Genomic DNA, 86,077 nt, shown 5'->3' with positions numbered 1-86,077 from the left:
TCGTACTTCCATTTTACCAAAGAGCGGTTTCTTTTTGTTTGATGAAATGTAAGAGGGTGCCCCCTCAGTCATCTATGATGACTTTTGGGACACCCTCTTCTCTATTGCCAATAGCCGGAACCGCCTATTCTGTTCATTTTCTATGGGCGCTTGCACGTTCCTCTTCTGCCCTTCTGCTCCTCTTCTCATTCCAGCTTAAATCCACGCTGCTCCAAAAACTCCTTCATATGAAGACGCGATGGATTCGCCAGCTTCTCGGCCATCAGCCTGGACCACGATGTATCCTTGGCCCCACCCGTACGCTCGCGCAAATACTCGCTCATGATCTCATCATATATAGCAACCTGCTTCTCACTTTCAGCGCTGTCATATTCCTCCCAATGCAGAACTGCCGGCTGAGGCAGCCTCGGGCGCTGACCCGGGCCTTGATCCGGATAACCCAGACACATGCCGAAGATCGGAAAGGCCAGCTCTGGCAATTGGAGCAGTTCAGTCACTTGCTGAATCTGATTGCGGATTCCCCCGATGTAGACGATGCCAAGACCAAGCGACTCGGCAGCGATAGCTGCATTTTGCGCCGCCAGAGCAGCATCAACTGCAGCAACAATGAAATTCTCTGTCGCTGCTTCGTACGATTTTGAATCCGGCAAATGATGCCGGGCAGCATTCTTCAGGCGGGACAAATCCGCACACCATACCAGAAAGACAGGGCATTCCACAATGTAAGTCTGATTGCCGCTAAGCTGCGACAGCTTTTGTTTGCGCTCCGGCTCTGTGACAGCTACTACGCTGTAACCTTGTACATTGCTGGAGGTCGAAGCCATTTGCGCCGCACTAATGATTTGCTCGACGATCCCGCGGGACACCGGCTTGTCCGCATATTTGCGGATCGAGCGGTGCGCCATTAACAACTTGATGGTCTCATTCATGCTTTTGCCTCCCTTCATGCTGTTTATGGTTATAGCTAGCCTCATTCATAAAAGATAAGTCACTCTCCTATTATACAACTTAACTATTCCCAAATAAGAAAAACCAGTCCAACACGGAAGACCGTGCCGGACTGGTTGATGAATAGATAAATTTATTTATAGTATGAAGTTGTTAAAGGCACAAACATGGCCCCATTACTGAGTACATCAGCATAAATATACAACTCATTAACGCCTGCGATATCTACCTCAATCGTCTTAAGACCGTCGCCCACCGCCACTTTCTCGGTCGTCAGCTTCACATCCTTCTCACTGTCTTCGATGACAAAGTTATCGATATCTTCACCAACAGCCGCGACCTGCAGAACCAGCTTCTGATACTTTCCCTTCGGATATAGCATAAAGCTGCTGCTTCGATTCCCACTGGCATTATCGAAATAAGCTTCCTTATAATCCTTGCCCTGGTAAGTCGTCTCTTTCGGGTCCTTCGTATAATACATGTTATCGAAGCCTTTGGCGATCGCTACGCCTTCTGCCTTCTCACCCAATTCCACCGTATAGGTCTCCGGATTATAGGATACAGCGACTCCTACGATATCAGCGACTGCACGGACAGGCAGATATGTCGTTCCGTTATAGGTAAGCGGAAGAACCGCATTCCCTTTCTCATCCCTTGGCTGCACAGGCGTTCCATTGTATTTGAGTTGAATGCTGCTGTTTAGGTAAGCTTTTACCTCCTGCAGTTTTGCACCTGCATATACACCGGTTCCGGCTGTCAGCATCAACGCTGCCACCATGGTACTAATCATCCACTTCTTCTTCAACAGATCCTCTTCCCTTCTATAAAAATGGATTACTGCGCACTCCTATGAAGAATATAAAAATTTAATTTACTAAATTCAAGTTACTTATTAACTAAATAACGAAGAATCCACCCGACTTTAGTACTGTTTTCACATTATTAATTTACAATATATCCTAAAAGTGATATCATACAAATATCAAATTAATATTAAATAACTGTTGAGGAGTGCTTCACTATGCTGAAGGAAAAACAATTATCTTATTTGAACGGATTTGTTGCGCTGCTATTCTTCATTGCCTTTGCGGGCGCTGGAGTATATCTGTTTACCATTGCTACGCCTCTTCCCATCATCCTCGGCGCCATCTCTTGCGCAATCGCCTTTGTGATCCTCACCGGGCTTACGATTGTGCAGCCGAACCAGTCCGCTGTCGTGACCTTCTTCGGGCAATACCTTGGTGTAATCCGCAATAGCGGATTCTATATGGTAACCCCTTTTTCCAACCGGAAGAAAGTATCGCTGCGTGTACGTAACTTCAACAGCGCCAAGCTGAAGGTTAATGATGTTAACGGCAACCCGATTGAAATTGCTACCGTGGTTGTATTTTCGGTCATTGATTCCGCTAAAGCGCTCTTTGAAGTTGATGAATATGAAACCTTCGTAGAGATTCAGAGCGAGGCTGCCCTGCGTCATGTAGCCAGCAAATATCCTTATGACCAGTTGGACGGTGACGGTTTCTCCTTGCGTGGAAACACGGAAGAAATCGCTAAGGAACTGACCGAGGAGCTGCAAAACCGCTTGGCGATAGCCGGTGTCAAGGTGATCGAGTCCCGCTTGACACATTTGGCTTACTCCACAGAAATCGCCAGCGCCATGCTGCAGCGTCAGCAAGCCGAAGCCATCATCTCCGCTCGCGAGAAGATTGTTGACGGCGCCGTTACGATGGTTCAATTGGCGATTGAGCGCCTGCAGGCCGAGAGCGTCGTTGAATTGGACGATGAACGTAAAGCTGCTATGATCAATAACCTGCTTGTCGCGGTCGTATCGGACCGTTCCGCCCAACCTATCATTAATACAAGCAGTTTGTATTAAATGGAGCCCCATTCACGATGGCTAAGAAGAAGAGCTTCCCGCTGCGCCTGGACCCCGTCGTATATGAAGCTTTGGAACGCTGGGCGGCTGACGAATTCCGAAGCGTGAATGGTCATATTGAATATGTACTACGCGAGGCCCTACGGAAGGAAGGGCGCTTGCCCTCACCCCAAATGCGTGTCAAGGAGGCCTTGGAAAATGACGCGGACCAAGATTAAATCTGTTAAGCCTTGGTGGGAATCAAAGTCGAAGTTCCTGCTGCAGGAATATGCGAACCAATATGAAGCCACTTTTATAGAAGCATCTTTCAAGAATTGGAAATACACCGGACGGCATGTGCTGATTCAGCTGCCGCAGGGACGGGGCCAAATGTATCTCACAGTTACCGATTCCAACTCGAATAGTTCCAATACAAACAGCGGTCAAGTAGTCGGGATCAAGTATAAATACAAACCGAGAAGAAAGCTTGAATGCTTGCTGAGCTCGATCAAAAGCCCTCTACTTCTGATCCTGCACGGGAATTTACGACAAGTGACTTTGCCGAATCCCCTCAGCAAATCGTTCCATGCCGGAGCCTCTCACCCCAGTCTGTTAAGAGCTATTCTGAAGCATGAAGGTATAGCAGACCTGCTGGAGGATCATAAGGGCTTCCGTCTCAAGGCGCGTGTCAAAGAGCATGAAGCCCAGCTTACCTTCTCGGAGACGAATAAGAAAGCCGATATCGTGTTCCTCCGAGGATGTGTCCGGATCATGGAATCGTTTATCGAAGCTATGTATGAGCAAGGTATCGTCCACGTGGGGAAATAGAAGTCGAGCAAGCGGATGCTGTCCTGCCACTGCATCCGCTCCTCTATATAATGAAACCTTTGAACACCTGTACCGTAAGAATATGTTAAGACAGAATGACTGTTACACCTTTAGTGGAATTCTGGATACAATGACATGGGGAGGTAAAAATGAAGATGAGAATGAAGAAGCGCCTAGCGATTTTCGTGATGGCAGCCCTGTTGCTGACATTACTCGTGCCTGCCGGAGCTTTTGCCGCCGAGAACAGTCCTTCTTACGAGGCAACCAAGCAATTGGCAGCGCAGAAAGCCGATCTGCTGACGAAGAATTATGGTACTTACAGCTTGCAATACGCACTCATTGATCAAGGGAAGATTGTAGTATCCGGGCAATCCGGCATTAATCATGCGTCAGACAATACCCCATTAACAGCTGATTCGATGTACGGCATCGGCTCTACTAGCAAAATGTTCACAACCGTTGCGGTGATGAAGCTTGTTGATGAAGGAAAAATCGATTTGGATCAGCCTTTGACTGCCTATATTCCTGAGTTCAAAATGAAAGACGATCGATATAAAAAAATCACTCCGCGTATGCTGCTGAATCATTCCTCCGGCTTAAGTGGCTCAACACTCGTCAATGGCTTTTTATTCGATGATAATGATACATCCGGATATGACAATTTGCTGAAACGACTGGAGGTACAGCGGCTGAAGGCTGATCCGGGCGCATTCTCCGTTTATTGCAACGACGGCTTTACTCTAGCAGAAATATTAGTAGAGAGAGTTAGCGGCATGGACTTCACAGACTTCGTACATAAATATATTTCTGAGCCGCTTGGTATGAAAAATACAAAAACTCCGCAAGATGACGTGAATCATGCGCAGCTGGCTGGCGTCTTTTCTCCTAGCTATCAGGGAGAGCTTCCTGCGGATACGGTTAACTTTATCGGTACCGGTGGTATTTATTCCACAGCCGAAGATCTTGCCCGCTTCTCGCAAATCTTCACAGGGAATGCCGACGGACTTCTGACAGAGAAATCAGTGGCAGCCACGGCCAAAGCAGAATATAAGAACGGGTTGTGGCCGCAAGAGGCAGATAGCTCAATCGCCTATGGATTAGGCTGGGATAGCGTCAACCTGTTCCCGTTCAACGATTACGGCATTCAGGCTCTGACGAAGGGTGGGGACACCCTGTTGTCTCACGCTTCGCTGGTCGTATTGCCCGAGCACAAGCTGTCTGTAGCGATCCTCTCTTCCAGTGGTTCGAGTTCACTAAATCAGGTTATGGCCAGTGGGATTCTGTTAAGTGCTCTGCAGGAAAAAGGGATCATTAAAGAGTTGAAGCCTGCCAAGTCATTTGGCGTACCTGTAAAAGCCAATATGCCGGTGGAGGTATCGACAAATGCAGGGATCTACGGTACAGCAGGTCAGTTGATCAAGCTGGATATTAGCAAGGACGGCGAGTTGTCCTTAAGCTCGCTTGCAGTACCTGAAGCTCCGGTTCAGAAATTTACTTATACAGCAGATGGCTCATTCGTCAGTGAGGACGGCGGTACGAAGCTTAACTTAGTCACAGAAGACAACGGACGCACTTACTTATGGGTTAGATCTTATACAACCATTCCAGATCTTGGCCAAATAGCTATGTCCGACTATCAGGCGGAGAAGCTGGAACCAAATGAATTATCTCCTGAGATCGCTAAAGCATGGGAAGCGCGTGAGGGTAAAACCTATTTTCTCGTAAGTGAAAAATATACCTCTCAGGCCTACTTCATGCAGCCTCCTATCGCTTATATTGCAACACTTAAAGATATGCCAGGATACTTAATGGCCAATAAGATCACAGGTGCCAATGAAGCTCTGAATTTGTTGAACATCCCGACATTGATGGGCAGAGACGCAAGTGATCTCATCTTCTTCACAGAGGACGGTGTTGAGTACCTGGAGGCTGCCGGAAGCCGCTTTGTAAGTCAGGACAATGTCGTACCGCTCTATATCGGCAAGCAATCGAAGACGAAGATTCAAGAGAATGGTCAAACGAGATGGTACACCATTCCGGAAAAATCGGCAGGCAAGACACTGGCGGTTAACTTGCCGGAGGCAGGTTCCTTTGCAGTCTATGATGCCAGTGGAGCCTGCGTAAATTTCACTGTAGTCAGCGGCGTAAACGAAGTGGTACTGCCGGAAAATGGTTTCATCGCCTTTATTGGCGACCCAGGCTCACAGTTTGAAATTTCATTAAAATAAACATAAGCCCCACAAGTTATGAACTTGTGGGGCTTACTGTTTTGATATACTAGTACGGGGTATATTTCGCGCGGATTACTTCATCAATTTATTTACGGTGATCAGCAGTTCATCAACTACATCCATCTCACCAGCCTGAATCCGCTCAATCACGCAACTCTTCATATGACCCTCCAACAGCAGTTTGCCAACACTATTCAGTGCGGATTGAACCGCTGCGATCTGATTCAGAACATCATCACAATACGTATCCTTCTCGATCATGCCTTTAATGCCACGGATTTGACCTTCAATCCGGTTCAAACGGCTCGTCAAATTGCTCTTCACAGCTTCGGAATGATGGCTATGACGGACATGGCCCTCGCCCTCATCGCCGCAGCACTCCTCAGTCGCGCCATGCTTCTTGTCTACTTGTTCCGCCATGTTATCACCTCGCTATATTGGGACCTTTACATCATAATATCGCAATCCAGGCAACCTTTCAATCGGTTGCAGGCATTAGACAGCAATGCCCTGTCCCATCCGTCGATACAAAAAATCACCCTGCCCCTTCGAAACAAAAGGCGCAGGGTGATTCTTCTGACTAGATTAGGCTGAAGCCTCGTCTTGGCTTTATTGATATCCCCAGATCATGGTGAATAGCGTACCGAAGAGGGTTACAAGGCCAACGAACAGAGCATATGCAATGTTGGTATACAATGAGGTCTTGGACCCGGTCTCGCCGATATGCATGAACATGAACAATTGGACGCCCATCTGGATCGCCGCACAGACAAGCAGGATCGTCATACCGACAGCCAGTGGCATATCCCATAGAATGACGGACAGAGCGACGACCGAAAGGATCAGCGAGAACACATATCCCATGACATGGTGGACAGGGAATAATTTTTTCATGTCACATCATTCCTTTCAGATATACGAAGCTGAAGATAAAGATCCAGACAACGTCAAGGAAGTGCCAATAAAGCGAGAAAATAAATGATTTATTCGCTGTATCAAGCGTGAAGCCCTCGCGTTTGATCTGTATCATAATGCCTGCGCCCCACAGCAAGCCCAAGGTTACGTGGGCACCGTGCGTACCAAGCAGAACAAACAGACTGGACATGAAGGCGCTCGTGGAAATCGTTGCTCCTTCATTAACATAGGTCACGAACTCGGTAATTTCTACCCCTAGGAAGATCAGACCCAGCACCAAAGTGATGAAGAAAAAGACCATAGCTGCCTTTTGCATTCCGTGGCGCATGCTGTTGATCATCAGACCGATCGTGAAGCTGCTTGTGAGCAACACGAAGGTCTCGATCAGCACCGGACCGATCTCGAATATTTCTTTACCGCTCGGGCCGTTGCCGGTCCGATTCCAGAGTGTGAAATAGACGGCGAACAGCGTTGAGAACAACACGATTTCCGCGCCAAGGAACAGCCAAAAACCGAAAATCCGATTACTGTTCTCTTCTGAACGGTATTCCAAAGGCAAAGAGTTATCTAACTTCATGCCTGTTCACCCCGCAATCTAGCTTCCGTTTCTTCAATTTCACGAACCGGGATATGATGCCCGTGATCGCGTTCGAACGAACGAACTGCCAACATTACAATTACACCAAGCCCTCCGATAATCGCCGGAATCCACCAGCCGAATATCATAGCAAATCCAAAGAAGAAGAAGATCGCTCCGAGTATAACTGGCTGACCGCTGTTATTTGGCATATGAATCTCTTCATAATCGCCTTTATAGAGCTGATGTCCGCCCTTCTTATGCTCCCAGAACGGGTCAAGCCCTTGAACCGTAGGAGTGATGGCGAAGTTATAATCTGGAATCGGACTATGCGTACTCCATTCAAGCGTACGTGCGTTCCAAGGATCGCCCGTCGTCTCTCTAGGCGCATAGCGGAAGCTCCAGTAAATGTTATAGACCAGAATAATAAATCCAATTGCCAGGCCAAAGGCGCCGATCGTTGCGATCATGTTAAGCGGTCCGAAGCCTGTATCCGCCGAATAAGTGTACATCCGGCGCGTCATGCCCTTGAGTCCAAGGAAGAACAACGGCAAGAACGTTACGTTGAAGCTGATTGCAATGACCCAAAATGCCAGTTTGCCTTGACGCTCGTTCAAGCGGAATCCGAACAATTTCGGGAACCAGTAATAGAAACCGGCGATTACGGCAAATACTGTACCTGGAATCAACACATAGTGGAAGTGGGCAACCAGGAACATTGTATTATGGTACTGGTAGTCGGCACTCGCCATTGCGAGCATGACACCGGTAACCCCACCGATCGTAAAGATCGGGATGAACGCAAGCGAGTATAACATCGGCGTCGTAAACTCTATCTTCCCTTTATGGAGCGTAAGCAGCCAGTTGAATATTTTCACCCCGGTCGGAACCGCAATGAGCATCGTCGTTATGGAGAATACGCCATTGACCATGGCCCCATGACCCATCGTATAGAAGTGGTGAGCCCATACGAGGAAGGACAGCAACGAGATGATAACCATACTGCCTACCATCGATTTATATCCGTAAAGGTTCTTCCGCGAGAAGGTCGAGATTACTTCACTGTAAATCCCGAACGCCGGCAGAATAACGATGTATACTTCCGGATGCCCCCATACCCAGAACAGGTTGGCCCAGAGCATATCCATACCGCCGTTAGCCATCGTGAAGAATTGAGAGCCGAACATTCGGTCGAACATCATCAGCGCCAGCGCTATTGTAAGAACCGGGAACGCGAACAAAATAATAACGCAAGTGATCAAGACTGACCAGGTGAACATCGGCATCTTCATCAGCTTCATGCCAGGCGCACGCATCTTCAGGATGGTAGCGATAAAGTTAACGCCTGTCATCAGCGTACCGATACCGGCAATCTGAATCGCGATCGAGTAATAGTTCATGCCTACCGAAGGACTGAATTCATTGCTGGCCAGCGGGAAGTAAGCTGTCCATCCTGCATCCGGCGAGCCGCCGATGACGAAGGATAGGTTGAACAGCATGGCTCCGGCAAAAAATAGCCAGAAGCTGACCGCATTTAGTCTCGGAAATGCAACGTCGCGCGCGCCAATCTGCAGCGGCACAACTACGTTCATTAAACCAATAATGAACGGCATTGCCATGAACAGGATCATAATGACCCCGTGAGTCGTAAATATCTCATTATAGTGCTGCGCATCAAGAAGTCCGTTCTCTGGAACCGCAAGCTGCGACCGCATGAGCAGCGCGTCAACGCCGCCGCGGAACAGCATCAAGAGCGCACTGATAATATACATGATACCGATTCGCTTATGGTCAACCGTTGTCAGCCACTCGCGCCATAGGTAGCCCCATTTTTTAAAATAGGTCAAGCCGATGACAATAGCCAAGGATGCAACCACGATGCTGACCATCGCACCATAAATCATCGGTTCGCCAGTGACGAAAAATTCGTCCCATTTCATGTCAAGCTTACTCCCTTCTGTTCCCTAATTTCCGTGCGAGGCATGTTCAGCCCCGTTTTCATTCGTGTCGGAGTGGTCCATATTCATATCCATATCCATTTCGGAATGATCCATTTGTGTGTCGCCGGAGGAGTCTCCGCCATGATTATGACCTGCATGCTCACCCTCAGGCGCCGGACTGAATTCCAAATGTGTCGAAGAATAGGTCTGTCTGCCTACCTTCGCAGTATCCAGCAGGGAATTGAACTGCTCTTCAGTCAATGGAACGGCTGTATTCTTGACCTCATTCACCCACTCGCCATATTTCGCATTCGACATCGCCAGAACTTCAAATTCCATATCGGCAAACCCTTTACCGGAGAAGTTGGAGTTCTTACCCATAAATGAGCCTTCGTGCTCCGCAACGAGATTGAGCTTGGTGACCATATCGCTCATCGCGTATTTTTGTCCGCCTAATTGTGGAACCCAGAAGCTGGTGATCGGTCCGTAGGAGTAGAGTCTGAACTCAACCGGACGATTCGTCGGAATGTTCACATAGTTAACTGTCTCAATTCCTTCCTCCGGATAACTGAAATGCCACTTCCAGTTGGAGGATGATGCATAAATAACTAACGGTTTTTGATCTTCATAGCCCGCCGGTACCTTATCCAAGGCATTGGTAGTCCGAACTGTAACGACCGACAGGATCGTAACGATAATGATCGGAATAGCTATCCATGTGAATTCCAGCCATTTGCTGCCCTCTACATGCGGCGGTTCATAATCCGGAGCCGATTTGGAAGCACGGTACTTCGTAAGCATAAAGATGTACAAAACATACACAACCAGCAAGATTAGCGCCATGACCAGCATTGAGAAAATAATAACATTAGACTGCGTCTTCGCTACCGGCCCTTTCGGGTTCAATACGGCCAGCGAATTACAACCGGTCAAGAGGACAAGAAACGCTGAGAAAACGACCAGCAGCAATCCTTTCCTTTTCATAAAATTCCGTTACCCCTTTCCAGCAATATCACGCACCACCCACTCTTCCAGGGATGGTAGTATTAATTATCTAACACTATGTTAGGTAAGCTATTAAACAATAACAATTCATAGCTAATTACATTTATACTAAAAATTTACATTTATTTTTCGTTTTCTCTCTTTAGATTTAGAACAAAAGTTCAAATTCGTCCAAATTTGATCGTATTTTAGCAAATTCGTCGATTTTGATAATTGTTCACATTGCCCCTTCTTTAAGGTATTGTTCGATGAATTGTCATATTTATTTGAATAGTTCGTGATTATTATCACTTACCTTATTGATCTATAAGGTAAACTCTTGTTATGGAATTTTATTACTTTGATGCTTTTTTCTTATTTCCCATCTCATCCTTGTCCTGCTAGTGAATTAGGCGTAACATGCGCTTCTCCAGCGATATCAATCCGAAGATATTGCCGTATTTCGCAGCTATTATGTCATTGTTCACTCATATTTTTTGGCATTCAGCCTATATAAATATATACACAAAAAAGCGCAGGCCAGGGGACGAACTGCCCCGCAGCTTGCGCTTTGTATTTATGATCTGCCCGCTGAGAATTGCGGGACAGCTTCATTCTGTCATTATCATTGGCCTCAAGTTCATGCCTTTTATCAACTGTCCAAGTCCTTGAATAAAAATTAGGCACAATATCGATAAGCAGCCTGTCCCTATTGGGCCAAAGCTTTCATAATCGATTCAATACCGTCGATTTTGGCCAATGCCATAGGACCCGGAAGCGAGGGATCCTCCAAGAAGTACACCTGATCTTGCTTGACGGCATTCAGGCTGTTCCATACTCCATCGTCCTTCAAATCATTGCGGACACCGCCTTCAACAGGCGTCTGCCAATTGTTGATGAGAAATAAATGATCCGGGTTCAAGTCAGCCAATCCTTCCAGCGTCAGCTGCCCTATATTGGAGGTTAGGCCAGGCGGCGGTGTCAGCCCGAGGCCTTTATAAAACGGATCAAATCGGCCGTCGTTCCAGGTAACGAATTGCTTTTTACCCGAATACATCGCGAACATAACCGTTTCATTCTGGCGGAAAGCTAACTTTTCTTTGTACTCTGCAGACTTGCGATCAAACTCCGCCAGCACCTCATCCGCTTTCTGTTCCTTGCCTATAATTCGGGCGATTTCCTGCAGGGTTTCCCGCCAATCCCCCGCTTGCGGCAGCACAACCGTCGGTGCGATCTTGCTTAATTGTTCGTATTGATCCGCCATGTCGTCCGCTGCAAGAATAAGATCGGGACCGGAGGAGAGCAGTCTCTCCATATCCGCTTCCATGCCTAGATCAATAACCGTTTTCCCGGCCAGACGTTTACTCAAGCTTGGAAAATTGCTCATAATTGTCTCGACCCCTTGAGCCGAGATCGGATATTCATCCAGAACCGCCAAATAATCGACAAATGCGATGTATGGCGTTGCGATTTTTTTCGGCCTGGCTTCAAGAACGGTCGTACCGCTTAAATGCTTAATTGTCAGCGGATATTCCTCTTCGGAAGCCGCTGGCTTCGTTTGAACCGTTCGCTGATTCCCTCCGTTTGCTTTCGTTGCGTTTTCTCCCGTTCCTTCAGCATTTTGTACGCCGCAACCTGCCATTCCTATCGACGCAGCCAGCAATAACAGGACTGCCATGCTCTTTATTCCCTTCATCCGTTTGAACCCCTCCGTATCGCATGCTCTTCCAACAGCTTCCTTATAAGAGCATCCATTATAATGATAATGATTCTCATTATCTATGGAAGCATTTTAGCATGCTACCTCGGCTAGTCTCTACCACCAGGCGGAATATGTGCAGCGGTTAGCGGGATTTAGAGCGAGGATGGGTATCGGCCAGACTCTGTTTTGACCTCCTTCATAAACAAACCGGGATTAACTCCATATTTACTTCGGAAGGCTTCTGCGAAATAACTGGGGTTAAGATAGCCAACCGCGCAGGCTGCTTCACCAACATTGACCCGCCCCGTCTGCAACATGAGCATCGCTTGCCTTAATCGCTCGTCTTTCAAATATCCAAAAACGGTCGTACCATATAATTCCTTAAAACCGGCCTTCAGCTTAAAATCGTTAAGGCCAATCATTCGCGACAATTCCATCAGTGTTGGCGGATCGACTAACCGCTCCTTCATAATTTGCCGGGCCTCTCGCAGCTTATCCATCTCATCCCGCGACAATGACACCGCTCGGGAAGACTCCTCTTCCTCCTTCAAGAACAAGCGGCAAGCCAGCGTAAAGATCTCCAGCGCATGGCACTCCAGCTCCAGGTTGCTGACTCCAGGCTTGTCGACGGCAGACGCGAAGCGCTTCATCAGAAAGGAAACAGCAGGCCCAATCTTCTCTTGAAAAACCCGCAAGTGCCGATCGCCCATAATCCGCTCAAAATCAATCAATACGCCTGTATCCCATGCCTGTTCCATAAAGCCGTTGAACGTCTTGACGGGAATTCCGATCGATAGCATTCGGAAAGGCTCTCCTCCGGCAAACTCAAACCGGGCGGCGCCAGGCTTCCCGAACTGCAGCGCAAAACTCCCCGCCGTCGCTTGATGGCTGCTGCCCGACAAGTTAATCTCCCGCTTCCCCAGCAAGCAGCAGTTTACTTCCACCATCGCCGCACAGGGCTGAAGTGAAAAAGCGTAATCCTTATTCAAAGTGAACTCGGATACGACGATTTCCATATCACTCCTTTGCGACCAACGTCTTATCGATTTATGGCCAAGCTCCGGCTGCTCCGGCAATGGCTCGGCACAATCCTTCCGTGCTTCCGGCAGCCCTGCCCGAATGGAATCAAAGAATAAATCAAAGTTCTCGTGGAAATCAGACTTTTCCATGGTAACCTCATCACGCCTCCCCCTGACCTATTTCCCCTTCAACAAGCGCTTGAACGTTGAACTCCGACTGCTTTTTGTATAATTGATAATGATTATCATTTTCATTATGGATTATACGTGATAAATGCAACAGTTTCAATATTCAACACCTATTATAAAGACTGAGCCCCTGCCAAGCATCCCGTACAAAAAAAGCCTAAGGCCATCGGCCTTAGGCTTTTCTTATATGCTCTACAACGGTTTGTACCGCATCTATTACAGAATTTCCTTACGAAGCTGTTCTGGCGACTTCGGTGACATCAATCCAAATGGAATATCGAATACCGTTCTGGCTCCGGATTGTCCGGCTTGGGACAATCTGTATACCGCACGGGCATACGCTACCAGCACACTGGCTGTAAATTCCGGATTGCTGTCCAATTTAAGCGCAAATTCATAAATTTGCGTGCTGTTCTCCCCAGTCTTGCCGCTTCTGAGTACCATTCCACCATGAGGCATAGCTGAGTGATTCTTCTTCAGCTCTTCTTCACTAATAAAATGAACAACAGTATCATAATCCGCAAAGTAGTTCGGCATTTCCTTGATTTCGCTCTCAATCTTTGCCAAATCAGCGCCTTCTTCAGCAACGACAAAGCACTCACGCAAATGCTTCTCGCGCGTCGACAATTCCGGATTTTCGCCCTTACGTACACGTTCAACTGCGGCCTCTACAGGAATTGTGTATTGAACACCGTTCTTGACGCCGGCTACACGGCGGATCGCATCGGAGTGCCCTTGGCTAACCCCTTTGCCCCAGAACGTATATTCCTTGCCTTCCGGCAATACGGATTGTGCAAGCAGACGATTAAGAGAGAATAAGCCCGGATCCCAGCCTGTGGAGATCAAGCTAACATGACCGCCTTTGGTCGCCGCATCATTTACTTGTTCGAAATACTCCGGAATTTTCGCATGAGTATCGAAGCTGTCTACCGTATTAAACATAGCCGCAAATTCCGGTCCTTGCTGAGGAAGGTCGGTTGCAGATCCTCCACAAAGGATCAAGACGTCGATATCGCCCTTGTACTTCTCAATTTCAGAAATATGTACGACGCCATTTGCAGCCGCTACATCGTCTGGGTTTCTTCTTGAGAAAATGGCGCGCAATTCGATGTCAGGATTTTGTTGGATTGCTTTCTCTACACCGCGCCCTAAATTTCCGTATCCTACAATGCCTACTTTAATAGTCGATGTCACTAAACCTTCCTCCTTCATATAATAGCTCTTCAACTATTTTAGCTCACTCTTGTCCATTTTTAAATATTTAACATAAAAAGTAAGCGCTATTCCCTCCATTACAGCTCGGATTTATTGAAATTTTCATATTTTAGACATACTTAGTACGAGATTTGCAATTTGAATAGCCCATTATAGCCATACTCATTTTGAAAAATTAACTTTAAAATAGGAGTTAAATGTAACAAATATCATTGCATCTATAAATAAGGCGGTGTGCAACTGTGCAAATCTTCAAATCCATTTCCTCCCGCTGGATGCTTCCGCTGCTCTTGATCGGTATCTTCTCTGTGTTCTGCTATTCGGGTCTGGCATCCGCTCATGCGACCGTCACCTCTTCCTCCCCGGCGGCAAACGAGATTCTGGCCTCGCCCCCGGAGGAAGTCTCCATCACATTTAATGAATCGATTGAGCAGGCCTTCTACTCCATTATCATAACGGGACCAGATGGAAGACGCGCGGACCAGGGGGACGCCGCCATCGATTCAGAACATCCTAATCGTCTGGTCGCCAGCCTGAAGAATAACTTGCCAAACGGCATCTACAGTATGAAATGGAAGGCAGTATCCAGCGACGGACATGCCATTAGCGGAACGATTCCCTTTGGGATTGGTGCGGAAGGAAGCGGGTATGCCGTGCATACTCCCGCCGGGGATGACAACGTACTGCCCCGGGCAGGCTTATTAATCATCCGCTGGCTGTTCTACATCGGATTAAGCCTATGTATCGGCACCATCTTCTTCCGACTTCTGCTGCTCCCTGCCGGAGCCCGTACCCTTCGCGGCAGCTCTTCGCTTGAACAGCGCAGTCTACTGCTTCTCTACCTGGGGCTCGCCTGTACCGTAGTTGGGGTATTGTTCAGTCTTCCCCAGCAAACAGCCAGTGATGCAGGTGTCTCATGGCTTCAGGCCTGGGACCTCGATTTGCTGCAGGAGACTTTGCGCTTCACCAGCTTCGGACAAATCTGGACCTGGCAAGTCATCCAAGTCATGCTGCTCGCTGTATTCATCATGGGCCTATGCTACACAATTTCCGGCACCGAACAGGACGAACCGCATGATAACGTCATGAAGCTGATGGAAAAAGACCCTCCCAAGGCTTCAGACAGGGCTATTTCCAGATTTATCGGACAGGAGCATCTGTGGTCCTGGCTCGTGCTTATCGCTTGCATTGGGCTGATGGTCGCCAAGGCTTTTATCGGGCATGCAGCCACAACCAGCCATAAGCTCATGGCTATCAGCGCTGACTTTATACATCTGCTCACAGCCGCAATATGGCTTGGAGGTATTCTGGCGATTGCCTTCCTGCTTCCGGCGGTTCGTCGACATACCGAGCAGTCGGACAGTCTCAGACCGCTTTATTGGGGAACCATCCGGCGTTTTTCACTGCTGGCCTCGCTTTGTGTCTTGCTGTTGCTGCTCACCGGAGTCTATGGAAGCCTTCTGCATATCCCAACCTTGCATGCGCTCTGGAATACCCCATACGGGCTTGTTCTACTGGCTAAATTTGCGCTTATGCTCCTTATGCTGGCTTTTGCCTTATCGGCATTCCTGCGCGGGAGAAAGCGCTCCCGACCGCTCGGACGGGGCGTATGGTACGAATTCTGTCTCGGCGCGGTCGTACTCGTACTTGCTGCTGTTCTGGGAAATCTGCCTTCCGCCTCTTCGTCACCAGGTCCAGCAGTGCTTCAGACCACAACGGAGGATGGATACCGGATTACACTGAAGGTCAGTCCGAACCGGTTAGGCGAAAATCACTTCAGCCTCGAGGTTCAGGACGCAAGCGGAACCAAGCTTAATAATATTGAGCAGGCTACTCTCAGCCTGACCTCCAGAGAGATGGACATGGGCGTCATTCAGATCGAAATGCCGGGTTCCTCCCCACTGGAAGCAGATGAGATGATTACTATGGGTGGGGAATGGAATATACGCATTCATATTTTGTTGTCCACCCTCGATTCCATTGATCATGATTTTATTCTGCAGAGCGGAAATTAAAAAATAAGGAGCGTTATGTATGAACAAAAATTTCACTAGATTAACTACATTATTGTCAGCCGCCGTATTATTTTTTATTCTATTTGCAGACAACGCCAGCGCCCATGTTACCGTGTCGCCCAACAGTTCGGCGCCTGGCTCCTGGGAAACCTACAGCATCAAGATTCCATCGGAGAAAGACCTCCCCACAACCAAAGTGGCTTTGAAAGTCCCGGAAGGCTTTGACTTTAAGCAGTATCGGCCGGTACCGGACTGGAAGGTTGAGCTAACGAAGGACGAATCCGGTCAGATTACTACCGTAACCTGGTCTGCGGAGAAAGACGGAATTGGTCCGGGAGAATTCCAGCAATTTGAATTTGTTGGCAAAAACCCGGATAGTGAAGCGGATCTGGCCTGGGACGCTTTTCAATACTATAGCGATGGAAGCATCGTGGAATGGACCGGCGCGGAAGGCTCAGACAAGCCTCATTCGATGACCAAGATTACCAATGACCTGCAAGCAGGCGGCTCCTCATCTCAGGGAGATCACCATCATGATGCCTCCAGCGATTCTACTGCCCCATCAGATAACCATCAAGCCCAGGATACCAACAGCGCCAACAGCAGTCAGAGCAACGCACCACAGCAAACCGCCGAGTCTGCCCAAGGTCAAGGTTCAGCTTCATCCACCACTTCGATTATTTTGTCCACTGCGGCATTGATCGTCTCCATCCTCGCTCTGTTTCTCGCTCTGCGCAGAGCTAAACGTTATAACAGGTAAGGACATAAATAAAATGCACCAGCACGGGGAAGTCCTATTCCCTATGCAGGTGCATTTTCAGTTACGATCCCAAATTTATCTCTATTACCTGATTGGCAGCTGCGTACCGTCCTTCGGCTGCTGCCCGGAGGATTTCTTCTCGGATGCAGCTCCAAATAAGCAGGCGAGAGCGAGAAGCATACCAAGCGAAGCGCATACGAACAGCGCAGAGTAGCCAAATATATCAATTATCCAGCCCAGCAACGGTGGAGAAGATATGGCCGCCAGTGACGATACAAAATAATAGATCCCTGTTCGCGTGCCAATGCTCTCCTCCCGACCGGTCGAAATGACCCATGGATAAGAGTTGATGTTAATGCATGCCCAGAAAATGCCGCCAATGATCAGAAGTACTCGCAGCCATAATACGGAATCGACAAAGATCAATAAACCGAAAATGACAAACAGACCGCCTACCCCAATTGAAATGATTTTCTTCTTACCGAACCTGGCCCCAAGCCAGCCGCTCGGCAGGGCAAACACGAGAAAGGCAAGCGAGAAGAACGTCAGCGAGAAGGAAGCCTCACTGTCAGACATGCCGATATATTTGGTGCCATACAGGGTAAATAAAGCCTCAACCCCTTGATAGGCTACGAACCAGAAGAAGATCGCGCCCAATATGAACAGCGTCGTGCGGTTCAGCTCTTCTTTAATGGAGATTGGACGGATTGGCTTTGCCGCCGCCTCCTGGCTTAGCAGCGTAACCGGCTCGCGGATGACTGCTTTTAACACAACCAAGGAAGCTAACATGACAATTCCGGCAAACAGGAACGGCATATACGAACTGATTCCATACATCTTGGAACCAAGGGCAAAAGCCAGCACTGAGCCCACGCCGCCCATAAAATTAATAATTCCATTGGCCTTGGTTCGATTCTTCTCCTCTGTGATATCAGGCATCAATGCGACGGTCGGCGACCGAAACAAGCTCATCGACAAATTCATTAACACCATAAACAATACCAGGGTGAAGAAGCTTGTATGCCAAGGAATAAGCGCTGCGAATACCGCGCCAAGCGGCATCCCAATTAACAGATACGGCATTCTGCGTCCGTATCTCGTATTCGTTCTATCACTGCGGTGACCGACCCATGGCTGTAGAAACATCGCGAAATAATTATCAATCGTCATCATAAACCCTATCATCGCTGTGCTCTTCAAATAATTGTCCAAGAACAGCGGCACAAAGGCGTTGTAAAGCGCCCAGGTCAAACTGATGCTAAAAAAACCGAGTCCCAACAGCCAGGTTTTCTTCATTCAGCACGCTCCCTATTTAGAGGTTGTCTAAAAAGCCATCCTTAGCTCCATCTAACCCTCCCGGTACTGAAGATGCACTTTGCAAATACTAATTTGATAATAGCTGTGCCAGTCTATCCGGATAATCGGTAATAATCCCCGCTACCCCAGCCTGGATCAAAGCCTTCATCATGCTCTCTTCATTTACTGTAAACGGATGATAAGCAACCCCGTGCTTGGCCGCCTCGGCAACCAACTCCGGTGTTAATGCATACATGTATGCGTGCAGCGCGTCAGCGCCGATTCCCTTCGCATAGGCCCATGGCTCATACAACCCTTCGCCATACAGAATGCCGGTGCGAATATCCGGGGCGAGCTGATGGCATTCCCGCAAAGAATAATGATTAAAGCCGGAAATAATCGTTCGGTCCGCCATCCCATAGCGCTTAATCATCTCGATTACTTTTTTCTCTAATTCAGGATATTGAATGAAGCCATTCTTCAGTTCGATATTGACGATCGTCCCTTTATCACGGGTAAGCTCCAGCAATTGCTCCAGAGATGGCAGCCTCTCCCCTGCAAAATCGGCATGGAACCAGCTCCCTGCATCCAGCGTCTGAGTCTCCTCCCAGGTCAAGTCCTTCACCAACGCCTTCGTTCCCGTGGTCCGCTCCAGCGATTCATCATGAATTAGCACAAGACGGCCATCCTTCGTCATCTGCACATCGGTCTCAATCCCGCTGGCGCCAAGCTCCAAAGCGCGGACAAAAGAAGACATGGTATTCTCAGGACAATAAGCGGATGCCCCACGATGGGCAAAATTTATCAAGTTAGTCACGTTGTATCCTCCTTAGGCAAATCCCATTATTTATAAATAATATTATCCATAAGCCTAGTATACTCCTGCAATGTTAAGCCTGTATTACCTTTTTTGTATTTGCTCCCGGTCTTGTGGCGTGCTTCCCCGCCCGACTAAGGTCTAGTTCACAAACCATCTTAAGCCCGTTATGCCGGGAACCGAATCCATATACAATAAAAACATAAGAAAACGACGCACCAACCAAACAAACAACCAAGCAACCAAAGCCGGAATGTAAAGTAAACGTTCAAAAAGGTCGGTTTTCAGCACCGAGAAGATTGAATCAAGCTAGAGACTGAGGAGCAGAGCTACACGTTTCCGAAGGAAATGACTTCGATCGGTTTTCTTATCCAAAGCGGACTTTTTGAACTATCTCTATAAGAAAGTGAGTGTTGAAAAATGAAAAAATTGTATCGTTCTGCAACAGACAGACAGGTGAGTGGGCTTTGCGGAGGTATCGCAGCATGGCTTGGCGTAGACCCTACGGTCGTTCGACTCGTGGCTGTAGTAGCTGCTCTCTGCAGCTTTGGCACAGTGATCGCCCTCTATCTGATCGCTACACTGATCGTTCCAAAGGAACCGATCGGCGGCGCTGAGTACTTTGACCATTTCAGCAATTACTAATCACAAAATACGAATCCAAATTAAAAGGAGCAGATAACAATGAGTATATTTGATAGAATCTCCAACTTAACCAAAGCAACCGTCCATGAAGTATTGAACAAGCTGGAAGATCCGGTCCTTATGACCGGGCAGTATTTGCGCAATATGGAAGATGATATCCGCAGGGCCGAGGAAAATATCAAGGGACAGCAAAGAGCAGCTGGCGTAGCAGAGCGGAAATTAAATGAAGCCGTACAATCCGTTAAAGAATACGAGCTTCGCGCCCTCTCCGAGCTTCAGGCCGGCAATGAGGCCGCAGCCCGCGAAGCAGCTATGCTCAAGATTCAATTTGAAGATAAAGTGCAGCAGCACACCTTGGAAATGAACCAAGCGAAGGAACATGTTCTTGAACTGCAGCAGGGGTTAAGCCAAGCAGAGGAAGAATATGCCCGCCTTAAGGAAAAGCGCAATGAATTGGCAGCCAGAGCTCAAAAAGCCAAGGAACGGGCCGCAGTACAGCAGCCAAACTTCAGTCGTGGGATCGAGGGCGGCGATGCGGCACGGGGATTTGAACGAATGGAAGAGAAGATATTGGAGTGGGAGACGGACCTCGACCTTTCGCTGAATTCCCGAGGCATTCATAGCGAAGCCTCCAACGCAGCTGATTCTACAGCAGTCAATGAAGAATTGGATCGGCTGAAAGAACAGCTCGCCAAGCGCAATTCCTAAGCGGTTTATTATACAAAGGGCTGCTGGACAACGGAGATAAGGTTCGTTGGTCAGCAGCCCTGGCATTATACATAGATTGTCAGACAAGCGGGTTATCGCACCCATTTGGCAGCCTCTCTCCATACTCGCCATATACACATAACAGGATCAGGACTCCCCTCCTTCTCTTTATAACAATTTGTTCTGGCAGTCCGTTTTATAAGAGTCATTACATATTCGGGAATTAAATTATGGTAAATAAGAGGAATCGTTCGATGAAAAATATAGTCATGCTTGAATACAAAAGGCTTAATAAAAATTATGGATGGTTTATGATCGGAGCCGCCGTATTATTAGCTGCGTTTCTGAGCAATCCGATACTCCCCAGCTTCCTGGCCGAGGATCAGGCGGTTTCTTTATTCACCCATCATTTAAGAACCCTCGTTCTTTGTGCCATGCCGCTATCGATCGCCATGATCTTGAAAGAACACAAAGGCACTTTAACAAACCATATATTATTCTCGCAACCGATCCCGCTTTTTAGCATTGCATTGGGAAAATGGCTGACTATTCTGTCCGCCTATCTCTTCTGTTCCCTTGTCGGCTTAGCCCTGTATTCAGTGAGTCCATTGCTCCTTGGGCGATCCCCATACAATGCAATCAAGCTGTTGTCTGCGTTTGTCCGAGTGGATGTTCCTGTAGTGGTAATCGCTTCCCTATTTTGCAGCGTTTTATATATTTTGCTGCGCAGCAAGATTGTTTCTTATGTGGGAATGCTCTTAATCGCAAACTACGTTCCGGCTATCTTTGATTTCACTTTATTGGCTTTGCTCGTCTTCGTCATACTTATTACAACCTATATATGGCTGTACTGTGTCCAGTTGAACCAGGATAGCTCCAACATGGACCATTCAAGAAAATACAGACGAAAAGTCAGGAAAATATGCTCATCTTACAACCAAGCGATTTTGCTCAAGGGAGCTGCGCCCGTTATCACAGTTATGCTCCTCCTTTGCATGTATGCGTTTATTTCGAAAGACCACTCATTCTGGTCCATTTTTAAATACGTTATCGTGCTGCTACCTGGCTGCATACTGATTCCTATTCATTCGGAGATATATGGAAATAAGCGGGCCGGGTACATTTATACAAGCAATACGCCAGGATATAGAATCATGCTCGAACGCTTTATTTTTGGCGCGCTGGTCTCGGAATCATTGATTACCTTGATGTATATGGCAGCGCTTCTGTTCGGACTTGAGAACGGCATGGGCAGATTATTGATCCTGTACAGCTCCAGCCTGCTTCTGGCAGTAGTTGGACTGACGACAGCGAATATTACAAGAAATAGCATGGCCGGTTATATCGCTTCATTGCTGCTTTGGGGGGCGGCATTATGGGACGGTACAAACCTTGAGGGAGAGCTCTGGACGACTGTTTTGATCATCATCACAGCGTTGCTGTTAATTTTGAATGTATCGGCCATAAAGGGCAGAAAGTCATAGACTAGGCTAACCCGCCTAAGGAGGTAACAATGAACATGCTGGAAGTTGCGAACGTATATAAATCCTTCAGGAAAAATGAAGTGCTTAAGGACATTAATTTTAGAGCTGATACAGGCATATTGGGTATTTTGGGAAATCACGGGTCTGGCAAGACGGTATTGATGAATTTGATCTCCGGATTAACAAAACCGACGCAAGGCAAGGTTCTCATTCATGGGCTGGATACCCTGGACAATTCGATACAGGTCAAAGAACGGGTAGGCTATCTCCCTCAGGACTTCAGCCTGTATGATGAGCTCAATGCCTACGAAATGCTGGGTTATATCGCCAAGCTCAACAAGATGGGGACCCGGCAGCAAATCGATGATCGTATTGATGAAGTTCTGGAGTGGGTCAACCTTAAAGGTGCCGCCTATCGGAAGGTTGGTTCCTATTCCCCGGGAATGCGGAGGAGACTGGGAATCGCCCTCGTCTTGATTAAAGATCCGGACATTATTTTGGTTGATGAACCAACCACCGGACTTGATCCGCTGGAGAAAATTCGGTTTCGAGCCTTGCTGGGCTCACTGGGAGAGCGTAAGCTCATCCTGCTGTCGACCCATCAAGTGGATGATATTGCAGCAATTTGCGACCAGCTCCTCTTCCTTAAGAATAAAACCGTGGACTTCTACGGAACCCCAAATCAGTGGCTGGCCGGCATCCAAAGCCGGATTGCAGAAACGGTGGTAAGAGACCGCCATCAATTAAGCGCATTGGCCCGGGAATATAAAGTGATCTCGATGAAGCAGGTGGAGGGCGGAGTTCATGTCAGACTCGTCCTTAGATCTAATGAGCCCTACTTCCCCTACACATTAGTGAATACCGAGCTGGAGGACGCTTTGGTCTACTACTCCTAAGGTGATCCATGGACCATTGTATCTCTAACGAAACCACAAACCGTTATTTCAGCAACAATAACCTGAAAATAAATCTAACGAAACTATGGATCGTTATTCGCGCGATATGAAGCCCTGAAGCCCTTATTTCGCAAAAATAACGTTTACCTGTTTCGTTAGCATGCCGAGAAGCCTCCTTTAGCCAGAATAGCGATACTGGGTTTCGTTAGAAAAAAGAGCCATCCCTTGGCAGCATCATAGCTGCTGGGAATGACTCTTCATAAATCTTATGTCAGGAGGGCTTACTTGGCGCCCTTCCCTTCCTTGAACAACTCGCCGATCGCTCCAAGGCTTCCGAGCGTCTCAACTGCGTTAGATGGGATGAATACTTTATTCGCCGGTCCCTTAGCTACTTCCTTCAACGCTTCAAACGACTGATAAGCAAGAACCTGCTCGGTTAATGCAGCGTCGCGCAGCATTTGAATCCGCGCCTTCTCCGCCTCTGCAACCGCCTGGATCGCTTTGGCTTCCCCTTGTGCTTCCAGCTCCTGCGCCTGACGCAAACCTTCCGCCTCGCGAATACGCGCTTCCTTATCCCCTTCCGCCTTCAGGATTTTACTTTGCTTATCCCCTTCGGCACGCAGGATCATATCTTGCTTCGCGGCTTCCGCCTCAAGGACGATAGCCCGCTTGCTCCGTTCTGCCTTCATTTGTTTGTCCATCGCTTCTTGGATATCAAGCGGCGGCTTAATATCGATAACTTCAACCCGCTCGATACGCACGCCCCACTTCTCTGTAGCTTCATCCAAAGCAATACGAATTTCTGTGGAGATTTTCTCCCGTCCAGACAACGTCTCGTCCAGCTCCAGCTTACCGATAATTTGACGCATCGTCGCCGTAGAAATATTTCTTACCCCATATACATAATCTGAAATTCCGTAGGTAGCCTGTTCTGGCCCAACCACCTGATAGAAAATAATCGTGTCAATTTGCACCTGTACGTTATCTTTGGTAATAACCGTTTGCGGCGGCACATTCGCCTGTTGAATCCGCAAATCATGGAACACGCGAACCTGATCGATCACCGGAATCAAAATATTGAGCCCCGGCATTAACAGGCGATTGAACTTCCCTAGGCGTTCTACGACACCTACGCGTTGCTGTGGTACGATCTTAACGGTAAGTGAGATAAAGACTACAACAACTAGAATAATAACGAGTATAACTATCCATTCCCAGCTCATTAAGTGAAATCCTCCCATCTTTCTACTTCAATTATTGTACTGCTTCGCTTCAACACCCGAACCAGTTCGTCCTTCTTCAGAGAACGAGCTGATGTAGCACTCCAGGTGTCTCCGCCGATCTTCACAATTCCAAACTGTCCTTCATCAATAGGTTCAACAACAACTCCCTGTCTCCCTACCAGTTCTGTACCCGTATCCTCATACCCCTTGGATGAATGGCGAAATTTTCGCGATAATGGCTTAGTAAAGACCGTAAGCACAATAGCCACTACGCAGCCTGCCAAAACTTGCAGGATATAAGCATCTGGAGCTATCCAGGCGACAACCGCTGCGACTACTGCTCCAAGGCATAACCAAAGCAAGTAAAATGTCAGCGTCATCATTTCAAATACGAGTAGTACTCCTGCGGCAATTAGCCAAAGCACCCATGCATCCATTTTGCCAGATGCACCACCTTTCCGCGTATTAATACTAGTATATACGACAACAGCGGCAAAGCGTCTCAATAATTTGTAAAGATTACTGATAGTATACCTGGAAGATGTCAAATTTTCAGTATTAATGTTGGAAAATGCATCATTTTATCTAAAATAAACACCGTTCTTTCGGAGGACAGTAATGACTAGTATAAGCATACGTATCAGATCTAAGACATAGAACGTTAAATCGTCTCGCTTTTCACTCGAACCCAAAAAATGCCGATGGATCTCCCCTTAAGGAGGGAGTCTTATCGACTATGGATTATAGAAGCTCCGCAGCCGCAGGCTGGCTGTCCCGCTCCCCTCCCCACTGGCCGCTTTGAATTGTATGGCTTCAGCGATATACAGACGTTCCTTGGAATGGATAGCAGCCAGATAATGTTTAGTTGCTTCCAACGATCCTTCCAGGCGAAGCTCGATTTCAATTGACAAGAGCCCCGGGATTTGTTGATTAGCTCTCTCCAGCAAACCGCCAAATCCATCAGGGGCAGAGAGGTTCTCTCCCTCTGTAGAAACTGCAGTAGGCCGCTCCACGGTGACGGACTCCTCCAGAAGGAATGACGCGCCAAGCACCTTGACACCCGAGAGATCCTCCGCCGTCTCCAAGTCGCGCAGCATCCCTTCCTGATCCACCTTCTTCGGCAATTGCCTCTGGTCCAGACCCGCTTGCTCCACAGCGGCCTCCCTGGCCTGAGCACGCTTATCTTCAGCGATTTGCTCCGTCTTATGTAAGAACTGCACAGATTCCTGCTGTTTTGCTGACAAGCCATGTGATTCATTTAATACCGGTCGATACCATAAAAAATAAAACACACCGCAAAATACAAAAATAATGACGGCCAGAAATAATAGAAATCCATCTCTTCGCTCCATCTGTCCCGAGATCATCCGGCTTCACCTGCCTGCATTTGTCCAAGAATTGTCGGGATGTCCCTTCCTAATAAACGGAAGGTCCCGATATAGCGTCCATCCTGCTCATTTACGGAGGGAATAAATACTTTTCCCCCTGTAAATATCTGCTGGATGGAAGTCGAATACGCCCCAACTTCGTTCATATTGTAGAAAGAACAAGTCCACTCCACACTGCCAGCATCAAATTGCAAGCTTTCCATTTGCCCCCCTTCTGGGAGGGGAGCCTCCATCTCACGGATGACAAGCTCCAGATCCGGGCGAAGCTGACGCAGGCTCTTGAGCAGTTCCTTCGCTTCGCTCCCGACTCCGTGCATTTTGCTAAGCTGCTGTATTTCCAGCTGCAGTTCGGCCTGCCGCTGCTCTGTAGTTCGGATGCTTGTCCTCAAGGTGCCGACCGATTGACTGAGTTCTATGTATCCTACAACTAAATATGCAGCAAGCAACGTCCCGGCCAGCAAAAGAATGACCGGCAACAGAAGCGTGGACCATACCGGTCGTGGGCGCGGAGGGAGAAGGTTAATCTCAATCACGATGGCTTCGCCCCCTTTAGCGCCAACCCAAGGGCAATGGCATAGCTATCTTGGCAGTCCGAAGATACAGTTGTAAAATACCCCTGAACATCCAACTCCAAAACATTTACCTGACCAAAAGCTGTATTTAGCTGTTGTCTGATCATCCCCTTGTCGGAAGCAGATCCAGCCAGAATAATGGTGGAAATTCGCTCCTTGCCTTCATGCAAAGTATACTCGTAGAAATTAATAATTCGCGTAACCGATGAGACAATCTCGCTATACCGCCAGTTATTCAGACTATCCTCCGACACCTGTTCCAGAGAAAATGTACGGATGAAGTCAGGAATTCCCCGATTATATAAATACACCTCCGCTTCCTTTTCTTTAAAGAAAATCACCATTACACACTCCTGCTCCAATTGATTCTGGCGTTGTAATATCCGCGATAAAGCAATAGCACCGAGATCCACCGATTCTATGCGGAGGCCGGCCGTCTCAAGCAAATCTACCATCTTCACGATAAGCGGACGAGGAACAGCGGCGACGAACGTAGGCAGCATGCCTTGCTCCAGATCCCCAGGCCGTTCATCCATCCAATGATAATCTATAATCGGCTGCTCAAAAGGAAAGCGGAGGCTTCCCTCAATCTCAAGCGCCGTCACCTGCCTCTGCTGTCGCGGTTTTACCTTGGGAACACGCAGGATGCGAATAAAGGACTGTCCGGTTGGTGCGGCAAGATGCGCCTTGCTGCCGCTTAATCGATGACGCTCCAGCCAAGTCTGCAGTGTATGAAGATGAACGTTTAATTCAGGCCCGCCCTCCTCGTTGATCAACGAAGGAAGGGGCAGAAAATCGCAAGCCGTTGCGACCCCCAGCTTATGATCGATCTGAACGAAGCGGACCCCCTCCTCCTCCACTGTCACTCCGACCCCAGCCGGTCGTATCCAGCGATTAATTATAGATGAACTACGCTTGTCATATACCAATGGATGATCTCCTTTCCGTAGGCATGTACGATCAGGGCGGCCGCAGCCAGATACGGACCGAAGGCTATCGTACGATGCCCGCGGCCGCGCCGGATCATCTGCGCCAGACCGACGCTCATGCCAAGCAGGCTAGCCAAGAATAGCAGGATCAGAACGCCGGGAAATCCGACAACCGCGCCGAGGATACACAGCAGCTTGACGTCGCCCATCCCTACGCCGCGGCCGAAGGTTAGTGCAGACAGCAGCAGAAGCAGCACGCCGCCGCAGGCTAGACCGAGCAGGTGAACCCAGGGCGGTTCACCGCTTATGATCGGCGCAGCGATGAGCAAAGCGGCGCCAAAGAGCAACACGATCCCGTTCGGTATAATCCGCGCCGTGAGATCGGTGTAGGTCACCAATACGGACAGCGCGGACAGCAGCAGTCCGATCCCCCATGCGCCGGTGAAGCCGAAGCGCATGGCCATGAGGGCGAACAGCACCGCCGTGCCGAAGGCGGCGGCGCTGTTCGCCGCAAGGCGCCCCGGCCAGCGCAGCGCGTGGCCGGTGGCGCCTTGCTCCGCGGCGGCTTCGCCAGCCGCGGGAGGTGCGCCCGGCGGCGTAAGCCCGCGCCGGGCGAGCAGCCATCGGCCGGCCTCGCCAAGCGCCCAGCCGGCCCCCAATCCGATGATAAAGTTAACGGTTATCATAGTCGTAAGATTCATCGTCTTGTTTATTTTCGCCTTAAGGGGCTTTAGCGGTTGCGGTGCTCTTGGTTAATTCCTCCACGGTGTAGGTGAAGGTATCTCCATCAACAACCAGCGAAACAACCGGTTCAGTAGAGTTTATTTTATCTAAATTTACTGTGGTCCCGGCTCCAAAAGATTTTCCCGTCTTCGGATCTGTCAGTCCTGCCTGAATGTATTCATCTCCTATTAAATCAGCTAATGAATGGCTCTCCTTCAGCTCCCCGTTATTAATTGCAATCGACCGCAGCTTCGCCGCTTCAAACAGCTGGTTTGCCGTCGCCACGCGGGCATTATCCTTAGTTTTATCCAGCATTCCTGTAATCAGCGGTACGGCAATAGCCGCGATAATCCCGATAATCACGATAACAGCCAGCAATTCGATGAGGGTAAGCCCCTTCTCTTCTTTTCTCAAACGGTGGATGAGTGCAGTCATAATCGTTAACCTCCCAATTTTTTTTAGATGAGTGTTCAAAAGCCCGCTTTTCAGCACTAAAGCTTAACCTTCCAATGTATGTTTTTTTCAAAACGATCTAGTTGAATAAAGCCAGAATTGACCTCGACTCGATAAGTTTTCTGATAAAAAATGAACTTTCTGAATTGTCTCTACTTAGCTTATATTTCCATAAAGGCTCAGCATCGGTATCATGATGGATGCCATAATAAAGCCTACGACACCGGCCAGAAGGACAATCATTATCGGTTCTATCAACTGCTTGAGCTTGTCCACGCTATTTTCAACATCACGCTCATAGAAATCGGCCACCTTGCCCAGCATCGTATCGATCGAGCCGGTCTCTTCACCGACCAGGATCAACTGGGTGACAAGCGGAGGGAAAATCCATGATTGCTTGAGCGGCTCCGAAAGCGGGCGGCCCTGGCGAAGCGAGATTTGGCATTCGCGGATCGTCGCCCCAATTACCTTGTTGCCGACCACCTTCTCCACGATGGCCAAGGATTGTAGAACGGGCACCGCGCTTGCATAGAGCGAAGACAAGGTGCGCGTCATTTGGGCGATAGCGCTCTTGCGATTCAACAGGCCAAACACCGGCACTTTCAGCTTGAAATAATCCCAGGCATAGGCGCCCCGTTCCCAGCGGAGCAATAAATATATCACCGCGGCAATCCAGACCATAACCATTAGCCAAATGTACCAGCGCTCCTCGATGCTTTGGCTCAGCGAGAGAGTGAAGCGGGTAATCGCCGGCAGATCACCGCCAAGCTGCGTGAACATCGTCTGAAAGCGGGGAATAATAAATTTCAGCAGAAAAACGACTACAAAGACGGCCATAATGCTGACGATAGCCGGATAGGTCATCGCCGATTTCACCTTTTCCCGGGTATAATGCGCTCGTTCAAAATAGACGGCCAGCCGCTCCAGCGTATCCTCCATGCTGCCCGATTCTTCCCCGGCCCGGATCATATGGACAAATATCGCGGGGAAGATGCGCGGATAAGCCGAGATCGCACCGGAGAACGTATTGCCTTTGCGAAGCTCGGCATTCACCTCATGCAGCGTCTTGGCCAGAGGCTTGCTCTCGCATTGTGCCGCCAGCACATTCGTCGCCTCAACAATTGATATGCCAGCGCGGATCATCGTAGCAAATTGGCGGCAGAATACGACGAACTGTTCATTCTTGACCGGGCTGCCGATGTAGAACTCTTTATTCCAGACGGTCTCCCGCTGCTCGTGGATATTCGTCACGATATACTGCTGCTTCAGCTCGGTCAGAGCGCTGCTGCGGTCGATCGCCTGGATGACGCCGCGGCAGCTGCGCCCTGATTCGACATCCTTCCCGCGATATGCATACTGCGGCATATTAAATATGCCCTTCTGCCAGATACGGCCTGGCTGTAACTTCATCAATCAGGTTGAGCCGCAGCAGTTCTTGTAGGCTCATATCCAGCGTATGCATGCCAAGCTGGTGGTTCGTCTGCATCACACTCTTGATCTGATGCACCTTCTCCGTACGGATCAAGTTGCCGACAGCCGGCGTATTGAGCAGCAGTTCGGTCGCGCATACCCGCCCCTTTCCACTCCGTGACGGCAGCAGACGCTGAGACAGTACAACAAGCAATGTTGCCGCCAATTGAATTCGAATCTGTCCCTGCTGCTCCGGCGGGAAGGAATCAATAATCCGGTCGATCGTCTGCGGGGCGTCGGAGGTATGAAGGGTAGCGAATACAAGATGGCCGGTCTCGGCCGCGGTGATTGCTGTGCGAATCGTCTCGGGATCGCGCATCTCGCCGACCATAATGATGTCAGGGTCCTGTCTGAGCGCAGCCCTCAACCCTTCGCCGAAGGAGGCCGTATCCAGGCCCACCTCGCGCTGATTAATGATCGATTGATCATGACGATGCAAGTACTCAATCGGGTCCTCCAGCGTGACGATATGCTTCCTATTCGATCTGTTCACCTGATCAATCAGCGAAGCTAATGTCGTTGATTTGCCGCTGCCTGTAGGCCCGGTTACAAGGAACAGCCCCTGCGGCTTCTGCGCCAGCTTCAGCAGCACGGACGGCAGCTTCAATGACTCGAAGGAAGGAACCGTTGGTGAGATCACACGGGCCGCAATGCCAACCGATCCGCGCTGTCGATAGACATTTATCCGAAACCGGGATAACCCGGGAATTCCATAGGAGAAATCCAGCTCGCCCCTGGTCAAGAACTTCTCATATTGCACCTCATTTAGCATCGCCCTGGTGAACTCCTCCAGCTGAAGTGGAACCAGCGGCGCATCATCCAGGCGATGAAGCTGTCCGTCGATCCGCAGCACCGGTGGAGAATTGACCGTCAAATGAAGATCGGAGGCGCCGCCATCAAATGCCTGGCGGAGCAAATCGACGAAATAAACGTCAGCGGTCTTCAATATCCGCTCACCTCCTCTTCCTCTCCGGTCTCCCGAAGGATTTCCTGCAGCGTTGTCTTGCCTTCCTGCATTTTGAGAAGGCCGTCTTCGAACAATGGCTTCATCCCCCGTTCCGACGAATAACGGCGCAGCTGTTGGATCGGAACACCGTTCACGATCGCAGCCCGCAGCTCATCATCCAGATACAGCACCTCATGGATTGCCATTCTTCCTCTGTACCCGCTCTTGCCGCAGGTTCCACAGCCTGTCCCGCGATACAGCATATCGGCTTGAACGCCAATACGCTCAAGATAGATCCTCTCCTGCAGATCCGGAGAATACGAAGTCCGGCAATCAGGACAAATGCATCTGACCAGCCTTTGGGCTACGACTCCGATTAAGGAGGAGGATATCAAATACGGTTCCAGCCCCATATCCCTAAGACGGACTACCGTGCTGACGGCGTCGTTCGTATGTAATGTCGAGAATACTAAGTGTCCGGTTAAGGAAGCGCGGATCGCGATCTCGGCCGTCTCGAAATCACGGATCTCACCGACCATGATAATGTTGGGATCCTGGCGCAAAATAGAGCGAAGTCCCTTGGCAAAGGTGAGACCAGCTCCCGTATTCACCTGCATCTGGTTCACACCCTCCAGCATGTATTCAACCGGGTCCTCCACGGTAATGATGTTGGTCTGCTCCTGATTCAGATACTGCAGCGCGGAATAAAGCGTCGTCGTCTTGCCGCTGCCGGTCGGCCCGGTTAACAGCACAATGCCATGCTGCTTCTCAATCATCCGTCTGAACAACTCTAGATTGTGCTTTGTCATCCCCAGCTTCTCAATGCCTTTGATCCCGGACGTGGTATCCAGAAGACGCATTACGATCTTCTCTCCATGCACGGTCGGCAATGCGGACAGGCGAATATCGATCCCTTTCCCGTCAACCGTCAGCTTAATCCGTCCGTCCTGGGGCAGTCGGCGTTCCGCGATATTCAGATTGCCCATAATTTTGAGCCGTGCCGTGACCACCCCCTGCATCGTCTTCGGGATGGAACGCTCATTGCGCAGCATGCCATCGATCCGGTAGCGGATCGCCACTTGCGTCTCCATCGGATCGACATGGATGTCGCTGGCACCAAGCCGCACAGCTTGTTCAATCATCTGCTGCACCAGCCGCACGACCGGGGAATCCTCATCGGTAATAGATGATTCCTCCACTTCGATATGGCCGTCTCCGCTGCTAATGTCATTGATCATCTCATTCATGGAGTTCTGCAGGCCATATAATCTGGCGATCCCGAGCCGCAGCTCGCCCTGCGATATAATCGCCGGCTCGATCGCAAAGCCTGTGCTCATGCGCAGATCGTCAATCGCGAGCAAATCCAGCGGGTCCGTCATGGCAACCATCAGCTTGCGGCCATCCGCTCTGATCGGCAAGACATGATACCGTCTGGCCAGGCCCTCGGGCACAATCTGAGCCAGCTTAGCATCGATTTGATACCGCGACAATGTCACATGAGGAATTCCCAGCTGAAATTCAAGTACCTCGATCAATTGATGTTCTGTCATAACGCCCTGCGACAACAGAATATCACCGAGCTTCTTGCGGGAATGCCGTTGTTCCTCCAGTGCAGCTTGCAACTCCGCGTCCGTTATAATCCCAGATTCTAAGAGAAGCTCGCCAAGCCTTTTTTTGAACATCTGCATCATTCACCTCTGAATCGAACGACAGATTTGCTAGATTTACGTTGAATGGAAAGTAGAATAGTAGGTCGAAAATACTATGCAAGGTAAGAAAAGTGTAAAAACGAGGATGTTTGTGGAAGTTATGCTATACATTATATACCTTTTTTAGAAAAGATGCTATTATAAATGGTATATTGTTCCTATTCACTCCTCCTAGCGTCCTATTGATGTGAAATTGGTGTCTAGCAAAATCATTTCTCGCCATAATATATCTTCCCCGTAGAAAGGGAGTAAGTAGTATGGGTATTGCCCGCAAATGCTGCATGTCCTGTCGCCGCGCACTCGTGCGCGAGGATGGACTGACTCTGGTTGAGATAGCAGCTGCACTGGTCATCCTCTCACTGATCAGCCTATACTTCCTGTCTTACTTCACGAACAGCGCCGCCCAGAGCAAGCTCAGCAACCAACAGCTGTCGGCCACTCACCTCGCTAATGCCAAGCTGCATGAAATTCAGTCCATGGCCTTTGACCAGCTGCAGCAATATGCTAACTCCGGCAGTTCTCTGCCCGAGCAAGCTGAGGATATCTATTCCATTCAAGCCGTTGTAAGCTCTTCCCACCCTGATTATCCATTCAATCCCGACTTCCTGTACATCACAGTCACCGTATATTGGTCCAAAGATCCGGAGCATCCGGAGCAATACAGGCATCAACTCTCGCTGGTTGGCGCCGCCAGACGGGATTACCCGCAGAACGGAGGTGCCCGGACATGAGAAATCTGGCGCAACGATTCAGGGATGAGGAAGGTCTGACCCTGGTCGAACTGCTCGCCGCAATCGCCTTATCCGCACTGCTGCTCATGCTTGTCTCTACCGTGCTGACTACCTCCTTGATGGCTTATGGACGCATCAATGATGAGACCGAGCTGCGCAACCAGGCCATTACGCTAAGCTCCAGCCTCCAGGCCAAGCTGAAAAACGCAACCAGGATCATCGATGGGGACGCAGTCGGGCCGCTGGGCCAGTTTCAGGCCGAAGTGCTGACGGATGTGCTCAGCGGAAGCACTCAGCCCGTTGCCGTAAGGCTAGACGATGGAAATCTGTATGTAAATGGTTCCCGGATGAACGAGGATGGCTTATCCCTGGCCGGTTCCTTTTTTGTAAAGGATGGCTCCGGACTCCAGCTCCATTTGAAATTTCGGCATATCAACAAAGCTGATGTTGAACCCCTTTATTTATTCGTCTCGATCAAATTCATATCATGAGGTGAATGAGAACATGGATAGATTCCCACGTTCCACTGAACGCGGCTACGCTCTCGTCTCTGTGCTGCTTCTCACCGTCCTGCTGTTCCTCCTCGGAACGCTTGTCTTGAGAAGTATTGTCAATTCACAAGGCATGGTGAATATATCAGGAGATATCGTAACCGCACAGGCTGACGGAGAGACGAAGCTGATGCTGAAGCTGTCCGATCTCCGTGTACAAATTATGAATTTGCAGGATCAGGAGAATCGGGTCACTCTGGAGCATGTCCGCGAGGCGGCTGATTCCTATGTGGACTCTGACAGCGTAATGATGGACGAAGAGAGCCAGCGTTATACTGCAGTAGTGTCCGCTCAAGGCAGATCGGGCAAAATCACCCAAACTGTACAGAGAAGAGTAGAAATCACGCTAGACTACGATCCGACAGGCCCGTCAGAGGGTGAGGATAACAACGGGTATGCCGTTGTAAGTCAAGGCTCCATGGATATGAACGGCACAGTTATTGAGGGAAGTGTATATGCTGGCGGAGCCCTTGCCAACAACCAATCCACCGTTAATGGCCAGAAAGTCACGCCCGTCACTCCGCCTATGGATGGTCTGAGCTTGCCGGCGAGAATGGAGGTCGCTTCGTTAGTCTCAGAGCTTGATAAGCAATTATCCCAATCATTATCTGACTTGCTCCACCATTCCCCCACTCAACCGGTGAATTTCGAAGTCTCCCGCAATGAGCATTATCCCGGGTCAACCACCCTCAGAAGCTTGAAGCTCATGGACGGAAAGTCCCTCGAAGTCGACGGCGACTTAGTTATTCAAGGCGAATTAACGATGCAGCCCGGATCAAGCCTCTCCGCCAGCGGTCATATTTACATTAACGGGAATCTGATGCTTAATGGCAGCGCCGAAATTCATTCCGGAGCATCCATCCGCGTCAACGGATCTATAAACATGAACGGGAATGGCAGCACTCCAAATAAAGCAGTTATTGAGGGAGATCTTTATACAAATCAAATCAATATTAACGGTACACTCACAGCAGGGCGCATCTATGTGAAATCCGAGGTCAACGGCACTTTATATAACCGCAGCCAGTTCAGAATTTACGCCGCAGGCTCTGTCGCATTAAATGCCGGATCATTCAATTCCTCTTCCCTGCTCGGTTATATATACTCGAACGGCTCGATCCATCTTAATGGCAACGGAAAATTAACCATCGAAGGAACGGAGATCAACAAGCAGTCGCCGAAGCAACCCGCCGATATTGTATTTATTGAAGGGAGCTTATGATAAGCAGATAGACTAGTCTACATTACATTTATATAAAAAAGGCGGCAGCCTCTCTCATCTTTGCAAGATGATCCGAGGCTGCCGCCTTATCCTTCTATGATATTATGCTTGCACAGCATCCAATTCAACATTTTGATTGAATACGTCTTTATCGTTCTCGCCCAATACCTTACCGGTTACAACCCCGGCTACGATCGAATCGTTAACGTTCAGAGCGGTACGGCCCATGTCGATCAACGGTTCAACGGAGATCAGCAGACCCGCCAACCCTACAGGCAAGTTCATCGTTGACAATACAATCAGTGAAGCAAAGGTAGCCCCACCGCCAACGCCAGCAACACCAAACGAACTGATCACTACGACAAGAATCAAGGTAATGATGAAATCCCAGCTCATTGGGTTAATGCCTACCGTCGGTGCGATCATTACCGCCAGCATTGCCGGATAGATCCCGGCGCATCCGTTCTGCCCGATCATCGATCCGAACGAAGCCGACAAGTTGGCAACGCCCTCAGGCACGCCCAGACGCTTCGTCTGAGTCTCCACATTCAGCGGAATGGTTGCCACGCTGGAACGTGATGTGAACGCGAAGATCAGTGTCGGGAATACCTTTCTTACATACTGAATCGGATTGTATCCGAAGAAGGCCAGTATAACAAGATGGATAATGAACATGACGATCAACGCTACATAAGAAGCGCCAACGAACTTGATCAGCTTGAGAATTTCCTGCGGGTTCGTCGTCGCCACCACATTGGTGATAAGCGCCAGAATCCCGTAAGGCGTCAGCCTCAACACCAAGGTTACGATTCGCATAACGACAGCATATACAGCTTCAACGATTTTACGGAAGGTCTCCGCCTGCTCCGGCTTCTTCCGGTCTATTCCAAGTACAGCAATACCGATAAATGCCGAGAATACAACGACAGCCATCGTTGAGGAACTGCGTGAACCCGCCATATCCGCAAACGGATTTGTTGGGATGAAATCCAGGACATACTGCGGAATCGTCTTATCGGCTACATCGCCGACACGCTCTTCAAGCTTCGCTCCACGCTCCTGTTCCTTCTGACCCGCTTCAATTTGAATGGCTTTCAGATCGAAGCTCAGGCTGGTAACGATACTTACCGTCGCAGCGATCGCTGTAGTTATCAGCAATGTAGCGATGATCAGAGCAGTCATCTTGCCTAAGTTCTGCTTGCCCTTCAATTTCATAATCGCTGAAATAATCGATACCATAATCAGCGGGATAACGACCATTTGCAATAAGCCGACATAACCCCGTCCGACAAGATTGAACCAATCCGATGATTTGGCCAGCACATCAGAGCTGGACGTATAGATGGCTTGTAGTACAACCCCAAATACGAGCCCCAATCCAAGACCGGTAAATACACGCTTTGTAAAAGAAATATGCTTCTTCTGCATCCAGAGCAACAGCCCGATTAATGCAAGCATAACCACAACATTCAGAATGACTTGAATGGTTTCCACTTCTGTCTCTCCCCCTCAACTGTCATCTCATAATGACCTTGCTGAATTATTAATGTCGATATAATATCACAATCTCGACTAAATGGGTAGGATTAATTTAAGATTATTTTTGGGAACTTTGGGAACAGCCCTCTTCTTCTTTATCATCCACAAATTTCATCTCAACCATACTGTGTTAAAATGGAAATCGATATAGAACATCTTCTTTCCTAACTATATTATATTCGAATAACGGGAGAACCTTATGTTAGAAATTTATATGACTCCGCTACAGCATAATATGAATCCCCTTCACTTTGAAAACCTGCTTCGCCTGCTTCCCTTGTCCAGGCAGGACAAAATACGCAAGTTTACTCGCCGAGAGGATGCGTATCGCTCACTGACCGCGGACATTCTATCCAGGTGGCTGATATGCGATTATCTTGGCGTAGCTAATGAAGAACTGCGGATTATGCAAAATGCCTATGGCAAGCCGATGCTTCCGGGGAACGAAGGGCTGTTTTTCAACCACTCCCATTCCGGACAGTGGATTGTCAGCGCCCTTTCCGATGCCCCTGTCGGTATTGATATCGAGCAGAGAAGCGACATCGATCTCAGGATTGCAGATCGCTTCTTCTCCGCACAAGAAGTTATGGATTTACGCGAGATACCGGCGGAAGCCAGATCTGACTATTTCTTTGAGCTATGGACTTTAAAGGAGAGCTATATCAAGGCGGACGGCCGCGGCCTCTCCTTGCCCTTATCCTCATTTACCATCCGCAAGCAGCGCGGCCATATTCAGCTTGATACAGAGAACAGCTTCCGATCCTGTTTTTTCAAGCAATACACTCCCGATCCGCTGTATAAAATGGCGGTTTGCGCTCTAACCTCCGATTTCCCCGAAACGCCTCGGATCATCGATTTCGATGAGCTGTACAAGCAATTTATGTGCGTTAACAAAATGGAACATGACAGAGCCTGAGCACTTTCACAAAAAACAGCCGATAAACGCTTCCCGCGCTTATCGGCTGTTCTCTTTTTTACTTGCTCATCTCAGTTACTTCGCCGAGAATTTTCTCTCCGCCCTGCTTGTTCCACTTGCTTACGAAATCGTCGAAGGAATCGATCGGAGCCGAACCCATAATAATCTTGGCAAAGGTCTCCTTCTCCAGCTTCTGCAGGTTCGCCCAGCGGGATGACATCGTATCCGTCTGGCCATAGTACAGGCTGTATACCTCTTTAATATTCGTATCGGTTGCCAGCGGTCTGTCGCCAACCATAATCGAGATCAGGCGAGGCAAGTTCGTCGTTATTAGGTCGCCGCTATCCTTCAAATCCCAATTGTTAATCGAGAAATTATCGAGCGGCTCCTTCTTCAGTTTCTTGATCGCATTCATATCGTCCTTAAGCAGCTTGTGCGTACTGAAATCGATGCTGTCGATATCCACTTCTCCCTTCAAATACTTCGAGAGAATATCATAGGACACTTCAATCTCATCCACATTATCAAATACGGTAAAGAGCGGGTATCCGCCAGATGGCCCCGGATTTTTGCCCAGGCCTGATTCTACCCATTTCGACTCATCACGCAGAAGCAGATTGATCAGCTTCAGTACAGCCTCCGGATTCTTGGCATTCTTATTGACAACCACAAACGCATTCGCTGGAGCGGCCATATGAGCATAATAATTGCCGTCATCTGCCTGCGGGTAAGCATAAGCCTGCCAGTCAGGAGTCGGGTCTTTCTTATAGGCGTCAGCAATCGTATATCCTGTCCACCAAGGTCCAAAGAAAATGCCGGCCTTGCCATCCAGAATCGGCTGCAGACTATCGTCACGAACAAGCAATTCTTTATCGATCAGCCCTTCTTTATACATATCGGCCAAGGTTTGCAGCGCTTGCTTCGTCTCCGGCTGTGTCGAGCCGTATACAACCTCGCCCTGCTCGTTCTGGAGCCAGTAGAGCGGGAAGGATTTATGGGCTGCAAATATTGGGTCCAGACCATATAAGTTGCCGTCTGTGCCGCTCAGAAAGCCGGATTTTGACGGTCCCACGATCCCCATCGTATCATTCTTGCCATTGCCATCAGGATCTTGTTCAATGAAAGCACGCGCTACCTTCTTCAGTTCCTCCAGATTCTTCGGAGGCTCCAGCCCCAGCTTATCAAGCCAGTCCTGGCGAATCCACATCTGACTCATTCCGGACGCCTTTGGCACGGTCGCAGGGATAGCCATAATCTTGCCGTCGCTCTCTACCAATTGCTTCAAGGCGTCGCCGCCGCTTTCATAGAAGCCCTTCAGCATATCGCTGGCTGTAGAGTTGAACGCATCCGTTAAATCGGCCAATTGGTCAAACTTCTGCATCGATTTGAACTGGGTCAAGTTGACAATTGCCGCATCAGGAATATTGTTGGATGAAATCGCCAGGCTAATCTTCTGATCCCAGTCCGCCGGAGCGCTGATCCAGTCATACACAATTTCAATATTCAGCTGCTTCTTGATCTCATCCAGGTACTGGTTGTCTTCGACAGATTTGCCTTCATCAAACTTTAAATTCGGGTCAAGGGAACGAACAAGGTGAAGAGTTACCGGTTCTTCATACTTCCCGAAGGGATCGAGTGCCGCCGAGGAAGCCTCGTTGTTGGCGTTCGCCGTATTTTCGGCCTTATTGCCAGCAGTATCATCGGATGGGCTATTCGCGCCTGTGTTCGCTTTATTGCCACCGCAGGCTGTCAGTGCAGCCATTAGCATGACCGTAATCAACCCGGTTAGTAGCCATCTGCGCTTTTTCATTGATTTTCCCCCTAGAAATGAATTAGATAATTTATTTCAATTGCACCCCAGGCACAATTAAAATCACTCTTTCACAGATCCAAGCGTTATTCCCGTAATGAAGTACTTCTGCAGGAACGGATAGATGACAAGGACCGGGATCATGGCGATAAATATTTTTGCAGCATTTAGCGAGCGGTTGTTCAGCTGAGAGATTTGCTTAATCTGCTCCGTATCCATCGTCGATAGATTCAAATTCACCACCAGCTGCTGGATATAGGTTTGCAGCGGATAATTGGACTGCTTGGTACTCAGCACTAATCCCGCGAAGAATTCATTCCAATAACCTACGATGGTAAAGAGAGCTATCGTCGCCACGACCGGAGCCGAGATAGGAATGAAAATCTGAATGAATGTGCGCCAAGGTCCGGCGCCATCTACATAAGCTGCCTCCTCCAAAGCCGCCGGAATATTCCTGAAGAAGTTGACGACGAGAATCACATTGAAGATCGGCAGGCTTCCTGCCAATACTAGGCCCCAGATCGAATCAATCAGACCGTAACCGCGCATAACGAGGTACCAAGGAATGGTTCCGCCATTGAACAACATGCAGAAGACGAGCACCCACATATAGATATTGCGATGGGGCAGCTGCTTCGAGGTCTTCGACAGCGGGTAGGCCATCATCAGGATCGCGGCCAGGCTCACCGCGGTACCAATCACTACCCGCTTGACCGATACCCAGAAGGAATTGAAGAAAGCCGCCTCTGACACGATCTTTTGGTAGGACAGCAGATTGAATCCGATGGGCCAGAAGGTCACCGAACCGGCATTAACGGCCGCTTTATCGCTGAGCGAGATCATCAGGATGTACCACAGCGGAGTCAGACATAGCAGAGTAATTAATATAAGCAAGGTAGCATTAATGCCATTAAACAATCTGGAACCAAACGTTTTTTGCTCGACCAAGGTTTCTCCCCCCACACATGAAGTCTTAGAATGAATGCACGATTATTAAAAGATTTTGTATCCTGTAAATTTGTCCGCTAAGGCGTAGCTGGTTACGATAAGAACAAAGCTGACAACGGACTTCAGCAATCCCACCGCAGTAGCCAGACTAAATTGCAGCTCTACTAGACCCGCGCGGTACACCCATGTATCGATGATGTCCCCGGTGGAGTATACCAGCGGATTGTACAGGTTATAAATCTGATCAAAACCTGCATTCAGTACATTCCCGAGCGAGAGAATCGCCAGGAGAATTACGGTGGTCTTAATTCCCGGCAGCGTTATATGAATCAGCCTTTTAAAGCGGCCAGCTCCATCGATAGCGGCAGCCTCATGCAAGGAGGGATCAATCGAAGTCAAGGCGGCCAAATAAATAACGGCGTTATAACCGAAGCCCTTCCAGATGTCTGATCCAATGACCAGCGGTCTGAACATATCCGCACGGCCAAAAAATACGATCGGCTCTACGCCAAATATGCCCAGCAGACTATTGATAGGTCCATCGACACCGAAAATGTTCAGCACGATGCTGCCGAGAATAACCCAGGACAAGAAGTACGGCAGATACACTAAGGTCTGAATCGGCCTGACAAGCTTCTTGATCGTCAATTCATGGAGCATGAGCGCAAAGATCAATGGAATGATCAGGTTCCCGATTAATTTCCCAACCGCTATGACAATCGTATTGATAAATACTTGGGTAATATCGTCCATGCTGAACATATAACTGAAGTTCTCAAGTCCAATCCAGGGTGATTTGAAAATTCCCAAGGCCGGATTGAAATCTTGAAATGCCATTACGATTCCGAACATGGGAACGATGCTGAATAAAGTAAGCCAAATATAACCTGGTGCCATCATAAGCCAATAGTGCTTTATATTTTTTTTACTGTACATTGTGTCTGTTCTTCCCTTCACATAATTTAATGGCGCTTTCAAGACAGTTGCTCTCGAATATATGACAGCGTTTTCTTATTACAAAACAACTATATCACCCATGTATCGCTGACCCGTATGGATGGTTGTTGTCTAGATATCATTGAATCGTCTTATTCACTAACGCTGCATTCATGCATTCCGTAGCAAGTAGCACTGCCTTCTTCAAATTACAAAACAATAATCGTGATTGAGCCGGGATGTAACCGGAAGCTGAAGCGCAGAGAAAAAAGACCGCCGTCGCAACTAACCTGAGTTAGCTGCGCAGCAGTCCTTATGCCGCGAATTTATCAAGCAGGCCTTGCTTATGCTCTCATTAAACTCTGCTTCACACCATTCTGCTTCCTGTACTCGCCAGGGGTCATGCCGGCGATTTCGCAAAATACACGGATGAAGTAATTCACATCCTCATAGCCAACCTCCTGAGCGATATCCGAGATCAGATCCTCCCTCTCGATCAGCAGCATTTGCGCCCTTCGAATACGTTCCTCGCGCACGAATTCATTGAAGGACATGCCGGTATATTTTTTAAAATTAATAGAGAAATAACTGCGACTCAGCCTGACGATCTGGGCAACCCCTTCCCCGTGCAGCTTACCACCCAAGTTCTCCCGTACGTAGATGACGGCCTTGAGAATACAAAGCTGAATATTATCGAGGCTGCTCTCCGCGGCAGCTCGCTTATACAATGCCTCCCTGAAAACGGAGAGCCAATCCATGAACTCGTCCAAATTGCTGTATTCCTGAACATTTTTCTGAACTGTTCCCACGCTCTCCTCTGCTACACTTGTTAAATGAAGCAGCACCTGCGCCGCTCGCCATACTGAAATATGGAGCGCTTTAGTCCCTTCACACAGTTCCTTGAACGTAGTGTCATCATACAGCCAGTACATTTGATTCCATTTGCCGACAAGATACTCCCATTCCTTCTCATTGCGGACTCCAAACCCTTGATGCCGGTCTTCAGAAATTATCGCCCCTCGCTGATCTTCCGACTCGCCGGATGCAGTAGCGGCAGACAATGGCTTCAATATCGTCTCCACCTTCTCGCTGATCCTGCGCAGCAGCTCATCACAATCCGTGCTCTCCATCTCCAGCTTGGATATATAATCAATCGCTCCGATCCGCAGGGCGGACTGGGCGTAATGGAATTCCTCATGAAAGGTAAGCACGATGAACAGCAGTTCAGGATACAGCTGATGGCATTTTTCCATTAAAGATATTCCGCCCATGACAGGCATATCGATATCAACAAACAATAGATCTACGGGATGATCCTGCAGAAATTCCAGCGCCTTCGTTCCGTTCTGCGCCTCCCCGGCCACGACCATGCCATACTTCTCCCACGGCATCATCGAAATAATGCCTCTTCGCGCCAGACGGTCATCGTCAACAATTAACACACGATACATCGGACATCTCCCCTTTTGATTTATGGAGTTGCTGAAAGTCTCCAAACACGCATTTACTGCTATTTCTGCATGACGCCCGGCATCGGCTTCTCGCGATCTATCGGCAACACTAGAGTCACTCGGGTCCCCCGATCCCGCTCACTATCAATGGTAATCACCGCGTTGTCCCCATAAAATGATTCCAGCATATAGCGAACATATCGCAAACCAATTCCATCAATTTTTTGTTCTTCATCAGGTCTTTGCTGGAGAACAGCACGGATACGGTCAAGCTCCTCGCCATTCAGTCCTTTGCCGTTATCCTCAAATGTAATCTCAATTGCATTGCGGCCTAAGAAAGGGGCGACAGTTATTCTTAGACATCCTTCGTCACCAAGTCCATGATGAAGTGCATTTTCGGCAATCGGCTGCAAAATCATCCGCGCAGTAGGTGTATCCAGATACACTCCTTCATCAATGTTCACATCCACTTCGAAGTCATAGCGCATCTTCTGCAACTTCAGATAAGCCTGAAGCATCCTGACCTCCGTCCGCAGCGTTGCTTGTTTATCGATCTTGTCGAGGCTGTAGGCGAGAATATAATTCAGTTCGGTAATAAAGTTCTCGATCTCGGTCTGCCCATGCATTTTCGCCAGCCAGTGAATGGAATGAAGCGAGTTCATCAGGAAATGAGGATTAATCTGATAATAGATCTTCTCAATTTCCAGCCTGTGCTTCTCCTGAGACATCCTTTCCGTATCCAGCAGCAGCCCCTGGATTTGCCGCTTCATATTGTTGAACTGCTTGAACAGCGCATCGAACTCCAGCACGCCGCTTTGCACGGACACCTCGTTCAGATCTCCTCTGCCCAGCTTCTTCATCTCTTTCGAGAAAATAGCAAGCGGTGTGTAGATCAGCCGCGATAACAAAATAAATGAGGCTATAAATACGAGCAGAGCCACTGTCAGAATCCCGGCCACATTGCGAATCCAGGCGTACAGCTCGCGATTATAATCGGCGGAGGGCAACAGCAGTACGTTATCGAATCCTAGCTCTGTGCCGAGTCTGACACCCAAATACTGCTCCGCTCGGCCGAAGTAACCAACTCCGATTTGCTCTTCATCCTTCAAGTGGAATAGCTGCCCTACCGTAAAATCATCCTTGCTGGAGAATTGAATCCGGTTATCGCTGTCCAGCTGCAGCAGAATATAATCCATATTTTGCGAATGGGACAGATTTTTAATGACGGCATCCGCCTCCAGGCGCGATTCGATATAAATAATCAGCTCGCGTTCATCCTCCAGCGTAATGCTGCGCGACACCGAGAGCACCTGGTGCTCACCCAGCTTCTTAATGCTGGATTGATGCAGGGAATGAAACGCGAATGTACCGTTCCTGCCCAGGACGTTGAAATGATCCGGAGAGAAATTCTCATAAGGCAAGAAGTCATAGAAATAGCTCTCCCCCGTCTTCGGATCAAAATAAGTTCTGCCCATGAGGTTACTGTTTGAGAAAGTGATCTTGACCAGATTATCGGAAATTTGCTGCCCCAGCTGATATTTTTCGAAATTGGAGTTTTCCTGAAAATAATCGCCTAATAAGGAACCGACCGTTCCTTCCGGTGACATCTGCTGTGTTACCTGCGACATATTTTTGTAGCTTTCCTCCATTTTGTCTGTCAATTGCTGCAGATCGATCACCATCGAGGTTTTCAATTTATTTTTCTCTATGGAATGAATCGCCTCATAAGAGACGACGGCCAGAATCATCAGGATAACGATCGTCTCTATGACAACAACAAAGATCAATCTTTGCTTTAATGCCCTGACCTTGAATAAGTCTGTAAAATAAAACCCAAGGCGCAGCTTCCTCATTTCCTCCCCTCCATTCCATGGTGGAGAGCAGTCCCTTCACTTCGATGTGAAGCGCTTTCAATGTTGTTCTGAGGCTTTTTTCTCAAGCAGCCATCTCCTTTCCCGCTCTGTTCTATATTTGTGCAAACGTTTGTAATTTATTGTATAACAAACCAATAATCTATTCCGCTTTATTTATCATACAACATATGCCTGATCCTTCAAAATCATATGTATTTAAGGTTATTCCCTGAATTCCTGGCGATTCCCCATCATTTCTCTTTCTTTCTTCAAATATCGTATTGATCCGATTCCCGGGAGGTTTCCTCATCAGATGGAGTGATATAAGTGATCCGATGCGATCAGCATAAAAAGGTCGAGCCCGGGCAGCAGCCCGAACTCGACCTTTGTTAGCATTAAACCTTCCTTCATGCTTTGCCTTCGACGTAATCCTGCAGGCTTTACCTTCTAAATCTGTACCGGCTGCCCGCCATTCAGACGGGAATGCTCCGCGGCGAAGGCGATCAGATGGCTTTGCAACGAGGCCGTCGCAGATGTCAATCCATATCCCGATCTCTGTTCGAAGGTGTGGACCTGCTTAATGAACTGACTGATCATACGCTCGTCGCCTCCGCCATGTCCATCTCCGTTCACACTGCACTCGATTTCTACCCGCTCATCGGTTGCGTAACGATATAAAGTGAACTTGCCTTCCTCCATATCCCCCATAATCTCCCCGCGGGTTCCCATGAGCTGCACTCTTCTGGTACCACTCTTCGTTAGCCCTGACATAATGAAGGAGGCGTTCGCCCCGTTTGCAAACTCCATATTGACGATCTGATGATCTACAACATTGTTATCGCAGCGATACACACAGCGTCCGAATGGGCCTTCCTTGATCGCCTTCAGAATTCCCTGCTGGGACAGATCGTCGGTCATATAACGAGCCCACGGATGCTCAGGCGGCTGAATGTACATCTTCATCGCAGAGAAGGGACATTCCTTCTCTACCGCACACAGATCGATGCAGCGCTCCGTTGACCCTTCAGGGGCATTCTCTTTTCTGAAGTGCAGCAGTGATCCATACGAGCTGACGCTGGTGCATTTCTCGTCCATCAGCCAGGAGATTAGATCCAGATCATGACAGGACTTGGCCAGAATCATCGGACTGGATTCCTCGGAATTTCTCCAGTTGCCTCGCACATAGCTATGCGCCATATGCAGATAACCTACATTCTCCGTCAGCTGTATCGTCGCTACTGTCCCCAATTCCCCGTCATCGATACAGCGCTTGATTCCTGACCAGAATGGAGCATAACGCAGCACATGGCTCACAATAAGCAGTCTTTGATATTGAAGAGAAGCTTGCTCCAGCTGAATGCACTCTTCCTTCGAAGGCGACATCGGCTTCTCTAGCAGAACATGATAACCTAGCGCCATCGCCTTCATCGCTGGCTCATAATGCTCCCGATCAAGCGTGCTGATGATCATGACATCCGCCAGCTTTCCGTGCTCAAATACCTTCTCCCAAGTATCAAATACATATGGAGGCGCAATCTGATGGAGGCCGGCGAATTGCTCCCGACGCTCAGCATTTGGTTCTGCTACCGCAACAAATTGAAGCTCATTCGGAAATTTCTCGGCATAGGGGCCGTAGATGAAGCGTCCTCTGCTCCCAGCACCCAGTAAGACAGCTGTAATTGTCTTCATATCTATTCCTCCTCAACACTTTACCGGTTACTTAATAGAGGTGGTTCAAAAAATCTGACTTTTTGAACTCGCACTTATATTGTAGTAACGGACCCGGAGGCGGATAAATAGATAAGAATAGAGATTCATATACACTTATTGACTTTGCTGCTGAATCTCCGATCCCAGCATTCTGAATTCCTGCGGGGTCATGCCACTTTGTCGTTTAAAGAAGCGTATGAAGGCCAGCGCAGAGTTGTAGCCTAACGCGGAAGCTACCTCACCTACTTTTTTAGAAGAGTTCAAGAGCATGGACTTCGCTTCCAGCGTACGATAATCGTTGATATACTTCGATAATCCCTCTCCGGTAATTTGCTTATATAGCCTTGATAAATAGGAAGGATTCAGACCAACATAATCGGCGAGCGCATTTAGTGAAGTGTCCGCGGAAATATTCCTCTCAATATAATGGTGAACCTTGGAGACTACCTCGGCAGGAATATCCTCTTCCCTGGAGGCGATCCATTCAAAGATATACTCGGCCAGCTGCCAGAAATAATGATCAAGCTCCTCCCAGGACCCTTGATGCTGCGGATGAAATAGCTGATCCAGGTCAAGCAAGGTGTTCAAATGATCGCGAACCTCCGGATGCTTGCTGAGGTAAAACAAGTAAATCGCGGAAAGAGAATGGTACAGTTCGATTTTTCGCTCATAGGCTCCGGTATCTTCCTTCCATATGGAGACGAGCTCGAGGTAAAGCTCGCTGAATTGCTCCTGATGGTTATTCTCCAGACAGGTCATCAGAAGCTGTACACGGGTATGATAGAAGGAGTCATGGCTTTGTATCTGAGTTCTCACCTCATCGTTGTCAGCTGTCACAGCAAATGCGGTCGATTCAAGATCTCTTATTCCCTCCCGCTGGGTGGCAAAATCGTATTTAAGCGTATGGAAGCACGGCGATAGTTCATTCCATGAAGTACTTCTGTTGCCAAGGACAAAAGTGGCCGATAAGCCTAATACCCGCTCACAGCTCTGCTGAATCACAGGGATGAGCTGCTTCACCTCGCGATGCGCTCTCATCCAATCCATGGAAGGCTCGGCGCCCCCGCTTATGTCTGCTCTGACCGGCTGAATCAGCCAGACGATTCTGTTCTGATCATAGCAGCAGGAGTAGCTGCGCACATGAGATGATAGATATTCATCGCTAATATTTTTGAATGCATAGATGTAGAGGGCTCTATCCTGCGCAGACAAGCCTTGCTTCCATTCCTCGATCCGGCCCAGCATCATGTACACCGGCAGCTCGGCCTCCAGCGGAATGCGTACCTCCTCAAGCCTATGGCCAAGCTGCTGCGCACTTAGCTGCTTGCCCTTCAGCAGTTCAAGCACAGCCTCTTTTTGCAGCGAAGGCATCGCCATCCTCATATTGGCCTGGGCCTTAGCCACCATCGCCTTCTCCTTCGTCTCCTCCTCCAGCTTGGCAATTGCTCGTTCTACTGAATGAATGATTTTATCATCGCTCTCGATCTTGAGGATATATTCAAATCCACCGTAAGTGATGGCGCTCCTGGCATATTGAAAGTCGTTATATGCCGATAGAAATATCACTTTGCAGGACGGCCAATGGCTTCTGATCTCCTGTAGCAGCTCAATCCCTTCAAGGCCGGGCATCTTGATATCCGAGATCACGATATCTATAGAATGCGCTTTCAAAACTTCCAGGGCCTCCTCCCCGGAATAGGCTTTGTACAGCTCAAGCTCCAGATGCTGTGTCTGCTCGAACAATTCGAGCAGGCCATCAACAATAATAGGAAGATCATCGACGATTAACAAGCGATACATGCTGTTTCCCCCTCTAGCTCATTCTTAATTGAATCGTCACCTTCAAGCCTCCAAGATCGGAACGTGAGACCGTGATTCCATACTCCTCACCGTATCGCAGCTGCAATCGGCGATGAACATTAATCAGACCGGTCGTCTCTTCAAAGGTATAGTGAGGCCGTGCCAAGCGGTCATTAAGCTGCTGAATATTTAATTCGCTTATGCTATCACCATTATCCTCAATGCAGAGAATGAATGTCTCCTCCCGCGTCTCTCCGTACACGCGAAGCATGCCATGGCTTCTCATATTTCCTAGTGCATGCACATAGGCATTCTCAATAATGGGCTGTAAAATAAGACGCGGTACCATCATATCAGGGACGCGATCATCAAATTCCACTCCAATCCGGTCGCCATAGCATATACGCTGCATTTCAACATATGTCCGTGAATGATCCATCTCCATACTGAGCGGGATTTCATCCTCGGTATTACGGGTAATAAATTGAAAATACTGACCGATATAAAGGCAGAATTGATAAGCCTTCTCTTTTTGATGATCCGATTTGATCAAACGGCATAATACAAAAAAGCAATTGTACAGAAAATGCGGGTTAATCTGCGACTGCAGCCGCTTCAGCTCTGACCGTTGATTTCGGATTTGCTGCTCATAATTTTCCTCGATTAATGTTTTTAAAGAACTGACCGTGTTGTTAAAGGCATGATATAAATATCCAAATTCATCCTCGCCCCGATCGACCGCTATATACTCCAGCTTATTCTGCTGCACGCGTCGGAACGAATAGATAAGCCGCATTAAAGGGCGATAGATTAATCTCCGTAACGAATAGGAGAAGAACAGAACGATACCGACAGCGAGAACAGCGGCGCACCAGAACCATACCTGATACTTGCGAATCGGGCCTAATATCGCCGATTCCGGTACACTCGATACTAAATACGAATTCCAAAGCTCGGAATAACGGTAGATCGTTAAATAACGTTTCCCTTCAAACTTGATCGTCTCATATCCTTCCTTCGCTTGCTGCTCTTGCTTGTCAACCGCCAGCTGCTTCATCACATCCAGAAGTCCCGTATTGCTCCCGCTTACTAATGACCACTCCTGATCCATGCGCAGCATCGCCGTCTGCCCTTCCCGCGAATTGGTAATCTGCGACAGCTTCTCGATAATTTTTCTAGTGGACAGCTCAATACTGATGGCGAAGAGAGGATCTCTAACTGTACTCCCGGGATACTGCATGCTGATGAACAAGCGATTCTGCCAATAGATGAACGGCTGATCATACATATTGGTGCTTTGGCGCATCGCTTGATACTCCTGCTCCTCAACCTTCGTCTCATAGTTGGAGCTTAATATCGTTCGCTCGATCAGAGGCACATATGCTCTGGACTCCTGAATGAACGGGCTTGAGTCCTTCATCAGATGCAGGCGCTTCTGGATCTCCAGCACTTTGGCAGACCGCTCGTAGGCGCTCATCACATCGCCTGTAGAGGCCAGCTCCATCAGATCCGTATCCATCACATAATTCGGCAAATAGCGGTATATCCGGTCTACTTCCTGATCGAGAGAATCGAGGTAGAAATGGGTGGTGTTCATCATCGACTCGGAAATTTCCTTGCGGATGCTGGCAGCTCCCTGCTGGTTAATGATCCATGTGATCAGCATTAACGGCAGCAAGGCAGCCAAAAAGGCCGCCATAATCTTCTTAAATATGGAAAAGTCACGGAAATGCAGAAGTTTTCTCATAGCTAGCTCTCCTGTATAGATGAATCAGCCTATTCCCCCATGTTCAAAAATTCAGTCGGTTCTCAACACCGGGAAGGTTAGAACTATTCTTTAACTATTCCTTAACACTCCCCATTACGATCCCCTTAATAAAGAAACGCTGCATAAACGGATAAATAATCAGAATCGGAAATGCAGCTACAAAGATCTGGGCGGCCCTACTGGTCCGGTCCGACAACTTCAGCATCAATTCAGCATTCTCTGCCTTAATAAAGCGGAAATCCATATTAATTATAACCGTTTGCAGGAAGGTTTGGAGCGGATAATTCTCAGGATGGTTCATATAGAGCATTCCGTCGAACCAGCTGTTCCAATGGCCTACAATCGTAAATAGTCCGGTAGTCGCAAGCGCCGGCAGGGACAAAGGGGCATATATTTTCCACAATGTCTTGAAATGACCCGCCCCGTCAATACGCGAGGATTCCTCCAGCTCCTTCGGCAGATTCCGATAGAAGTTCAGCAGCAGGATAATATTGAATACCTGCACCGCTCCCGGCAGCACCAGCGCCCAGATCGAATCGATCAAGCCCAGTGATTTGACGGTTAGATACATCGGAATCAATCCGCCATTGAAGAGAATCGTGAATACGAATATCCAGGCGTACCCGGTGCGAAAACGAAAATGATGCGTGTCTTTGGACAAGGGATAGGCGGTTATGATCGTTAAGAGCATACTGAAGGCCGTTCCCAAGATCACTCTTTGAATCGATACGGCAAAAGCGCGCAAATACTCCGGTTTGCCAAACACATTCTCGTAAGCGGCAGTCGTAAATTCAACCGGCCACAAGACAACCTTACCGGCAGACGCAGCCGCTCCGGAGCTTAATGACATCGAAAGAATATGGATGATCGGCATTAGGCACAACAAGGAGACCAATCCTAGAAAACAATAATTGCCGACTAGAAACACCCTTCTGCCCCATGATTTATTGTGTGTCATGATGCTGCTCCCTTCCAAGCATTCGCTAATGAACTAGAAAATTCGATAGTTGGCAACTCGATAAGCCAAAATATATGACAATGACATGAAGATAAAGGATACTACGGACTTCAGTAATCCTACCGCAGTGGCAAAGCCAAACTGCGCTTGCTGAATCCCCATGCGATATACGAATGTATCGATAATGTCTGCACTTTCATACACTTGAGGACTGTACAGATTAAAGATCTGATCGAAGCCTGCATTTAGAACATTACCGATATTCAGGGTCATCATCAGTACGATAATCGGCATCATTCCGGGTAGAGTTACATACAGGGTCTGTTTGAAGCGGCCTGCGCCGTCGATCTCTGCCGCCTCGTAGAGGGAAGGATTAATACCTGTCAGCGCAGCCAAGTAGACGATGGTCCCGAACCCGAATTCCTTCCATACATCCGAGATGACCATGACGTAAGGGAACCAGGCGTTATCCCCTAAGAAGAAGATCGGTTTGGCTCCAAGCAGTCCGAGCACCTGGTTAACAATCCCGGAGGAAGGCGACAGCACGTCGATCAAAATACCGCTGAGCAGTACCCAGGATAAGAAGTGCGGCAGGTAGACCAGGGTCTGGAACGTCCTTTTTACCCATTCTCTTGCAATCTCATTGAGCAGAATCGCCATCGTGATCGGAACAACCAGGCCAGCTACAATCTTCATAAATGCAATAAATATCGTATTGAAGAAGATGCGGCCGATATCCGGGTATTCAAGCAGCAGCTGAAAGTTGGACCAGCCGATAAAAGGGGATCCGAACAAACCGCGATTCGGGATATATTTCTGGAAAGCCATCATAATTCCGGCCATTGGTATGTAGCTGAATACAATCAGCATCGCCAGTCCAGGGATCAGCATCATATGAAGCGGCCATTCTTTTCTCCAGGTCCGCGTTATAGTCTTCACTAGTATCACCTCGTTGGAATAGAAAGAGGGATTGAGTGACCCAACCCCTCTATACTGAAAGTCCTTTATTTATGATCGGCGTACCATTCGTTTACTTCTTTGGTCATTTCATCTCCGCCCAGCTTCTTCCACTCGGCAACAAATTTGTCAAACTCATCGATCGAGACCTGATTCATAATAATTTTAAAGAACACTTCGTCCCTTTTCTTCTTCAGGATTTCCTCCCGATCCGCCATGGTAGGCGTTGGGGCACCGTAGAACTTATTTTGCAAGTAATGCTTCTCTTCCTGAACCTTCGGAATAATTGAAGAAGCGCCGTTAGGGCCGGAGATCAAATATTCCCACCACAAGCTGGTATCTCCATCCAGATATTGCATAGCTCTTGCATAACGAGTCCGCTGGTCCTTCGTCTCCAGAATACTCTCATCCTTGTTGGCAATCGCCTTCGGCAGGATGACACCGTTGTTGTCAGTCTGGTTGCCTACGCGAACCGGATTAAGCAGCCAGTAGTTGTTGCCCTTCTCCTTGAGATCCTTACCGTATTCATATACCTTTTGTTCGTCTGTTGGATGGTTATCAACTACAATCCACTGGTTAAGCAGCTTGATGAAGCCTTCCGGATGCTTGGATTGCTTCGCTACGACATAATACTCGTCTGCGCCCAGGCCAATCTGGCTCAGAGCTGGGTTGCTATCTGCTGAAGGAATAGGATATACACCCCACTCCTGAACAACCTTATTATCTTTGACCGCCCCTTTCACCAGCTGCGCCGGTGTCCAGGAAGCCCCGTATACGAGGCCGATTTGACCGTTATAGATTAACTCCGCTTCCTTCTCTACATCTTTAACAGCGAATTCCGGATCAATCAGACCTTTCTTGAACATTTCCTGCAATGCTGCAAGAGCATTTTTCATTTCAGGCTGAATATCGCTATTTACCAGATTGCCGTTCCCATCTTCGATCCACATGTTCTCATAGGCATGGTAACCGTTCAGGAATGCTCTAAGTCCTGTCACGCCAGTATCTACATTAAAAGGATCTTTACTAATGGCGAGACCATACGACTTGCCATTTTCAGTTCTTTTCGCAAATGCTTCCGCAATCGTCTTCAGATCATCCATCGTCTTCGGTTCAGGAAGATTCATCTCTTTCAACCAGTCGGTACGCACGTACAGGAACTGAAGATAATAAGGATTGGACGATCTCGGAATTCCCATCAGCTTGCCGTCGAACATAGCAGATTTCATCTGCATGCCGCCATCCTTCTGGAAGAATTCCTTCGTCTCATCCGTTGCATACTGCTCATATACATCCGTCAAATCCATAATCATGTCTGCTTCTGTCAGCTCTTTCAATTGAGTTGCGCTGACTGGCATGAAGTCTGGCAGATCATTGGAAGCGATGGTCATCTTCACTTTCTCTTTGAATTGGCTTCCATCAGCTATCCATTTATTTACGATCTTTACGCCGATATCTTTCTCATACGCATCATAGATTGAGTTGTTATCGAACGTCTCGCCTTCATCAAACTTCAAATATTGATCGCTTTGCATTACGGTTGATACTTCGATCACTGCATTCGGATCCTCTTGCGCTGCTGAAGTTTCCGGCTTCTGCGGCTGCTCGGCCTTCTCCTCAGCCTTGCCGCACGCCGCAAGCACCAGGCTAAATACTAATGTCAAGACTAGAAGCATCTTTGCCTTTCTGTTCATATTACCCCTCCATATGACTTTTTGAGTTCACTACCGCTTTCTTAATTCAAGTATAGAAATGTAAACGCATGCATTCTATATACTTGTGTTGACATTGATATACAGATCTTGACCCCTGCTTGGTACGTCATATTTGGCGTTCTTTGCCTGACTTCGGTATACACGCTAACCCGGCTGCCTAGTCGTCGTATACACGAAACGCGGGTCATTTTTTTGAAGCGCTGCCCATTAAAGTAACGGAGGGGACCCGCTTCGGATGTAGAAGTACAGCGCTTAGCGATGAATGTAATGGAATTAGCCAATGTTATTTGACATTTGGCTCAGTTTCCGGTTGGCTAATGCGCCTGACCTGGGGGCTCAGCTATCGGTTAGCCAATTCGCCTATCCTTGGGGGCTCTAGCCTCTGTTAGACGCTTCGTCCCAACCTTACGTCTCCAGCTTTCGGTAGCCATTACGCCCAACCTGGGGGCTCTAGCTTTCGTCAGCCAATTCGCCTACCTTGGTGCTCCTAATACAGAAGGCCGGAGCATCAGCGACCTATGTAACGGAAATAGGAGCCCTTATATTGACCATAATCGGCCCTTCTTAAATCTAACGGAACTGTAGGTCGCTATTTCCGCCAAATATGGGGTGACGCCCCCTTTTTTCACAGAATAAGGTCCCTCAGTTCCGTTAGATTCCAAATCAGCCTCATTTTACTCAAATAACGGATCCAGTTTCCGTTAGACGATCCGCCTGTGATTTGGGCTCAGTTTCCGGTTGGCTAATGCGCCTGACCTGGGGGCTCAGCTATCGGTTAGCTATTGCGCCTACCCTTCGGGACTCTAGCTTCCGGTACCATGCGCCCCCCTTCGGGGACTCTAGCCTCTGTTAGCCATCACACCAAACCGTGGGTCTCCAGCTTTCAGTAGCCATTACGTCCAACCTTGGTCTCTAGCCTTCGTTAGCCATTACGCCCAACCTGGGGGGCTCTAGCTTTCGTCAGCCAATTCGCCTACCTTGGTGCTCCTAATACAGAAGGCCGGAGCATCAGCGACCTATGTAACGGAAATAGGAGCCCTTATATCAACCATAATCGCCCCTTCTTAAATCTAACGGAACTGTAGGTCGCTATTTCCGCCAAATATGGGGTGACGCCCCCTTTTTTCACAGAATAAGGTCCCTCAGTTCCGTTAGATTCCAAATCAGCCTCATTTTACTCAAATAACGGATCCAGTTTCCGTTAGACGATTCGCCTGAAATTTGGGATCAGCTTCCAGTTAGCTATTGGGCCTACCTTTGGGACTCTAACCTCCGTTAGCCATTACGCCCAACTTGGGACTCTGGCCCCCGGTGCCATGCGCCCCCCTTCGGGATTTAGCTTCCGGTTAGCTAATCGCCTACTCTTAACTCTTAGGCTCTAACTTCCGTTAACCTCAGGGATCAAGCATCCGTTAGCCAATGCGCCTACCCTTCGGTCTCTAGTCTTCGTTGACCAATTCACCTGCCTTACGACCCTGGCTTCGGTTAGTCAACACGCCCACTCTTGAGACTCTAGTCTTCCTTGGCAATGGTCCGGCAATTTTGTGCCGTCATACTCCCTATGTTACTTCGTTCTCGAAGTGGCGCTCAGGGATCCCCGAATCTCACCAGAGTGGCACACTGTAAGATTTTAACGCTTGCCGAGAATCATTTGTTACAACACATGGATTCCCTTCCATAAGCAAAAAAAAGGCTGCCCTGCGCCGTTCAGTAACGACAAGGACAGCTATATATAAAGGGTGTGGACACATAGTTAAAAAATCACAATTGCAGCAATTCGGGGGCAGGGGAGATTTGGACAACCTTGCCTCCGGCCCGGATGGACTCTGTCGCAGCACAGCCCACGGCGACGCTCATTCTTCCCGCGATCGGTGTGGCTACCGGTTGCTTGCCATCAAGAATCATATCGATGAAGTCCTTGCAAATATTCGGATCTGCGCCACCATGGGAGCCTTCGGCTTCCTTGATATGATAGACGCGATCGGAGAGCTCCCTGTCATTGTTCGAACGTCTCGTCTTCACATACACCTTATTCTCAGGTTCGCTATTCTCCATCCGGCCTTCTGTGCCAATGAATACATAATTGCGCTGATAATCCGGCGTAAAATGGCATTGGAGGTACGAGGCTTTAATGCCGCCTTCAAGCTCCATGATGACCATATTGTTGTCCTCGACGTTCACCTCTTCGCGGAAAGCGCATTGAATAAGCCGTCCCGGACTTGCTTCCGTGCAAGTCTCACGCTCACTGCAGGTTGGGCAAGTCAGATCATTAGGCTTATCTCCGCCATAAAAATCCAGGCTGCCGAACGCGCTAACCTTCGTGGCATATCGGCCAGTGATCCAGTGAATCACATCCAGATCATGCGATCCCTTCTGCAGCAGCAGCCCGGTCGTATTCTTGGAATTTGCATGCCAGTCATGATAATAATAATAGCCTCCAAGTCCGACGAAGTGACGCACCCATACGGACTTGATCTCCCCGATCACACCTGAATCAACGATCTCCTTCATCGTGCGGTACATATTCATATAACGCATGTTGAAGCCGACCATCAGCTGCTTGCCGGATTCCTTCCATGCTCTCAATATATTGTCACAGCCATCCACTGTGATCGCAAGCGGCTTCTCACAAAACACATGCTTGCCCGCCTTCAAGGCTGCTATCGCATGCTCCTCGTGACAATAATCCGGCGACATGACAGCAATGGCATCGATATCCTCACGGGCAATAAGCTCGCGATAATCGGTCGTTACGAATGCATCCGGATTAACATCCTCTTTGAATTCCTCCAGTTTCTTGGGATCGACGTCAGCCGCACCAACAACCACTGAACGCCCCTCCGGATTATGCCAATACTTTGCAATCATGCCTCTTCCTCTTGCTCCAATGATCCCTAACCTGACTTGCTCCATACGTACGCTGCCTCCCCTATGCAATAATAAAATGTAAGTTTGCTGGCAGAGATGTCGTCCCGCAAATCAGTACAATTCGCTATGACCTCAGCGCAATAAGCGATGATGCAGCATTAATAAAACTAATGCAAATTCTGTGCAAAAAGTGCGCAAATAACGAATGGGTTAACGATATGAGTCGTCCTTCTCTGCTAATGTAGCATACGCCACGGGAAAAGTAACATCTCCAGATATATTGCATAATTACGAATAAAAATAATAATTGAACAGCATTACCTCGCCATCCATCATAACGCTTACATCATACATCCGTCGATTTAATGAGTCAATACATTTGCGCAAATTTATTATTATTAACTATAATTTGGGGCAAATATACTCACAAAAAAAGAACCTGAATTTCGACAAAACCACGTCGATCTTCACGGTCCTCTTAATTCATGGGATGAACGGATTGCCGCTTTTTAAGCTGAACAGGAACTTGCATCCGAAATGGAAATGGATAGGCCTCATCCATGCTGTCCACCATAATTTTGGCTGCTGCATAGCCCATTTCGTATTTTGGAACATGCACTGTCGTTAATGGCGGTGCAGTATACCTGGAAAATTCAATATCGTCTATCCCAACAAAAGACATGTCCAAAGGCAGGCTCATTCCTGCTTCGACGGCTGCCCTCATCGCTCCAATAGCCAGCATATCGCTGGCGCTGAACATCGCTGTCGGCCGTTCGGCCAGCTCAAGCAGCTCCTTCATCCTCTGATAGCTCTCATCTGCATCCCAATTTGTGTTAATTACCCACTCGTCCCGGCATTCCAAACCGTGCTCCTCAAGCGTTTTGCGATAGCCAGCATACCGCTTCTCCCGATCCAGGCTGCCCGATAAACCGATCCCGCCGATGAACCCGATTCTTGTATGGCCACGCTCGATCAAATGTCTGACTGCCATTTGGGCCGCCGCGACCCGATCATAAGTGACAACCGGAATATCCGGGTCATTTACATCGATGCCTACGAGCAGCGGAACCCGTCCTTTAAGCCGCTTATAGAGATCCTTGCTTAACCCCTCGATGCAAATAATGCCCTGCAGATTCGTCACTTCCAGCATGGATTCCACTACGGCTTCATTATGCAGTTCGGCTTGCGTATGCAAAAAGGCCATAGATAAGCCTCTTTCCAGCAGTTTCGCTTCGATCCCCTGAATAATCGGGGAAAAATACGGATGATTGTATTTGTTATCCTGCAGCGCTAATATGCATCCGATAGCGGGTCTGTTCAATGAGGCATCCTTGCCCTGCTTCGTCTTGGCAGACTTTGCCCTGCGGGTTGAGCTATAGTTCATTTCCTTAGCAGCCTTCCATATCTTCTGCTTCGTCTCTTCACTAATCCTTCTGCTATCATTTTGATTAATGACCCGCGACACAGTCGAGATGGAGACACCTACCCGTTCTGCAATTTCCTTCAGTGTAGTCATGTGCCCCTCCGATCCTATTTCCAGGCTTGTACGCTCATCGTCGTTGGTAACTCCCATTATAACGAGCAATATAATTTAGTAAAATAGGCAGTTCGAAAATGGGGAGCTGAATCTCTCTTGTGCAAAGGTTTGAACAATGCTATAATCCAGTCGAACAAATCATTTTTTGTTACATAAGCGACCCTTGTAGAGGGCGTACAATTGGAAGGCACTGTTATCGCAAGATACATCCTCGGCCCTAATTTTTTTGGCTCTGGAGTATCTTTTTTTGTTTTTTTCACAACCTATCATAACAGAATCAGGAGGATTACTTATGTTGCTTGAAGCCGTTTATCATCGTCCTAAGCTCAACTGGTCCTACGCTTATGATCAAGAGACGATTCATCTCCGCCTTCGTGCCAAGAAGGGGGATCTATTGCAGGCGTTCGCTTTTGCCGGCGATAAATATATGTGGGATGAGAGCAAGGAACTGGTTCCTATGCGGAAGCTGATTAGCGATGAAATGTTTGACTATTGGGAGTGTGCGATCAAACCCACCTATCGCAGACTAAAATATGGATTCCTGCTTAAAAGCGCGGATCTTGAAATGTGGATGACAGAGGATAATTTCTCCCCTGAACGACCCGAGAATCCGGATCGGCTATTCGAATATCCCTTCCTTAATCCAGCGGATATATTCACTGTTCCGAAATGGGTTAAGGATGCTATATTTTATCAGATCTTTCCGGAACGCTTCGCCAATGGCAACCGGGACAATGACCCGGAAGATGTGCTCCCTTGGGGCGGAAAGCCGGAGCGCCACAATTTCTTTGGCGGCGATTTGCAAGGGGTTATCGATCATCTGGATCACCTGAGCGAGCTCGGCATTAATGCCATCTATTTTACACCGGTATTTGAAGCCACAACCAACCATAAGTACGATACGACCGACTATATGAAGATCGATCCGCATTTCGGCGATGTGGATACGATGAAAAAGCTGGTCAAGGCTTGCCATGAGCGGGAAATCCGGGTAGTGCTCGATGCGGTATTCAATCATTCCGGACAAGCTTTTGCCCCATTCCTTGATGTGCTGGAAAAAGGCGAAAAGTCCCGCTACAAGGACTGGTTCCATATTCATCAATTCCCGCTGGATAAGGCTCGCGGCCTGCCGACCTACGACACCTTTGCGTTCGAGCCGATTATGCCTAAGCTCAACACCAGCAACCCGGAGACGAAGCAATATTTGCTGAATGTTGCTGAATTCTGGATCAAGGAAGTGGGCATTGACGGCTGGAGGCTTGATGTAGCTAATGAAGTAGACCACCAGTTCTGGCGCGAATTCCGCAAAGTGGTTAAGAAGGCTAATCCGGAAGCGTATATTCTCGGTGAGATTTGGCATGAATCTTCCCCTTGGCTACAAGGCGACCAGTTCGATGCCGTAATGAACTATCCGTTCACCAATGCGGTAATTGATTTTGTCATCCGGCAAAAGATGGACGCTCAAAGCTTCGCCAATGTCATTGGTCAGCAAATTTCCCGTTATCCGCAACAAGCGAGCGAGGTGGCCTTCAATCTGTTGGATAGCCATGACACTCCGCGCTTGTTGACCCTGTGCGATGATAACAAGGATCGGATGAAGCTGGCGGCATTTTTCCAATTTACTTATATGGGCACGCCTTGTATTTACTATGGAGATGAAGTCGGCCTGGACGGCGGACCGGATCCGGATTGCCGCAAATGTATGGAATGGCGCCCTGAGCATCAGGATCAGGACCTGTTCGACTTCTATCGCAAGCTGATCGCCCTGCGCAAGGAGTTGGCTCCGCTGCGCACCGGTACAATCCGCTTCCTCGAAGCCGAGAAGGGCGGCTCAAAGCTCGCCTATGAGCGTAAGCTTGGCGGAGATTTAGCCGTTGTATTGCTTAACAATTACGACGCCGGCCAGACCTTTGAGATCGATTCGGCAGATAAGCTATGGTTGGACAAGATCAGCGGCAAGGGTTATACAGCAGCTGACGGCAAGCTGACGGTAAGGCTGCCGGCTTATGGATGCGCCATTTTAACATCGGAACGATAATCAGGCACTCACGCCCTCTCCCCTATTAACAGCCAAAAGGAGGGGGCTTTATTTTAAGGAGAAAATTCTCTTGAGGCATTAAACATTTATGAGCGATGTTTGAAATGGCAAGCAATGAATATTGCGCAAACGATACCACCAATCCTATTTACATTCCATTCCATATCGATTAATATTACTGTGTAAAGCAAACGGTTCCACAAAGGAGAGTATTTCAATGGCCGTTACGATTAAGGACGTCGCCAAAAAAGCAGGAGTATCGCCCTCCACCGTGTCCCGGGTGCTATCCAATCATCCCAGAATAAGCGCAGAAACCTCAAGAAGAGTAAAAGAAATTATGGAAGAGCTCGGCTATCATCCGAATATTATGGCTAAGAGCCTCGTATCCCGGACGACCAACAGCATCTGTATTATGCTGCCGAAATCTGCCGAGGAGCTGTTCTCCAATTTCTTCTTCATGGAGTTGATCCGTGGTATCGTTACCCAAGCTAACCGTCAAGGTTTTGATGTGCTGCTGAGTTCCGGAGCCAATGAGAAAGATGAGGTTGAAGGGGTAGCCAGGCTTTTGAACGGGCACCGGGTAGATGGGGTGATCTTGCTCTATTCAAGAACTGATGATCCTGTTGTCGATTTTCTATACCAAAATAACCATAAATTCGTCCTGATAGGGCGCAGCGAGCAATACGCCGACATATTATCGGTTGATACAGATAATGTACAAGCCTCCTACGATGCTACGAAGCATTTGATCTCGCTTGGACATGAGCGGATCGGATTTGTCAGCGGTCCTCCTGAGCTTGTCGTATCCAAGGATCGTTTGCAGGGCTACCTGCAGGCATTAAGCGATGCCGGGCTGGAATCGAAGCCGGAGTGGATTGTCGAAGGCGAATTTTTACAGGAGAGCGGATATCGGGCCATCTCTTTCTTCATGAATCTTCCCGACCGCCCTACCGCGATCGTCCTGGTCGACGACGTCATTTCCTTTGGCGTGTTGCGGGGATTGCATGAGCTTAACTACAAGGTTCCTAACGATTTGTGCTTGGTAAGCTTCAACAATATTCCGCTGGCGGAGATGTCTACACCCCCGCTGAGCAGTGTCGATATCGGAATTTATAATATGGGATATACCGCTTCCCAGATGCTGATTCAAGCGATTCAGCACAAAGACAACGATCCAATAAGTCCAGCAAGATATGTTATTCCACATCGCCTGGTCGTTCGTGAGTCTTCTATATTCTCCGCTAAGGCTTGATGTCCGGATTGACCTCACCCTATAAAAATAATGGAAGCATTCGGCTTCTTTTATTTTTTGATATTTATTCAAACGTTTGCGCAAATTTGTAATTCGCTGTTTACACGGTTTTTACCTTTTACTTTTTACCTTTTACTTTTTACCTTTTACTTTTTACCTTTTACTTTTTACCTTTTACTTTTTACCTTTTACTTTTTACCTTTTACTTTTTACTTTTTACTTTTTACTTTTTACTTTTCGCTTTACACTTTTCTCTTTTCACCAATTGCTATTCAACTATTTACTACCCGCTACCCATTATTCACTATTCATTGCAGGAGGAGATAAGATGAATCACATTCAAGCCTGTCTGTTCGACCTGGACGGCGTTCTCGTCGACACCGCCAAATATCACTATTTAGCCTGGAAGCGGCTGGCCAATGAGCTGGGCTTCGATTTTACGGAGCAGGACAACGAACGATTAAAAGGTGTGAGCCGCATGGCCTCGCTTGACATTTTGCTAAGTATTGGGAAGCTCACATTGGAGGATGCTAAGAAGCAGGAGCTGGCCGCACGCAAGAACGATTGGTATGTTGAATCGATATCCCGGATGGATCATACGGAAATCCTCCCAGGAGCGATGGAGTATCTGCAAGCCTGTCGGGAGAACGGACTTAAGACCGCTTTGGGTTCAGCCAGTAAAAATGCAATGATCATCCTGAACAATACAGGGCTGACCCCTTATTTCGATGCCATCATCGATGGCACACGCACCTCAAATGCGAAACCTGATCCTGAAGTGTTCTTGCTGGGAGCTCAGGAGCTTGGCATATCCCCAGATAACTGCGTCGTTTTCGAAGACGCCGAAGCCGGGATTGAAGCAGCGCGCCGCGCTGGCATGAATTGCATTGGCATCGGATCACCAGCGACGCTTAATCAGGCTGACTTCGTGATCGCTTCCCTTGCCGAGATGACCGTGGAGCGTTTGGATCAGCTAGAACAAGCTGTAGGAACCCAGGAGTAGGAGCATGGGCGAGCTTAAGCGCTACTTGATATCATGCATAGCTTTGTTCACCACTCATTAAACATATAAATGACTGTTATGAAAAGGAGAAGATCACCGTGAAGCAATATTTAAAATTAGATGAATGGTCCATTATCGAAGAGTCCTTCGATCCGCAAAACCACGAAATATCCGAGAGTATCTTCAGCATCGGTAACGGATATATGGGACAACGTGCCAATTTCGAAGAACAATACAGCGGCGCAAGCCTGCAGGGTAGTTACATGGCAGGTGTGTATTATCCGGACAAAACCCGCGTGGGCTGGTGGAAGAACGGGTACCCGGAGTATTTTGCCAAAGTATTGAACAGTACGAACTGGATCGGAATCCATGTCATGATCAATGGCGTTGAGCTGGATCTGGCGGAGTGCGAGGTCAAGGAATTCGTACGTGAACTGAACATGAAGGAAGGTTATCTGTCCCGCCGTTTTACAGCTGTACTGAAGGACGGCAAAGAAGTAGCGGTAGAAGCGGTTCGCTTTGTCAGTGTCAAACGCCATGAGATCGGGGCGATTCGCTATACGGTAACACCGCTCAATTTTAACGGAACAATTACGCTAGAACCTTATCTTGACGGGGATGTGCAAAATAAGGACTCCAACTATGAGGAGAAATTCTGGCTGGAGGTTGAGAGAGCTGCCGAGCCTGAGCTTTATTATCTGACGGTGAAGACGAAAAAGCTGGACTTCCATGTGACCTCGGTGATGTCTTTTGACATTTTCAAGAATGGTTCCAGGTTGGATATCCAGGCCGCCGTTAGCGAGAAGGATAAATATGTGGCCGGTGAAGTCAGCGTTGAGGCGCATGCCAATGAGCCGATTACCTTATTCAAGTATGTAGCTAATGTGACCTCTCGTGATCATGGGCTTGGCGATTTGGTTGCGGCCGGCAAAGACCTGCTCACGGCAGCCAAACAAGCCGGTTTCGATACCCTGCTCAGCGAACAGGCTGACGGATGGGCGGATAAATGGAGAGACAGCGATATTATTATCGAAGGCGATGTCTCGGCGCAGCAGGCGATCCGCTTTAATATTTTCCAGTTGAATCAGACCTATAGCGGTGAAGATGACCGTCTCAACATCGGCCCGAAAGGCTTCACTGGTGAAAAGTACGGCGGAAGTACTTATTGGGATACAGAAGCATACTGCATTCCTTTCTATCTAAGTACCGCGGATTCCCATATCGCCCGCAATCTCTTGATCTATCGCTACAAGCATCTGGAGAAGGCCAAAGAGAATGCGAAGAAGCTTGGCTTCACCAAAGGCGCCCTCTACCCGATGGTCACGATGAACGGCGAGGAGTGCCATAACGAATGGGAGATTACTTTTGAGGAAATTCACCGGAATGGGGCGATTGCCTATGCGATCTATAACTATGTGAATTACACCGGAGACTTTACCTATCTGGGCCAATACGGGCTTGAAGTGCTGGCTGAAATATCCCGCTTCTGGGAGCAGCGCGTGAACTTCTCCAAGGCCAAGAACAAATATGTCATGCTCGGCGTTACCGGACCAAACGAATACGAGAACAACGTCAACAACAACTGGTATACAAATCGGATTGCCGTCTGGACGCTCGAATATACGCTGGAGGTCCTTGAATACCTGAAGGCGAATGAGCCGGACAGATATCAGGCTCTGATCGCCAAGCTTGATTTGCAGGAAGAAGAGACGAAGCAATGGCAGCATATCATCGACAATATGTACTATCCTTACGATGAAGAACGTCGTGTATTCCTGCAGCAAGACGGCTTCCTGGATAAAGAGCTGATCGCTGTGAAGGACCTTCCGGCCGGAAATCTGCCGATCAACCAGAACTGGTCCTGGGACCGTATTTTGCGCTCCTGCTTCATTAAGCAGGCGGACGTGCTGCAGGGCTTGTATTTCCTTGGCGACCGTTATGATCTCGATACGAAAAAACGCAACTTCGATTTCTACGAGCCGATGACGGTGCATGAGTCCTCCCTGTCCCCTTGCGTGCATTCTATTATCGCCTGCGAGCTCGGCTACCAGGAAAAGGCCTACGAGATGTATCTGCGCACGGCCAGACTTGATCTGGACAACTATAATAATGATACCGAAGACGGCTGTCATACGACCAGCATGGCAGGCACCTGGATGTCCATTGTCCAAGGCTTCGGCGGGCTACGTGTCGTTGATGGTGAATTGATGCTGCGTCCTTTTGTACCTTCCCATTGGGATAATTTCTCGTTCAAAGTGATGTTCCGTAATTCACGCTTGAAGGTGAACGTAACCGGAGACAGCATTCATGTCGTTAATGAGACTGATGTTCCTGCGGCAATCTGCGTGTATGACACTAGCTACACCGTAGACGGACATGGCGAAATCAAGCATCAGAACGCTTCGGCCAACTTATAAAGATAAACTTAAAGGGTCATTCCTGAATCTTGCCTTCAGGAATGACCCTTTTTTACTCATCATACCTATTCAAAAACCGACCTCTGTATACGCAAGCGCCCGGCCTTGAATGACCGCGAGCGCTGTTCTCATCAAAGGTGGACTTCTGTACAATCTCTAGTACTAATCATGGACGGCAAGTACAACCATACCTGCTCCATGAACTTGAATCCGCCGCTGCTTCAAGGAAATGACAAGCTCATTGCCGAAATGCACTTCCCAATCCCCAAGCTCTGGAAGCTCAAGTGTAGTCGGTTCTGGATTCGCATTGTACAGAACATATAAATGACGATCCGGATCACCGCCAGCATGATTGCGCAAGGTATACGCGATGGCATGCTCCGGCGCTTGTTCGAAATGGAGATGCCTTCTGATCTCGCGTGCCGTTCTCAAGCGGAAGGCCGGGTGCGACTGACGCAGCTTAATCAGGCTGCACATATACAGGACATCGCTCTGGCGTTCAGCACAGCGCTGCCAATCCATCCGATTGATCTCAATCGGGGATTTGTAGCTGTTCTCTACCCCTTGCTTCGTACGCATGAACTCCTGGCCAGCGTGGATAAACGGAATGCCTTGGCTCGTTAAGACTATCGCCGAAGCGAGCCGGTGCATGCTGCGACGCTCCTCATCCGTATATCCATCCGTAGACAGCACTAGCTTATCCCATAATGTATGGTTATCATGGCATTCTACATAATTGACTGTCTGATCCGGCTCAATAGCATACTGCAAAATTGCACCTTCGTACTTGATTCCGCCGACAATCCCCCGCTTCACCTTCTCCTCAAAGCCGCGACCCAGACTAACAAATCCCTCCAGGCCATATACAAAAATATCGCCCTTCACCGCATCCCGAAAACCATCATTAAACTGGCCAATCCGCGGGAGAAGCGCGGCATGGCTCTGATTGGCACGCTGAGCCTCCGGCAGTACCGTATCCATCCCCCAGCCTTCTCCGATCATCATAATCGAAGGATCGATTTCATCGAGGCGACGCCTGATCTCATTCATCGTAGCGATATCCATTAGCCCCATCAGATCAAAGCGGAAGCCGTCCATATGATACTCCTGCGCCCAATATACGACCGAATCGACGATGAACTTAGACATCATTTTTCGTTCCGAAGCGCATTCATTTCCACAGAAGCTGCCGTTAGAAAAAGTCCCATCCTCTTTATAACGCAAATAATAACCGGGAACGAGCTTGCTGAAGTTGACCAAGTATCCGTCATAAACGTGATTGTACACAACATCCATAATGACCCGGATTTCGCGATCATGCAGCGCCTGAATCATCTGCTTCAGCTCTCTGATTCTGAGATCCGGGGAATAAGGGTCTGTAGCATAAGAGCCTTCCGGGACATTATAATTTTTCGGATCATACCCCCAATTATATTGCGGAAGCTCCGGCTTCGTCTCATCTACGCTCTCCGTTGCGTAATCATATACCGGCAGCAACTGCACATGGGTTACACCCAGTCCAGAAATATAATCAAGCCCTGTGGGTATTCCATCCGGTCCCGTCGTCCCCCTCTCCGCCAAACCAAGGTACTTTCCGGGATAGCTGCTTCCGCTCTGCGGGTGAATCGATAAGTCCTTAACATGAAGCTCATAGATCACCGCATCAACCGGCGCCGCCAACGGAGGCCTATCTTCCGTCCAGCGCCGCGGCTGCGTACTGCCCGGATCGAGCACTACCCCGCGATCTCCATTGACGCCAACCGCTTTGGCATAGGGATCCACCGCTTCATTCCACTGACTGCCGACCTGCACGCCGTACGTATAATACCAATGATTGCAATTCCCATTCACCGTAAGGACCCAGGTCCCACGAACGTCACGAACCATTGGCTTGCGCTCGATAAGCGCTCCATCCCAGCTATCATAGATCATCACGCTTGCCTCAGAGGCAGTGGGGGCCCACAATCTGAACGTCGTCTGCTCCGGTGTGTAGGTAACCCCAAGATCATCGCCATCATAGTAGAATATCTCGTCAAATTTAGGATCAAACACAGAAATCCCATTCGTTACAGCTAGATCCCCATAATCCGCAACTATGTCCATTTCCTTCTGTACCGACACTGGCTTCACTCCTATCTCATGAAAGTGTGAAAGTGCGAGAAAATCGAGAAAGGTATATCAGATGCCAATGTATCATATGGCAACAAATCCCTAAAACGTTCCGCCACCTTCACGGCCTGTCCGGCAAGGAATCGGCTGCACCTCATAGTTACCTGACAGGTTGTCCAAAAGACTGTATATCATGCATTCTAGCATCGTTTCACGCTTTGAGCAATCGTTTGCACAAATATGTTGTTAAACCGCCGCATCCCCATCGGCTTTGCCTTGCTTCCGTTGCTAATCACCAGTGTAGTTAGCATGTTCAGCTATGCAAATTTATATAAGTCTTTAAGCGGAAGATCAAGCAGGGCCAACAATTTGACAAGATGGACATCCCTGGCGACCGCTCCACGGAGCTTTGCTGAGATCAACCTTTCATCGCCTGAATTCAGTTTATTGTTTTTCAGTATGCAAAAAGGACCCCCTTCACCTGCTTCCCAGTGAATGACGGTCCTTAAAAAGTTGGATTGTCACTTCGGCCAGACTAGTTCAGCTTCTCCATCATATTACGGGCGATCCAAACCCCGGCAGCCCCGGCCTGCGCCAGGCCACGGGTAATTCCAGCCCCATCCCCGCCGCAGAACAAGCCGCTGATCTCCGTCTCCAGCCCCTCCGAGAGCTTCGGACGCGCGGAATAGAATTTCGCTTCAACTCCGTAGAACAACGTATGCTCTGAAGCGATCCCCGGCGTTACTTTATCCAGTGCCTCAACCATTTCGATCAAGCTCTTCATCGTATTATATGGCAGGACAAGCCCCAGATCGCCGGCCACTGCCTCTTTCAATGTCGGCTCCAGGAAGCCTTCCGCGATCCTTCCGGCCGTCGATCTTCTTCCGCGCAGAATATCGCCATATTTCTGAACGATTACTCCCCCGTTGGACAGGTCATTTGCTCTCTTGCAAATCTCGCGCGCATATTCATTCGGTTTGTCAAACGGATCGGTGAACTTATGGGAGACCAGCAAGGCGAAATTGGTGTTCGCCGAGCCCAATGCCGGATCTTTATATGAATGGCCGTTTGCCGCCATCACTCCCGTATGATTCTCGACCACCACATGCCCGGAAGGGTTGCTGCAGAAGGTACGAACTCGGGTCCCTACCGAGGTGTTAAAAATAAACTTTCCTTCATAGAGGTGTTCATTAATTTCCCGCATGACAATGTCTGAGGTCTCCACACGCACCCCGACATCCACTTGATTATTTGTCATTTTTAATCTGCGCTTCTTCAATATTTCCGACAACCACACCGAGCCGTCCCGCCCCGGGGCGATCATCACCTGCTCTGCCTCGTACACCTCGCCGTCCTTCAAAACAATGCCCTGTACCTGATGTTGCCCGTCCTGTTTGACAGTAACTATATCCTCAACTTCCCCTTTGAATAGCATATCGATCCGGGATTGCAAATATTCATAAATGGACTTCAATATTTCCAGATTCTGCTCTGTCCCCAAATGGCGCACCTGGGCGCGAAGCAGCTTCAATCCGGCAGCATACCCGCGCCGTTCAATGCTGCGGATAGCATCAGTTGTCGGATCCGTGATCGTCGTGGTCGCCCCGTGATCCAGATTGATCTGATCCACATATTTAATCAGCTCAAGCACTTTGGACTGGGGTAAATAATCGTTTAACCATCCGCCAAATTCGGTCGTAATATTGAACTTGCCGTCACTATAAGCCCCTGCTCCACCAAACCCGGCGGTAATCGAACACGCAGGCAAGCAGCCAGCATATTGCTTACGTCCAGCTGCTGGCGGACATAGCGTAATCTTCTCCTCAAGAATCGGACAGCGGCGGCGATAAATGTCATGCCCCTTGTCTACCAGCAGCACCTTCCAATGCGGTGCCTTTCTTGTAAGCTCATAGCAGGCAAAAATACCGGCTGGTCCTGCCCCAACGACGATCACATCATATTTACTCATATATGTCCCTCCTGAAGTCGGAAAAATAGCAAAAAATCCTGTGTCTATGAATAGGTATACGAAACATACCTATCGTAGCCAGGATTTTACGGTTCCTTGTAGAGACCCTCAAACCATATTATTGAGGATATACGAAATCATGTGCCAAGCATTCGGATTTTCATCAACAACTACAGCTTACCAAATCACGCGAATAAGTCAATAAGAAATTTGTCATAACATTCGTATTTTGACACATAATCTATATTTAAATCTGCATAATCGCTTTTTTACAAACCAAAACACGAACATTAATCAATGGCCAATCCATAATCTATCATGTTAATTCGCAAAATATTGAACGATATTATATAATATTATTGATATTCATTTTTATCATTTTATAAATAAAAGGAGTAGATGTAGAGAATGGACAGTGACAGGCTATTGGGTTTAAATTTGGTTATGGTGGCGATTCTGATCGCATTAACGGCGTTCTTCGTTGCGGTGGAATTCGCGATCGTCCGTGTAAGAGAGAGTAGAGTAGATCAGATGATTCTGGAAGGGAATAAGAAGGCACTTGGTGTCAAACAGATCATAACTCATCTGGACGACTATCTATCTGCTTGTCAGCTTGGAATTACGATCACAGCTCTCGGACTCGGTTGGCTAGGGGAACCCACGGTGGAAAGAATTTTGCACCCTCTATTCCACAGCCTCCAAATACCTGATGCAATTAGCAAGGTGCTTTCATTCATCATCGCATTTGTTGTCGTCACTTATTTGCATGTTGTCGTCGGGGAGCTTGCCCCTAAGACAATCGCAATCCGCAAGGCGGAGACCGTAGCTATGCTAACGGCTAAACCGCTTATCTGGTTCAATAAGATCATGCGCCCTTTTATCTGGACCTTGAACGGATCAGCGAATCAGCTCGTTAAATTGGTTGGCATTAAACCAGCCTCGGAGCATGAAGAAGCCCACTCTGAGGAAGAATTGCAGATTATTATTAACGAGAGTTTCGAGAGCGGCAAGATCAATCAAAGCGAATACGGCTATGTAAACCGAATATTTGCTTTCGATAATTTATTAGCCAAAGAAATAATGGTGCCACGTACCGATATGGTGTGTTTATATACAGAGAAAACCCGCCGGGAGAATCTGGACATTATCAAGGAACAGCAATATACGCGTTTTCCGGTCGTACGAGAGAATAAGGATAACATTATCGGATTTATTAATACGAAGCAATTCTTCCTTGCCTCCGAGGATAACCCTGATCTGGACATCGCCTCGATTCTGCAGCCTGCTATGGCTGTATCGGAAGTAACTCCGGTGAATGAATTGCTGCAGAGAATGCAGCGCGAGGGTACCCATATGGCGATTTTGATCGATGAATACGGGGGAACCGCCGGACTCGTAACGATCGAGGACATCCTCGAAGAGATCGTCGGCGAAATTCGCGACGAATTCGATAAGGAAGAAGAACAACCGCTCGTAATGGTCAATGAGAACCATGTTATCGTCGATGGCAAGGTGACAATTAATCATATTAATGATCTATTCATGGCCGATATTAGCACCGAGGACGTCGATACGATTGGCGGCTGGTTGTTCGGAACGAATCCCGAGATGAAGGTTGGCGAGACCCTTGAGCATGAAGAACTGACCTTCAAGCTGCTTGAGAAAGAGCCAAACCGCTTCCGTAAACTGGAGATCATTAGGCTGGTTCCCGAGCAATCGGGAGTCTGACCGGGTATACTAAGAAATTCATTATCTATTTGGGCCGGCCCCCTGTCTCATAAGCAGGGGGCCGGCCTTTTGGTTATGGCCCCGCCAAACCTGAAGCGGGGCATATCCCCCAAAGACTCTAGCCCCTCTTCCCTCGGGCTATGTGCAATACTGTTTATAATTACCATCATTTGGAACCACAACTATCCCCATCCGCTTTCGTCCAATTAAGTAACAACTAACAACAAGGTGATGAATAACATGACAACACAAAAAGGCGTATTCTATCTTCTGCTGGCCGCGGCCCTGCTCTATTCGACTCCCGTGCATGCCGAATCCTCCAACGCGGCCCCAACGGTTGCAACCAGCCCAGGGAACGATCCATCGGCCAGGCCTGCAACCGGTTCGGCTTCCAGTCCAGTATCGGTTTACCTGGACGGGCAACAACTACAGCTCGAGATCGAACCGATCCTGGTCCGCGGAACCGTACTCGTTCCCATGCGCGGACTGTTTGAAGCCCAAGGCGCTAAGCTGGCCTGGGAAGGAAGCAGCAAGACAGTTACCGCCACCAAAGACGAGACCAAGCTGACTTACCGCATCGGAGATTCGGTCGCACAGCTGAACGGACAAGCTATAAATCTGACGGCCCCGGGGCAGATCGAACGCGGATATTCGCTAGTACCTTTGCGCTTTGTTAGCGAAGCGCTCGGCAGCTCGGTGAAATGGGAGGCGGATACCAAAACCGTTATAATCACTTCTGCTCCGCCGATCAATTACGAAACCAGTATCCTGTGGGGCGTCAATCTGCGCACTGCACCAAATGCGAACAGCCAGGCTGCCGGGGACTTGCTGCCCGCCGGGAACAAGGTCCACGTCGTTCGCGAAGCCTCCCCATTCTGGCTTGAGGTACGCACGACCGATAACCGGACCGGGTATATTTCGGCCAAGCCCAAATATACCGACTACTCAAGTCCTGCCCTGCGGGAAGAACAGGCGAACGAGCTGCTCGCCTATGGCATGAAGTATCTGGGCACCCCTTATGAATTTGGCGCCTCGTCAGAGCAGACACAAACATTCGACTGCTCGTCGTTCGTCAAGCATGTTTTTGCTGATATCCTATCGATCGATCTGCCGCGAGTTTCTTATGAACAAGCCAAGGAAGGCAGGGAAGTTGGCCTGAATGAGCTCCGCAAAGGGGATTTGCTGTTCTTCGAATCACGGGGGTTGGACATCGGCCATGTAGCCATCTATGCCGGCGACGGCCAACTGCTCCAGACCTACTCCGTCAAATACGGTGTTCGTTTAGAGGATTTCTCCGATTCCTGGAAGAAGCGGTTTGTTACCGCACGAAGAGTATTTTAGAATAAGATCAAATTTGTATCGGAAGCGTTGCCTTCCTAATAAGAAATCAAGAAAACACCGGAGGCAAAGCCTCCGGTTGTTTTTGCTTTGAGCCCATATGGAAAATACATGTTACACGTTCTATGCCAAATACAACATTGCAAATAGATAAGAAGCGCCGATCCCCTCGCAAGTACAAATAAAAGGATCTCCTAGCTGTTCAACTGCTTCAGCAAATCATGCAGCTGTTCCTCCGTAAACTTGCCGCCGCTGAAGGAGACCAGGCTGCGCAGCGGCATAAACTCCATGAATGCCTTCAACATTTCTGAATGAGACGGATCCATCGCGGACGCAAACGGAAGCATACTCATAAACTTCTTGATGAACACGGCGCCCGGCTCGCTCGTCATCATATCGGCCACCGTGGAGTTGCGATGGAATCTTGAACTGAGCTCCGTTGTCGACTGTACTTCAACCGTCTCCGAGAGCATAATATCGCGAGAGGATTTGCCGACCAGAATTTCAAAGGTACCGGTCTCCACCGCCCAATCCTTGATCTCTATATCATAATAGGCAAAACTGCGGCGATCGAGTTCAAAAGTGACCGTCTTCTTCTCACCAGCTGCCAATTCCATCTTGTCGAAGCCTTTAAGCTCCTTATCCGGTCTGATGACGCTGCTGTCGGGATCGCGAATATAGAGCTGCACAATTTCACTTCCGGCAAGGAAACCGGTATTCTCGATGTCCACCGATACGCGAAGCTGGTCGGAATCCAACAATTTCTTCTTATCCACAGTTAGATTCGAATACTCAAAGCTCGTATAGCTGAGCCCATACCCAAAAGGAAACAACGGTTCCAACTGCTTCTTATCGTAATATCGATAGCCAACAAACAAGCCTTCCCGATACTCCACCCGGTCGCCTTCACCCGGAAAGAATAAATACGACGGGTTATCGCTCAGCTGAACCGGGAAAGTCTCAGCCAGCTTGCCGGAAGGATTGGCTTCCCCGAACAGCAGGTCGGCAATCGCACCGCCAAACGCCTGGCCGCCCAGATAAGCTTCCAGCACTCCTTTGGCTTGATAGAGCCAAGGCATTTCGACAGGGGAACCGTTACTCAGTACCACCACCAGATTTTTCTGTATCCCGGCCACCGCTTCGATCAGCGCTACTTGGTTCGGAGGTATCCGCAGATGTTTGCGATCAAAACCTTCGGACTCGTATCGACTCGGCAATCCGGCAAATACCACCGCTACCGCGGCCTCGGAGGCTGCACTCAGCGCCTCTTGCAGCAGGGAAGAGTTGCTCTCCTCCTCCTTCAAATCGTATCCCTTCGCATAGATAAGTTCCGCAGCCCCGGCCAGCTTGCTCATTTCTTCAATGGGATTATCCAGACGGGTCGGCCTGATTTGCGAACTGCCGCTGCCCTGATAGCGCGGCTCCTCTGCGAAAGCGCCGATTATGGCGATCTTGCCGCTCCGCTTCAGAGGCAAGATGCCGTCTTCGTTCTTCAACAGCACCATGCTTTCCCGTGCGACTTCCCGGGCCAAATGATGATGTTCCTCCGGCTGGAAGGCTGCATCCGGCCTCCTTTGGTCCACAGCCTTGAAAATGATGTTAAGCAGTCGCTCTACGGCATCATCCAGCGTGGCCTCGGGCAATTGTCCGCTTTTCACTGCTTCCACAATTTGCGTCGTCCCCTCGCCGTTGCTGGAGGGCATCTCCAGCTCCAATCCGGCGACCAGGCCCTTAACTCGCTCGTTCACCGCGCCCCAATCCGACACGACAAAACCTTGATGCCCCCACTCGTCTTTTAAAATATCGGTCAGCAATTCCTGATTCTCTGCGGCAAATTCACCGTTCACTTGGTTGTAAGCGCACATGACGGTCCACGGTTGAGCTTGCTTGACCGCCCCTTCAAAGCTGGCCAGGTAAATTTCGCGCAATGTCCGTTCATCTACCACGGAATTGGAAGTCATCCGACGGTGTTCCTGATTGTTAGCAGCAAAATGTTTAAGCGAAGTGCCTACCCCTAGGCTTTGTACGCCCTGAATATGGTGAGCCGCCATTTCCGCGGATAAGTACGGGTCTTCCGAGAAGTATTCAAAATTCCGTCCGCAGAGCGGCGAACGTTTAATATTGACACCAGGCCCCAGCAAAATAGCGACATTCTCCGCCTGGCACTCCCTGCCCAGTGCTTCTCCCATTTTGCCGATTAAATCCCGATTCCAGGAGCTCGCTAACCCCGCCGCTGAAGGGAAACAAGTAGAAGGCACGCTGTCGAACAGGCCAAGGTGGTCGGAAGAGCCCCTTTGTTTACGCAGACCATGCGGACCATCTGTAACCATCACGGATGGAATCCCCAGCCGCTCGATCCCCTGAGTGTGCCATGTATCTTGCCCGGAGCAGAGGCTGGCCTTCTCCTCCAGTGTCATTTGTGCAATCAATGATTTCAGATTACGCTGCTTCCCCATCTTCAGACCCCTTTCTGGTGAATTGAATGCAAAGCTTCAAGCTCTTTCAGCCGCTCTTGATACTGAGCCTGCAGCTGGTGTAAAGCACGATGACTTGTAACTAAACCGCCTTCCCGGTTCCGGATAAGCCATAGCCGGTCAAATTCCGCAATCGTTAGCTCCAGCAGCTTCGCCAGCGCCCTCAGGTGCTCGATTTCGGCCTTTGAATCTGGAAGGTCAATTCGGTGTGTATAACGGTGAAGCCCTATCCCTTGTTCGATGATTCGCAATGTATTCATCCATTCATCAAGCACGAGATTCGCCTCGGTCATCCGGAGCCGGAGTCTTGCCAGCTGCTTCTTCCTTTGAACAAGCCATTCCAGCATTTCATGATGCCGATAATCCAGCCTAAATTCGCCGCCAGGTCCGCCCAGATCCGCGAAAATACGAATGAAGCTGTTCAGCTCTGCCGCAAATTGCTCCGGCGTTTTAAGGCCACGAAGCAGCAAATGCATTGTATAAGTGGAATTATCAACTGTACTGTTCTCCAAATGATAATATCGGCCCAGTTCAAGCATCAGATGCCCGGCTTCGCCGCTTTCGTCCCTAAATACCGCTTCCGTCAAGTAATCTTCAATCAGCCCGGTCTGATTCAAATGATGCTGCGCATGCCAGCTGACACCGGCCGCATAGGTAATACCCGGGTAGCTGATCGCAGGAACCTGCCAATGCCCGTTATCTCCCCAGTCCGCTACAATCAGGCCGCCGGCCCCATATGTAAGGCCCTGGATTGCCGCATCAGAGATGTTATCCAGCATATTGTCGGTTCTTCCGGAAATGGAGGACCAGGAGCTCGTTCCCGGGCACACATAGAACGGAATCTGCCGCTCCGCCAACACACGGCAATGACCCTCAAAGGAAACGCTGCTCTCATAATTCCAGTCGAGAATTGTCACATCCTCTGGAATCTGCTCCATGACCTCGGGATGTGAAGCAAGCACGTCGCCCCACATTAACACCTTCTTGCCATGGCTGCGGACAAGATCAAACACCTGCTCCGCATACTCCATATAAAGCCGTCCTGCGCCGATTTCATCGCACCGCTCCTTGCTCTGCCCGGCGCCCAAGCCGTAAGGCTCATCCATGTTGATATTGACATAAGAAGATGAAAATTGCGGCAGCAGGGCATCAAATAAATTTCGAACCAATGCGATCGAACGCGAATCAACCGGGTTCAGCGTGGTCGGCGGAAACGTAATCCCCTGGGGCAACGGCAAGCCATCCGGATGCTCGGCAAGCTCGCGGAATTCCGGCTTGTTCAGCCATTCTCCCATATGTCCCAGGCAGTTCTGGTTTGGCACCAGATCGATAAACCGCTCGACAGCATAAGCATCCAGCTCGCGGAGTTCCTCTGCCGTGATTGGCGTGCTCCCTGGGAAGGCGTCCTTGTATGCCTCCATCTCAAAGCAGTAACCCTCCATATACAGCTGCAAATGATTCAGCTTCAATCTCGCCAGCTGGTCAACCAACTTATAAAGTTCGCCAAGCTTCGGAATTTTGTTCCGTCCGATATCCAGCATAAAACCGCGCACCGGAAAGTCGGGTTCATCCTCGATCCGGAAACATCTCCAGTTCTTACCTTCGCGGGAAACCAACTGCTCCACGGTAACTAGCGCATAAAACAACCCCGCATCGCCGCCATACTCCACCAGAAGGCCTGCCTCATCCCATTGCAGCACATATCCCTGCGGATGAAGCTCCTCTCTGCTGCGCACCCGGATCAAGGTCATCGCCTGCCCGTCAGCAGCAGGATCGTCCCCGGAGCCAGCGAACGCTTCCTGCAAGCGGGAGGCAAGCTTCACGCGTTCAGCCGCCTCGTCGGCTTCGCCCTGCGTATCCAGAACGATGCTGGAGGTCCACTTCTTCTCCCCTTCCAGCCATTGCAGCCCTCTCGGCTGCGGATACAATCGCAAAGACTGCTCTTGTGTCATAAGCCAGCTTCCCCTCCACGTTCACTTACTTGTGTGTCCGATTTATCGGCCACGAGCAATTCAAACTCGGCAGCCTCCAATACGTCCCGGCTGCTGGACCCGATATAAGCCTTGAATAGACCCGGTTCAGCCATATATCCAGCTTCCGGCGTCCAATAAGTTAACGCCTCCGCCGTAATCCGGAAGCTAACTTCCCGGCTCTCTCCCGGCGCCAGGACCACTTTGCTAAAGCCTTTCAACTCCTTGACCGGGCGGACAATGCTGCCGCAGCAATCCTGAATGTACAGCTGAATGATCTCTTCCCCAGCCGTGGCCCCCGTATTCGTCACCTTCACCGAGGCCAGAATCGTCTCATCTTCCTTCATATGATTGCGGTCCAGCTTCATATCCGAATAAGCAAAGGTCGTATAGCTTAGACCAAACCCAAAAGGATATAACGGCTCGTTCGGGCCGTCCAAATATTTGGAGATGTATTTCTGATTATAGTTGGCTTCCGTCAACGGGCGTCCGGTATTAAAGTGGTTATAATACACCGGAACCTGGCCGATCCGCGCCGGGAAGCTCATAGTCAGTTTACCGGAGGGGTTGCAATCCCCCGTCAAAACAGCGGCAATCGCATGGCCAGCCTGAGAACCGAGGTACCAGGTTTCCACGATGGCGTCGACATGCTGCTCGAACCAGCTCAGCACGAGCGGTCGGCCATTGGTCAGGACCAGGACAACCGGCTTGCCTGTCGCCACAACCGCTTCAGCCAACCGCTGCTGCGGCTCCGGCAAGACGATATCCATACGAGAAGCCGCCTCGCCGGACATTTCACTGCTTTCGCCCAACGCCAGAATAACCACATCGGCTTCACGGGCCTGTAATACGGCGGCTTCAATCCCTCCCTCTAGCGGCTCGTTTACTCCACTGCCTTGGGCGAACAGGAGACGTTCCTCCGAAATTCCTTTCCCGGCCATTCCCTCATACAAGGAGACGGTTTCATGGCCATACCGGGAGAACTGCCATGGTCCGAGCAAATCCTTGCTGCCCGCAAACGGCCCGATCAACGCAATCTTGCCGGCATGCTTGGCAAGCGGCAGCACGCCTTTATTTTTTAGCAATACAATTGATTTACGCGCCAGCTCCAGACTGGCCTGCAGATGCCCTTCGTTGAAGTGGTACTCCATTTCTTTCTCCGGGCGAATGTAGCGGAACGGATCATCCATCAGGCCTGTCTTGTATTTCAAATACAAAATGCGGCGGACAGCATCGTCGATTTGCTGCTCGGAGAGCTTTCCTTCACGAACCAGTTGGGGCAAGCGATCGTAGGAGCGCGTCACCATCTCGATATCCATCGTCGCTTGCACCGCTTTATACGCAGCTTCCTGCTCATCCTTCGCATGCCCGTGCACCCGGATTTCGTCCACTGAGCCGTAATCGGAGATCAGAACGCCGTCAAAGCCAAGTTCCTCCCGCAGAAGTTCCTTTAGCAGGAAGCGATTGGCGGCGACAGGAACGCCCTGGTAAATGTTAAACGCGTTCATCACCGAGCTTGCTCCCGCCTCCAAAGCAGCTTGAAACGGCGGCAAGTACACATTGCGCAACGTCGACTCCGAAATATCCACGCTATTGTAATCCCGTCCGGCTTCAGCTGCGCCGTATGCAATAAAGTGTTTAAGGCAGGCAATCAGCGTTTCTTCGCTAAACAGAGTGTCGCCCTGATACCCTTCCACCTGGGCTTTGGCAATCAAGCAGCCCAGATAAGGATCTTCTCCCGCCCCTTCGGAAACCCGGCCCCAGCGGGCATCACGCGCGATATCAATCATAGGGCTATGATTGTATACCGTACCTGAAGCGCTCGCTTCCCTGGCTGCAATAGCACAGGCTTGTTTAATCGCCTCCATATCCCAACTGCAGGACCAAGCCAGCGGAATAGGAAACGCTGTCTGCGAGCCATGGATGATATCCGCATGGAAGAGCAGCGGAATCTTGTGCGGCGATTGCTCGACGGCTATTCTTTGCAGCTCGAATACCCTGGTAATATCGAAAGCGCCCAGTACCGACCCTGCCCTGCCTTCAGCGACCAGCTTCTCCGGCGGATCCGATACGATATCGCTGCCAAAGGAGAAGTTCGAAGCTTGGCATTGACACATTTGGCCAACCTTATCTTCAAGCGACATCGCCCCCAGCAGTTGGTCGATCGCTTCATGGATTTCCCTGTCGCTTCGCTCCTCAACATGGCTCTTTCGGTAGGGTGCCACTTCATTAATTAAATTTAGGGCCATATAAGGGCCCCTTCCCCGCGATCCCTGGAGGGGAATTGTCCCAAAAGAAGGAATATGAACCCGACCCGTGAAGGAATCCTCTTGAAAATCCAGCTCAACCACCAGCTCGTCGTCCGGATTCCAGAACACTTTGCCGGTTCCTCGAATATGGTTGCCCCGCGCGGTCACGCTAGTAAAATTAAGCGGTGCCGGTAATGGCTCCATTACTGCATCCAGCGTAAACGAACCCTTTTTCTCGATTTTAAATTGCAGCTTCATGCGCGGTTGATCCACTAAAGCATGCCAAAGCCCTATCATGCCGTCACACTCCTCTAAATTGCCTAGTAGAAACGTATTTCTTTGGAATTAGCCTTTTACAGCCCCGATGGTCATCCCTTTGACAAAATACTTCTGGAAGAACGGATAAGCGATCAAAATCGGAATGACGCCGATCACCGCTACCGCCATCCGAAAGGTTTCCGTCGGCAGCTGCTCCAGTGCTGCACCCGTATTCATTTGACTGTTGCGGGTCAGATACTGGATATCGTTCATGATCCGATTGAGCAAATTTTGCAAACTGAACAGCTTCGGGTCAGTTACGAAAATGAGCCCGTTATTCCAATCATTCCAATAGGCGAGTCCCTGGAACATCCCAACCGTGGCCAGAATAGGCAGCGACAGCGGCAGGATGATCTTATAGTACATTTTGAATTCCCCGGCACCGTCCATGCTGGCCGATTCGATAATCGCTGCCGGGATCGTTGTGGTGAAGAAGGTCCGCATCAGCATCACGTTGAACCCGTTCATCAGGAGCCAAGGAATTAACAAAGCGAACAGCGTATTTTTAATTTCAAAGATTTGCGTATATACCAAATAAGTCGGTACCAATCCGCCGTTGAACAGCAGGGTAAAGAACACGAAGAACGCTATTGCCGTTCCGCCTGGCAGGTCCTTTCGGGATAACGGATATGCAAGCAGTGAGGTGATCAGCAAGCTGGCCGTTGTCCCGACGACTGTAATCAAAATCGTAATGCCATAGGCATGGAAAATCTGCGCCGACTCTCGCCATAAATACTCATAAGCGCTCAAGCTGAACTTTGATGGAAAAAAAGAATAGCCTTCTACGGCAATGGTGTGGTCATCCGTCACCGAAGCAATAAACAGCAGGACAAACGGAAGAATGCACGCCAGCGAAAATAACGTCAAAACTGTATGACCGGCCCATTGCAAGCCTCTGGATTCATTTTTCATAGTAATCACTCACTCCTTAGAACAACGCATTGTCTTTATCGATTTTGCGGACGATGTAGTTAGAGCCCAGCACCAGCACAAAACCTACTAAAGACTGATAGAAGCCGGCTGCCGAAGACATGCCGATGTCACCCAGCTGCATGAGCCCGCGGAAGACATACGTATCAATGACATTGGTCGTTGAATACAATGCGCCGGAGTTCATCGGTACTTGATAGAACAAACCGAAGTCGGAATAGAAGATCCGGCCAATCCCGAGCAATGTCAGAATCATGATGACCGGCATAATCATCGGAAGCGTAATCTTGCGGATTTGCACCCATTTGGAGGCCCCGTCCAGCTTGGCCGCTTCATAATACTCCGGATCGATGCCGATAATGGCAGCCAGGTACACGATGCAGGAGTAACCGGCCCCTTTCCAAACATGAACGAAGGTCAAAATAAACGGCCAATACTTCGGCTCGGAGTACCATGAAATCGGATCCAGGCCCAGCGCCGGCAGAATTGTATTATTCATCATCCCCGTATTTACGCTGAACATGGCATACACCAGATAGCTGACAATGATGATGGAGATCAGGTAGGGTAGAATAATTACACTTTGATAGAAACGCGCAAAAAACTTATTCCGGATCTCATTCAGTAAAATAGCTATGCCGATCGATACAATCAGACCGAGAATGATAAACACCGTGTTGTACAGAAGCGTGTTTCTGGTAATCATCCAGGCATCCGATGTTTTAAACAGATATTCGAAGTTTCGGAAACCGATCCAATCGCTGTTCCAAATCCCCTTCCGGTAGTCAACATCCTTAAAAGCAATACTCAGCCCGAACAGCGGCAGATAATTGTTGATGATCAGGTAGACTAACCCCGGCAACATCATGATGTACAGCGGAGTATACTTAAGAATGCCTCTCCGCCCCTTACGGTGTGTTTGTTTGGTTATGGCCACCGCACTTCCCCCTTCTAAGGCTATATGCCGAATATATCGTTAATTCTACGGAATCCAACTTTCGGCAACTACCGCTCAAGCGACTTCCTGCTTGATCTTTCCCGACATGATCCGCAGCGACAAAAAAGGGCTATCTTGGAAGTGATAATCACTTTAAGATAGCCCTCTCCATAGAGGTCATTTATCGTGCGATCAGTTGACGCCGTTGGCTTGCGCCCACTCGTCCAATTGCTTTTGTTTCTCTGCAATAATCTTGTCGATCCCGGCCGATTTCAGCTTGGAAATGAACTCCGGCAAAATCTTGGCAGGATCCACGCTGCCCGTCTCCAACGGAATTTTATATTGCGTAATTACGTTCGTCACCGCTGCATACTCCGTCTTCACCGGCGTGGCATCAAACAGGAAGCCCAGTGCCTTGGAACGGCCAGCGCCATCGTTGAACGCCTTCATCTTGGTCCAGACTTCCGGGTCATTCCCTTGTTGAACATAGGACAGGAATTGATTACCGAACATCCAACCCATTGGCATGCTGTAACCAAGGTCGGCTTTGTCCACGCCCTCCGGATAAGCGATGACGTTATCCATGCCATCCACCTTCACATAGTGCGTGCCTTCGATCCCCCAATCATAAAGGTTGACAACATCCTTATCGGAGTACATCAAATTCAGGAAATCCATCGCTTTATCCGGGATCGTGGAATTAACCGGAATGGCCCACATCGAACCGGTGACGGAGCTGGTAGTTGCTACAGCGGGATAGATTTCGGCCGGCTCCATTTCCTGGCCAACCAGCGCCGTCTCCGTTACCTTCGAAACCGGATTCAGCTTGGCCGAATAAGCAAACGCCTTATTCGCTTTGATCAAATCAACCCGGGAGGTCTGGCTTGTGGCGACATCCTTGGGAATCAAACCGTCCATAAACCAGCCGCGAATTTTGTTCAGGAAGTCCGCATATTTTTGAGATTCGTAGTAGTTCACAACCTTCAGACCATTATCATAGTTCGGGAGTACCCCGATCGAGTCGCTCAAAGCATCGAAATTGTTCAGATCATCCAGAAAGGTACGGCCGTTCGCACCCGGTACCAGCGGGTACATTTCAGGCCCTTCACCTTCTTTTACCGTACGGAGCACTTGCTCAAGGTCGTCCAGCGATTTAATGCCATTCACATCGATCCGGTACTTGTCGACGAGCGCTTTATTCATATTTACACCGGTCGAAGAGGCAAAATCGCGCACTGTCGGAACGGCATACGTCTTGCCTCCGATCTTCGTGGCACCCAGATAACTTTGATCGATGGCCGCAGTGATTCCCTGCCCGTGATCCGCAAAAAGATCATCCATCGCTTGCAGTTGGCCTTTGGCCACAAGATTCGTGTAGTTGCTGCCGGAGATCCAGATTAAGTCCATTTTTTCATTGCCGGCATACATCAGATTTGTCTGCTGTTCCCAGTCCCCAAAGGAGATATGCAGGAACTTTACCTTCGCGTGAATCTTCTCCATGGCTATTGTATTAATCGCATCTTCCACCATTTGCAAATCCTTTGAAATCGTTCCTGCCACAGGAAGAACAACCGTCAATTCCTCAAGTTTAGCACTTTTGTCAGCGCCTTCATTTCCGCCGTTGCTGCTGTTCGAGCGGTTCGAAGGGCCGCCGCAAGCCGACAGTACTACCATACAGACCAGAAGTAGCGAGATAATCTTTAGAAATGACCTTTTCATCTGTAACCCCCACTTATCAGTTATTTTGAAGCTCGATCTTTATTGTACGAGGCTCCGGAAGTTACTTCTGCTCAAATGACGACTTTCCATTGTCACTTTGACGACTTCCCCGCCTGGGAGTTCCCCTGCTGGCCCGAGTTTTCCTGCCTGTACTCCAGAGGACTTTTGTCATAATACTTCTTGAACATGCGGGAAAAATGCGAGAAATTGGCATACCCGATCTGCGCGGCGATCGAACTGACGGAGAGGCCGGTGTTGGCCAGCAAGCTTGCAGCGATATTCAGCCGCTGCTGTAATAAATAATCCGAGATCGACATCCCGGTCTCTTTCTTGAAAATTCGGGTTAAATAATCCGGATTTAAATAGACCTGACTGGCGATATCTTCTCTCGATAAATCCTCGGATAGATGCTGCTGGATATACTCTTTAACTTTCTCTACGACGCTGGGGGAATGCTCCATGGAGGAAGTGAAATCGGCCGCCTTCCCGATTAAATGCTGCATCCACGCCAGGGAATTGGTCGCTGACTGGACCGATCTGGCATACAGGTCCAGGGATTCCGGATCTCCAAACAATCGGTGCGCCTGAATTCCCTTGATTTGCAAAACGTAATAGACCATCTGCTGAAAATCCTGAATGAATTGATAGAGCAGGCTTGAGGTTAACTGATTGTCCTGGACCTGGGCTTCAATGTAGGCCTTGGCCGCTGCCAAAACCCGCTCATAGGCTCCTTCTTTAAGCAAAACCGCCCACAGGCTCATATCCGGAAGCAGGTGCTGATTGGCGGGAGGCGAGAGCTCTTCATCCAGTAAAAAGACATCCTGATCATAGGCCACATTATTCTCATTCATTTTGGATAACCGTAAATACATGGATGCAATTTGGTCCCCATGCACCGCTTTGCCGATATAGCTGGATACACTGGCATAGAAATATCGCCTGCAGGCATCGATATAAGCTTCACAGCGCTTCTTCAGACCTCGGGCGCTCTTTGCGCTGTAATCGTCTCCATTTAGCAAAAGCAGCAGCCGCCCGGGTTCAACGGATACGAGAATGCATTGGCCCCCCTGTTCCTGAAGGAGCTCCTCCGCCGACTTGCGAATGGCATATTCTACGATCTTCTCGTCCCTTAGCGTCACCGGCCTCTCCCATCTTCTTATCTGTATCAGCAAAGGCAGAAAGCTCATTTCGTCCGAATAAGGAATATTGCGTTCTTCCGCTGCTTTGCGAATGGCCAGCGAATGACTCGGGATCGACTGATTGAGAATATCGAGCCAGAACCGCTCAACCAGCAATGGCTGATGCTGCACCCAATACTTTCCGAACCGGCTGAATTCATTTAACTTGCTTTCCTGTTCAAGCTTCTCAATCGCCTTTCCTACAACCGCCTCCAACTCGGAAAACGGAACCGGCTTAAGCAAATAATCGAAGCTTCCCAGCTGAATGGCCTGCTTGGCATATTGAAAGTCCGCATGACAGGTCAGAAAAATAGCCTCGATCGCCGGATTGTAATTGCGCACCCATTTAAGCAGATCCAGTCCGCTGCCCTGCGGCATCTCGATATCGCAAACCAACAGGTCTATAGCTTCATGACGTATGACCTCCTGGGCCGACTGGGCATTGCACGCGGTAAACACTTGGGAAATTCCCAATGTCGACCAGTTCACTCCCGATTTTAGGCTCTCTACGGCAATCGCTTCGTCATCCACAATCAATAATTGATGCATGCCTATGGCAGCTCCTTTCCGTTCCGATCCGGTCTCAAGGGAATAATCAGCTCTACCACCGCACCTTGCGGATCATCGTTATAGCATTCTATGGCAGCTCTATCGCCATACTGCAAACGCAGCCTTTCACGTACGTTCCAGAGGCCAACGTGGTCCTTGCCGCCCATCCAGCTCTTGCCTATGCGGATTTCTTCCAGCACTTCATCGGGAAATCCTTTGCCGGTATCCCGGATTGTCATGCACACCATCGGTTCCTCGGCAAGGTCATCCAGCACCGCCTCGATAACGAGCAAAGTGGGCTCCTCCGCGCGAACCGCATGCTTGATTGTATTTTCGACAAAGGTTTGCAGCATCAGCGGCGGAACAGCCGTATCCAACAAATAATCGGGCACCTGTATTTCACTTTTAAATTGACCCGGCAGACGAAGCTCCTGAATGTGCAAATAGTTCCGGATATGCTGCAATTCGTCCCTCAGCATGACCAAAGGCTGGTTGTTGCTCTGAAACAGATACCGGAAATAATGAACCAGACAAAGCGTCATTTCCTGAATGAGCCCATACTGCTTGACCTGCACCAAATGATATAAAATATTTAAAGAATTCATAAAGAAATGCGGGTTTATCTGAAGCTGAAGCTGCTTCAATTCGCTCCTTTGTTTGCTTATCTGCTCTTCATAGACATGAATTTTCAGCTCTTCGATCCGCGAAATCATCTGGTCGAAGGTAGAGTATACGAGCTGGAATTCTTCCGAGGCGGACGGAACGCTCTCCATTCGCAAGTTAAAATTCCCCTCGGCGATCCGGCGCATTAATCGAACCATTTTTTGGAGCGGCAAGAGCAGAACTTTCCTCAGAAACCACAAGCTTACCGGAAGAAGCAGAAGCGCAAAGGCAGAGAACCAGCCTACCATCTTCTTCAGATAAGGCATGTTCTGCAGCGTCAATTTGTCAGGGATAACGGCAGCCATACTTAAATTGATCTTTCCTGAGGTTTCTCCGACCACAAGATAGTTTTTGTTTTCACCAGACATATAATAGGTTTGGAATCCCTGCGTGAAATCGAGGTGCTTATCCTGCAAAGTCTGGGTGGTGTACAGCGGATTCCCCCGCTCATCCACAAACAGCATCGCGCCCGTGTCACCGGTATCCAACATCGATAAGGGCGACATCAAGGTCTTCAAAGAAACCCATGAACCCAGGCATAGATTGCCATCACGAAGGATTTGAACCGCGTAGTAGGAGCCCTGGATTTCTTGTAGCTGCCACTCGGGATTAAAGACAAAGGAACGGCCCTCCTGCCCGATTTTCTCCTGCAGATTCTGCCTCATCTCCATCAAGCTTGCATATGTAAATAATCCCTTGGCATCCTTATAGGCTTCAACAAATTCCTGATGCGGAAGGGAATAGACGAAAAGACCGTCAATATAAGGGTAGACGGCCAAATCGGAGGTCAGCTTGCGGAATACATCACTTTTGGCCATCATGTATTCGTTGTCTGGCACGGCATCTTTCAGCTTCAGCACGCCGACTTCCGAACTGGCCAGGCTCACCAGATGGCGCTCGATTTCCGATAGCTGGCTGTCAATCTGCCGCATTTGGATGGAAATCAGATTCTTATTCGACACTGCCACCTGATTATGAATGACATTCACGCTGTAATAGCTCATATAAATCAGCAGTGACATTAATGGAACCGCAACGCCCAAAAGGCCAAGTACCAGCTTAACGCGGATGGAGTTCCAGTGAATTGCAGCTAGACGACGGATCATGGTGTGGGCTCCTCTCCTCGGAAGTGACTATTTCAAATCATACTCGTACAGAACAAGAACGCAACCCGTCACTTCGAGGCTCCTTTGCTTGATACCTATAGCCTACCCTTTATTTTTTAGCGGGAGCCAGGTCAGCACATCTTGAATTTTAGCATCCCAGTAAGCCCAATCGTGCGAGCCCGGGCTTTCTTCATACGTCAACGGGAGCCCGGCAGCGAGGCAAGCATCGCGAAAGAGCAGATTGTCGGGATGAAGGAAATCTTCGGTACCGCAGCATTGATAGAGATGAGGCATTGGCTCCTCCCGATACTCCAGCTCTTCGAGCAGCGCCAGCAGATCATTGTGTGTCCCCTTGGGGCCATCCGGACCAAAAATCCGCCGAAACAAAGCCACCGCCTGTGCCTCTCCGGCCCCTTCTTCAAA

The 86,077-nt window shown here is 49.0% G+C and carries 67 protein-coding genes and 1 riboswitch (1 of these 68 running past the window's edge); of the genes, 20 read left to right on the top strand and 47 right to left on the bottom strand.

Annotation, left to right across the window (positions count from 1 at the left end; translation table 11 throughout):
* Positions 1-185: 185 nt before the first annotated feature.
* Together nfsA and DMN77_RS01965 are read right to left on the bottom strand one after the other, a co-directional pair.
* Positions 186-929 carry an oxygen-insensitive NADPH nitroreductase gene (gene nfsA, locus DMN77_RS01970; protein ID WP_068779516.1) on the bottom strand — a complete coding sequence of 248 codons (744 nt, stop codon included), beginning with the start codon at positions 927-929 and terminating at the stop codon, positions 186-188.
* Positions 930-1,081: 152 nt separating this feature from the next.
* Positions 1,082-1,753 carry a stalk domain-containing protein gene (locus DMN77_RS01965; protein WP_068779515.1) on the bottom strand — a complete coding sequence of 224 codons (672 nt, stop codon included), beginning with the start codon at positions 1,751-1,753 and terminating at the stop codon, positions 1,082-1,084.
* Between the two features lie 216 nt (positions 1,754-1,969).
* Here DMN77_RS01965 and DMN77_RS01960 point away from each other — a divergent pair, with 216 nt between their 5' ends.
* The 4 genes from DMN77_RS01960 (at position 1,970) to DMN77_RS01945 (ending at position 5,859) form a co-directional block, all read left to right on the top strand.
* Positions 1,970-2,824: an SPFH domain-containing protein gene (locus DMN77_RS01960; protein WP_179013269.1), complete on the top strand. Its 855-nt coding sequence runs from the start codon at positions 1,970-1,972 to the stop codon at positions 2,822-2,824.
* A gap of 17 nt (positions 2,825-2,841) precedes the next feature.
* Positions 2,842-3,042 carry a type II toxin-antitoxin system antitoxin gene (locus DMN77_RS01955; protein WP_068779514.1) on the top strand — a complete coding sequence of 67 codons (201 nt, stop codon included), beginning with the start codon at positions 2,842-2,844 and terminating at the stop codon, positions 3,040-3,042.
* Positions 3,023-3,631 carry a hypothetical protein gene (locus DMN77_RS01950; RefSeq protein ID WP_068779513.1) on the top strand — a complete coding sequence of 203 codons (609 nt, stop codon included), beginning with the start codon at positions 3,023-3,025 and terminating at the stop codon, positions 3,629-3,631. The genes DMN77_RS01955 and DMN77_RS01950 overlap by 20 nt, the downstream gene beginning before the upstream one ends.
* 161 nt (positions 3,632-3,792) lie before the next feature.
* Entirely contained in the window at positions 3,793-5,859 is a 2,067-nt protein-coding gene (locus tag DMN77_RS01945) for a serine hydrolase domain-containing protein (protein WP_179013316.1), read from the top strand.
* A 75-nt stretch (positions 5,860-5,934) separates the two neighbouring features.
* Here DMN77_RS01945 and DMN77_RS01940 read toward each other — a convergent pair whose 3' ends face one another.
* From DMN77_RS01940 to DMN77_RS01905, 8 genes are all read right to left on the bottom strand, one after another.
* A complete protein-coding gene (locus DMN77_RS01940) occupies positions 5,935-6,282 on the bottom strand; it encodes a metal-sensitive transcriptional regulator (RefSeq protein ID WP_068779512.1) in 348 nt (115 codons plus the stop codon).
* A 189-nt stretch (positions 6,283-6,471) separates the two neighbouring features.
* Entirely contained in the window at positions 6,472-6,756 is a 285-nt protein-coding gene (qoxD, locus tag DMN77_RS01935; RefSeq protein ID WP_068779511.1) for a cytochrome aa3 quinol oxidase subunit IV, read from the bottom strand.
* Position 6,757: 1 nt separating this feature from the next.
* A complete protein-coding gene (gene qoxC / locus DMN77_RS01930) occupies positions 6,758-7,354 on the bottom strand; it encodes a cytochrome aa3 quinol oxidase subunit III (RefSeq protein WP_068779510.1) in 597 nt (198 codons plus the stop codon).
* Positions 7,351-9,294 carry a cytochrome aa3 quinol oxidase subunit I gene (qoxB, locus tag DMN77_RS01925; RefSeq protein WP_068779509.1) on the bottom strand — a complete coding sequence of 648 codons (1,944 nt, stop codon included), beginning with the start codon at positions 9,292-9,294 and terminating at the stop codon, positions 7,351-7,353. Before qoxB ends, qoxC begins: the two co-directional genes overlap by 4 nt.
* 24 nt (positions 9,295-9,318) lie before the next feature.
* A complete protein-coding gene (gene qoxA, locus DMN77_RS01920) occupies positions 9,319-10,278 on the bottom strand; it encodes a cytochrome aa3 quinol oxidase subunit II (RefSeq protein WP_068779508.1) in 960 nt (319 codons plus the stop codon).
* A gap of 709 nt (positions 10,279-10,987) precedes the next feature.
* Positions 10,988-11,974 (bottom strand): ABC transporter substrate-binding protein, encoded by a 987-nt coding sequence (locus tag DMN77_RS01915; RefSeq protein WP_068779506.1) that lies wholly within the window; start codon positions 11,972-11,974, stop codon positions 10,988-10,990.
* Between the two features lie 158 nt (positions 11,975-12,132).
* Positions 12,133-13,149: a helix-turn-helix transcriptional regulator gene (locus tag DMN77_RS01910; protein ID WP_068779505.1), complete on the bottom strand. Its 1,017-nt coding sequence runs from the start codon at positions 13,147-13,149 to the stop codon at positions 12,133-12,135.
* Between the two features lie 255 nt (positions 13,150-13,404).
* Positions 13,405-14,400, bottom strand: a complete 996-nt coding sequence (locus DMN77_RS01905; protein ID WP_068779504.1) for a diaminopimelate dehydrogenase — start codon at positions 14,398-14,400, stop codon at positions 13,405-13,407.
* Positions 14,401-14,645: 245 nt separating this feature from the next.
* Between DMN77_RS01905 and DMN77_RS01900 the strand changes: the two genes are divergently transcribed.
* Positions 14,646-16,418, top strand: a complete 1,773-nt coding sequence (locus DMN77_RS01900; protein WP_068779503.1) for a copper resistance CopC/CopD family protein — start codon at positions 14,646-14,648, stop codon at positions 16,416-16,418.
* 19 nt (positions 16,419-16,437) lie between these two features.
* Positions 16,438-17,178 carry a YcnI family copper-binding membrane protein gene (locus DMN77_RS01895; protein ID WP_068779502.1) on the top strand — a complete coding sequence of 247 codons (741 nt, stop codon included), beginning with the start codon at positions 16,438-16,440 and terminating at the stop codon, positions 17,176-17,178.
* An 84-nt stretch (positions 17,179-17,262) separates the two neighbouring features.
* Here DMN77_RS01895 and DMN77_RS01890 read toward each other — a convergent pair whose 3' ends face one another.
* Together DMN77_RS01890 and DMN77_RS01885 are read right to left on the bottom strand one after the other, a co-directional pair.
* Complete coding sequence (locus tag DMN77_RS01890; RefSeq protein ID WP_068779501.1) at positions 17,263-18,474, bottom strand: SLC45 family MFS transporter; 1,212 nt, start codon at positions 18,472-18,474, stop codon at positions 17,263-17,265.
* Between the two features lie 88 nt (positions 18,475-18,562).
* A complete protein-coding gene (locus DMN77_RS01885; RefSeq protein ID WP_068779500.1) occupies positions 18,563-19,291 on the bottom strand; it encodes a glycerophosphodiester phosphodiesterase in 729 nt (242 codons plus the stop codon).
* Between the two features lie 420 nt (positions 19,292-19,711).
* On the opposite strand from DMN77_RS01885, the gene DMN77_RS01880 reads away from it, so the two are divergent.
* From DMN77_RS01880 to DMN77_RS01865, 4 genes are all read left to right on the top strand, one after another.
* Positions 19,712-19,936, top strand: coding sequence for a PspC domain-containing protein (locus DMN77_RS01880; protein WP_068779499.1), 225 nt, complete (start codon positions 19,712-19,714; stop codon positions 19,934-19,936).
* 39 nt (positions 19,937-19,975) lie between these two features.
* Complete coding sequence (locus tag DMN77_RS01875) at positions 19,976-20,644, top strand: PspA/IM30 family protein (RefSeq protein ID WP_179013268.1); 669 nt, start codon at positions 19,976-19,978, stop codon at positions 20,642-20,644.
* 254 nt (positions 20,645-20,898) lie between these two features.
* The gene (locus DMN77_RS01870; protein WP_068779497.1) at positions 20,899-22,128 is read left to right on the top strand and encodes a hypothetical protein; all 1,230 of its coding nucleotides are present in this window, start codon (positions 20,899-20,901) and stop codon (positions 22,126-22,128) included.
* A 29-nt stretch (positions 22,129-22,157) separates the two neighbouring features.
* On the top strand, positions 22,158-23,024 hold the full coding sequence (locus DMN77_RS01865) for an ATP-binding cassette domain-containing protein (protein ID WP_068779496.1): 867 nt from the start codon (positions 22,158-22,160) through the stop codon (positions 23,022-23,024).
* Positions 23,025-23,305: 281 nt separating this feature from the next.
* Here DMN77_RS01865 and DMN77_RS01860 read toward each other — a convergent pair whose 3' ends face one another.
* From DMN77_RS01860 to DMN77_RS01815, 10 genes are all read right to left on the bottom strand, one after another.
* Positions 23,306-24,247, bottom strand: a complete 942-nt coding sequence (locus tag DMN77_RS01860; RefSeq protein WP_068779495.1) for an SPFH domain-containing protein — start codon at positions 24,245-24,247, stop codon at positions 23,306-23,308.
* A complete protein-coding gene (locus tag DMN77_RS01855) occupies positions 24,247-24,684 on the bottom strand; it encodes an NfeD family protein (RefSeq protein ID WP_068779494.1) in 438 nt (145 codons plus the stop codon). Before DMN77_RS01855 ends, DMN77_RS01860 begins: the two co-directional genes overlap by 1 nt.
* A 297-nt stretch (positions 24,685-24,981) precedes the next feature.
* Positions 24,982-25,614 (bottom strand): hypothetical protein, encoded by a 633-nt coding sequence (locus DMN77_RS01850; protein WP_179013266.1) that lies wholly within the window; start codon positions 25,612-25,614, stop codon positions 24,982-24,984.
* Positions 25,611-26,168: a hypothetical protein gene (locus tag DMN77_RS01845; protein WP_179013265.1), complete on the bottom strand. Its 558-nt coding sequence runs from the start codon at positions 26,166-26,168 to the stop codon at positions 25,611-25,613. Before DMN77_RS01845 ends, DMN77_RS01850 begins: the two co-directional genes overlap by 4 nt.
* Positions 26,165-27,136 (bottom strand): type IV pilus biogenesis protein PilM, encoded by a 972-nt coding sequence (gene pilM, locus DMN77_RS01840; protein WP_179013264.1) that lies wholly within the window; start codon positions 27,134-27,136, stop codon positions 26,165-26,167. The genes DMN77_RS01845 and pilM overlap by 4 nt, the downstream gene beginning before the upstream one ends.
* Positions 27,106-27,600: a prepilin peptidase gene (locus DMN77_RS01835; protein ID WP_179013262.1), complete on the bottom strand. Its 495-nt coding sequence runs from the start codon at positions 27,598-27,600 to the stop codon at positions 27,106-27,108. The genes pilM and DMN77_RS01835 overlap by 31 nt, the downstream gene beginning before the upstream one ends.
* 256 nt (positions 27,601-27,856) lie before the next feature.
* Positions 27,857-28,294: a prepilin-type N-terminal cleavage/methylation domain-containing protein gene (locus DMN77_RS01830; RefSeq protein ID WP_179013261.1), complete on the bottom strand. Its 438-nt coding sequence runs from the start codon at positions 28,292-28,294 to the stop codon at positions 27,857-27,859.
* 174 nt (positions 28,295-28,468) lie between these two features.
* A complete protein-coding gene (locus DMN77_RS01825; RefSeq protein WP_179013259.1) occupies positions 28,469-29,677 on the bottom strand; it encodes a type II secretion system F family protein in 1,209 nt (402 codons plus the stop codon).
* A 1-nt stretch (position 29,678) separates the two neighbouring features.
* Positions 29,679-30,728 carry a type IV pilus twitching motility protein PilT gene (locus tag DMN77_RS01820; RefSeq protein WP_179013257.1) on the bottom strand — a complete coding sequence of 350 codons (1,050 nt, stop codon included), beginning with the start codon at positions 30,726-30,728 and terminating at the stop codon, positions 29,679-29,681.
* Positions 30,725-32,416: a GspE/PulE family protein gene (locus DMN77_RS01815; RefSeq protein WP_068779462.1), complete on the bottom strand. Its 1,692-nt coding sequence runs from the start codon at positions 32,414-32,416 to the stop codon at positions 30,725-30,727. Before DMN77_RS01815 ends, DMN77_RS01820 begins: the two co-directional genes overlap by 4 nt.
* A 278-nt stretch (positions 32,417-32,694) precedes the next feature.
* On the opposite strand from DMN77_RS01815, the gene DMN77_RS01810 reads away from it, so the two are divergent.
* From DMN77_RS01810 to DMN77_RS01800, 3 genes are read left to right on the top strand one after another with little or no spacing between them, the layout of a single operon-like run.
* A complete protein-coding gene (locus DMN77_RS01810; protein ID WP_179013256.1) occupies positions 32,695-33,168 on the top strand; it encodes a type IV pilus modification PilV family protein in 474 nt (157 codons plus the stop codon).
* Positions 33,165-33,659: a hypothetical protein gene (locus DMN77_RS01805; protein WP_068779460.1), complete on the top strand. Its 495-nt coding sequence runs from the start codon at positions 33,165-33,167 to the stop codon at positions 33,657-33,659. The genes DMN77_RS01810 and DMN77_RS01805 overlap by 4 nt, the downstream gene beginning before the upstream one ends.
* Positions 33,660-33,672: 13 nt before the next feature.
* Positions 33,673-34,941, top strand: a complete 1,269-nt coding sequence (locus tag DMN77_RS01800) for a hypothetical protein (RefSeq protein ID WP_068779459.1) — start codon at positions 33,673-33,675, stop codon at positions 34,939-34,941.
* A 102-nt stretch (positions 34,942-35,043) separates the two neighbouring features.
* Here the strand turns inward: DMN77_RS01800 and DMN77_RS01795 are convergent, their stop codons facing one another.
* A complete protein-coding gene (locus tag DMN77_RS01795; RefSeq protein ID WP_068779458.1) occupies positions 35,044-36,435 on the bottom strand; it encodes an L-cystine transporter in 1,392 nt (463 codons plus the stop codon).
* A 244-nt stretch (positions 36,436-36,679) separates the two neighbouring features.
* Between DMN77_RS01795 and DMN77_RS01790 the strand changes: the two genes are divergently transcribed.
* A complete protein-coding gene (locus DMN77_RS01790; RefSeq protein WP_179013254.1) occupies positions 36,680-37,396 on the top strand; it encodes a 4'-phosphopantetheinyl transferase family protein in 717 nt (238 codons plus the stop codon).
* A gap of 58 nt (positions 37,397-37,454) precedes the next feature.
* Here DMN77_RS01790 and DMN77_RS01785 read toward each other — a convergent pair whose 3' ends face one another.
* The 13 genes from DMN77_RS01785 to DMN77_RS01725 form a co-directional block, all read right to left on the bottom strand.
* Positions 37,455-39,206 carry an extracellular solute-binding protein gene (locus DMN77_RS01785; protein WP_068779457.1) on the bottom strand — a complete coding sequence of 584 codons (1,752 nt, stop codon included), beginning with the start codon at positions 39,204-39,206 and terminating at the stop codon, positions 37,455-37,457.
* 63 nt (positions 39,207-39,269) lie between these two features.
* Positions 39,270-40,154: a carbohydrate ABC transporter permease gene (locus DMN77_RS01780; protein ID WP_068779456.1), complete on the bottom strand. Its 885-nt coding sequence runs from the start codon at positions 40,152-40,154 to the stop codon at positions 39,270-39,272.
* Positions 40,155-40,199: 45 nt separating this feature from the next.
* The gene (locus DMN77_RS01775; protein ID WP_068779455.1) at positions 40,200-41,090 is read right to left on the bottom strand and encodes an ABC transporter permease; all 891 of its coding nucleotides are present in this window, start codon (positions 41,088-41,090) and stop codon (positions 40,200-40,202) included.
* Positions 41,091-41,434: 344 nt separating this feature from the next.
* On the bottom strand, positions 41,435-42,541 hold the full coding sequence (locus DMN77_RS01770) for a response regulator transcription factor (RefSeq protein ID WP_179013253.1): 1,107 nt from the start codon (positions 42,539-42,541) through the stop codon (positions 41,435-41,437).
* 59 nt (positions 42,542-42,600) lie between these two features.
* Positions 42,601-44,394 carry a sensor histidine kinase gene (locus DMN77_RS01765; RefSeq protein ID WP_068779453.1) on the bottom strand — a complete coding sequence of 598 codons (1,794 nt, stop codon included), beginning with the start codon at positions 44,392-44,394 and terminating at the stop codon, positions 42,601-42,603.
* A gap of 447 nt (positions 44,395-44,841) precedes the next feature.
* Positions 44,842-46,083, bottom strand: a complete 1,242-nt coding sequence (locus tag DMN77_RS01760) for a Gfo/Idh/MocA family protein (RefSeq protein ID WP_068779452.1) — start codon at positions 46,081-46,083, stop codon at positions 44,842-44,844.
* A 135-nt stretch (positions 46,084-46,218) separates the two neighbouring features.
* Complete coding sequence (locus tag DMN77_RS01755) at positions 46,219-47,904, bottom strand: response regulator (RefSeq protein ID WP_179013251.1); 1,686 nt, start codon at positions 47,902-47,904, stop codon at positions 46,219-46,221.
* A 13-nt stretch (positions 47,905-47,917) separates the two neighbouring features.
* On the bottom strand, positions 47,918-49,651 hold the full coding sequence (locus tag DMN77_RS01750; protein ID WP_179013249.1) for a sensor histidine kinase: 1,734 nt from the start codon (positions 49,649-49,651) through the stop codon (positions 47,918-47,920).
* Between the two features lie 94 nt (positions 49,652-49,745).
* On the bottom strand, positions 49,746-50,630 hold the full coding sequence (locus DMN77_RS01745; RefSeq protein ID WP_068779449.1) for a carbohydrate ABC transporter permease: 885 nt from the start codon (positions 50,628-50,630) through the stop codon (positions 49,746-49,748).
* 33 nt (positions 50,631-50,663) lie between these two features.
* Positions 50,664-51,524 (bottom strand): ABC transporter permease, encoded by an 861-nt coding sequence (locus DMN77_RS01740; RefSeq protein WP_068779488.1) that lies wholly within the window; start codon positions 51,522-51,524, stop codon positions 50,664-50,666.
* A 110-nt stretch (positions 51,525-51,634) separates the two neighbouring features.
* Positions 51,635-53,281, bottom strand: a complete 1,647-nt coding sequence (locus DMN77_RS01735) for an extracellular solute-binding protein (RefSeq protein ID WP_179013248.1) — start codon at positions 53,279-53,281, stop codon at positions 51,635-51,637.
* Positions 53,282-55,063: 1,782 nt separating this feature from the next.
* Positions 55,064-56,215 carry a Gfo/Idh/MocA family protein gene (locus DMN77_RS01730; protein WP_179013246.1) on the bottom strand — a complete coding sequence of 384 codons (1,152 nt, stop codon included), beginning with the start codon at positions 56,213-56,215 and terminating at the stop codon, positions 55,064-55,066.
* A 433-nt stretch (positions 56,216-56,648) separates the two neighbouring features.
* Positions 56,649-57,686, bottom strand: coding sequence for a LacI family DNA-binding transcriptional regulator (locus DMN77_RS01725; protein ID WP_068779446.1), 1,038 nt, complete (start codon positions 57,684-57,686; stop codon positions 56,649-56,651).
* 313 nt (positions 57,687-57,999) lie between these two features.
* On the opposite strand from DMN77_RS01725, the gene DMN77_RS01720 reads away from it, so the two are divergent.
* From DMN77_RS01720 to DMN77_RS01705, 4 genes are all read left to right on the top strand, one after another.
* Positions 58,000-59,745: an alpha-glycosidase gene (locus tag DMN77_RS01720; protein WP_179013245.1), complete on the top strand. Its 1,746-nt coding sequence runs from the start codon at positions 58,000-58,002 to the stop codon at positions 59,743-59,745.
* Between the two features lie 217 nt (positions 59,746-59,962).
* Positions 59,963-60,997, top strand: coding sequence for a LacI family DNA-binding transcriptional regulator (locus DMN77_RS01715; protein WP_179013243.1), 1,035 nt, complete (start codon positions 59,963-59,965; stop codon positions 60,995-60,997).
* Positions 60,998-61,325: 328 nt separating this feature from the next.
* Positions 61,326-62,000 carry a beta-phosphoglucomutase gene (pgmB, locus tag DMN77_RS01710; RefSeq protein WP_068779443.1) on the top strand — a complete coding sequence of 225 codons (675 nt, stop codon included), beginning with the start codon at positions 61,326-61,328 and terminating at the stop codon, positions 61,998-62,000.
* 98 nt (positions 62,001-62,098) lie between these two features.
* Positions 62,099-64,417 carry a glycoside hydrolase family 65 protein gene (locus tag DMN77_RS01705; protein WP_179013241.1) on the top strand — a complete coding sequence of 773 codons (2,319 nt, stop codon included), beginning with the start codon at positions 62,099-62,101 and terminating at the stop codon, positions 64,415-64,417.
* Positions 64,418-64,579: 162 nt separating this feature from the next.
* On the opposite strand, the gene pulA is transcribed toward DMN77_RS01705, so the two are convergent.
* Together pulA and DMN77_RS01695 are read right to left on the bottom strand one after the other, a co-directional pair.
* Positions 64,580-66,538, bottom strand: coding sequence for a type I pullulanase (gene pulA / locus DMN77_RS01700; protein WP_179013240.1), 1,959 nt, complete (start codon positions 66,536-66,538; stop codon positions 64,580-64,582).
* Positions 66,539-67,061: 523 nt separating this feature from the next.
* Entirely contained in the window at positions 67,062-68,495 is a 1,434-nt protein-coding gene (locus DMN77_RS01695; protein WP_179013238.1) for an NAD(P)/FAD-dependent oxidoreductase, read from the bottom strand.
* Between the two features lie 55 nt (positions 68,496-68,550).
* A riboswitch (purine riboswitch) is annotated at positions 68,551-68,650 on the bottom strand.
* Positions 68,651-68,903: 253 nt separating this feature from the next.
* On the opposite strand from DMN77_RS01695, the gene DMN77_RS01690 reads away from it, so the two are divergent.
* Together DMN77_RS01690 and DMN77_RS01685 are read left to right on the top strand one after the other, a co-directional pair.
* A complete protein-coding gene (locus DMN77_RS01690; protein WP_068779439.1) occupies positions 68,904-70,223 on the top strand; it encodes a hemolysin family protein in 1,320 nt (439 codons plus the stop codon).
* A gap of 240 nt (positions 70,224-70,463) precedes the next feature.
* Positions 70,464-71,564, top strand: coding sequence for a C40 family peptidase (locus DMN77_RS01685; protein WP_179013236.1), 1,101 nt, complete (start codon positions 70,464-70,466; stop codon positions 71,562-71,564).
* 191 nt (positions 71,565-71,755) lie between these two features.
* Here the strand turns inward: DMN77_RS01685 and DMN77_RS01680 are convergent, their stop codons facing one another.
* The 9 genes from DMN77_RS01680 to DMN77_RS01640 all read right to left on the bottom strand — a co-directional run.
* A complete protein-coding gene (locus tag DMN77_RS01680) occupies positions 71,756-74,017 on the bottom strand; it encodes a beta-glucosidase (RefSeq protein ID WP_179013235.1) in 2,262 nt (753 codons plus the stop codon).
* A gap of 2 nt (positions 74,018-74,019) precedes the next feature.
* On the bottom strand, positions 74,020-75,987 hold the full coding sequence (locus DMN77_RS01675) for a beta-N-acetylhexosaminidase (protein WP_179013233.1): 1,968 nt from the start codon (positions 75,985-75,987) through the stop codon (positions 74,020-74,022).
* On the bottom strand, positions 75,984-78,551 hold the full coding sequence (locus DMN77_RS01670) for a glycoside hydrolase family 3 N-terminal domain-containing protein (RefSeq protein WP_179013232.1): 2,568 nt from the start codon (positions 78,549-78,551) through the stop codon (positions 75,984-75,986). Before DMN77_RS01670 ends, DMN77_RS01675 begins: the two co-directional genes overlap by 4 nt.
* A 48-nt stretch (positions 78,552-78,599) precedes the next feature.
* Positions 78,600-79,484, bottom strand: a complete 885-nt coding sequence (locus DMN77_RS01665) for a carbohydrate ABC transporter permease (RefSeq protein ID WP_068779434.1) — start codon at positions 79,482-79,484, stop codon at positions 78,600-78,602.
* Positions 79,485-79,500: 16 nt separating this feature from the next.
* Positions 79,501-80,433: an ABC transporter permease gene (locus DMN77_RS01660; RefSeq protein WP_372775204.1), complete on the bottom strand. Its 933-nt coding sequence runs from the start codon at positions 80,431-80,433 to the stop codon at positions 79,501-79,503.
* Positions 80,434-80,631: 198 nt separating this feature from the next.
* Positions 80,632-82,158 (bottom strand): ABC transporter substrate-binding protein, encoded by a 1,527-nt coding sequence (locus tag DMN77_RS01655; protein WP_179013230.1) that lies wholly within the window; start codon positions 82,156-82,158, stop codon positions 80,632-80,634.
* Between the two features lie 92 nt (positions 82,159-82,250).
* On the bottom strand, positions 82,251-83,885 hold the full coding sequence (locus DMN77_RS01650; protein WP_179013228.1) for a response regulator: 1,635 nt from the start codon (positions 83,883-83,885) through the stop codon (positions 82,251-82,253).
* A 2-nt stretch (positions 83,886-83,887) separates the two neighbouring features.
* Positions 83,888-85,654: a cache domain-containing sensor histidine kinase gene (locus tag DMN77_RS01645; RefSeq protein ID WP_179013227.1), complete on the bottom strand. Its 1,767-nt coding sequence runs from the start codon at positions 85,652-85,654 to the stop codon at positions 83,888-83,890.
* Positions 85,655-85,756: 102 nt separating this feature from the next.
* Positions 85,757-86,077: the end of an alpha/beta hydrolase gene (locus DMN77_RS01640; protein ID WP_179013225.1), read on the bottom strand. It continues 474 nt past the right edge of the window; the window shows 321 of its 795 coding nt (coding positions 475-795); its start codon lies beyond the right edge, outside the window; the stop codon is at positions 85,757-85,759.

Origin of the sequence: Paenibacillus sp. 79R4 (assembly GCF_013393165.1) — a bacterium.
GTDB lineage: Bacteria > Bacillota > Bacilli > Paenibacillales > Paenibacillaceae > Fontibacillus.
This window is presented reverse-complemented; position numbering and strand designations above follow the sequence as displayed.

What these genes read in the sequence shown, in the direction of transcription:
- DMN77_RS01825 (WP_179013259.1), bottom strand. Translation starts at nt 29,677, where the DNA reads ATGCCGCAGTATGCATATCGCGGGAAGGATGTCGAATCAGGGCGCAGC.
- DMN77_RS01675 (WP_179013233.1), bottom strand. Translation starts at nt 75,987, where the DNA reads ATGACACAAGAGCAGTCTTTGCGATTGTATCCGCAGCCGAGAGGGCTG.
- DMN77_RS01770 (WP_179013253.1), bottom strand. Translation starts at nt 42,541, where the DNA reads ATGTATCGTGTGTTAATTGTTGACGATGACCGTCTGGCGCGAAGAGGC.
- DMN77_RS01830 (WP_179013261.1), bottom strand. Translation starts at nt 28,294, where the DNA reads ATGACTGCACTCATCCACCGTTTGAGAAAAGAAGAGAAGGGGCTTACC.
- DMN77_RS01655 (WP_179013230.1), bottom strand. Translation starts at nt 82,158, where the DNA reads ATGAAAAGGTCATTTCTAAAGATTATCTCGCTACTTCTGGTCTGTATG.
- DMN77_RS01745 (WP_068779449.1), bottom strand. Translation starts at nt 50,630, where the DNA reads ATGACACACAATAAATCATGGGGCAGAAGGGTGTTTCTAGTCGGCAAT.
- DMN77_RS01665 (WP_068779434.1), bottom strand. Translation starts at nt 79,484, where the DNA reads ATGAAAAATGAATCCAGAGGCTTGCAATGGGCCGGTCATACAGTTTTG.
- DMN77_RS01775 (WP_068779455.1), bottom strand. Translation starts at nt 41,090, where the DNA reads ATGTACAGTAAAAAAAATATAAAGCACTATTGGCTTATGATGGCACCA.
- DMN77_RS01855 (WP_068779494.1), bottom strand. Translation starts at nt 24,684, where the DNA reads ATGGATGCATGGGTGCTTTGGCTAATTGCCGCAGGAGTACTACTCGTA.
- DMN77_RS01750 (WP_179013249.1), bottom strand. Translation starts at nt 49,651, where the DNA reads ATGAGAAAACTTCTGCATTTCCGTGACTTTTCCATATTTAAGAAGATT.
- DMN77_RS01950 (WP_068779513.1), top strand. Translation starts at nt 3,023, where the DNA reads ATGACGCGGACCAAGATTAAATCTGTTAAGCCTTGGTGGGAATCAAAG.
- DMN77_RS01890 (WP_068779501.1), bottom strand. Translation starts at nt 18,474, where the DNA reads ATGAAGAAAACCTGGCTGTTGGGACTCGGTTTTTTTAGCATCAGTTTG.
- qoxC (WP_068779510.1), bottom strand. Translation starts at nt 7,354, where the DNA reads ATGAAGTTAGATAACTCTTTGCCTTTGGAATACCGTTCAGAAGAGAAC.
- qoxB (WP_068779509.1), bottom strand. Translation starts at nt 9,294, where the DNA reads ATGAAATGGGACGAATTTTTCGTCACTGGCGAACCGATGATTTATGGT.
- DMN77_RS01715 (WP_179013243.1), top strand. Translation starts at nt 59,963, where the DNA reads ATGGCCGTTACGATTAAGGACGTCGCCAAAAAAGCAGGAGTATCGCCC.
- DMN77_RS01865 (WP_068779496.1), top strand. Translation starts at nt 22,158, where the DNA reads ATGAACATGCTGGAAGTTGCGAACGTATATAAATCCTTCAGGAAAAAT.
- DMN77_RS01835 (WP_179013262.1), bottom strand. Translation starts at nt 27,600, where the DNA reads ATGGCCATGCGCTTCGGCTTCACCGGCGCATGGGGGATCGGACTGCTG.
- DMN77_RS01785 (WP_068779457.1), bottom strand. Translation starts at nt 39,206, where the DNA reads ATGAAAAAGCGCAGATGGCTACTAACCGGGTTGATTACGGTCATGCTA.
- DMN77_RS01760 (WP_068779452.1), bottom strand. Translation starts at nt 46,083, where the DNA reads ATGAAGACAATTACAGCTGTCTTACTGGGTGCTGGGAGCAGAGGACGC.
- DMN77_RS01860 (WP_068779495.1), bottom strand. Translation starts at nt 24,247, where the DNA reads ATGAGCTGGGAATGGATAGTTATACTCGTTATTATTCTAGTTGTTGTA.
- DMN77_RS01735 (WP_179013248.1), bottom strand. Translation starts at nt 53,281, where the DNA reads ATGAACAGAAAGGCAAAGATGCTTCTAGTCTTGACATTAGTATTTAGC.
- DMN77_RS01790 (WP_179013254.1), top strand. Translation starts at nt 36,680, where the DNA reads ATGTTAGAAATTTATATGACTCCGCTACAGCATAATATGAATCCCCTT.
- DMN77_RS01805 (WP_068779460.1), top strand. Translation starts at nt 33,165, where the DNA reads ATGAGAAATCTGGCGCAACGATTCAGGGATGAGGAAGGTCTGACCCTG.
- DMN77_RS01730 (WP_179013246.1), bottom strand. Translation starts at nt 56,215, where the DNA reads ATGGAGCAAGTCAGGTTAGGGATCATTGGAGCAAGAGGAAGAGGCATG.
- DMN77_RS01905 (WP_068779504.1), bottom strand. Translation starts at nt 14,400, where the DNA reads ATGAAGGAGGAAGGTTTAGTGACATCGACTATTAAAGTAGGCATTGTA.
- pgmB (WP_068779443.1), top strand. Translation starts at nt 61,326, where the DNA reads ATGAATCACATTCAAGCCTGTCTGTTCGACCTGGACGGCGTTCTCGTC.
- qoxA (WP_068779508.1), bottom strand. Translation starts at nt 10,278, where the DNA reads ATGAAAAGGAAAGGATTGCTGCTGGTCGTTTTCTCAGCGTTTCTTGTC.
- DMN77_RS01880 (WP_068779499.1), top strand. Translation starts at nt 19,712, where the DNA reads ATGAAAAAATTGTATCGTTCTGCAACAGACAGACAGGTGAGTGGGCTT.
- DMN77_RS01645 (WP_179013227.1), bottom strand. Translation starts at nt 85,654, where the DNA reads ATGATCCGTCGTCTAGCTGCAATTCACTGGAACTCCATCCGCGTTAAG.
- DMN77_RS01960 (WP_179013269.1), top strand. Translation starts at nt 1,970, where the DNA reads ATGCTGAAGGAAAAACAATTATCTTATTTGAACGGATTTGTTGCGCTG.
- DMN77_RS01680 (WP_179013235.1), bottom strand. Translation starts at nt 74,017, where the DNA reads ATGGGGAAGCAGCGTAATCTGAAATCATTGATTGCACAAATGACACTG.
- DMN77_RS01895 (WP_068779502.1), top strand. Translation starts at nt 16,438, where the DNA reads ATGAACAAAAATTTCACTAGATTAACTACATTATTGTCAGCCGCCGTA.
- DMN77_RS01945 (WP_179013316.1), top strand. Translation starts at nt 3,793, where the DNA reads ATGAAGAAGCGCCTAGCGATTTTCGTGATGGCAGCCCTGTTGCTGACA.
- DMN77_RS01650 (WP_179013228.1), bottom strand. Translation starts at nt 83,885, where the DNA reads ATGCATCAATTATTGATTGTGGATGACGAAGCGATTGCCGTAGAGAGC.
- DMN77_RS01940 (WP_068779512.1), bottom strand. Translation starts at nt 6,282, where the DNA reads ATGGCGGAACAAGTAGACAAGAAGCATGGCGCGACTGAGGAGTGCTGC.
- DMN77_RS01725 (WP_068779446.1), bottom strand. Translation starts at nt 57,686, where the DNA reads ATGACTACACTGAAGGAAATTGCAGAACGGGTAGGTGTCTCCATCTCG.
- DMN77_RS01755 (WP_179013251.1), bottom strand. Translation starts at nt 47,904, where the DNA reads ATGTATCGCTTGTTAATCGTCGATGATCTTCCTATTATTGTTGATGGC.
- DMN77_RS01910 (WP_068779505.1), bottom strand. Translation starts at nt 13,149, where the DNA reads ATGGAAAAGTCTGATTTCCACGAGAACTTTGATTTATTCTTTGATTCC.
- DMN77_RS01810 (WP_179013256.1), top strand. Translation starts at nt 32,695, where the DNA reads ATGGGTATTGCCCGCAAATGCTGCATGTCCTGTCGCCGCGCACTCGTG.
- DMN77_RS01740 (WP_068779488.1), bottom strand. Translation starts at nt 51,524, where the DNA reads ATGATGCTGATCCCTGGACTGGCGATGCTGATTGTATTCAGCTACATA.
- DMN77_RS01800 (WP_068779459.1), top strand. Translation starts at nt 33,673, where the DNA reads ATGGATAGATTCCCACGTTCCACTGAACGCGGCTACGCTCTCGTCTCT.
- nfsA (WP_068779516.1), bottom strand. Translation starts at nt 929, where the DNA reads ATGAATGAGACCATCAAGTTGTTAATGGCGCACCGCTCGATCCGCAAA.
- DMN77_RS01695 (WP_179013238.1), bottom strand. Translation starts at nt 68,495, where the DNA reads ATGAGTAAATATGATGTGATCGTCGTTGGGGCAGGACCAGCCGGTATT.
- DMN77_RS01915 (WP_068779506.1), bottom strand. Translation starts at nt 11,974, where the DNA reads ATGAAGGGAATAAAGAGCATGGCAGTCCTGTTATTGCTGGCTGCGTCG.
- DMN77_RS01720 (WP_179013245.1), top strand. Translation starts at nt 58,000, where the DNA reads ATGTTGCTTGAAGCCGTTTATCATCGTCCTAAGCTCAACTGGTCCTAC.
- DMN77_RS01670 (WP_179013232.1), bottom strand. Translation starts at nt 78,551, where the DNA reads ATGATAGGGCTTTGGCATGCTTTAGTGGATCAACCGCGCATGAAGCTG.
- DMN77_RS01955 (WP_068779514.1), top strand. Translation starts at nt 2,842, where the DNA reads ATGGCTAAGAAGAAGAGCTTCCCGCTGCGCCTGGACCCCGTCGTATAT.
- DMN77_RS01875 (WP_179013268.1), top strand. Translation starts at nt 19,976, where the DNA reads ATGAGTATATTTGATAGAATCTCCAACTTAACCAAAGCAACCGTCCAT.
- DMN77_RS01850 (WP_179013266.1), bottom strand. Translation starts at nt 25,614, where the DNA reads ATGATCTCGGGACAGATGGAGCGAAGAGATGGATTTCTATTATTTCTG.
- qoxD (WP_068779511.1), bottom strand. Translation starts at nt 6,756, where the DNA reads ATGAAAAAATTATTCCCTGTCCACCATGTCATGGGATATGTGTTCTCG.
- DMN77_RS01870 (WP_068779497.1), top strand. Translation starts at nt 20,899, where the DNA reads ATGAAAAATATAGTCATGCTTGAATACAAAAGGCTTAATAAAAATTAT.
- DMN77_RS01685 (WP_179013236.1), top strand. Translation starts at nt 70,464, where the DNA reads ATGACAACACAAAAAGGCGTATTCTATCTTCTGCTGGCCGCGGCCCTG.
- DMN77_RS01765 (WP_068779453.1), bottom strand. Translation starts at nt 44,394, where the DNA reads ATGAGGAAGCTGCGCCTTGGGTTTTATTTTACAGACTTATTCAAGGTC.
- DMN77_RS01690 (WP_068779439.1), top strand. Translation starts at nt 68,904, where the DNA reads ATGGACAGTGACAGGCTATTGGGTTTAAATTTGGTTATGGTGGCGATT.
- DMN77_RS01815 (WP_068779462.1), bottom strand. Translation starts at nt 32,416, where the DNA reads ATGCAGATGTTCAAAAAAAGGCTTGGCGAGCTTCTCTTAGAATCTGGG.